This is a genomic window from Vibrio profundi (assembly GCF_043642225.1).
Lineage (GTDB): Bacteria > Pseudomonadota > Gammaproteobacteria > Enterobacterales > Vibrionaceae > Vibrio > Vibrio profundi_A.
In genome coordinates, this window is sequence record NZ_JBHZSF010000001.1 from 460,122 (window position 1) to 575,464 (window position 115,343).

General features: G+C 44.1%; 104 protein-coding genes (2 of these 104 cut by a window edge). 50 read left to right on the forward strand and 54 right to left on the reverse strand.

The genetic code is table 11. From position 1 onward, the window contains the following. From ACHUFI_RS02210 to ACHUFI_RS02260, 11 genes are all read left to right on the forward strand, one after another. Window positions 1-618, forward strand: partial view of a chemotaxis protein CheA gene (locus tag ACHUFI_RS02210; RefSeq protein WP_394246597.1) — the end only. Its footprint begins 1,509 nt before the window's first position; only the last 618 of its 2,127 coding nucleotides appear in the window; its start codon lies off the left edge, out of view; the stop codon is at window positions 616-618. Window positions 619-651: 33 nt separating this feature from the next. Continuing rightward, complete coding sequence (locus tag ACHUFI_RS02215; RefSeq protein WP_394246599.1) at window positions 652-1,164, forward strand: chemotaxis protein CheW; 513 nt, start codon at window positions 652-654, stop codon at window positions 1,162-1,164. A gap of 2 nt (window positions 1,165-1,166) precedes the next feature. Next, window positions 1,167-1,631, forward strand: coding sequence for a chemotaxis protein CheW (locus ACHUFI_RS02220; protein WP_394246600.1), 465 nt, complete (start codon window positions 1,167-1,169; stop codon window positions 1,629-1,631). An 8-nt stretch (window positions 1,632-1,639) separates the two neighbouring features. Then, the gene (gene aer2 / locus ACHUFI_RS02225) at window positions 1,640-4,048 is read left to right on the forward strand and encodes an aerotaxis transducer Aer2 (protein WP_394246602.1); all 2,409 of its coding nucleotides are present in this window, start codon (window positions 1,640-1,642) and stop codon (window positions 4,046-4,048) included. Then, the gene (locus ACHUFI_RS02230) at window positions 4,033-4,896 is read left to right on the forward strand and encodes a CheR family methyltransferase (protein WP_394246603.1); all 864 of its coding nucleotides are present in this window, start codon (window positions 4,033-4,035) and stop codon (window positions 4,894-4,896) included. The genes aer2 and ACHUFI_RS02230 overlap by 16 nt, the downstream gene beginning before the upstream one ends. Before the next feature lie 20 nt (window positions 4,897-4,916). Beyond that, the gene (locus tag ACHUFI_RS02235) at window positions 4,917-5,540 is read left to right on the forward strand and encodes a chemotaxis protein CheD (protein WP_394246604.1); all 624 of its coding nucleotides are present in this window, start codon (window positions 4,917-4,919) and stop codon (window positions 5,538-5,540) included. A 2-nt stretch (window positions 5,541-5,542) separates the two neighbouring features. Continuing rightward, a complete protein-coding gene (locus ACHUFI_RS02240) occupies window positions 5,543-6,577 on the forward strand; it encodes a protein-glutamate methylesterase/protein-glutamine glutaminase (protein ID WP_394246605.1) in 1,035 nt (344 codons plus the stop codon). Between the two features lie 34 nt (window positions 6,578-6,611). Continuing rightward, window positions 6,612-7,781, forward strand: a complete 1,170-nt coding sequence (locus ACHUFI_RS02245; RefSeq protein ID WP_394246606.1) for a methyl-accepting chemotaxis protein — start codon at window positions 6,612-6,614, stop codon at window positions 7,779-7,781. A gap of 9 nt (window positions 7,782-7,790) precedes the next feature. Then, the gene (locus ACHUFI_RS02250; protein WP_394246608.1) at window positions 7,791-8,090 is read left to right on the forward strand and encodes an STAS domain-containing protein; all 300 of its coding nucleotides are present in this window, start codon (window positions 7,791-7,793) and stop codon (window positions 8,088-8,090) included. Window positions 8,091-8,116: 26 nt separating this feature from the next. Beyond that, on the forward strand, window positions 8,117-9,799 hold the full coding sequence (locus ACHUFI_RS02255; RefSeq protein WP_394246609.1) for an ATP-binding SpoIIE family protein phosphatase: 1,683 nt from the start codon (window positions 8,117-8,119) through the stop codon (window positions 9,797-9,799). 161 nt (window positions 9,800-9,960) lie between these two features. Continuing rightward, window positions 9,961-11,631 (forward strand): DUF342 domain-containing protein, encoded by a 1,671-nt coding sequence (locus tag ACHUFI_RS02260; RefSeq protein WP_394246611.1) that lies wholly within the window; start codon window positions 9,961-9,963, stop codon window positions 11,629-11,631. Window positions 11,632-11,700: 69 nt separating this feature from the next. Here the strand turns inward: ACHUFI_RS02260 and ACHUFI_RS02265 are convergent, their stop codons facing one another. The 6 genes from ACHUFI_RS02265 to ACHUFI_RS02290 all read right to left on the reverse strand — a co-directional run bounded on the left by ACHUFI_RS02265 (window position 11,701) and on the right by ACHUFI_RS02290 (window position 21,042). After that, on the reverse strand, window positions 11,701-13,815 hold the full coding sequence (locus ACHUFI_RS02265; RefSeq protein WP_394246612.1) for a type I secretion system permease/ATPase: 2,115 nt from the start codon (window positions 13,813-13,815) through the stop codon (window positions 11,701-11,703). Window positions 13,816-13,830: 15 nt separating this feature from the next. Next, entirely contained in the window at window positions 13,831-15,738 is a 1,908-nt protein-coding gene (locus ACHUFI_RS02270) for a bifunctional diguanylate cyclase/phosphodiesterase (protein WP_394246614.1), read from the reverse strand. 5 nt (window positions 15,739-15,743) lie between these two features. Next, a complete protein-coding gene (locus tag ACHUFI_RS02275) occupies window positions 15,744-16,412 on the reverse strand; it encodes a transglutaminase-like cysteine peptidase (RefSeq protein WP_394246615.1) in 669 nt (222 codons plus the stop codon). Between the two features lie 52 nt (window positions 16,413-16,464). Then, window positions 16,465-17,859, reverse strand: coding sequence for an HlyD family type I secretion periplasmic adaptor subunit (locus ACHUFI_RS02280; RefSeq protein ID WP_394246617.1), 1,395 nt, complete (start codon window positions 17,857-17,859; stop codon window positions 16,465-16,467). A gap of 114 nt (window positions 17,860-17,973) precedes the next feature. Beyond that, complete coding sequence (locus ACHUFI_RS02285; protein WP_394246618.1) at window positions 17,974-19,203, reverse strand: sigma-54-dependent transcriptional regulator; 1,230 nt, start codon at window positions 19,201-19,203, stop codon at window positions 17,974-17,976. Window positions 19,204-19,233: 30 nt separating this feature from the next. Beyond that, the gene (locus ACHUFI_RS02290) at window positions 19,234-21,042 is read right to left on the reverse strand and encodes an ATP-binding protein (RefSeq protein WP_394246620.1); all 1,809 of its coding nucleotides are present in this window, start codon (window positions 21,040-21,042) and stop codon (window positions 19,234-19,236) included. Window positions 21,043-21,210: 168 nt separating this feature from the next. On the opposite strand from ACHUFI_RS02290, the gene pdxH reads away from it, so the two are divergent. Then, on the forward strand, window positions 21,211-21,846 hold the full coding sequence (pdxH, locus tag ACHUFI_RS02295) for a pyridoxamine 5'-phosphate oxidase (protein WP_394246622.1): 636 nt from the start codon (window positions 21,211-21,213) through the stop codon (window positions 21,844-21,846). Between the two features lie 61 nt (window positions 21,847-21,907). Here the strand turns inward: pdxH and ACHUFI_RS02300 are convergent, their stop codons facing one another. From ACHUFI_RS02300 to ACHUFI_RS02310, 3 genes are all read right to left on the reverse strand, one after another. Continuing rightward, complete coding sequence (locus ACHUFI_RS02300; RefSeq protein WP_394246624.1) at window positions 21,908-22,630, reverse strand: PAS domain-containing protein; 723 nt, start codon at window positions 22,628-22,630, stop codon at window positions 21,908-21,910. A 385-nt stretch (window positions 22,631-23,015) separates the two neighbouring features. Beyond that, entirely contained in the window at window positions 23,016-24,833 is a 1,818-nt protein-coding gene (locus ACHUFI_RS02305) for an SUMF1/EgtB/PvdO family nonheme iron enzyme (RefSeq protein WP_394246626.1), read from the reverse strand. 134 nt (window positions 24,834-24,967) lie between these two features. Then, entirely contained in the window at window positions 24,968-26,071 is a 1,104-nt protein-coding gene (locus tag ACHUFI_RS02310; RefSeq protein ID WP_394246628.1) for a PEGA domain-containing protein, read from the reverse strand. 400 nt (window positions 26,072-26,471) lie between these two features. Here ACHUFI_RS02310 and ACHUFI_RS02315 point away from each other — a divergent pair, with 400 nt between their 5' ends. The 6 genes from ACHUFI_RS02315 (at window position 26,472) to ACHUFI_RS02340 (ending at window position 34,172) form a co-directional block, all read left to right on the forward strand. Next, window positions 26,472-27,299 carry an AraC family transcriptional regulator gene (locus tag ACHUFI_RS02315; protein ID WP_394246630.1) on the forward strand — a complete coding sequence of 276 codons (828 nt, stop codon included), beginning with the start codon at window positions 26,472-26,474 and terminating at the stop codon, window positions 27,297-27,299. Between the two features lie 180 nt (window positions 27,300-27,479). Then, window positions 27,480-30,626: a bifunctional proline dehydrogenase/L-glutamate gamma-semialdehyde dehydrogenase PutA gene (putA, locus tag ACHUFI_RS02320; RefSeq protein WP_394246631.1), complete on the forward strand. Its 3,147-nt coding sequence runs from the start codon at window positions 27,480-27,482 to the stop codon at window positions 30,624-30,626. A gap of 11 nt (window positions 30,627-30,637) precedes the next feature. Continuing rightward, on the forward strand, window positions 30,638-31,342 hold the full coding sequence (locus ACHUFI_RS02325) for a 1-pyrroline-5-carboxylate dehydrogenase (protein ID WP_394246633.1): 705 nt from the start codon (window positions 30,638-30,640) through the stop codon (window positions 31,340-31,342). A 106-nt stretch (window positions 31,343-31,448) separates the two neighbouring features. Next, the gene (putP, locus tag ACHUFI_RS02330; RefSeq protein WP_394246957.1) at window positions 31,449-32,939 is read left to right on the forward strand and encodes a sodium/proline symporter PutP; all 1,491 of its coding nucleotides are present in this window, start codon (window positions 31,449-31,451) and stop codon (window positions 32,937-32,939) included. Between the two features lie 166 nt (window positions 32,940-33,105). Continuing rightward, complete coding sequence (locus ACHUFI_RS02335) at window positions 33,106-33,585, forward strand: GNAT family N-acetyltransferase (protein ID WP_394246635.1); 480 nt, start codon at window positions 33,106-33,108, stop codon at window positions 33,583-33,585. 197 nt (window positions 33,586-33,782) lie between these two features. Continuing rightward, window positions 33,783-34,172 carry a hypothetical protein gene (locus tag ACHUFI_RS02340; RefSeq protein ID WP_394246636.1) on the forward strand — a complete coding sequence of 130 codons (390 nt, stop codon included), beginning with the start codon at window positions 33,783-33,785 and terminating at the stop codon, window positions 34,170-34,172. A gap of 75 nt (window positions 34,173-34,247) precedes the next feature. Here ACHUFI_RS02340 and ACHUFI_RS02345 read toward each other — a convergent pair whose 3' ends face one another. The 5 genes from ACHUFI_RS02345 to ACHUFI_RS02365 form a co-directional block, all read right to left on the reverse strand. Next, the gene (locus ACHUFI_RS02345) at window positions 34,248-35,834 is read right to left on the reverse strand and encodes an EAL domain-containing protein (RefSeq protein ID WP_394246637.1); all 1,587 of its coding nucleotides are present in this window, start codon (window positions 35,832-35,834) and stop codon (window positions 34,248-34,250) included. Window positions 35,835-36,049: 215 nt separating this feature from the next. Beyond that, window positions 36,050-36,508 carry an exonuclease/endonuclease/phosphatase family protein gene (locus ACHUFI_RS02350; RefSeq protein ID WP_394246639.1) on the reverse strand — a complete coding sequence of 153 codons (459 nt, stop codon included), beginning with the start codon at window positions 36,506-36,508 and terminating at the stop codon, window positions 36,050-36,052. Between the two features lie 236 nt (window positions 36,509-36,744). Continuing rightward, entirely contained in the window at window positions 36,745-37,329 is a 585-nt protein-coding gene (locus ACHUFI_RS02355; protein ID WP_394246641.1) for a LysE family translocator, read from the reverse strand. A gap of 1 nt (window position 37,330) precedes the next feature. Continuing rightward, window positions 37,331-38,104: a class I SAM-dependent methyltransferase gene (locus ACHUFI_RS02360; RefSeq protein WP_394246643.1), complete on the reverse strand. Its 774-nt coding sequence runs from the start codon at window positions 38,102-38,104 to the stop codon at window positions 37,331-37,333. A 67-nt stretch (window positions 38,105-38,171) separates the two neighbouring features. Beyond that, window positions 38,172-38,999, reverse strand: a complete 828-nt coding sequence (locus ACHUFI_RS02365) for an AraC family transcriptional regulator (protein WP_394246644.1) — start codon at window positions 38,997-38,999, stop codon at window positions 38,172-38,174. A 339-nt stretch (window positions 39,000-39,338) separates the two neighbouring features. On the opposite strand from ACHUFI_RS02365, the gene ACHUFI_RS02370 reads away from it, so the two are divergent. Both ACHUFI_RS02370 and ACHUFI_RS02375 read left to right on the forward strand, forming a co-directional pair. Beyond that, window positions 39,339-39,788 (forward strand): GNAT family N-acetyltransferase, encoded by a 450-nt coding sequence (locus tag ACHUFI_RS02370; protein WP_394246646.1) that lies wholly within the window; start codon window positions 39,339-39,341, stop codon window positions 39,786-39,788. Between the two features lie 354 nt (window positions 39,789-40,142). Further along, window positions 40,143-42,023 carry an ATP-dependent zinc protease family protein gene (locus tag ACHUFI_RS02375; protein WP_394246648.1) on the forward strand — a complete coding sequence of 627 codons (1,881 nt, stop codon included), beginning with the start codon at window positions 40,143-40,145 and terminating at the stop codon, window positions 42,021-42,023. A 57-nt stretch (window positions 42,024-42,080) separates the two neighbouring features. Here ACHUFI_RS02375 and ACHUFI_RS02380 read toward each other — a convergent pair whose 3' ends face one another. Next, window positions 42,081-42,614, reverse strand: coding sequence for a dihydrofolate reductase family protein (locus ACHUFI_RS02380; RefSeq protein WP_394246649.1), 534 nt, complete (start codon window positions 42,612-42,614; stop codon window positions 42,081-42,083). 88 nt (window positions 42,615-42,702) lie between these two features. On the opposite strand from ACHUFI_RS02380, the gene ACHUFI_RS02385 reads away from it, so the two are divergent. The 4 genes from ACHUFI_RS02385 (at window position 42,703) to ACHUFI_RS02400 (ending at window position 45,773) form a co-directional block, all read left to right on the forward strand. Continuing rightward, the gene (locus ACHUFI_RS02385) at window positions 42,703-43,263 is read left to right on the forward strand and encodes a TetR/AcrR family transcriptional regulator (RefSeq protein ID WP_394246651.1); all 561 of its coding nucleotides are present in this window, start codon (window positions 42,703-42,705) and stop codon (window positions 43,261-43,263) included. 126 nt (window positions 43,264-43,389) lie between these two features. Beyond that, window positions 43,390-44,226 (forward strand): hypothetical protein, encoded by an 837-nt coding sequence (locus tag ACHUFI_RS02390; RefSeq protein ID WP_394246652.1) that lies wholly within the window; start codon window positions 43,390-43,392, stop codon window positions 44,224-44,226. 321 nt (window positions 44,227-44,547) lie between these two features. Further along, the gene (locus tag ACHUFI_RS02395) at window positions 44,548-45,198 is read left to right on the forward strand and encodes a TetR/AcrR family transcriptional regulator (RefSeq protein ID WP_394246654.1); all 651 of its coding nucleotides are present in this window, start codon (window positions 44,548-44,550) and stop codon (window positions 45,196-45,198) included. 68 nt (window positions 45,199-45,266) lie between these two features. Continuing rightward, a complete protein-coding gene (locus ACHUFI_RS02400; RefSeq protein ID WP_394246655.1) occupies window positions 45,267-45,773 on the forward strand; it encodes an SRPBCC family protein in 507 nt (168 codons plus the stop codon). Between the two features lie 72 nt (window positions 45,774-45,845). On the opposite strand, the gene ACHUFI_RS02405 is transcribed toward ACHUFI_RS02400, so the two are convergent. Continuing rightward, the gene (locus tag ACHUFI_RS02405; protein WP_394246656.1) at window positions 45,846-46,046 is read right to left on the reverse strand and encodes a hypothetical protein; all 201 of its coding nucleotides are present in this window, start codon (window positions 46,044-46,046) and stop codon (window positions 45,846-45,848) included. Between the two features lie 528 nt (window positions 46,047-46,574). Between ACHUFI_RS02405 and ACHUFI_RS02410 the strand changes: the two genes are divergently transcribed. Then, window positions 46,575-46,826 carry a DUF2999 family protein gene (locus ACHUFI_RS02410; RefSeq protein WP_394246657.1) on the forward strand — a complete coding sequence of 84 codons (252 nt, stop codon included), beginning with the start codon at window positions 46,575-46,577 and terminating at the stop codon, window positions 46,824-46,826. 103 nt (window positions 46,827-46,929) lie between these two features. Here the strand turns inward: ACHUFI_RS02410 and ACHUFI_RS02415 are convergent, their stop codons facing one another. After that, on the reverse strand, window positions 46,930-48,591 hold the full coding sequence (locus ACHUFI_RS02415) for a methyl-accepting chemotaxis protein (protein WP_394246658.1): 1,662 nt from the start codon (window positions 48,589-48,591) through the stop codon (window positions 46,930-46,932). Between the two features lie 287 nt (window positions 48,592-48,878). Beyond that, window positions 48,879-49,670: a DUF4344 domain-containing metallopeptidase gene (locus tag ACHUFI_RS02420; protein ID WP_394246659.1), complete on the reverse strand. Its 792-nt coding sequence runs from the start codon at window positions 49,668-49,670 to the stop codon at window positions 48,879-48,881. A 223-nt stretch (window positions 49,671-49,893) separates the two neighbouring features. Between ACHUFI_RS02420 and ACHUFI_RS02425 the strand changes: the two genes are divergently transcribed. The 4 genes from ACHUFI_RS02425 to ACHUFI_RS02440 all read left to right on the forward strand — a co-directional run bounded on the left by ACHUFI_RS02425 (window position 49,894) and on the right by ACHUFI_RS02440 (window position 53,138). Next, entirely contained in the window at window positions 49,894-50,532 is a 639-nt protein-coding gene (locus ACHUFI_RS02425; RefSeq protein ID WP_394246660.1) for a CatB-related O-acetyltransferase, read from the forward strand. A gap of 100 nt (window positions 50,533-50,632) precedes the next feature. Continuing rightward, entirely contained in the window at window positions 50,633-50,989 is a 357-nt protein-coding gene (locus tag ACHUFI_RS02430; RefSeq protein ID WP_394246662.1) for a YibL family ribosome-associated protein, read from the forward strand. A gap of 309 nt (window positions 50,990-51,298) precedes the next feature. Next, window positions 51,299-52,525, forward strand: coding sequence for a sodium/glutamate symporter (gltS, locus tag ACHUFI_RS02435; protein ID WP_394246663.1), 1,227 nt, complete (start codon window positions 51,299-51,301; stop codon window positions 52,523-52,525). A 193-nt stretch (window positions 52,526-52,718) separates the two neighbouring features. Continuing rightward, window positions 52,719-53,138 (forward strand): hypothetical protein, encoded by a 420-nt coding sequence (locus ACHUFI_RS02440; RefSeq protein WP_394246665.1) that lies wholly within the window; start codon window positions 52,719-52,721, stop codon window positions 53,136-53,138. Window positions 53,139-53,237: 99 nt separating this feature from the next. On the opposite strand, the gene ACHUFI_RS02445 is transcribed toward ACHUFI_RS02440, so the two are convergent. The 9 genes from ACHUFI_RS02445 to nagB form a co-directional block, all read right to left on the reverse strand. Further along, entirely contained in the window at window positions 53,238-54,104 is an 867-nt protein-coding gene (locus tag ACHUFI_RS02445) for a glycerol kinase (RefSeq protein ID WP_394246667.1), read from the reverse strand. A 24-nt stretch (window positions 54,105-54,128) separates the two neighbouring features. Next, window positions 54,129-55,061, reverse strand: coding sequence for a Gfo/Idh/MocA family protein (locus tag ACHUFI_RS02450; RefSeq protein WP_394246668.1), 933 nt, complete (start codon window positions 55,059-55,061; stop codon window positions 54,129-54,131). Window positions 55,062-55,211: 150 nt separating this feature from the next. Next, the gene (locus ACHUFI_RS02455) at window positions 55,212-55,742 is read right to left on the reverse strand and encodes an MltR family transcriptional regulator (RefSeq protein ID WP_394246669.1); all 531 of its coding nucleotides are present in this window, start codon (window positions 55,740-55,742) and stop codon (window positions 55,212-55,214) included. Window positions 55,743-55,798: 56 nt separating this feature from the next. Then, window positions 55,799-56,947: a mannitol-1-phosphate 5-dehydrogenase gene (locus ACHUFI_RS02460; protein WP_394246671.1), complete on the reverse strand. Its 1,149-nt coding sequence runs from the start codon at window positions 56,945-56,947 to the stop codon at window positions 55,799-55,801. Window positions 56,948-57,084: 137 nt separating this feature from the next. Further along, window positions 57,085-59,037 carry a PTS mannitol transporter subunit IICBA gene (locus tag ACHUFI_RS02465; RefSeq protein ID WP_394246672.1) on the reverse strand — a complete coding sequence of 651 codons (1,953 nt, stop codon included), beginning with the start codon at window positions 59,035-59,037 and terminating at the stop codon, window positions 57,085-57,087. Between the two features lie 544 nt (window positions 59,038-59,581). Further along, entirely contained in the window at window positions 59,582-60,715 is a 1,134-nt protein-coding gene (locus ACHUFI_RS02470) for a glycerate kinase (protein ID WP_394246673.1), read from the reverse strand. A 19-nt stretch (window positions 60,716-60,734) separates the two neighbouring features. Continuing rightward, window positions 60,735-62,087 carry a GntP family permease gene (locus ACHUFI_RS02475; RefSeq protein ID WP_394246675.1) on the reverse strand — a complete coding sequence of 451 codons (1,353 nt, stop codon included), beginning with the start codon at window positions 62,085-62,087 and terminating at the stop codon, window positions 60,735-60,737. A gap of 162 nt (window positions 62,088-62,249) precedes the next feature. After that, entirely contained in the window at window positions 62,250-63,389 is a 1,140-nt protein-coding gene (locus tag ACHUFI_RS02480; RefSeq protein WP_394246676.1) for a sugar diacid recognition domain-containing protein, read from the reverse strand. A 217-nt stretch (window positions 63,390-63,606) separates the two neighbouring features. After that, window positions 63,607-64,407, reverse strand: a complete 801-nt coding sequence (gene nagB, locus ACHUFI_RS02485) for a glucosamine-6-phosphate deaminase (RefSeq protein WP_394246678.1) — start codon at window positions 64,405-64,407, stop codon at window positions 63,607-63,609. Window positions 64,408-64,680: 273 nt separating this feature from the next. Here nagB and ACHUFI_RS02490 point away from each other — a divergent pair, with 273 nt between their 5' ends. Further along, entirely contained in the window at window positions 64,681-64,932 is a 252-nt protein-coding gene (locus ACHUFI_RS02490) for a DUF3081 family protein (RefSeq protein WP_394246679.1), read from the forward strand. Between the two features lie 153 nt (window positions 64,933-65,085). Here the strand turns inward: ACHUFI_RS02490 and ACHUFI_RS02495 are convergent, their stop codons facing one another. Then, on the reverse strand, window positions 65,086-65,439 hold the full coding sequence (locus ACHUFI_RS02495; RefSeq protein WP_394246681.1) for a MaoP family protein: 354 nt from the start codon (window positions 65,437-65,439) through the stop codon (window positions 65,086-65,088). 156 nt (window positions 65,440-65,595) lie between these two features. On the opposite strand from ACHUFI_RS02495, the gene ACHUFI_RS02500 reads away from it, so the two are divergent. Beyond that, the gene (locus ACHUFI_RS02500; RefSeq protein ID WP_394246682.1) at window positions 65,596-66,477 is read left to right on the forward strand and encodes a LysR family transcriptional regulator; all 882 of its coding nucleotides are present in this window, start codon (window positions 65,596-65,598) and stop codon (window positions 66,475-66,477) included. 96 nt (window positions 66,478-66,573) lie between these two features. On the opposite strand, the gene fecE is transcribed toward ACHUFI_RS02500, so the two are convergent. The 5 genes from fecE to ACHUFI_RS02525 all read right to left on the reverse strand — a co-directional run bounded on the left by fecE (window position 66,574) and on the right by ACHUFI_RS02525 (window position 70,661). Further along, complete coding sequence (fecE, locus tag ACHUFI_RS02505) at window positions 66,574-67,338, reverse strand: Fe(3+) dicitrate ABC transporter ATP-binding protein FecE (protein ID WP_394246683.1); 765 nt, start codon at window positions 67,336-67,338, stop codon at window positions 66,574-66,576. Continuing rightward, the gene (locus ACHUFI_RS02510; RefSeq protein WP_394246685.1) at window positions 67,338-68,306 is read right to left on the reverse strand and encodes an iron chelate uptake ABC transporter family permease subunit; all 969 of its coding nucleotides are present in this window, start codon (window positions 68,304-68,306) and stop codon (window positions 67,338-67,340) included. Before ACHUFI_RS02510 ends, fecE begins: the two co-directional genes overlap by 1 nt. Next, the gene (locus ACHUFI_RS02515; protein ID WP_394246686.1) at window positions 68,306-69,304 is read right to left on the reverse strand and encodes a FecCD family ABC transporter permease; all 999 of its coding nucleotides are present in this window, start codon (window positions 69,302-69,304) and stop codon (window positions 68,306-68,308) included. The genes ACHUFI_RS02510 and ACHUFI_RS02515 overlap by 1 nt, the downstream gene beginning before the upstream one ends. 60 nt (window positions 69,305-69,364) lie before the next feature. Next, window positions 69,365-70,258: a Fe(3+) dicitrate ABC transporter substrate-binding protein gene (locus tag ACHUFI_RS02520; RefSeq protein WP_394246688.1), complete on the reverse strand. Its 894-nt coding sequence runs from the start codon at window positions 70,256-70,258 to the stop codon at window positions 69,365-69,367. A 199-nt stretch (window positions 70,259-70,457) separates the two neighbouring features. Continuing rightward, window positions 70,458-70,661 carry a hypothetical protein gene (locus ACHUFI_RS02525; protein WP_394246690.1) on the reverse strand — a complete coding sequence of 68 codons (204 nt, stop codon included), beginning with the start codon at window positions 70,659-70,661 and terminating at the stop codon, window positions 70,458-70,460. A gap of 229 nt (window positions 70,662-70,890) precedes the next feature. On the opposite strand from ACHUFI_RS02525, the gene ACHUFI_RS02530 reads away from it, so the two are divergent. The 3 genes from ACHUFI_RS02530 to ACHUFI_RS02540 all read left to right on the forward strand — a co-directional run bounded on the left by ACHUFI_RS02530 (window position 70,891) and on the right by ACHUFI_RS02540 (window position 73,189). Beyond that, complete coding sequence (locus ACHUFI_RS02530) at window positions 70,891-72,261, forward strand: DNA-3-methyladenine glycosylase 2 family protein (RefSeq protein WP_394246691.1); 1,371 nt, start codon at window positions 70,891-70,893, stop codon at window positions 72,259-72,261. Beyond that, window positions 72,258-72,731: a methylated-DNA--[protein]-cysteine S-methyltransferase gene (locus ACHUFI_RS02535; RefSeq protein WP_394246692.1), complete on the forward strand. Its 474-nt coding sequence runs from the start codon at window positions 72,258-72,260 to the stop codon at window positions 72,729-72,731. The genes ACHUFI_RS02530 and ACHUFI_RS02535 overlap by 4 nt, the downstream gene beginning before the upstream one ends. A gap of 113 nt (window positions 72,732-72,844) precedes the next feature. Further along, complete coding sequence (locus ACHUFI_RS02540) at window positions 72,845-73,189, forward strand: hypothetical protein (RefSeq protein WP_394246693.1); 345 nt, start codon at window positions 72,845-72,847, stop codon at window positions 73,187-73,189. A 49-nt stretch (window positions 73,190-73,238) separates the two neighbouring features. Here the strand turns inward: ACHUFI_RS02540 and nhaD are convergent, their stop codons facing one another. Next, the gene (nhaD, locus tag ACHUFI_RS02545; RefSeq protein WP_394246694.1) at window positions 73,239-74,681 is read right to left on the reverse strand and encodes a sodium:proton antiporter NhaD; all 1,443 of its coding nucleotides are present in this window, start codon (window positions 74,679-74,681) and stop codon (window positions 73,239-73,241) included. Window positions 74,682-74,850: 169 nt separating this feature from the next. Further along, a complete protein-coding gene (locus tag ACHUFI_RS02550) occupies window positions 74,851-75,018 on the reverse strand; it encodes a hypothetical protein (RefSeq protein WP_394246695.1) in 168 nt (55 codons plus the stop codon). Between the two features lie 530 nt (window positions 75,019-75,548). On the opposite strand from ACHUFI_RS02550, the gene ACHUFI_RS02555 reads away from it, so the two are divergent. The 5 genes from ACHUFI_RS02555 (at window position 75,549) to ACHUFI_RS02575 (ending at window position 79,577) form a co-directional block, all read left to right on the forward strand. After that, a complete protein-coding gene (locus ACHUFI_RS02555; protein WP_394246696.1) occupies window positions 75,549-76,286 on the forward strand; it encodes a nucleoside recognition domain-containing protein in 738 nt (245 codons plus the stop codon). Next, window positions 76,286-76,753: a YjiG family protein gene (locus ACHUFI_RS02560; protein ID WP_394246697.1), complete on the forward strand. Its 468-nt coding sequence runs from the start codon at window positions 76,286-76,288 to the stop codon at window positions 76,751-76,753. The genes ACHUFI_RS02555 and ACHUFI_RS02560 overlap by 1 nt, the downstream gene beginning before the upstream one ends. Window positions 76,754-77,360: 607 nt before the next feature. Beyond that, window positions 77,361-78,539: a lytic polysaccharide monooxygenase gene (locus ACHUFI_RS02565; RefSeq protein ID WP_394246698.1), complete on the forward strand. Its 1,179-nt coding sequence runs from the start codon at window positions 77,361-77,363 to the stop codon at window positions 78,537-78,539. Window positions 78,540-78,657: 118 nt separating this feature from the next. Then, window positions 78,658-79,044, forward strand: coding sequence for an MAPEG family protein (locus ACHUFI_RS02570; RefSeq protein ID WP_394246700.1), 387 nt, complete (start codon window positions 78,658-78,660; stop codon window positions 79,042-79,044). Between the two features lie 8 nt (window positions 79,045-79,052). Continuing rightward, window positions 79,053-79,577 (forward strand): DNA mismatch repair protein, encoded by a 525-nt coding sequence (locus ACHUFI_RS02575; protein ID WP_394246701.1) that lies wholly within the window; start codon window positions 79,053-79,055, stop codon window positions 79,575-79,577. Window positions 79,578-79,583: 6 nt separating this feature from the next. Here the strand turns inward: ACHUFI_RS02575 and ACHUFI_RS02580 are convergent, their stop codons facing one another. From ACHUFI_RS02580 to ACHUFI_RS02590, 3 genes are all read right to left on the reverse strand, one after another. Beyond that, window positions 79,584-80,243 carry an START domain-containing protein gene (locus tag ACHUFI_RS02580; protein WP_394246702.1) on the reverse strand — a complete coding sequence of 220 codons (660 nt, stop codon included), beginning with the start codon at window positions 80,241-80,243 and terminating at the stop codon, window positions 79,584-79,586. Window positions 80,244-80,371: 128 nt separating this feature from the next. Then, window positions 80,372-81,403, reverse strand: a complete 1,032-nt coding sequence (locus ACHUFI_RS02585; protein ID WP_394246703.1) for an acyltransferase — start codon at window positions 81,401-81,403, stop codon at window positions 80,372-80,374. 125 nt (window positions 81,404-81,528) lie between these two features. Continuing rightward, complete coding sequence (locus ACHUFI_RS02590; protein ID WP_394246704.1) at window positions 81,529-82,485, reverse strand: AEC family transporter; 957 nt, start codon at window positions 82,483-82,485, stop codon at window positions 81,529-81,531. Window positions 82,486-82,645: 160 nt separating this feature from the next. Here ACHUFI_RS02590 and ACHUFI_RS02595 point away from each other — a divergent pair, with 160 nt between their 5' ends. Both ACHUFI_RS02595 and ACHUFI_RS02600 read left to right on the forward strand, forming a co-directional pair. After that, the gene (locus ACHUFI_RS02595) at window positions 82,646-83,233 is read left to right on the forward strand and encodes a TetR/AcrR family transcriptional regulator (RefSeq protein ID WP_394246958.1); all 588 of its coding nucleotides are present in this window, start codon (window positions 82,646-82,648) and stop codon (window positions 83,231-83,233) included. A gap of 95 nt (window positions 83,234-83,328) precedes the next feature. Next, window positions 83,329-84,174, forward strand: coding sequence for an alpha/beta hydrolase (locus ACHUFI_RS02600; protein WP_394246705.1), 846 nt, complete (start codon window positions 83,329-83,331; stop codon window positions 84,172-84,174). A 128-nt stretch (window positions 84,175-84,302) separates the two neighbouring features. On the opposite strand, the gene ACHUFI_RS02605 is transcribed toward ACHUFI_RS02600, so the two are convergent. The 3 genes from ACHUFI_RS02605 to ACHUFI_RS02615 form a co-directional block, all read right to left on the reverse strand. After that, window positions 84,303-86,843: a glycosyl hydrolase family 18 protein gene (locus tag ACHUFI_RS02605; RefSeq protein ID WP_394246706.1), complete on the reverse strand. Its 2,541-nt coding sequence runs from the start codon at window positions 86,841-86,843 to the stop codon at window positions 84,303-84,305. Between the two features lie 293 nt (window positions 86,844-87,136). Beyond that, window positions 87,137-87,490 carry a DUF2850 domain-containing protein gene (locus tag ACHUFI_RS02610; protein WP_394246959.1) on the reverse strand — a complete coding sequence of 118 codons (354 nt, stop codon included), beginning with the start codon at window positions 87,488-87,490 and terminating at the stop codon, window positions 87,137-87,139. 192 nt (window positions 87,491-87,682) lie between these two features. Then, the gene (locus ACHUFI_RS02615) at window positions 87,683-88,198 is read right to left on the reverse strand and encodes a DUF2850 domain-containing protein (protein WP_394246708.1); all 516 of its coding nucleotides are present in this window, start codon (window positions 88,196-88,198) and stop codon (window positions 87,683-87,685) included. Between the two features lie 332 nt (window positions 88,199-88,530). Here ACHUFI_RS02615 and ppnP point away from each other — a divergent pair, with 332 nt between their 5' ends. Further along, window positions 88,531-88,812, forward strand: a complete 282-nt coding sequence (ppnP, locus tag ACHUFI_RS02620) for a pyrimidine/purine nucleoside phosphorylase (RefSeq protein WP_394246709.1) — start codon at window positions 88,531-88,533, stop codon at window positions 88,810-88,812. A 131-nt stretch (window positions 88,813-88,943) separates the two neighbouring features. Here ppnP and ACHUFI_RS02625 read toward each other — a convergent pair whose 3' ends face one another. Next, entirely contained in the window at window positions 88,944-89,792 is an 849-nt protein-coding gene (locus ACHUFI_RS02625) for a pirin family protein (protein ID WP_394246710.1), read from the reverse strand. A gap of 156 nt (window positions 89,793-89,948) precedes the next feature. On the opposite strand from ACHUFI_RS02625, the gene ACHUFI_RS02630 reads away from it, so the two are divergent. Further along, window positions 89,949-90,230, forward strand: a complete 282-nt coding sequence (locus ACHUFI_RS02630) for a hypothetical protein (RefSeq protein ID WP_394246711.1) — start codon at window positions 89,949-89,951, stop codon at window positions 90,228-90,230. Here the strand turns inward: ACHUFI_RS02630 and ACHUFI_RS02635 are convergent. Beyond that, window positions 90,227-91,405: a GGDEF domain-containing protein gene (locus ACHUFI_RS02635; RefSeq protein WP_394246713.1), complete on the reverse strand. Its 1,179-nt coding sequence runs from the start codon at window positions 91,403-91,405 to the stop codon at window positions 90,227-90,229. The two genes, ACHUFI_RS02630 and ACHUFI_RS02635, sit on opposite strands and share 4 nt — an antisense overlap. A gap of 271 nt (window positions 91,406-91,676) precedes the next feature. Between ACHUFI_RS02635 and ACHUFI_RS02640 the strand changes: the two genes are divergently transcribed. Continuing rightward, the gene (locus ACHUFI_RS02640) at window positions 91,677-94,601 is read left to right on the forward strand and encodes an alkaline phosphatase family protein (protein WP_394246715.1); all 2,925 of its coding nucleotides are present in this window, start codon (window positions 91,677-91,679) and stop codon (window positions 94,599-94,601) included. A gap of 230 nt (window positions 94,602-94,831) precedes the next feature. Here ACHUFI_RS02640 and ACHUFI_RS02645 read toward each other — a convergent pair whose 3' ends face one another. The 3 genes from ACHUFI_RS02645 to trhO form a co-directional block, all read right to left on the reverse strand. Further along, complete coding sequence (locus ACHUFI_RS02645) at window positions 94,832-95,638, reverse strand: hypothetical protein (protein ID WP_394246717.1); 807 nt, start codon at window positions 95,636-95,638, stop codon at window positions 94,832-94,834. Between the two features lie 45 nt (window positions 95,639-95,683). After that, window positions 95,684-95,941 (reverse strand): YdcH family protein, encoded by a 258-nt coding sequence (locus ACHUFI_RS02650; protein WP_394246718.1) that lies wholly within the window; start codon window positions 95,939-95,941, stop codon window positions 95,684-95,686. Between the two features lie 129 nt (window positions 95,942-96,070). Next, complete coding sequence (trhO, locus tag ACHUFI_RS02655) at window positions 96,071-97,060, reverse strand: oxygen-dependent tRNA uridine(34) hydroxylase TrhO (protein WP_394246719.1); 990 nt, start codon at window positions 97,058-97,060, stop codon at window positions 96,071-96,073. Window positions 97,061-97,372: 312 nt separating this feature from the next. On the opposite strand from trhO, the gene ACHUFI_RS02660 reads away from it, so the two are divergent. After that, the gene (locus ACHUFI_RS02660; protein WP_394246721.1) at window positions 97,373-97,618 is read left to right on the forward strand and encodes a hypothetical protein; all 246 of its coding nucleotides are present in this window, start codon (window positions 97,373-97,375) and stop codon (window positions 97,616-97,618) included. Between the two features lie 104 nt (window positions 97,619-97,722). Here the strand turns inward: ACHUFI_RS02660 and ACHUFI_RS02665 are convergent, their stop codons facing one another. The 3 genes from ACHUFI_RS02665 to ACHUFI_RS02675 all read right to left on the reverse strand — a co-directional run bounded on the left by ACHUFI_RS02665 (window position 97,723) and on the right by ACHUFI_RS02675 (window position 103,802). Further along, window positions 97,723-100,596, reverse strand: a complete 2,874-nt coding sequence (locus ACHUFI_RS02665) for an FAD-binding and (Fe-S)-binding domain-containing protein (RefSeq protein WP_394246961.1) — start codon at window positions 100,594-100,596, stop codon at window positions 97,723-97,725. Between the two features lie 146 nt (window positions 100,597-100,742). Next, on the reverse strand, window positions 100,743-101,885 hold the full coding sequence (gene lldD / locus ACHUFI_RS02670) for an FMN-dependent L-lactate dehydrogenase LldD (protein WP_394246722.1): 1,143 nt from the start codon (window positions 101,883-101,885) through the stop codon (window positions 100,743-100,745). A gap of 222 nt (window positions 101,886-102,107) precedes the next feature. Continuing rightward, complete coding sequence (locus ACHUFI_RS02675; protein ID WP_394246723.1) at window positions 102,108-103,802, reverse strand: L-lactate permease; 1,695 nt, start codon at window positions 103,800-103,802, stop codon at window positions 102,108-102,110. A gap of 193 nt (window positions 103,803-103,995) precedes the next feature. Between ACHUFI_RS02675 and ACHUFI_RS02680 the strand changes: the two genes are divergently transcribed. Next, a complete protein-coding gene (locus ACHUFI_RS02680; RefSeq protein ID WP_394246724.1) occupies window positions 103,996-104,910 on the forward strand; it encodes a LysR family transcriptional regulator in 915 nt (304 codons plus the stop codon). Between the two features lie 160 nt (window positions 104,911-105,070). Continuing rightward, window positions 105,071-107,122 carry a prolyl oligopeptidase family serine peptidase gene (locus tag ACHUFI_RS02685; RefSeq protein ID WP_394246725.1) on the forward strand — a complete coding sequence of 684 codons (2,052 nt, stop codon included), beginning with the start codon at window positions 105,071-105,073 and terminating at the stop codon, window positions 107,120-107,122. A 67-nt stretch (window positions 107,123-107,189) separates the two neighbouring features. On the opposite strand, the gene ACHUFI_RS02690 is transcribed toward ACHUFI_RS02685, so the two are convergent. From ACHUFI_RS02690 to ACHUFI_RS02700, 3 genes are all read right to left on the reverse strand, one after another. Beyond that, window positions 107,190-107,885, reverse strand: a complete 696-nt coding sequence (locus ACHUFI_RS02690; RefSeq protein WP_394246726.1) for a VC0807 family protein — start codon at window positions 107,883-107,885, stop codon at window positions 107,190-107,192. A gap of 408 nt (window positions 107,886-108,293) precedes the next feature. After that, window positions 108,294-109,922, reverse strand: coding sequence for an ABC transporter ATP-binding protein (locus ACHUFI_RS02695; RefSeq protein WP_394246727.1), 1,629 nt, complete (start codon window positions 109,920-109,922; stop codon window positions 108,294-108,296). A gap of 12 nt (window positions 109,923-109,934) precedes the next feature. Beyond that, entirely contained in the window at window positions 109,935-110,429 is a 495-nt protein-coding gene (locus tag ACHUFI_RS02700; RefSeq protein WP_394246729.1) for a hypothetical protein, read from the reverse strand. Between the two features lie 225 nt (window positions 110,430-110,654). Between ACHUFI_RS02700 and ACHUFI_RS02705 the strand changes: the two genes are divergently transcribed. After that, window positions 110,655-113,015 carry a Lon protease family protein gene (locus tag ACHUFI_RS02705; RefSeq protein WP_394246730.1) on the forward strand — a complete coding sequence of 787 codons (2,361 nt, stop codon included), beginning with the start codon at window positions 110,655-110,657 and terminating at the stop codon, window positions 113,013-113,015. Between the two features lie 116 nt (window positions 113,016-113,131). Here the strand turns inward: ACHUFI_RS02705 and ACHUFI_RS02710 are convergent, their stop codons facing one another. Beyond that, window positions 113,132-113,896 (reverse strand): PilZ domain-containing protein, encoded by a 765-nt coding sequence (locus tag ACHUFI_RS02710; protein ID WP_394246731.1) that lies wholly within the window; start codon window positions 113,894-113,896, stop codon window positions 113,132-113,134. A gap of 177 nt (window positions 113,897-114,073) precedes the next feature. Beyond that, entirely contained in the window at window positions 114,074-114,805 is a 732-nt protein-coding gene (locus tag ACHUFI_RS02715; protein ID WP_394246732.1) for a flagellar brake protein, read from the reverse strand. Window positions 114,806-114,971: 166 nt separating this feature from the next. Here ACHUFI_RS02715 and ACHUFI_RS02720 point away from each other — a divergent pair, with 166 nt between their 5' ends. Together ACHUFI_RS02720 and ACHUFI_RS02725 are read left to right on the forward strand one after the other, a co-directional pair. Then, window positions 114,972-115,256: a GNAT family N-acetyltransferase gene (locus tag ACHUFI_RS02720; RefSeq protein WP_394246734.1), complete on the forward strand. Its 285-nt coding sequence runs from the start codon at window positions 114,972-114,974 to the stop codon at window positions 115,254-115,256. Between the two features lies 1 nt (window position 115,257). After that, window positions 115,258-115,343 carry the 5' portion of an aminoglycoside phosphotransferase family protein gene (locus tag ACHUFI_RS02725; RefSeq protein WP_394246735.1) on the forward strand. The gene runs 883 nt beyond the window's last position, so the window shows 86 of its 969 coding nt (coding positions 1-86); its start codon is at window positions 115,258-115,260; the stop codon falls past the right edge of the window.

Genomic DNA, 115,343 nt, shown 5'->3' on the forward strand with positions numbered 1-115,343 from the left:
ATTTTTGCTCCTGGCTTTTCTACTGCGGAGGAAGTCTCTGATATCTCTGGTCGCGGTGTTGGCATGGATGTAGTGAAACGCAACATTGAAGAGCTCGGTGGCCATATCGAAGTTGAATCAAAGTTAGGTAAAGGCAGTAAATTTACAATCAGTCTGCCACTTACCTTAGCGATTTTAGATGGCCAGCTTGTGAAAGTCAGCGGTGAAGTTTACATCATCCCATTACTGACCATCATCGAATCGATCCAAATTGATACCAGCTGCGTTAAGCATGCAGCCGGTGGTGTCGAGCTATATCGGTTACGTGACGAAAACATTCCGATCCTTCGCCTGCAGGACGAATTTGAAATGGGGTCAAGCGGTGATCTACAAGACCGAATCTTATGTTTCGTCGAAGCGGCAGGTAATCGAGTTGGCTTGTTGATTGATGAACTACTGGACCAACAACAAGTGGTCATCAAAAGCCTAGAGTCTAACTACAGTAAGGTTGCTGGTATTTCTGGAGCCACGATTTTGGGAGACGGTTCAGTGTCTTTGATTCTGGATATCCAAGGATTAATTACGTCTTTCTTAGACAAAACGTCGGACAACAATGTGAAAAAAGGCATAGCTGCTTAGTGGTACACACAGCTTTAAATTTAGGAGAGAGCAATGGAAGCGGTCTCACCAGTAGAAATTGAACAAGCTCAGGGTAATGTCATGAGCGCGGAAATCAGTGAAAACGCTGACTTTCTCAGCTTCTGTTTAGACAAAGAGTTGTATGGCGTCGTGATCAAAGATGTTGAAGAGATACGAGTATGGGAGAGACCAACCCCGATACCAAGAGCACCAAGTTATGTGAAAGGCGTCATTAACTTGAGAGGCATGATTGTCCCTATCGTAGATTTGAGAGCTCGCTTTGATATCGGACAGTGTGACTACTTACCTACGACTGTGGTGTTGGTGTTACGAAATTCGAGTGGCGAGTCAGAGCAACTCATGGGCTTGGTTGTGGATGCGGTGTCTGATGTTGTGAGCCAAGGTGACAACGAGATTTATCCCGCAGTTGGCGATTCTAGCATTGGCTTATTTATTCAAGGCTTACTGAATGTCGATGAGCAGGTGATGTCGCTGCTAGATACAGAAGAGTTATTGAATATCGACCACATTTTGAAGGCAGGATGAAAATGGCAGCGGAAGAATATCTCAGTTTTATTTTAGAGAATGAAGAGTATGCAGTACCCATTTTGGATGTCCGTGAGGTGCGGGGCTGGAACCAAGTGCGCAGCGTTCCAAACTCACCGGAGTATCTACTTGGTGTGTTAGAAATTCGAGGTGAATACGTCCCTATCGTGGATTTACGTATGCGCTTTAATTTAACCCCTGCCGTTATCAATGCCACAACGGTCGTTATTGTGTTGAACGATGCGAACAAACATCCACTCGGCATCATTGTTGATGCGGTGGCAGAAGTCTACGCACTGGAGCCAACGGCGATTAAGCCTGCTCCACATATGTCGCTAACCTTAGATGAAAGTTATATCAAAGGGATTGCGTCGGAAGCGAATGGACACCTAATTATTATTAATCTAGAGGCTCTGTTTGATGTTCAGGAGCTAACTAATTCGTCAGTAGAAGAAGCGCTAATGTGAGGTAATTTATGTCATTCTGGAACAGAAGAAAGGAATCTGTGTCACCTTTGGTGCCACCCGTGCAAGACACGTTAATGGAAGAACCAGTTGAAGAAGAAGGCTTGTCGAAAGAGCAGTTATTAAGTGCATTAGGCGCTGCTCAAACCGCCTTAATGATGGTGGATCGAGACTTCAAGATTACCTATGTAAACGACCGATCTGTTCAGTTGTTGAAAATACATGAAGTACTATTTCAAAGCGTGTGGCCTTCTTTCCGCGCTGAAAAGTCTTACCTTGAAGGTTTTTGTATTGATGGCTTTCATGCCAATCCTCAGCACCAAAGACAATTGTTGTCGAATCCATCAAACCTTCCGTACACCACGACCATCAATGTAAAAGACGTACTGATTGAGTTGAATGTTGGCGCCATCATTGACAGTTCCGGACAGTACATCGGGAACACTCTGGAGTGGAGTGATGTCACGGAAGAAAGGGCACAGCAGAATAATATTGCACGCTTACAATCTGCAGTCGATCAAGCGCAAACCGCGATGGTGATGATTGATCGCGACTTTGATATTACCTACGTTAACCACGAAACCATTAACTTATTCAAAAAGCATGAAGCCACGTTACGCACTGTATGGTCTGGCTTTACGGCGACCGAAGATTGGTTGATGGGTCGATGCATTGACGAATTTCACCGCAACCCTGCACACCAAAGACAGCTTTTAAGTACGCCAAATAACCTACCATATTCTACCGATATAACGATTGGTGACCTGAAAATAGAGCTCAATGTTGCCGCTATTATTAACACTCAGGGTGAGTATGTAGGTAACACGTTAGAGTGGAGAGATGTAACCGAAGAAAGAGCTAATGAAACCCAAGTGGGCCGTTTAGCTTCTGCGGTAGAAGGGATGACCACAAACCTAATGATGGCCGATGAAAATGGCATTATTCAGTATTTGAACCCTTCACTATCAAACCTACTAAAGTCGCGTGAACGAGATATTCAAAGTGCTTTGCCGAGTTTCGATGCGAGTAACCTTGTCGGAAAGAATATCGATATTTTCCATAAGAACCCTGCCCACCAACGCGGCATTATTGCGAACCCAGACCGATTACCGTTCAGCGCTGACATTAAAGTGGGCTCTCTTGAATTTAACTTAACCTGTATCGCGATGCGTGATTCGTCTGGTAACTACATGGGGCCAGCATTGCAATGGGTGGACATTACTGAGCAACAAGACGGTCAGCGACAAGTAGAAAGCTTGATCCAAAAAGCGACTGCTGGTCAGTTAGGTGAGCGTATTGATACCTCCGTCTACAGCGGCTTTATGAAAGAACTAGGCGATGGCATCAATGGTCTCCTTGATACTTTGGTGAACCCGCTTGGTCAATGTATCGATGTGATGAGTAAAGTGGCAGATGGCGATCTGAAAAGCACCATGTCAGATGATCACCAAGGGGAGTTTGGTCGCTTGGCTGAATCTGTTAATACCTCGATCCTCAATATTCGAAACATGGTTGAGAAAATTACGACCTCTTCTGCTCGTGTTGCTACTGCATCGACAGAAATTGCGGATGGTAACAATGACTTGAGCCAGCGTGTCGAAGCACAAGCATCAAACCTCGAAGAAACCGCGGCGAGTATGGAGCAGATGACTGCCACCGTTAAACAAAATGCCGACAACGCTAAAGGTGCGAATGAGCTTTCCGATGACGCTGCTAAGAAAGCGGGCAAAGGTGGTCAAGTGGTTGGACAGGCTGTCGACGCTATGGCTGAAATCAACAGCGCGAGTAAGAAGATCGCAGATATTATCGGCGTGATTGATGAGATTGCCTTCCAAACGAATCTACTTGCACTAAATGCAGCAGTCGAAGCGGCAAGAGCGGGCGAGCAGGGCCGAGGGTTTGCTGTAGTAGCTGGCGAAGTACGAAACCTAGCTCAGCGAAGTGCGGCAGCTGCCAAAGAAATCAAAGGCCTTATCAAAGACAGCGTAGAGAAAGTAGATGAAGGTTCTCGATTGGTGGATGAGTCTGGTGAAACCTTGAATGATATCGTCGATGCCGTTGCTCGTGTGTCTGATCTTATCCGTCAAATTGCCGAGTCGAGTGTCGAACAATCTACAGGTATTGATGAGATTAATCGAGCAATCACCACCATGGATGAGATGACCCAACAAAATGCATCTTTGGTTGAAGAGACTTCTGCGGCTAGCCAATCGCTACGCTCTGAAGGGAAAGAGCTGTTGAACTTAATGAATTTCTTCAGTACGGACAGCAATGTGGCGCAGTACAGTGCGCCGCCTAGCCACAGCTCAACGGTGTCGCCAATGAAACCGAGAGCCAATATCAGCGAGCTCAAGCAAAACAAAGTGGTGAACTCTGGACTTAAGTTTGGTGAGGACGGTGATGAATGGGAAGAGTTTTAAGCCAAACTCAGGAATCAGCCACGATGGATGCCAATCAAGAATTTGAGATAACCCGAAAGGACTTTAAGTTCATTCAATGGTTTATCCATAAGAATGTTGGCATCCACCTGACTGATCAAAAGTATGCCATGGTTTATGGCCGCCTAAGCCGTAAATTGCGTGAGAAAGGTCTTGGTCGTTTTGTTGAATATCGTGAACTGATTGAGCAATCAGAGCAGGATAAAGTTGAGTTCATTAATGCGCTTACCACTAACAAAACGTCATTCTTTCGAGAGCAGCATCACTTTGATTACCTCGAGTCGACTCTTATCCCTCAATGGAAAGCGCAACGTCGAACCGATATTCGTATCTGGTCGGCCGGGTGCTCGACGGGAGAGGAGCCATATAGCTACCTAGCGTCACTCAGCAAACAAGGCGCTTTTGATGATTTCGAGCGAGTGTCAGTCTTAGCGACCGACTTAGATACCAACGTATTGGCGCATGCTAAAGCGGGGATCTACGACGAAGAGTCCCTCCCGAGTATTCCTAAGCCTTACCTCAGAAATAACTTCGTTAAAGGCAAAGGCTCTTTTGCGGGAAAGTTCAAATGTTCTAGAGCATTACAAGAACATGTGACTTTCAATCAATTGAACTTACTTGGAGAGTGGCCGATGCGAAAGCCATTTGACCTTATCTCCTGCCGAAATGTGATGATCTATTTTGATAAAGAAACTCAACAGAACTTGTTGAGCCGCTTTCACCATCAGCTTGTTGAGGGGGGCACTTTATTCATTGGGCACTCTGAAAGTGTTGGGAGTGACTGTCAGATCTTTCGCCACCTTGGCAACACCATTTACCTCAAACAGTAATTTTTATACCAGGAGCTCCCGTGTTAGCTATCGATCACAGCGTCAATTACAGTCGCTTTTACCATGAACATAGAAAGCAGCATGTGGTTAAGGTGCTTCCTGGTGGAATGTATTGCACCGACCAAGCTGAAATCATCAGCACTGGCTTAGGATCATGCGTTGCGGCATGTATTTGGGATCCTCACGCTCATGTTGGTGGAATGAATCATTTTTTGTTACCCGTGGCGCACAATGCAGAGCATCACCATTGGTCTCACAACGATGTCATTTCTACTGCTGCGCGTTATGGCAGTTACGCTATGGAAATGCTGATTAATCAGCTTATATCGAAAGGTGCTGAACGAAATTTAATGCACATGAAGTTGTTTGGGGGAGCGCAGATGCTTGGGAAAAAATCGGCAATCGGTGAAAAGAATGTGGATTTCATTTTACGCTACGCCAAACAAGAAAACTTTCAGGTAGACGCGTATGACTTGGGAGGCATGGAACCACGAAAAATCATGTTTGATCCGCTTAGCGGCAAAGCGTGGTTAAAGCGAATTCCCTTCGCTGAGATCAGCCATCTTAAACATCAAGAGGATCATTACGCAATGGAAGTTGAAAGGGACAGTCATAAACCTTCGGATGATGTGGAGTTGTTTTAGTTATGCGAAAAATAAAAGTGTTAGTTGTTGATGATTCACCAGTGTTCCGCTCTTTGTTAACCGAGTTGATCACATCGGATCCAGATCTTGAGGTTGTCGGTTCTGCTGAAGATCCGTATGAAGCTAGGGAATTGATCAAAAAACTTAGCCCAGACGTCCTGACACTTGATATCGAAATGCCAAAAATGAACGGCGTACAGTTTTTAAAGAATTTGATGCGTTTGCGCCCTATGCCTGTGGTCATGATTTCAACACTGACTCAGCATGGTGCAGAAACGACGTTACACGCACTAGAACTTGGTGCGGTTGATTATTTTCCTAAACCTGCAATGGACAGTACTGGCGACATGCTTGCCTATAAAGAGCTGATTAATTCGAAGTTGAAAATGGCCGCAATGGCTAATGTTAATTCAGATCCTTCACCTAGCCCTGTTAACGTGCCCACGATTATCGCGAAAAAGTCGAAATGTGAAATCATAGCGATTGGTGCGTCTACCGGGGGAACGGAGGCGGTTCGTAATGTTATTTCAGCATTGCCTGCAGGATTACCCCCAATTTTAATTACCCAACACATCAGTGCTTTGTTTACTGGTCCATTTGCTGAACGGTTAAACAGTGTTAGCCAAGTGAATGTGCAGGAACTGGGCGTTGGGGTGGTGCCTCTCATTAATGGTTGCGCATATGTCGCGCCTGGTGATAAGCATATGGTCGTGCTGCGCAAAGGCTCAAAGTTGTATGGGCAAGTTGACGATAGGCCACCTGTTAATCGTCATAAGCCGTCAGTGGATGTGATGTTTGATTCTATTTCAGAAACTGTGGGTGCTAAGGCTTTGGGGATCATTCTAACGGGAATGGGGAACGACGGTGCCAAAGGAATGCTAAAAATGAAAGAAAGTGGAGCTGTGACTATTGCTCAAGATGAAAAAACCTCAGTGGTTTGGGGAATGCCTAGGGTAGCCGTTGAGATAGGTGCGGCCTTACATGTTAAGCCACTAACAAAAATTCCAGAGATTATTGCTGATTACATCAATCAATAATGCTCACATAAAATTAAAACGTCAGGAGCTCATTATGGATAATGGAGAGGGATCGAAATCGCGAGTGAAATACTTGTTCGTTGTCACATGCCAAGTGGTGTTGCTTACCGTCGCAGTGTTCTACGCGACGACGGCGATACAGATTGGATTAATGATTGCGGCGGCGGCTTTGCCTTGGTGCACATTTCCATTTCAAAGTACGCAGGGAGCAGAATCACAGGCTCAAGAAGAAGATGCGCATTCATGCATCCAGGCAGAAACACTTGAGCACGTCCGTTCTATCTACTCAGAAAACTTACCTAATATTCACGATTCCCTTGGTAAGCAGCACTCTATTATTGGCGAATCAGTAGAGACCTTGAATGACAGCTTTTTTGGCTTACAAGAAATCAGTGAACAGCAAAGCCAAGTGTCTGAAGGGCTCGTCAATGAAATGCTGTCTAACCAAGACAGCGAATACAGCCTATCTAAAGTACTACCTAAGACAGAAGAAATCATTAATCAGTTTGTAAGTACCTTAGTGGACATTTCTGAAAAAAGTATCTCTGCGGTTCATAGTATTCACGATATGTCGGACAAGTTAGATACCGTTTTTAGCTTGCTGGAACGCGTTAGAGGGCTATCAGAACAAACTAATTTATTGGCGCTGAACGCAGCTATCGAAGCGGCCCGGGCCGGAGAAGCAGGAAGAGGCTTTGCCGTTGTCGCACAAGAAGTACGAGAGCTTTCTGTCAAAGCTGAGGATCTGAACAATCAGATCGAAAGTGAAATCAACATCGCCCAAAACACAGTGAAACAAGCTAATGCCACAGTTGGGGAAATGGCGTCGATTGATATGACGATTGCTATTGAGTCGAAAGAGCAAGTAGACGATATGTTGAAAGGCGTGCAAAAGGTCAATATAGCCGTTGAGCAAGAAGTGAATAAGATCCGAGAACTTGGATCGCAGCTCGCGAACCAAGTTGGGAACGGGATTCGAGCGTTACAGTTTGCAGATATTGTCAGCCAACAAGGTGAATACGCCAACGGTACATTATATTTATTTGATGAAGTGGTGAAACTCATGACCCGTTTTACTAATAAAGAATTGAGCGAAGAAGAGTTTTCTATGGAGATGCAGCAATTATTAGATGACTCAAGAAATAGAGGCGGGCCAGCCGCAAGTCAAGCCAGCATTGAAGAAGGCGAAGTTGAATTGTTTTAGGGGAAGTTTATGACAGTAACCAGCACAGTAAATCATAGTAAAAATAAAATCGAAATATCAGTAGAAGGAGCATTTGGCTTTAACTTGGTGCAAGAGTTTCGTACCTGTTATTACGAGAAGCGAGACTTTAACTATGTGATAGATTTTAGACGGGTTGATTATATTGATAGTGCGGGTTTGGGGATGTTACTTAACATGCAAAAGTATCTGGCCCCGATTGATAAGAAGATCAAAATTACCAACACCATGCCCCAAGTGAAAAAAATTCTGCTCATTTCGCGCTTTGATAAAAAATTCATTATCGAATAAACCGGATCCTCAGTAAGGAGAGTACGATGAGAGTGATGGTAGTCGATGATCATGCAACCAATCGTGAATTATGCCGAGTGATGCTTAAAGGGATATACAGCCATTTTGATGCCTATGAAAATGGCGAAGTGGTGGTGGCGTCAATGCAAGAGATGCCTGAACTGCCAGATATCATCATCCTTGATGTGATGATGCCTATCAAAGATGGCTTTTCCACGGCGAAAGATATCCGAGAAGCGTTTCCTGAACACCATATCCCAATTCTTTTCTTAAGTGTTCTCGATGATAGAGAGTCCTACCAAAAGTGTTTAACTTTCGGTGATGATTTTATTCCTAAACCTATCGACAAATCAGTGTTACAAGCCAAAGTTCAGGCGCATTACCGAATTGCGAGAATGCATGGGGAAATGAAACAACAGCGTGATGAGCTCAGTTATTTCCATGAACAGGTGAAATACGATTACACCATCGCGGAATCGATTTTCACTAACCTCATGGAAGAAATGAGTGCTCAGTTGACCAACATTCAAGGGGTTAAATACATTTCGACTCCATCAACAGTATTTAATGGTGACTTGATTGTGGTCGCGAAACGGCCGCACGGTGGCGCTTACATCATGATCGCGGATGCGACAGGCCATGGGCTTCCTGCTGCGATCTCTGCAATTCCAGCGAGTCGGGCCTTTTTCTCTATGGCTGCTAAAGGGTTATCGCTTGGAGAAATTGTCAGTGAAGTGAATGACTCGTTAGTGCGTTTTTTACCTATGGGGATGATGCTAGCGGCCAGTGTTTTTGAAGTGAAAAGTAATGGCCTAGAAATGAGCTGGTGGGGGGGCGGCTTACCGGATAGTTATCTTCTTAATACGGATGGCTCAATTGAACGCAGGTTGGTATCGACTCATATGCCTTTAGGGGTGTTAGAGCGAGATGAGTTTGAAGTCAATTTGGTGAATATCAAGTTGGAGGCAGGGCAGAGCATTGTCAGTTATACCGATGGCGTGACAGAAGCGGAAAATCGTTCTGGAGAGCAATTTGGCCATGAACGATTAGAGCGGGCGATATTGCAACCAGGTTCAGTCATCGACAATCTATATGAAGACGTAAAAGCATTCTCAACAGAAAGAGACAGTGACGATGTTTCTATTTTACAGATGAACTTTCCTATCACTGATAGCAGCGAAGTGTGTTCTATGGCTGGTAGCACCTATGTCAGCCTCCTGCCTTCTCAATCTTCCTTGTTTTTCCCTAAACCCATTCTAACGAGCGTATCGGTAATGGCTCAGGTCAGACAGCATTTAACCGGCATCCTTGTCGGAGGGGCAGACTTAGATCTCGTGTGTTCAGTTCTTTCTGAATTGTTTGCTAACGCCATTGAGCACGGTTTGTTGTTACTTGATTCAAAACTGAAAGATGATCCTGACGGCTTTTATACCTTTTATCAACTGCGAGAAGAACGGTTACAGCAATTGGATGAAGACGCTTGGGTTAGGCTAGACTTAGAGTTTAAGCCTGATGAAAAAGAGTTAGTGTTACAGCTAGAGCATAATGGGGCTGGATTCGATGTGAACAAACAACGCTCCGCTGATGATATGAAAACGCATGGTCGAGGAATCGTATTGGTTTCGGAGTTGTGTCAATCACTTACCTATTTTAATGAAGGGCGAGGTGTGACTGCGGTCTATCGTTTAGGTTCGCTAAAACATAATTAATAGATTCGTGGATTACTTACCCTAAGTTCTCAGTATTGAGACTTTATTGCAGTGAAAAAGTTAAGTGATGTGAGCCTGATTATTGTAATGGAAGCATTCTCTCACTTTTATATATTTTATAGACTGGAATAAGATTTGGTGGTTCAGGAAGATTTTGTGGTATGTGGGAAAACATAATAGCGTTATCGGAAGATAATAAGCAGGTTGTCGCTAAGCTACAGTCTAGTGTCGTTGTGGATTCTAACTTTGACCAAACCGGACTTCCTGAAGCATTGGCGGCTATCGAAGCTGATGGTTTCTTTTTTGATAACGATGAAGTTCTTAGATTTATCACGCTTGCTAAAGAGGGCAAGGGGGAATCTTATGAAGGCATTGTGATCGCTGAAGTAAGAAACGCCACCGCGAAGGTTGAAGTGTCTACGGACGAAATGCTGGCTAGCATCGTTGTCACGGGAGCTTACAACGGACGCGGGTTAAGAGGTAATGAGATTGTTCACAGCTTAGCACAAGCTCATATCAGTAAAGGCATAAATAAACTGGCGCTGAAGAAAGTCATGGTCATGAGTAATCAGCTCAAACCCGGTGAACAATTCACTCAGCCTGTCGCTAAAGGTCTTCCTGCCGCCAAAGGCAAAGACGCCCAATTCATTCCTCTTGTTAAAGATGTCACCAAACAAGTGTTAAGACCTCAAGGCGATGATTCTGAAAAAATCGACATGAGAAATCTCGGTGAAACCATCACGGTTGATGAAAATGCAGAAGTGATGCGCCGAGTTCCCGCGACGAAAGGCAAACCAGGTTTCACGGTTCAAGGTCGCGTCATTCCTCCTCTTCCAGGCAAAGACAGCGTACTTAAGCCTGGTAAAGGCACTCATATCTCTCCAACCGATCCCAATTTATTATTAGCCACTAGCTCGGGTATGCCTTTAATTAAAGAAAAGACGATCGAAGTGGACAATGTTCTATGTTTGAACAGTGTCGGAGTCGGCACGGGCCATATTAAGTTCAAAGGAAATGTTGTGGTGTCAGGTGATATCGAACCTGGCATGGTGGTAAAAGCCTCTGGTACCGTAACCGTTGGTGGGTTCATTGAATCGGCAGAGGTGCAAGCTCAGGGAGACATTCACGTTGGTAAAGGCATCATAGGCCACACCGTAAGCGAAGGTGAACCGAAAAGCTGCCGTGTGTTTACCAAAGGTGAGATCACCGCAAGTTATGCTCAGTTTTCTGAGTTGCAAGCGGGGCAAGACATTAAGCTTAACGTTCATAGCATGAATAACAACTTGCGTTGTGGACATGATCTTATCGTGATGGATGCGGCGAAAAAGCACGGCACGTTAAGTGGTGGTGAAAGCAAGGTGGGCGGTAAGGTTCAGTGTGTATTTTTGGGGGTAGAGGGTGATACCGCTACTAAAGTACATGGCTTTGCAAAGTATGACAGTTATAAAGAAAAAATCGCGTCACTTAAAGAGGGCTACACTCAAGCTCAAGAAGCGACAATGGATGTCATCCGTAAAGAGTTAGAGTTTAAAAAGAAACCTAAGTCGGAACGAAGCGAAGAAGAACAACACCTGATTGAAAATATGAAGGCTCAAAACAATCACACTTTAGAGACAACAAAGTCTCAATTAGAAGTTCTGGAGCTGGAATTTGAAGATGGATTGTCTACCAATACGATAGAAGCAACGGAGCGCGTTTTCACTCGTGTGACCGTTCAGTTTGGTGATGAAGTGGTGACAACTAAACGCACTCATGGCGCGAGTGTCTTTTCTTACAACCAATACAAGATTGAATGCCAGTCTAAGATGGAAAGTGAAGACGTTGCGTTATAAATAGTGAGTCGATAGAAATAAAAAAAGGGGAGCTCATCGAGCTCCCCTTTTTAATCGGTGTGTGAGTGTTTAGCTCACGGCTTTGACTTTTCCTTTTTTCAGGTCGGTTAATACCTGCATTTTCGGGCCATCAGCAATGATGCAGCCTTTCTCCATGACAATCACACGGTCAACGATATCTAGCATTGATGTTTTGTGGGTGATCAAAATAAGCGTTTCACTCGGCACAAGTTGGCCAAGTTGGTGTTTGATGTGCATTTCAGAGCGATTATCCATTGCGCTCGTAGGTTCGTCTAATAACAAGACTGGTGGGCGGCCTAAGAACGCTCTTGCGATTGCCACCGCCTGACGCTGGCCTCCAGATAACTGTCCGCCACCTTCTCCCACTTGTCGTTCTAAGCCTGCAGGGTCTTGCTGGGTAAATACGGTGACACCAGCACGGTTTGCAGCGTCCATTACGTCCCTGTCATCTACTAGAGGGCGACCAAGAGTAATGTTGTCTCGAATCGAACCGTAGAATAAGTTGCTGTCTTGAGGCACACAGCCGATGTTTCGTCGGATATCAACGTGATGCAGCTGCTCGATATCCGTTTCATCAATCCGTACGTGACCTTCAGTCGGTTTGTAAAGCCCCATGATCAAGCGTTCTAAGGTGGTTTTACCGGAACCGATACGACCAATAATCGCCACTTTCTCACCTGGGTTGATCGTCAAAGAGACGTTACGAATAGAGGCGATAGGAGAATCTGGGTAGTGGAAGGTCACTTTATCTAATTCGACGCGGCCTTGAACGATAGGGCGGTGAATATAGCGCTTTCCTTCTTCTTGCTCATCCGGCATTGCCATCACTTGTTCCATGATGGTCATGGAAGACTTCGCTTGGTTGTAGCGAGTCGAAAGTAAAGAAAGTTGAACCAGTGGGCCAATAGCACGGCCACTCAACATGGTCGCGGCAATTAGGCCACCCATAGTGAGTTCACCTTCCGCGATTAAGTAGACCCCGAAAATAATCATACCCACGTTACAACTTTGCTGAACAAAGCCTGCAGCGTTTTGGATACTGTCGGTAATACGGCGGCTCTTGATATTCCAGTTAGCCATATGAGCGACAGCTTCCTCCCAGCGGTACTGGAACTGGCTTTGAGCGCTGAATAGCTTAACGGTTTCTAGGCCAGCAATACTTTCAATAAGGTTCGCATATTTCTGCGAGGCAAGGCGAGAGCCTTCTTCAATTGTTTTACGAAGTGGGCCTTGTATCAGCATGGCGTGGATGATCAAAAATACGACGCCGGCAATCGGAACCAATACTAAGTTGCCCGCCATTAGCCAAATCAAACCAAGGAAAAGAAGTGCGAACGGTAAGTCAATTAAAGAGCCAATCGTTGCGGAGGTGAAAAACTCACGAATGGATTCAAATTCTTGCAAGTGCCTAGCAAAAGCACCAACAGACGGTGGTTTTGACTCCATGCGAATACCCAACACTTTGCTGAATATTTTGGAGGAAATCAAAATGTCCGACTTTTTGCCCGCGACATCAATGAAATAGCTACGCATTAGCTTGAGTAAGAAGTCGAACAGGAAAACGACGAAAATACCACTGGCTAATACCCACAGAGTTTCAAATGCGAGGTTAGGGACAACTTTGTCATACACCAAACGAGTAAACATTGGCGCGGCGACGGCAAACATATTGATCAGAATCGAGGCGATCAACACATCGCGATAAATGTTTTTAGATTCCCAGATCGTACTCCAGAACCAGTGGCCGTCACGGGTTTTTAGGACTTCAGGGGATCGCTCGTCATAGCGGAACTGCTTCTTCACTAAGAAGTAACGACCGATGTATTGGTCTTGTAACTCACTCAACGGAATGTGGATTGGCACCATTCCGCTTTCAGCGGTCGTGACTTCGACTTCTTGTTTCTCGATATTGACGCTATTTAGTACACACGAGCCGCCATTTTTGAGTAACAGGATTGCGGGTAAAATGAGGTGAGGAATCTTATCGAGAGTTGAACGATTTTCTTTCGCTACTAACCCTGCACGTTCTGCCGCACGAGGGAAGAGGAATGGCGTGAGTTTACCGTCAGAAAGGGGCAATCCGTTAACCAAGGCCTCAGGCGAATTCGCCAGCCCGTAATAGCGGCTGACGTAAATTAGCGAATTGAGCAGTGCATCTTGCATTAAATGACCTTACAACTATTTGTCAACGATGAAGCCTTGGAAGACCTCAACAAAGTGTTCAGATAAGAAATCTAACTGCGTTTGTGTTTCGATACGAGACGCAATGGTCGTAATACCTAGGTTGTGAGCAGTACGTGAAATCGAGGTTAGAGTGAATTTTTGTTTTTCATCATCCAAGTTGTGCGTGAATAGATAATCCAGCTTCACGTAGTCTGGTCTGAACTCATTAATGTACTCAAGTGATTGGAAGTTACGTCCGTAATTGTCCACACCAAATACCGCATTTGAGTTACGAATCGTGTTACACAATAGGGCGGTGTAATGCGGTTCATGAACAAAACAGTTTTCCGGAATCTCGAAGTGGAGCTTATCGGTAATCGAGGCGTTTTTCTCAAGCAGTTTTCCAACCCAACGAATGAAACTTGGCTGAGCAATACTGCTTGGAGAAAGGTTGATCGCAACAGGGTGAGTGAGTTCTCCTGAATTTAACATTTGAACCATCTTCTCGATCACGTACTCATCCAATATATGGCTTGATTCAAGTTGCTCGAGAGCGAACAAGTATTGGTTTGCACTGTAACGCGTGCCATCTTTTTCAATTGCAGAGAAGACTTCTTGGTGGAACGTTTTGCCAAAACTGTTGTTTGCGGCTTGGAAGCGGAATGTCAGCAAGTCATCATGGATCGCTTCTTCAACCAAGGTTCTCCATTGTTGCTTACCTAGAATGTTTTGCTGCTCATCACCCGAGATATAACCGTATTTTAGCTCTGGGTTAGCTTTGGCCAGTGATAGAGCGTTATCGACCAACGACATAATCTCTGTGCTGTTTTTCGATTGGCTACTGAAAGTCACACCTAGGGAAATATCGGCGTCAGCGGTACCTGTTGGGTCTGGGTTTATCCCTTGGACACAACTTACGATGCTATCGGCAACAAGCTTGAGCTCACTTTCTTGGATGTTAGGCAAAATGAAGCCGAATTCATCTTTAGAAATTCGAGCGATGGTGACGCCTTGAGTCGTAATCGATGTTTTGAGCAAATCTGCTAGGCGGCTGACGAGTTCATCCCCTTCTTGATAGCCTTTTTCATATTCATCGGTGACGAACTGAGCTTGTAAAACTGCTAGACCACCAAGGCTCGATTCAGCCAACCATTGATTAAGCTGAGCCATATAAAATGGGCGGTTTCCTAGCTGAGAAACCGGATCAATGTAGGCTCTTTCACGCAGCTTTTGAGCTTCTTTCGCTTGGTTTTTGAAAGATAACTCAACTTGAGCTGACATACGGTTGATACCATCCACCACTAAACGTAGATCCTTTGTTTGTGGTTTTTCTAGTGGCTCACCAAATTGATTTTTGGCAATTTGGTCCATTTTATTGATGATGAGAGTAAGAGGGTTCAATGCGCGCTTTAGAATCAACGAAATCGCTGCCATACCAATGACAAATATGGCTCCGAACGCCGTTAATAAGTTAAGAAAGGATTGCCACAATTGCTCATAGGCGGAGCCTGGGTGGCTCACGATCTCAACTTCAGCAAGTTGCATCCAACCACTGGTGACTACACGACGATCATGAATTTTTTGAAACAAGTTCAAGTCTGTAAACCACTTTGGTACTCCATTGGGTTTGACAGGGTAAGAACGCAGGATTTCGTCATTAGAATCTAAGAATATCAGTCGTACGACAGAGTATGAGCTACCGTCAAACAGAGCATTAATTACCGACTCAACCGCAACCGGGTCTTTGCTTTCAAGGTAAGGGGCTAATGCTAAGCCGACAGTATTAATGGTGTTATTCACTTCAGAGCGTTGCTGTTGCTCTAAGTGATTACGAGTGGTGTTGAACTCAATCATGAAGACGGATGCCATCAACAAGATAAAGACCGCTACCATTCCGACCACGAGTTGTTTATATAAAGTCATTGTGCCTACTCATCGTAATTGATAATGGGTTTGTTTAATTTGAGGTTACGTTCTCGAGAGCGCAGGTCATTCCATAAGCTCAATCGAGAGGATTTACCCGCTAACTTGCCGCTTCCAGCAGAAGATTTCATTAGCCACAGATTTTTACCGTTAAAACTGTATATCGGTAGTAAGTCTTTGCGTTTGGAGGCTTTTTTGATTTGCGGGTTGATGTTGTCTAAGATTAATGGCTCTGCACTTGGCGATGAATAATACGCAAGAACCATATGAAACTGATTTAACTCTAAAGCCTTTACATAAACAAGACGTAGCTTCTTATCTGGCACGCCAAGTTCAAGTAATGAGAAATATTTCGCAATAGTGAAGTCTTCACAGTCGCCTGCGTTACTTCCTAGGAATTCTAAAGGTGTTGCCCAATAGTCATTTTTTCCCCACAGAACGTTGTCATTAACGAAGTAAAGTTGGTTAAAAAAGCTATTTACCGAAGTGAGTTTTTCCTTTTCAGATAATTTCTTATATTGCCCGAGGTTTTTACGCCAAGTGGTGACCCGTTTACCTGCTCTCTCTCCATAAGTGGAACTGACCGCGCTCACCCATCTCTGCTCTTTTGTATTCAGAGCTGATGACGTGAACGATGCCATTAAGAGAATGAGCAGGGAAAGTTTGTATTTCATGCTGCTAGTTTCTCAAGGAGATAAAATGTGCAAGTGCCATTGGATTTCCTACTTATTCTTTGAGCGCATTATTTTGAGCACTGAGTATTGGTTTTAAGATGTACTCAAGCACCGTGCGTTTTCCCGTGATGATATCGACAGAAGCCGTCATCCCAGGAATGATAGGCAGTTCTTCATTTTGTCCAAAGTTATGTTTGTCGGTACGAACACGAACGATATAGAAGCTATTGCCTTCTTCGTCTTGAGTGGTGTCGGCGCTGATGTGTTCCAGCACGCCTTCCAATCCACCGTACTTGGTAAAGTCGTACGCACTGAACTTAACAATGGCTTCCAAGTTTGGTCGTAAAAATGCGATATCTTGTGGCGCGATTTTCGCTTCCACTAGCAGAGAATCTTCTGTTGGTACAATTTCAACAATATCCATGCCTGGCTGTATCACACCACCTACCGTATTGATCCCTAGAGTTTTCACCGTTCCGGTCACCGGAGAGACGACAACAGTTCGGTTTACTCTGTCCTCAAGGCCAACAGCCGATTCGGTGATTGCAGAGAGTTTGTCTTGTGCTTGGTTAAGCTTCTCTTGTTGTTCGGAACGGAAGTTCAGTGCAGCGTCAATACGGCTTAATTTCGCCTCTTCTATAGCAGACCGCAGAACCGGTATTTTTAGTTCACTAGAAGTCATTTCACGGCGAGTATCGTTCACTTGGCGCTGCAGTTTTAGCAACTCAATACGCGGGACGACTCCTTCCTCTGCGAGAGGACGCGTGATATCTAGTTCTTTTCTTGCAAAACGGTAGCTTTGGCGAAGGTTATCTACACGAGCTAGGATTTCAACCAGCTCTTGTTCTTTTTGTTTTACCTGTTGGTCAAATACTGACAGTTGGTTTCTCAAATTATTGAGATCTTGGCGATACTCAGCTTTTTGGCGCTGAACCAGTCGAGGTTGTACTTCGTGAAATTTAGGAGGGAAGGCGAGTCTGTTGTAGTCCAAGATGACACTGTCTTGCCAATTTTCTTTGTGATCGACATCGTCGCTGATGATGACACTGGTCAGAGACGCAGATAGTTGCAATACGCTCGCGGTTAAGTTGGCAACTTGCTGCTCTCTTTCTCTAAAGTCAGAACGGAAACGGGTGTCATCGATCAGTAGCAACTGTTGGCCTTTTTTAACTTGTTGGCCTTCTCTAACCAAGATTTCTTTGACTAAACCACCCTCAAGGTTTTGAACCACCTGGATTTGGGATGACGGAATGACCTTGCCTTGCCCGACCGTCACTTTGTCTATTTTGGCCCATGCTGCCCAGAAAATAGTCGCGATGAAAAAGGCCACAATCACCCACAGCATGATGCGTGCACTAGTTGGAGTATTTAGAAGTAACGCAGCGGTCTTATCATCTACGTACTCTAATTCTGTGGTGCTGAGTTTATTGAGCGCTTTCTTGCTCATTGATCATCCTTGTTAGCGTTTCGGTAATAAAGCAACCTGAGTGTATTCTGTGTGCCACCAAAAGTTAAGATTTTGTTTTATATGAATGTTACAAGTTATAGTTTATAGGAATGGTTAGTTTTTATAGTTAGCTTTATCCAATTGATGTTTCTTCATCTTGTCGTAAAGCGTTTTTCTCGATATCTGTAATTCTAGCTGCACATTCTTTAATCGACCATTATGTCGATGTAGGGCTTCGACTAAGAGTTGTTCTTCAAAGACATCGATTCTTTGATTCAATGAACTTTGTTCTTCCGCCATTGCTGATGTGCTGTGTTGGCAAGCATCGTTAACTGGACGCAGTGCTCTGAGCTCAGCATGTTGTCTTAACTGCTTAATATTCTCAGTCCAATCAAACTTTTGCAGTTCAGCGACCTCTTGTGCAGTAATGGCTGGTGGTTGAAGTTGGTAGCGACTGGCTGCTCCGCGCGCAAAGTGCTTGAAAAGATCGCTAATATCTTCGGTACGCTCACTGAGGCTGGGCAGTTTAAAAGTGAGGAAAGTTGAAGGAATAGGGTGTGCATTTTCCGACGCCGATACGATGATAAGAGTATTGGGTGTTTTCTCTTTAGCCAGCCACTCCCAACATTCCTCGGGGAGGAGCTCAGCTTGGTATAAATAAAGTGTGCCATGTTCAGCTTGCGCTAACAGCTGCTGAATTTGGTGAGAAAAAAGATGTTCTTCGCTGGTATCGAGCTCGAATACTGGGACGGGAAGCAGCTCACTATCATTACCGCAATGCAAATCATGAGTATATTGCGCGGTTATGCGTTTTCCGGTACCGACGGCACCTGTTAGGGCTATTAATGTATCTTGTTTGGCATTTAGGCCAATCAGGCTCCTGCGCAGTTCAACCATTACACTCGATTGACCAATTAGTTTTGGCCCTACCTGTGTCTGCATATTGAGTTCTTTACGTAATAAATAGTTCTCTTGTACTAGCCCTAATTTTTCTTGTGCTTTGTGAATAGCGGTGAGAAGTTTATCGATCGCAAAAGGTTTTTCGAGAAAATCATAAGCGCCGGCCTTCATTGCAGAAACAGCAGTTTGCACATCTCCGTAACCCGTTAAGACGATCACTTGGAAATGAGCGTTTTGTTTGAGTAGCTGATTGGCGAATTCGATGCCGTCCATCACCGGCATATGAATATCGGTAATGACGATACCGGCATGAGCGGTGTCTATTGTCGCCAGCGCTTCGACTGCGTTAGGGAAGCAGACGACGTCAAAACCTTCGATAAGCAACGCTTGCTGCACTGAGTCGCGAATTGTGGGTTCATCGTCGATGAAATAAATATTTAGCATTACTATTGAGCATCCTTACACATAGCGAAACTACTCAATTTCAGTAGATACATGAAGCGGAAGTATGATTGAAAATACCATACCATTAGGCGGTTGATGCTCTGCGGTTATGGAGCCGTGATACGCTTCAATGATTCTCTTGGAAATTGATAGCCCAAGCCCCAAACCTTCTGGCTTGGTGGTAAAAAATGGGTCAAACAACTGAGGCAGCTTTTCATCTGGGATGCCCTCTCCGTTATCCCACACTAGGATCTCGCAGTGAGAGGGGGTCAGTTTCCACTCAATACCAAGTTGGGGAGACTGAACATTCGAAAGCGCTTGAATCGCGTTGTGTATCAGATTCACCAGAACTTGCTCAAATTCTGTTGGGTGAATTCCAATATTGATTTGAGAGGGCACCATTGGAATACGAAGCGTGACGCCCTGACGAATGATCTGAGGGCTCAGTAAACTCGTTGCATTATGGATGGTGTCGTGCAAATTAGCTTGGTGGTGATCTTGTTTCTCTACTTTGCGCGTAAATACTTTGAGCCTTGCTATGATCTCGGCAATAGACTGATTGAGTGCAATCATTTTTTCCAGATTAGCGGCAACCATCTGGTGCTTATCGAGTGCTAATAGCTTCAAGCTGTTTTCACTATAGGTTCTTAGCGCAGCAAGAGGTTGGTTTATTTCGTGGTTGATGCTTGCAGATAGTTCACCCAAAACGGCGAGTTTAGCCGCTTGCGTGAGCTCTTCTTCGGTCTGTTTGAGCCTTTCTTGTGACTGCTGATATTGATAAATTGTTTGTTGAAGCTGAGTATTGGTTTGCTGTAGGTGCTGAGTTCTTTTTTCAACTTTCGCTTCTAAAAGCTGGTTTAAGCTCGTCAATGCTTGTTTAGCTTTATAGGTCTGACGCCAAGACCAGGCGATGAGAATCATCAGGCAATAGATCACGATAAAGATGAAATCGGCTTGAACAATATTCTTAAGTAATTGCTGAGAGTCTTTAATGGCGATGACTTGATAACCATTTTTATCGTTAAAGGCCATTGGAAATAAGCTATAGCGATGGTTTGTTACTAGGGTGTTTGGCTCAACGTTCTGATATTCAGAGAGTGGTTCACTGATGAAAGGTACGGGGGAAATCGTTTCTTCCCCATACTGGCGTGAAGTAATCACGGCTTGTTTCAAGTCGACAGGTAACGGTTGAATCGATTGGTAAAGCCAATCTGGATTACTCGATAAGAAAATGATTTGGTTGCTATCGAGCACCAAAATGTTTGATGTGTCAGAGGTGATCAGCTGTTCAATGTTTTCTAAACTGACTTTCACGGTAATCACGCCAAGTATGCGATTATTTTGTATCAATGGGGCAGAAAGAAAGTAGCCACGTAAATTAGATCGCGCACCTAATGCTACGTATTGTGCATTGTTTCCAGCGGCAGCTTCTTGAAAATACGGCCGATAGGCGAAGTTTTGGCCAACAAAACTGTCTTGTTTTTGAAAGTTACTCGAACCGACGACTTCCCCCGTGAGATCATGCACATATATGGTGTCTGCCAAGCTTTGTTTCGACCATTCAAGAAGAAGTTGATTCAGCCTGTCTTTTGAATTCTGTAATGTGAAGTAGTTGATTAGACGTGGGTCGTGGCTAAGCAGATTGGGTATTTGCTGAAACTTTGCTAGCTCTGAATCTATTTGCTGACTTGCTTTATGCGCAGCTTCTTCCAAGTTCTCACTAAGTTTTTGAGTGTGGTATTGCTTCGACAGCTGGTGGGTTGAATTCAGTCCGATGATACCGATCAGCAGCGAGAGCAGAATGAAGGGGTTAGTGAATAAGCGTTTGGTCGAACTCAAAGGAGCCTCATGAGTATTGGCGTGTTGCGCAAATGATATCAGTGTCGAACCATTATTAACGCGATCTCGCTTGCATTGAGTTAGCGAGCACACAAAATCAGCTTGAGTAGGCTTGTGTTTCAAACTATTAGGGCGCAAAATCACAGAAAAATTCCAAGGAGATTTGAGATGGAGCTGAATGACATTCGCAGAGAATACGCGAAAGGTGGATTAAGAAGAAAAGACCTTAAGTCAGATCCAATTGACCAGTTTAACTTATGGCTAGAACAGGCTATTGAAGCAAAATTGACTGATCCAACTGCCATGACGGTAGCGACAGTAGACAAAAATGGTCAACCGTTTCAAAGAATCGTATTGCTGAAAGGCTGTGATAAAGAGGGTTTTATCTTTTACACCAACCTTGGAAGCCGTAAAGCTCAGCACCTTGAAGACAGCAGTAAGATCAGCCTACATTTTCCGTGGCATCCGCTAGAGCGCCAAGTCCATATTACAGGCACTGCAGAAAAGCTGACGGCAATGGAGAACATGAAATATTTCACTTCTCGTCCGAAAGAAAGCCAACTTGCGGCATACGCGAGTAAGCAAAGTAGCCGTATTTCTGCACGTGGCATTTTGGAAGGTAAATATTTAGAGCTGAAGCAGAAATTCGCAAATGGCGATGTTCCCGTTCCTAGTTTTTGGGGAGGTTTCAGAGTTAAGCCGGAAAGCATTGAATTTTGGCAAGGTGGTGAGCGTCGCTTGCACGATCGCTTCTTATTTTCTCGTCACGACAATAGCTGGGATGTAGACCGCCTAGCACCTTAACAAGATACTGAATGAAAAACGCCCATGGCAGAGATGCCATGGGCATTTTGGGTTGGTGAAATCAGCTGAATTCATTATGCAAAACAACCGATATTTGCTTCTTGAGTAAGGTTTCGGGAATCACAGAACCATAGCCGGAATCGAGTGCATATTCGATTAATTGATGCTTACTCGTCGCTTGAAACTTGTTCCTCAAACGAGCCACATGTCCCTCAACAGTCTTGATTGAAATACTCATCGAATTGGCAATGAATTGAGGCTTTTTTCCATAGAGAAGTAGGAACAAAACTTCAGACTCTCGATTGGTTAAAGGTGTATCCAACCGCGATTGGACGCGAGGTGATGACATTGAGTCGTTTTTGTTGTTTATTCCGGTGACTCGGCAAACCCAATGGCCAACTTCTAAAATGGCTGTGTCGGTTAACTCCTGTCCATAAAAGATAGTACCTTGAACATTGTTGTCCTCGTCAAACCATGGCGTTTTGGTAAATATATGAGCATGCCAACGCCCATCAGGGTATGGGTGAATATCGAGCACTTTTAACGCTTTGCGTGTAGACATTACGTATTGGTCTTGTTCTTGGAAATCTTGGGCACATTGAGTCGTTTGGCTCGGCATATCAAAATCTGTTCGCCCAATACATTCTTGAGGGGAGTCCACTCCGATTAACTGCGCATAGGCAGCATTAACGTAAACAAAGGTAGAGTCTTGGTCTTTACAGCCCCAGCAGCCAGGAAGTTGCTGAAACAGCGAAAGGTGTGGAGAGGAGAGGTCTGATTTCAATTTAGGTGTCTCGTATTTGGTTTTATTTTTATGAGATTAGTTACCTATGAGATTTTACCTGTGCAATCAACACAAATGTGTGACCAAGTTCGTATTACAGTATAGCGACTTATAAGTGATAAAACAGTTAGTAGTAAGCAGAGGTAATGGTCGTTGGGGTTTCTTTAGGCATAAAAAAAGCCAGCCTGAAGATGGGCTGGCAAAGACAAGATAGTTACTTGCCGACGTGTAGAAGACGTTTGAAATTATTAGCGAGGGTTGTGCCAATAATTTGAGGTATCACCTGAGAACCAGTGATGAACTCCGTCATGTGAATACTTTACAAAATGCGACAGGTACAAAAAAGGGGGGAAATCCCCCCTTTTAGTTGTTGATAAAAAACGTTTTATAACTGACGTAGAACTCGGAATCCAAGGTAGTTAGCTGTGGTTGATGTCGAAACATTCAGCTCGCTATACGCTTTGGCCTCATTCGGAGAAAAGCTCCAAGCTCCGCCTTTTGCTACTCCATTTACAGACTCTGTCCATTCCCAAACGTTACCGACCATGTCGTAGAATCCGCCTGAGTTTGCTGGGAAAGACTTAACCGGAGACGTGCTTCGGTTAGACCATGGTGTGCCTGCCCAGCCAGTATTGGCATTGCCTGCGCCAAAGCTGTCACCCCACCAGTAATCGGTTTGGTTTCCTGAACGAGCGGCCACTTCCCATTCTACGTTTGTTGGTAGTCGGTAGGTAAACCCTGTCAGCTTTGAGAGCCATTTTGTGTAAGCAAGCGCATCGTTTTTACTTACGCAGACGACAGGAGAGCTTTCTCCTTGTTTGAAGCCTGGGTTGCGCCAGTAGCTGTCAGGAATAGGTGTAATTTCGGTGTTCTGAATCGCGTTACAGGTGTTCTTTAATTCAGCATCGGTTTGGTAACCCGTTTGTTCAATAAAGGCTTTGAAGTCACCGACACTTGTTGGAGTTGCTGCTAACGCAAAAGGCTTAGCGATACGCACTTGCTGAGCTGAGTGTTCACCGACCAAGTATTCACCCGAACCGACAATCACCATCTCTGGAGCGCGCAGGTGGCCGTTAATGCTGTCGGCAAAAGAATCGCCAACACTTAATTTGTTTTGTTTCTCTCTAAGAACAGCGCGTAAGTTGTGATCACGGCTGACAGTGAGTTCTTGATGGAAGGATTTGTAACCTTCTTTCTCGATTGTCACCATATGTGGGCCGACAGGAAGCATGATTTCGACCGGAGTGCTTCCGTAATTCACGCCATCAATCGTGACTTTGTCATGATATTGGTTAGAACGAACCGTTAAGCTGACCCAAGCCACCTCTTTTTGCGTGGCCACTTGCTCGGTTTCACTTGGAGAGAAGCAGTAATTAGAATCGATATCGAGCAGCTTACACGGAGCGTTTTTAGCCGGGCGAGTTTCTAATGAAGCACTAATAACAGCTTTATGTTTGTTGTTCTCATAAAAGTTGGCAGAGGAAACTTTATGGTTCAAGACATGAATGTTAAGAGACACCTGACCAATGTTTTGCTTGATGGTCGAAGACTCAGTCGCTTCTTCCATGATGTTGCTTTGAAATAGGTTCACAGCTTTTTGAAGCGCAAGATCAGTCGTTTGATTTGAACACTGCGCCAATGTCATGTCGGTTTGACATGTATTCGTAAAGCTGACCTTTTTCTCTATGGATTGAGTCAATTCACTTCTTAGGCGTTCTGCTCTTGCTCTAAGTTTGTCTTGCTCTAATGCATTCACTGAAGATTCTGCGACCAATACATCAGCGTTTATCATCGAAAGCTCAACTTCCAAATCTTGATATTGTTGTTCTGCTACCAGGTGATCCGCTTGCGCTTTTTTTAATTCCGCCCACGCTTCTTGGTAAGACGATTGAGCTTGAGAAATGTCTAACTCTGGTTCATCAATCATACGAGCGTATTCTTTTTCAAGATTTGCTTTCGCTTTCTGAAGTTTAGATTCAGCTTGCTTAATGAAAGTTGCTAATCGAGAGACTTGCTCTTGTTGATTGTTCGCTTGGCTCTGTTTTTCAGAAAACTTTTTCTGAACATCAGCGAGTTCGGAGTTTTTGGTAAAAAGCTGACTTTCGATTGATGTAACGGTTTGCTGAGGCTCTTCAGCGAATACAGTTGGTGCTACTAAGCTAGGAGCAAGTGCTAATAATAAAGTTGGAAAACCTGGTCGCATAACGGGTTACTTCAATCAAAATTGGGAATAAACCCTTATTCTAAACGAAAACGCCATTTTGTCTGAAGTTATCTGCGTAACTTACTAACAAAATGGCGATTTAAAGTTCAGCTTTGTGAAATATCGCTAAATATTTAGCTATTTTTATTTGGTAGTAGCTTGACCCAAATAGTATCGCTGCCGTTTACAGTCACAGTTCGGCTGTAAGTTTCATAACCTTGCTTAGATACAGTCACTTGGTGGCGACCAGCGGGAAGAGAAATCTCAACAGGAGTACTGCCGTATTTCACGCCATTGACGGTGACGGAATCATTGTACTGATCCGAACGAACAGTGATGTTTGCCCACTGCTTATCGTTTTTCTTTGGAGAATCCGCTTTTGTACCATTTAGACAGTAGCGAGTAGACACATTCAGTAAGTTACAAGCCGCGACCGCTTCTGGTTTTGCACGCAGTTGCGCTTGCATTTGTGTGAAGTAAGCGTTGTTACCAGAGAAGCCACTTTTGATGATTTGGCTGTCTTGAACATGGATATTTAGCTGCACACCTTGCAGGTTTTGCTTCGCTATTGAGCTTTCTGTGAGCTGTTCAAGCAAATTCTGTTTAAAAGTGTTAACCGCTTTTTGATTGGTTAATTGCTTACCTTGGTTGATACATTCACCGAGTGTCATCGTTGACGAACAAGTTGTGGTGTAGCTTGTTTCTAATACCGCACTTTCACGTAGCTCTGTCGCGATACGCTTAACACGTGCCTCAACTTTTGATTCTTCTAGGTTCGCGTATTCGTTGTTTAGGCGAGCGCGCTTCTGCTTGATTTGAGAAAGACGAATTTCGGTTTCACTCAGTGCTTGCTCGTTCTCTAGCTTCTCTGTTTGATTCGTTTTAACCGCTGCCCAAGAATCTTGGTAGCTTTTTTGGAAAGAGATGAGATCAATTTCTGGGTCTTCAAGTAAACGGCTGTATTGTTTGTCTAGCGCTGCTTTAGCACGATTGCGCTTAGCCTTTAATTCTTGGCCTTCGCGTTCTAGTTTCGCACTTTGGTTTTGCAGCTGTTTTAGCTCTTCATTGACTTCATTTTGAACGTTTGAAAGCTGTTCAATGTCGTTACTTTTCGTATCCAGTTTTTCATCGATAGCAGTGACAGGATCAACTTGGTTAAGTTCTTCCGCTGATACCGATGCAGATACCCAAAAAGGGGATAGCGCAAGCAAAAGCGCTGAAAATCGAAAGTTGGTCATAGGTCCCTGCAGCATATAAAAAGAGTAAAGTTATAAACTAGCCCTATCTAGCTAGTCTTGAAAAAGTTTGTAAATTGCTAATTCCATTCCATTTATAGCTTGTTATTGGTTATGAATCTACAAAAAAGCCTCTATAAAGCGGCTTAGAGCTAACTTTGTGAGCTTTTCAAGAAGGTTGATATGCAATTGATTTTGCCGATACATTAATTGGTTTAACAATAGCCGTAGTTTGTTGCTTCTTGATCATTGTTCCGGAAGCATGATCGCAATGATCTTAAAAGAAGATCGAGCGAAACAAGTGCTTATACTGAGGAGTTACCACAATAGGGAAATTAACGAATTCATCTTCAGACCGTTTCGGAGTATTATTTTAGAATCTGTGATCCGAAATTTGACCCGAATGCCTAAATTAATTGCGCCGTTAATATTACCTTCTTCTGTAGCTTGCAGTGCTGAAATGCCCCGTCCTGCTGAGATCGTGACTCTGCCTTCGCATATGGATTGCCATGAACATCAATATACTCAAGTTGTCATTGGCTTAAAGGGACAAGCGGAGTTTGAAGTGAGCGGCCAAGGTAATTTAGTCGGCCCTGGGCAAGGTTGTGTCGTGACTGCAAGCTCTGATCATGCTTTCGGAGGCGTGGTTGGACAATCTGATATCCTCGTCCTAAATATGCCCGTACCGACAGACGATGACCCATTGATGCTGGATAAAATCAATGAACTGTCGAGCACCAATACCTACTTTCAATTGGATGGACAAATTCAAAAGCTCATCCAAATGTTGGTACAAGAGATGCAGTGTAATCCTGATGATCTCTTGCTTAGTCGAGCGTGTAACGACACGGTTATCGCCCTTCTTCAGCGACATATCTCGGTTTTTGACTCACCACATAAAGATACACGTTTCGATCTTGAAGTGATTGATCGCTATATTGAACAACATTTGTCCAATAAGATATCAGTTGCACAATTGGCTGGGAGCGTTTTCCTTGGGGAAAGCCAATTTCACATGCTATTTAAAGATCAAATGGGTATTACGCCACATCAATATGTACTAGGTAAGCGTATCGATCTTGCTAGAAAACTGATCGAGCAAGGCCACTTAAGTTTAGGGCAAGTCGCTGAATTAAGTGGATTTTCTGGGCAGAGCGCGTTTACTCATACCTTCTCTCGCCTTCAAGGCATGTCACCATCCCAATACAAAAAGAAAATATTTGTTAAATAGTTAAACCAGACAACATATTATTTTGTTATTTTATGTGTGACCTTGTTTTTGTTTTGTTATAAAACCGAGTTTTTAGCAAAAAACTCGGAGTTTTTGACAAGTATTCCTTATACACTCAAAATACACTGCTTGCCATTGTAGATAGCCCGACTTCTTCGGGTGTGAGATTGAGGAAAACGCATGTTTACTGCAACTGATGTGTTAAAACCGGAATTTGTTACGCAACCGCTAGACAAATTATGGTCACTAATCTCGCCATTATATATGGTGGATGAAACACAATGGCTAGAGCAGCTGCTACCACTAGCAACGCCTTCTGATTCAGAAAAACAGCAAATCACAGCTAAAACAACAGAGTTAATCGAAGCGATACGAGCTGACAAGAACTCTATCCAGATGATCGATGCTTTGCTTCTTGAGTACAGCCTAGATACTCAAGAAGGTATTCTACTTATGTGTCTAGCTGAGGCATTGATGCGAATTCCAGACGCGGCTACAGCTGACGCTCTGATTCGCGACAAGCTAAGCGTCGCAGACTGGAAATCTCACCTTAAGAGCTCAGACTCTGTATTTGTTAACGCGTCCACTTGGGGCTTAATGCTCACTGGTAAAGTGGTTGGCTTGGCTGAAAGCCAGTCACCAAGCCCGGCTCAAGCGATGAATCGTTTAGTTAACAAGCTTTCTGAACCGGTAATTCGCAAAGCGATGCACCAAGCAATGAAGATTATGGGTCACCAATTTGTATTGGGCCGTAGCATTGCTGAAGCGCAGAAGAACGGTCGTTCAATGCGTGATAAAGGCTTCACTTATTCCTATGACATGCTTGGCGAAGCGGCTTTGACTACCGCGGATGCGAACAAGTACTTCAAAGATTACCTAATGGCTATCGAAGCGGTCGGCCGCGATAATTACGCGAACGAGAAAAGCCCTGCGCCATCGGTATCTATCAAACTTTCTGCTTTACACCCTCGTTATGAAGTGGCGAACGAAGATCGCGTACTTACAGAGTTGTGTGACACGCTTGATCAACTTTTACGTCGCGCAATTGAGCTGGATGTTGCGATCACCATTGATGCAGAAGAAGCGGATCGTCTTGAGCTTTCACTGAAACTGTTTGAAAAACTGTACCGCAGCGATCTTGTTAAAGGTTGGGGTAAGTTTGGCCTTGTGATCCAAGCGTATTCGAAACGTGCATTACCAGTATTGGTTTGGCTGAATGCGTTGGCGAAAGAGCAAGGCGATATGATCCCGCTACGTCTAGTGAAAGGTGCATACTGGGACAGTGAAATTAAGTGGTCTCAGCAAGCTGGTTACGATAACTACCCAGTTTATACACGTAAAGAAGCGACAGATGTAGCTTACCTAGCGTGTGCTCGTTTCCTATTAAGCGAAAATGTTCGTGGAAACATTTTCCCTCAATTCGCTAGCCACAATGCGCACACAGTGACCGCGATTGCGGTTATGGCGGAGCATAAAGATTTCGAATTCCAACGTTTACATGGCATGGGTGATTCACTTTATAACCATGCGATGGAAGCTTACCAACAATCAGTGCGTATCTACGCGCCGGTAGGTAGCCACAAAGATTTGCTGCCTTACTTGGTTCGCCGTTTGTTAGAGAACGGTGCAAACAGCTCATTTGTTCATCGCTTGGTTGATGCCCGATGCCCGGTCAGTGAGTTGACTGAGCACCCAGTCGATATGCTGTTGGCGTTTGATACGCTGAACAATACACAAATCCCGCTACCGTCAGAAGTGTTCCCTGAGCGTAAAAACTCATATGGGGTAAACATTGATATTGAAAGTGAAGCTCATCAGTTTGAAGCTGAAGTGCAACGCTTCCTTGATAAAAAATGGTCAGCAGGACCGATGATCAACGGCGAGTCACTTTTCGAAAGCATGATCAAGGCTGATCACGCTATTGAAACGATTACCGCACCTTACGATCGACGTATCAATGTTGGACAAGTTACTTTCGCAAACCTTGATCATGTTTCCGCAGCGATTGAAGGTGCTGATGCTGTATTCCCTGCGTGGAAGGCGACATCAATCAAAGAGAAAAGCGTGCTTCTAGACAAGCTGGCTGATGCACTAGAGGCCAACTTGGCAGAGTTAGTTGCGCTATGTCATCAAGAAGCAGGTAAGACAATTCACGATAGCATCGATGAAGTTCGTGAAGCCGTTGATTTCTGTCGTTACTACGCAAAGCAAGCAGATAATTTAGCGCCGTTCGAACTTAAAGGGTTTGATGGTGTGACACGTTTATCTTCGCGTGAAGGTCGCGGTGTGTTTGTTTGTATCAGCCCTTGGAACTTCCCATTGGCGATTTTCTTGGGGCAAGTGACAGCTGCACTCATTGCGGGTAATACCGTAGTCGCTAAACCTGCAGAGCAAACGAGTTTAATCGCTGCTCGTGCTGTTGAATTAATGAATGAAGTGGGTTTCCCTGCGGGCACGATTCAACTTCTTCCTGGTCGCGGTGCTGAAATTGGTAGTGAGTTAACATCTCATACTGCCATAGCTGGTGTTGCCTTTACGGGATCGACTCCTACGGCTCAGCGTATCAATGTCTCACTGGCAAGTCGTGACGCTAAACCCGTTCCGTTTATCGCGGAAACCGGTGGTCAAAACGCTATGATCGTTGATAGCACGGCGCTGCCAGAGCAGGTTGTGCGTGATGTGATTCGTTCAGCTTTCGCTTCTGCTGGTCAACGTTGTTCTGCGTTGCGTGTGCTATTCGTTCAAGAGGACATCGCTGATCGTATTGTCGGTTTAATTCAAGGCGCAATGGATGAGTTGCACGTTGGTGTGCCTCACTTGCACAAAACCGATGTGGGCCCAGTTATAGATGCTAACGCCAAGCAAAAACTGTTAGCACACATAGAAAGCATGACGACTACTCAGAAGAAAGTGGCTCAGCTGACGCTTTCTGAAGAGTGTGCTCAAGGGGACTTTGTTCCGCCAAGTGCGTTTGAAATTGATGATATTAGCTGCTTGAAAGAAGAGCAGTTTGGCCCTGTGCTGCATATTGTTCGATTCAAAGCGAGTGAGTTGAGTCAGGTTGTTGATCAAATAAACCAAACTGGTTTTGGTTTAACTATGGGTATCCACAGCCGTAATGAAACGACTTATCGTTGGATCGAGAAGCATGCGCGTGTTGGTAACTGTTACATCAACCGAGACCAAGTCGGTGCGGTAGTCGGCGTACAACCATTTGGTGGTCAAGGGCTATCTGGTACAGGCCCAAAAGCGGGTGGACCTCACTATTTATACCGTTTCACTAATGTTCACTTAAGTGAGCAATTCACCGCACAAGACAAGGCATAAGGAGCAGTATCATGGTTCATCAAGTGACAGGTTTTTCTGATGCATTGCTTGCGTGGGAACAATGGAATCTGACAGAGTTTGCTCACAAAAGTGATCACATTTTGTCTTTTAAATCTGAATTGGAAGCACAGAGCCCAGCATACGGCCCAGTGAGCACATTCCATATTCAACAAGCGTCAAACCTTTTAGAAGAAAGCCATCAATTGGTTGGCCCAACAGGGGAAACTAATGAGCTTTATGCTGCGGGTCGTGGCGTCGCACTTATCATTGTCGATGAGAGTGTGAACAAACTTGCTACTCAGCAGACTGCCATTGCGATGGTGACTGCTGCGTTGCTTGCCGGTAACAGTGTGCTGCTTTGCAGTGACGATGTGGAAATGAATATCCATATTGAAAAAGCAGCTGCACAGGCGAATCTACCTTCTAACCTCATTCAAGTTGTGTCGTTTGACGCGTCACAACAGCTGCTAGAGTGTGATGTTAGAAATGTAGGCTATATCGGCTTCACTCAAGTTGAACAAAGTATCAACTTGCAACTTGCCAAACGCGATGGTGCCATCGTGAGTTTGGTGTCTGAAACGGATCTTGAATCAATGCTCGTTGCTCATGATCCACACCTATCGCTGCGCTTTATTACCGAGCGTACGCGAACAATAAATATAACAGCCGTGGGCGGTAATGCGACCTTGCTAGAGCTTGGTAACGACGCTCACTAACCTTTCAATATTTATCCAGCTTAAATATTCACTATTTAAGCTGGTGCTACTCTATTGACTTAATAGAGCAGGGAAGGCGTTTTATAAAAATGAGGACTATCAAATGATAGAAAATAGTTTTGCAATAACTACTACGTTTATTGCGTATCTAATTATGATGCTTGCAATCGGGGTTATTGCTTACAAACGTACATCTAATTCAACGGATTACTTTTTAGGTGGACGTAGCCTAGGCCCTTGGCCTGCTGCACTTTCTGCTGGTGCATCAGACATGAGTGGCTGGCTGCTACTTGGCCTACCTGGTTATGCTTACGCTGCTGGTTTTGAAGCGTTTTGGCTAGCGGGTGGTCTACTGATTGGTACATGGGCTAACTGGTTAATCAGTGCGAAACGCCTACGTACGTACAGCATTACGACTAATGCATTAACGTTGCCTGAGTTCTTATCTCGCCGCTTTAATGATACGTCGAAAATGATTCAAACAATTTCAGCCTTTTTCATTCTGTTATTCTTCCTTTTCTACACAAGCTCAGGCTTGGTAGCTGGCGGTAAATTGTTTGAAACTGTATTCGGCCTAGATTACACCACTGCAGTCATTATCGGCACTATCTGTGTTGTTTCTTACACGCTTTTCGGTGGTTTCCTAGCGGTATCTTGGACTGATTTAGTGCAAGGTTTGCTGATGTCTGCGGCCCTGTTGATTGTTCCTATTGCAGCGATGAATGGCGGTTTAGGTCAGCTATCTAGCGATCTAAGTGCGATTAACCCAGAGCTTCTAACCTTGTGGAATGATGCGAAAGGTGAGCCACTGTCTGCGATTGCGATCATTTCTTTAGCGGCTTGGGGCCTTGGTTACTTTGGTCAACCTCATATCCTTGCTCGTTTCAAAGCGACTCGTACCAATGCTGATTTAACGACTGCACGTCGTATCGCAGTGGTTTGGTCTGCCCTTTCAATGGCAGGCGCAATGCTAGTAGGTCTTGTTGGCCTAATCTACGTAACGAACTCTGGTTCAGGTGCGCTAGATGATGGTGAGAAGATCTTCATGCTGCTAGTTAACGCTATGTTCCACCCTGTGATTGCGGGTATTTTACTTGCTGCGATTCTTGCGGCAATTATGAGTACTGCGGACTCACAACTTCTTGTTTCTTCGTCAGCATTGGCTGAAGATTTCTACAAGCAAGTCTTCAAGAAAGACGCTTCTTCTGAAGAAATCGTTCGTGTTGGCCGTATTGCGGTAGTAGGTATCTCGTTAGTGGCACTATTCCTAGCGATGACACCAGACAGCTCTGTTCTTGGCCTAGTGTCTTATGCTTGGGCTGGCTTCGGTGCTGCGTTTGGTCCTGCAATCGTACTAAGTCTTTACTGGAAGCGTATGAACCGTAATGGTGCGCTTGCAGGTATTGTAATAGGTGGCGTGACCATTGTACTTTGGAAACAGTTCACTGGCGGTTGGTTTGATGTGTACGAAATTGTACCGGGAATCATCCTATCTACGATTGCAATTGTAGTAGTTAGCTTAATCACTGGTGAGCCAGAAGAGTCTGTTCAAGCTCAGCATAAAGAGTTTGAGAAGCAACTTGTCGAACTAGACTAAGTTTTCATTTACAGTGTAAAGCTGTTGGTGAGAAAACAATGAAAAGAGCCGCTTATTAGCGGCTCTTTTTTTTATTCTGTTATTGCCGCTATAGTAGGTTTCCATGTTATGTAGGGCGATAAGCGAAGCGAGTAAGTTGGCATAAAAAAAGGATGACGGAGCGAATATGGAAATAGTGGAGTTTACACAGGAATATGCCCGTGAGTTAGTGGCATGGTTTTCGACACAAAACGAATCGTTAATGTGGGGTGGCCGCGTTTTTGGTTGGCCGTTAACTGAAAGTGCGGTGATTGCTCGATCATTAAAACCCGAGGTGTCGTTTTACATGTTCACCGAAAATGAACACATGGTAGGGTTCATTGAGTTTCAAAGGGTGTCGGAAAAAGAAATGCGATTTTGTCGTGTTGCAATCAGTCCGGCAATGCGTGGGCATGGTTTAGGGCAAGCGATGGTTCAATTGTCTATCCAGCAAGTGAAACGCATATCGGGTGTGAGCTTTATTTCTTTGGCGGTGTTTCAACACAACACAGTGGCGAAAGCTTGCTATGAAAAAACCGGGTTTCAAGTGGTGAACCGTGAGCCTTCATATAAGTTGTTTCATGGTGAAAAGTGGCCTCTGTATCAAATGGAGTTAGTTGTTACTTGAATGGTAAAGAAGGGCAGGAACATTATGCGAGCCTGTAAACCATTCTTTGTACTTGCTTTTCTTTTTGCACCGACTCCCATAAAGACATTACATTCTTTAAACTCAAATTGTTAGGCTTGTCTTGGTCTATAGCTTGCTGATAGTTAATCACTTTGTATTGCGCAATCAAAGAGGTATGTATTGTGTTGAAAGCGATAATGAAGCAAAGGAAAGAAACCAAGCGGTTGCCAATAAAATATCAGCGAATCACAGGCTACGTGGCGATGGTGGGAATTGTTTTAGGTAGCTCGTTCTATGGCTATTACCTTGAGGAGTTTATGTTGCTATTTGGGATCTATGGTCATATCCCGCTGGACTATCAGGTCGAAACTGGCATCATGAAGTTAGCCGTTGCGGCCTTAACCTTGTTTAGTGCTATTTTGTGTGCCTACTGTGGCATCGTGTTAGTGGCATTACTTTTCTCACTACTGATGTTCATTATGGGCAAGTTTTCTTTAAGTGAAGTTATCGCTTATTCTTTCTTGTCGAAATACCCAGTACATTGGCGAATACAGAGCGAGTTAAAGTCATCAGTATTTAGAAAGTAATATTTCCCGTACGCATATTCAATGCATAGAGGGCGTTGAGTACTGCCCTCTACATAAAATCATCTTACCTTTAAGCTAGGTGTTCGTTTTCATGCGTACTGATAGTGGCTTCCCTTTGCCTTGAAGCGCATCTTGCTCTTGTAACAGCCTTAATGTGGTATGCATAGAAGCCGGTTTGTAGAAATAGAACCCTTGAATGTAGATCACTCCGAGTTTGGATAGCGCTTCTAATTGTGACTCGTTTTCGACACCTTCAACGATGACCTGCATATTCAGTGTATGAGAAAGCTGCAACATGGACTCAAGCAACGGAATGCCAAAGTCAGATTCTCGGCCAATGTTTTTTACAAACACTCTATCTATCTTCAGTGTGCTGAATGGAAATTGTCGTACAAAATCTAAGCCAGCATAGCCTGTCCCAAAATCATCAATTGCCACTTTTACACCTAGCGCAGTTAATTGCTTAAGATTGGCTTTGATTATTTCCATTTCTTTATCTGAGCACTCCCCATCTTCGGTGATTTCAAACATCACTTTCTTTAATAGCTCAGGGTGCTTTTTGAAAAGGATAAAGACGTTATCAGCGAACCCAGCTTTCGACACGACGTTGCGGCTGATATTGACGCTGATATAGCGATGCTTAAATTGTGGTTGGTTTTCGCTGATTAGCATCATGACTTCTGACAGTACAAAATAAGTGAGGTCTTCGATAAGATCTAGGCTTTCAGCTAGTGGAATAAATATCGCAGGGGAGACACTGCCTTCGACTGGATCTTTCCATCTCAGTAATGATTCACAGCCAACGATCGTTTGGGTTCTTTGGTCTACGATGGGTTGAAAGTGAACATGGAGGTGCTTTCTTCTTAATGCGTTTGAAAGGGAATACTCCAAGCTTCTTTGGCTTTGCTTTTTATGCTTAATCGAGACCGCACAAATAGTGGTCACTCCGGCAAGAAGAAAGCCAAACCACGAATAAGACAAGAAGAAGCTGAGATAGTAGTCGATGCCGATATACGAAGTTACAGTCAGCGGGTATCGGTCGGAGGCAACTTGTATCGTGCGCGAATATTCACCGTGGTTTGCTGGAGAAATATCTCGGTCGATGATCTCGACTTTAGACTCGAGGCCATGTTCTGCAAGCTCAGAGTGAACGATGTCGTAAATGTACTTTGGAGGGATCATCAAGCTTACCCCTTCATCATATTGATTGGAGAAGATAAGCATGATCGCTTTCGCTTTCGTGATCGCTGAACTCGAATAAGATAACGTAGTGAGAGTTGGCGAGTTATTGAGGCGCTCTCTGATACTTTTAAAGAGACGGAATGACACATCCCCCTCGGTAGTCGAACAGTAAAACTGATCATTTTGGTTGAATACAGCGGCTTCCTTGACCAAGTGAGCATTGAATACGCTTTGACGAAGTTCGCGTACAAATGAATCGCAGTGTTTGTCGAAATGGCTAGTGATCAGGACATTCTCAAACTCATTTTTTATACTATCGAGTTTTCTTTCGAGCAGCTTGGTCGAGTCTAGCGTAAGTTGTTTGTAGTGCCCCGGCGTGATCGGTAGCAAAAGGGCCATAGAGAGACAAAAAGAAACTACAAAAAAAAGACTGGTTTTGGCTGTATTGTGAAATTTGAAATACCGACGAGGCAATAACATTTATCGTCCTAATTGAATAACGCTGATGCTTTTATAAATGTAACACTATGTAAATGAAACTTTTTATCAACACTGTGAATGAATAATTATGATCTCAGGCAAGAAAAGGTAGGCGTTCACTAATAGGAACGCCTATATGAGAAGTTTTTGAAAACAATCCCTTTCTCTGACTGAGGTTTAGTTATGTTTGACGGGACGTCGAATGTAGAGCGGTGCTACAAATCCAGGTAATAATTGGAATTTAAGTGAACGCCGTGAAACAGGTATTGTGAATTTTGATGCACAAGCGACAAAGTGATTATGCCGGGCCCATTTTCAAATATGGCTTCAACGGTAAATATGGCGACCTCTTGTCTGCCTGTTTTGGTTGATAACTTAGAAGAAGACTTTATAAATACTGGCGTTTCAAAACTTTTCATTTCACCGATTTTCGCAAGATATTTAATGATTTTTTGCCCTTGCTCACTTTTAAGAGACTCAAGCCCTACATCTGTGAATAAGTGATCAAATTGATTTATGTCCCATGTGGTAATTAAGGGTAAATTTTTTTCTATAAAAGGGGTGGCAGCACTGGTGACTTCTTGAGTTTTGAATGTAGCCCATGTAAAGAACCCGCCTGCGATAACGGCGATTGATACAACGAGTACTCCTAATACTTTAAACACTTTTTTCACTCTTTAGCCTCTGGTTGTTAGGATTATCTTTTTATTGTTTTTGTGAATTGATTGTAGTGGTTTTATAGATCGACGTTATTTTAATGTAAATTTTATTAAATAACAGTGTGTTGTGTACGAGTTATCACTCTAATGAGCAATGTAAGTCGTTAGGAGTCTTTGGAAGTTTTGGAAAACGGAGAGAGAAACACCGAGTACACGGTGTTTCTATTCAGGGTTGGTAAGTGATTACCAAATCAGACTATGAACCCACTGCCACCGATGGCGATGAACAATAACCCGGTAATTCGATTGATCAAGACAATGTGCTTTTTGAGTATTTCTGACACCTTATCGATGGTTGCTGACAGTATCACATGAATAACAAATGTAATGATGATGAGCTCAATGGTGAGTATTGCTGCTTGCAGCATAAATGCTTCTTCTGGCTTTATAAACAGAGGAAATAGCGCCCCAAAGAAAATTAGGGTTTTTGGGTTTAACAGCGAAATCAAAATCCCATTTTGATAGGTGTATGTGCTCGTTTCGATGTTCGCCTCATTCTTCGAGTAGTAAAGCGCTTTGCACCCGAGATAAACGATATAACCACTACACAACCACGTCATGGCCTTGTAAGCACTTTCATTTGTGTTGATCACGGTGAGTAACCATGAATTCGATAAAAATGAAGCAATGAGTAGCCCTGTTGAGATCCCCAAAATAACCGGAAGCGTGCCACGCAAATGCTGATTGATGCTATTGCTTAATACTGCAAGCATTCCGGGCCCTGGAGATGCTGCAGAAGCGATACATATCGTGATGAATGCGATTTGAGTTTCCATATTATAACTTGCTCGCTACCATCACCGTCATAGGCCAGTTAAGAGCCCAGCCGGTTGGTGTTCGCTTGATTCCTAGGAGCCGTTCCGCATCAAGTAGGCTATCTTGATGCGAGTATTCTGGTTTATTGGAGTGTAATAATGACAGGAAAACGCCAATATCTTTCTTTTCTTCGAAGTGCCATTGCAACGCGATTTCGTGAAATTCAGGTTCACTCCAACCAGTGATTTTACACAGACTTTTTGCATACGCTTGGCTTAAAAAGCTGACTTCATGCCCCGTAGTACATGAAACTGCGACGTGTTCATCGAAATAATCCGATAACTTAGTGCCACTAAAAATGTCACAGATAACTAGCCGAGTGCCTTGTTTGGACAGAAGCCCGAGGTTTTTCAACACCGCTTCTTTACTTTTTACGTGGTGAAAGGCCCCTCGCGACCAAATCGCATCTAACTGTGTGTCCCATGGTAAGTTAATTTCTTCTGCCGCCTTTTGGACGACACAGATATTAGGAGTGGCTTTATCATAAATGGGTTGAAGTTGATCCGGTGAAGGGTCTACAACATGCAGCATGCCTTCTGGACCGATTGCCTTTGCGATATCAAATGAGAAAAAACCACTGCCAGCTCCTATTTCCAAAATAGACTCACCTGGTTTGGGTGCGAGAAAATCATACATCATGATTTTGTCTTCTAACCAACAATTAGGATATTGGTTTAAAGCGAGCTTGTAAGAGCGTGAGCGCTCAGTGGAAAATTCTACTTCCTGTAATCCCATCTTCTATTACTCCAGTTACTAATGGATTCTTTATTGCAGGAATCCATTAAAAAGGAGTTAGCTTTAACTATCTTGTAAAAAATTGTTGTTGGTAGATGGCTGGAGTGACGCCCATAGAACTGACGAATGCTTTATGGAAGTGGCTTTGATCATGAAACCCGCAGTGCATCGCAATCTCCACGGGCTTTGCCCCAGATTTCAGTAATGTTTTTGAGTGGCTAAGCCGTTGTTGTATCTGATATTGATGAGGGGTCAAACCAAAATGACGTTTGAACTCATTGATGAGGTGGTACTTGCTGACGCCTGCCAATTTTGCAAGGTTATCCAGTGGCACCCGTTCACGGTAGTTGTCGGCTAGAAAGTCTCTTGCTAACAAAACGTTAGAGAGCGCTTGGCCATTGTGAGCCGGTGTACGTTTGACTGAACCATATTGAAGCATCATCTTGACCAAAAGAAGCTCCAAATGGACTTCGGACTCCAATAATTCATCCGTGTTTTGAATTTTGGAGAGCAAAAGCTGCATTTGTTGTTCTAGGCGAGGGTTTTGAATCACGCTGTTTTTAAAGGTGGGCAAACCGTTCTGACCGTAAACTTCGTAGTAAATGTCCTTAATTTGCTGCTCGGTAGGATAAATCGCACGGTACTTCCAACCATCGGCGTGGCCTTTATTTCCCGTGTGTATTTCATCTGGGCTGACGATTGAAATATCGCCGGCACCGGCATTATGAGTTTTACCTTTGTGGTAAAACTGCTTAATTCCTCGGTCTACAATTGAAATGACATATTCACTGTGCGCGTGTTTTCCAAACACGGTGTCAGTAAATTGAGCATCAATGACGTCAAGTCCTTCAAATGCGCGAGTGCTGTGAATGTGGCAAAACTCGTCCTGAAACATCGGCTATGTGTGTACCTTTACGATCCTTGTAAAAAATTGAGGGGATATTTTCTTACCCTCTTCCAAAACGCGACATCACTCGGATATTGCGTGCTTGGTGACTAGATAAAATAGTGGCTAGTCATATGCACTCTATCTCATTTTTTGTATATGTACTAACTTTGCCTTTTATATGGTTTTGTAGGCAATACTTTGAGTTATGGTAGAGAGACATCAGTACAGGCAAGCTAGTAGGCTATTCGGCAATACTGGATTGCAAATCAGAACTTGCATGAATCATCTGGGCAAGGTGGGTGGTGTGGAGTATCCAACGTAGGTCTCTCATAAGGGAAAGGTGCTATGGAAATTACAAAAGTAGAATCGAAAGATGTTCGTGCGATAGAAGAGTTAGTCAAACAGGTATCTGAAATTGATGTCATTCCGGCTTTTAATGAACAAGGGCAAACGGAATATCGTGAAAGGGTATTGACCGACATTCATACCACGTTTGATGAAGACCGATTTACTACGCTGAAATTGGTGGTGTCCAACAACATCGTCGGTTTTGGAGCATTAAGGGAAGGTAACTACCTGACTCATCTATTTGTGTCTAAAGAACTGCAAGGAAAAGGAGCGGGTAAAAGGCTGCTCAACGCATTACTCGATTCGACAGTTTCAGATCATATTGATTTGCGATCGTCGATTAATGCGGTTGATTTTTATCGGGGACATGGCTTTGAAGTCACAGGAGATGAATCCGAGTTTAACGGTATTCGGTTTGTGCCAATGCGATTAAGCCGATTCATGTAAAGACATCATCGCACTCTTAAATAAGCACCGAACCAACACCAACAGAAGAGGCTTTTTCGTATACGGAGAAGCCTTTTTTCTTTGAAAGCGGCACTTTTTACACTGTAAAACCTGGTAGGTGGCTAGAGTGAATTTTAAAACGGATTGCGCAGTATGAATCAGAAATGCAAAAACAGGCTCTAGGATTGGTGAAGTGTCACAGGCTATAGAAAAATTGTGGCAATGCCTCTCAAACTCCTTTCTTTGTCATTGAAAATCAAACTCAGTCAAAGTTATGTAAAAACAAGGAGTAATGTTGGAACTCTTAAGCTGAACTACAGTATTACTAATGAATCGATCTTAACGGAGCACAGAATGAAAAAAATATCCTTGGCTTTAGCCATTTTAAGCACTTCGCTCTTTTCGCAATACTCATTAGCGGCTGATACTCCTTTCACTACACAGAGCCCTGCTTATCAACTGGATGGCAAAGCGGTGTTTGGTCGAACAGAAAATGTTTACTTGGACAGTGTTGAGGCGCTTAAAGGGGTGCCTTTCATCGGGAAAATCGATACTGGCGCAGAAACCACGTCCATGCATGCTGAAGACATTCATGTTTCGAGTACGCATCCGAAATACAACAACTTGAAAGATGACAAGCTGATGTTGGCGCTAGTGGGCGAGGTGCAAAAAAACAAGGATGTTGCTTACGAAGATTGGGACCACAGTACCTTCGCTGACTTTGAGGCCATCGTTTCATTCAAAGTGCAGAATCCACATACCGGAGAGATGGTGGTGATTAAAGAGCCACTGGAAAGGGTGAGTATGATTCGAAGCCGGACTAGCAGTACTCCGATCTTGCGCCCTACGGTGAAAATCCCCCTCAGCATTGCAGGGCAGGCATTAAAGACAGACGTCAATCTAACCGATAGAAGCCATTTCTCTGCCCCAGTTTTGATTGGAAAAACATTTCTCGCGGAGAACGCATGGGTGTTTGCTGGATACGATTACCTACAAGAGCAGCCAAGTGCGAAAGTGGTCGGGCGAAAGGAGTCCGTGACGATTTCTGGGCTGCCAATGAATGTCAGCTTTTCGCTTCAAAATCGATACAGCATCTTGCATGCAAAAAATATTGATGTAGACAAAAAGCGCGATGAAGTGACGTTTGATATGGTCAGCAAAGACGGCAAGCAGAAGGAAATGACCCTACCTTTAGTTCGATTGCTGAGTGTCGGGGGTAAAAAACGACCTTTGGTGTATGTCCCTGTTCAATTGGATAAAGACACCACGCGCTACTTCTTGGTTTACCTAAGAGACCGTTCAAAAAGCAGCTCTCAACTTCGTTTGGGAACGAACACCACGAGTGAGTTTTTCATGATTGATACAAGCTCTGTAGACTTGTTAAGTAAGGGAGCCAAAGATTTCATTGAGGTGGAAAAGTCGACTAAGCCTTTAGTCATTTCTCCGGTAGAGGCAATCACTTTGGATGGCTTCCCACTGGAAGCTCAGCCTTCATTTGTAGTGAAAACGCCACTATTAAAAGTCGAAAGCTTTGAACTGACGGGGAAAGGGAAGAACCAGTCTGTGGAATTTTTCCTTGTCGATAACAATGGTGAACAGCAAAAAATAAAGAAAAAAGTGGTGAAAAAACTTCGTGTTGGAGAAAGCGTTCGCCCGGTTGTAAGTGGTGAGTTCTCTGTCTCTGGTGAAATTAGAGAGCAAGAGTTTGCGATCGATGTGCTTGATAGCGATGAGAAATACCCGTACTTCATCTTAGGCAAAAAAATGGCGAAAGGTGGCGTGTTTGTGAATACACGTGCGGATCATTTACTGCAAGCAGAGCCTCTGTTTAAAGTTGGACACATTGAAATGGTTCAAGTCGATAACATGTCATTCCCGGCGAAATTGGATACCGGAGCCGATGTGAGTTCTATGAATGCACTTAACATCAAAAGGTTTAAGAAAGACGGCCAAGATATGGTGAGCTTTACTTATCAAAATAATCAGGGCGATAAGCAAGAGTTTACCAAGCCAGTGATTGATGTGATGCGAATCAAAGCAAAGAAAGGCGAGAAGGTGAATATTCGCCCAGTCGTTGAGATGCATGTAAAATTGGGTGAGTTGGAAAAGAAAGTGAAAGTGAACCTTCAGGATCGTTCTCGTTTTGAGTACAGCATGATTTTAGGGAAAAACTTCTTAAAACATGGAGCCGTAGTGAGTAGCGATAAGGATTATTTGCTAGGGAAAACCAAATAAACAGAAACCCCGCAGTTGCGGGGTTTTTTATTGGTTATCGTTTCAGTGTTAGTGTGCTTATCTCAGGCGAATAAAGTGATTCTGTACTAAGAAATTTAAATGCCTTTCGCATTTGATATGTTTGAACTTGAGGGGTTGCGTGAGATCACCAAATAAAGGAATGCCTCCCCCGAGTAGGGTGGGGATTGTTGTGATGATCATGTCATCAATGAGGTCCTCGCTTAGAAAGCTCTGTATGGTTTTTCCACCATCAATGTATAGGCGTTGGTAACCCTGTTGATTCAACTCTTGAACAATCTTTTTTAGCTCACCATTAACCAAAAACACTTTGTCTTCATAGCCTTCTGGGACGGAGGTCATTGTATTACTCAATACGAACACTGGCTTGCTGTATGGCCAGTCGCAATCGAAGTTTAATACGATATCGAGCGTATTTCGCCCCATCACAAGCGCGTCAATGTTATCCATAAACTGGTGAAACCCCATATCAGAACCATCAGGGTTTGGGATGTCATGCAGCCAATCCAACTGGTGGTTTTTATCGGCAATGTAGCCATCAAGGCTGGTTGCAATATAGACGATATTTGGCATGTTTGATCTCCGGTTGGCTTGGCAAAAACGCAATAAAACAGTATTATTCTACACTGTAGAATAACTCAAAGTTTAGCGAGAGAGCCAGATGAGTGTCAAGGACAAAAAACGTGGTCGCCCAGCAGAAGCGAAGCGTTCACTGAGCAGCGAAAGTATCATCAAACAAGCCAAGCAACTGATGGAGCAAGATGGGAAAGTACCAAGCATTAGGCACCTCGCGTTGACGCTAGGGGTTGATGCGATGGCAATTTATCATTACTTCAAAAACAAGAATGCGCTGCTTGATGCTATGACAGTTTCTTTGATGAATGACATCTATGAGCCAACATTGAATGAAGACTGGGAAGGTGAGCTGAAGCGTTTGTGTGTGAGCTACTTGGAGTTACTGGATAAGTATTCTGGGTTGTTGGAAACATTACTCTCATTGAAAAGCCAAGGACCAACCGAGACGTTCACGATTCGCTTTAATACTGTGGTTCACCATTTAAAGTTAGAAGAAAATACAGCCAATGATGCATTAGGACTATTGGTTGACTACCTACACGGCTTCGCACTCGCGATGAAATGTAATCCTGATAGAAATAGCCTGAATAGCGATATGATTTCAGGTGCCATAAAACTCTACTGCCTCGCGATACGACAACAATAATGTATTGGCAGAACAATACATTACCTCTCAATCTGGAGACTATTATTCAGTAAAGTATTTGTTCTATTTATACCAAGCCATTATTGTATTTCTTGATTTGGTGTTGGGAGCTTGATTGAGTGATGAATGTTCCCACACGTTGGTTTCGAAATTGTAGTAGGTCACCGTTTGAAAAGTATTAAGTTTGCCTTAGTAAGCCTAGTGGTCGTTGGACTTTGCTACGTTTACCGCCCCGATTATCGACAGGTTGAGTTAAGTGAATTGGTACTTCCCGCCTGCCCGAGTATCTCTGAAAGTCATGAATCTCAGGTTATGTTTTATATCGCCGACAACCTGCGTGAATCGGTCGGCAGCAAAGAGATTGACGACTATATCCAGTATTCTAATTTGGTGCTGAGTAATTCTTGCATTCCTTTGCAAAGAACCACTGGCCTAATGAAATATGTGAAACTAGATCTGTCATATGAAGAAAGTTTTGAAACGCTTTATGAGTTGCTCGAGGGCAGTCTAGACGGGGTTGCGGCTAAAAATGATACCAGTACTTATGTACTCATTTTGCCCAGTCGTCACCGTGTGTTTGAAGATAACATTGTTGGTTTAACCAATGTGGAAACCATCGATAATTTCATAGTTTTGGCGGATGATGCGCGGGAGCATGTACTTGAACATGAATTTGGTCATTTGGCATGGGCGCAGCACATAGAAACGTTTCCATTCGCTTTGTTGCAAGGTCAGCTAGAACACAGTACCGAGATTAAGAACAGGCACAAGCTGAAAACCTATGCTCGGGCATACAAATGTGCGAATGCCGGTACCATCATGAGTTACGAGACGCGAGTATTACCCATCTATTCGAATCCTGCAGTGGCCTATAGAGGCGAAGCGTGTGGGAACGCGTTGAATGCCAACAATGCCAAAGTGATCAGAGAGTTTGTAACTGAGTACGGGAGCGCAGAGAAGTAAGGAACACCGAGATAAATTTGGTGTTATTGATGGTGGGAGCTAACAGCGCAAGCTCCCTGGTGCGCTCATTCATGCGCTGCAAAAGTAGATTTTCCCTCCTATGCTATGCGATTGCTCATTTCGAATCCTCACCTTCTTTTTCAATAACGATTTCACCTAAGTTAAAACGACTTATATTTCAAAGCATTAATCATATCTACGCACTAATCTCAAATAAACCTGAGTTGTATTTATAAAATTCAGGCGCTTGTATATTGACAAGAGACCATTAGTCTCTTATTGTTTTAATTAAGAGACCGGTGGACACTTATGGTGATTGCAATGAATTGGAAACGCGCCCGAACAGACGATAGAAAAAATGAGCGAAAAGAAGAAATCTATAACGCTGCTTTCGAGTTATTTAAAAAGAATGGCTACGAGAAAGTGAGTTTTAACGGGATTGCTTCTGAAGCTGGGTTTACGAAATCCAATATGTACCGTTACTTCAGTTCGAAAGAGGACATTTTCTTGAACGTCTTCGCTGAATTATTTGAGCAGTGGTTTGAAGACTGTATCGCCTCTCTTCAAGAGCTAGAGTCGGGTGCAGACGTCAAGCGATTTGCTGACGCTTATGTTCAATCTTTCTTGTTACACCCGAAATTTCTCGACTTAACGCCGATCCTTTTCGTTTCACTAGAAAAAAATAGTTCTTATGAACAGCTACTGATTTTTAAGCGACAGGCTAAGGGTTTACTGTTTCAAATTGCGATGGAAGTGTGTCGAATTTATCCAGAACTCGAGATCGAAAAGGCGTTTAGATTCCTAACTCTCAGCTATGCGGCGACCTCAAATTTTTGGGCAGCGAATCAACAAAATGACGCGCTGAGAAAGATCTATGAGCAAGAAGAATTTCAGGATTTGAAGCCTGATTTTGAGCAAGACTTAACAGCTTCGGTGGAAGTTATTATTCATGGGCTAAAAGCCTGCCAATAAACAGGATAAGGCAATATTTACGATCGCAAAATCGTTAACGGCCCCTGAAATCAATAAAGGAAATCATCATGGCACATCACACTGAAAATACGATTAAAGCCAATATCCCAGCCGCTCAAGTTTGGGAGGTATTAAAAGACTTTAGTAGCTTGGAAAAGTTTGCAACTACCATTACCTCGTCGCCAATTGTGAGCGAAGTTCAATCAGGGGTGGGAGCAAAGCGACGCTGCACTTTCGTCGATGGTTCAAGTCTAGTGGAAGAAATTGTCGAATTTAATGAAGGTCAAGGCTTCAAAATGGTCATCTCAGAGCATGCACTGCCATTGAAAAGCATGGAAGCGGAGATGCGTGTTACAGCGGTTGATGAAAAGAGTTGTGAGATCTACATGTCTTCAGATTTTGTTGTGAAAGGTGGGCCATTAGGTTGGGTGATGGGGCAATTTGTGATGAGAAGTATTATGAAAGGCGTGTTCAAGAAGGTAATGAGCGGCTTAGCCTACCACAGCGCAACAGGAAAGTTAGTGGGCGAAACCTTACCACCTGAAACGGAATTGTCTCAAGTCATCGCTAGCTAGTTAAATTGCGGTGTGTGTTAAAGGTTAGCTGACAGAGTTTCGGCTCTGTCAGCTCAATCTGTTTGCTGCTGATTAATTAAGCCTGATGACAGACTTAGCTTGCGAATGTATATCAAACGCGACTTTGATACTTGTCCCATTGTTCTCAAAAACGACATCGTCAAAATCTGTTTTTGAAATTCTGAAACCCTCTCGAACAAAAATATCTGTCACTAAGGTTCTGTGGCCGATTTTAAGCGCAGAGTCCGATAGCTTACTGACTAAGTTTTCCATGTTTCTTTTCTCCCTTTGTTATGCTCTTGGTTGCACTAATCTACGCGACTTAACTTTAGGGTCAATCTATTTAAATATTCATTGGCTTAATGGAAATTGGCAACAGAGCTATTTATTCCAACGATTCAATGAGTGGCTAGGTATGAATATATATCGCTGATAGATACCTGCTATTTTTGGAAGCAAACTTAGATCTTGGTGTGCTTGTTTTTCGTTTCTATGAGTAGATGAAGATGCATTTGGTTACAAATCTTTTAGCCATTCACTGTGGAACAAAAATCAATCACTCTAATAAGGGCTGATAATCCCATGTCATCAATTGCCTGCCACATACTTTCTCCATCGAAACACATATCAGAATAGTTAGAGCAAGCTATAGAAATGAATCACGTCGTATCATGGTTTTGAAAGGCTTATTAGAGTGCTTGAAATTCTGCTGAGGCGGAGAATGCTACGGTTGCAGTTGCCAGTTTAATACTAAATGCTAGACTGAGGCTCTATTCCATTTAGAGACCAAAAGGTAGTGTCATGAATCCGATCCTAGCGATGTTGAAAGAGAACAATATTAGCGATGCACAGATCAACGAAATCTTTCAAGCGTTGACTCAAAACCCTCTTGCAGCAATGACAACGATCAGCCAGTTAGGTTTACCTCAGGATAAGCTTCAAGCTCTGATTGCTCAAATCATGCAAAACCCTGCTTTGATCAAAGAAGCAGTCGATGAGCTAGGCTTAGATTTTGCGAAAGTGGAAGCCGCGAAAGAGCAGCTGAAAAAATAGTACGTGCAGAAAAATTGAAAAGGGCATAACTCTTCGGAGTTATGCCCTTTTTTCGATGTATGCGGTATGGCGTTAGTATCAGTCGGAGATTATCCGCTTCGATTTACACCGTAAATCGGTCGACTAGCTCATAAAGTTGATGAGCTTTGCCATTTAGGTCTTGGCTGCCAGAACGGTTTTCATTAGCCAAGCTTGCTGACTGATTACTTTGGTCTGATATGACCGTAATACGTTGAGAAATCTCTTGCCCAACATGGCTCTGCTCTTGGGTTGCCGTTGCGATGAGCGAGTTCATATCCATGATGATGTCGATAGAGCCTTTAATTTTCTCAAGCGCTTCTTTGGCTGAGTTGGCTTCTGTGACTGCATTGCTGCTTCGAGATTGGCTGGAGTCCATCGCTTTCACTGCGTTGTCAGAGGCCGCTTTAAGTTGGTCGATCATCTGGTTGATTTCGCCCGTACTCTCTTGAGTTCGGCTAGCCAGTTTACGAACCTCATCTGCTACTACCGCAAAGCCTCGGCCTTGTTCCCCTGCACGAGCCGCTTCGATAGCAGCGTTGAGAGCAAGTAGGTTGGTTTGTTCTGCGATATCTTGGATCACATTCAGTGAAGACGAAATGTTTTGAACATCCCCTTCTAGTTTAGAAATTACTTCACTGGCTTGCGCGACTTCTGCCGCTAGATCTTGAACGGAGTTTACTGCTGACGTCACAATCGAGTTCGCCTCGTTTACATTGTCTTCAGCATCTTTAGCTGAATCTGCCGCTTGATTAGCATTGTTCGAAATCTCATGCGCGGTAGAAGTCATCTCTGTCATGGCTGTGGCCACTTGGTCAGTTTCCATTTGTTGGCCTGATGCGAGTTCATCGACTTGAGCCGCTCGATTCGACATGTTGTTGGTTTCATCGACGACTTGCTGGCCGACTAAGCTGACTTTGCTGATGATGTCTTGCAGGCTAGCCACAAACGTATTGAAGTTTTTAGTCAGTTCGTTGAATTCAGGAACCTTAGAGATCTCCATACGAGCGGTTAGGTCAGCGTCACCACTTGCAAAACTGCGAATAGAATCATCGAATTGCTCTAAAGGTTTCATGATGCTGCGATTCACATAAACGGCGAAGAAGCTCACGACGACAGCAATGGCTAAACAGAACAACCCAATGGTGGTAAGGCTGCTGCTCGCAACCGATTTAGACTGCTCATCCATTAGCTTAATGGTTGCTTCTACGTCATCAGTATAGAAACCGGTGCCAATCATCATGTCCCACTGAGGAAAGAACGCAGAGTAACTTAACTTAGGTAGAGGTTCTGTTTGGTTGGGTTTAGGGAAGTAGTAAGTGGTAAATTTGTCGAGTTTGGAGTTTTTGATCAGGTCTTGAATTAAGTAATTGCCTTTTTTGTCTTGAAGGTTAAAGAAGTTTTCTCCCAACCCTTTATCAGACTGACCTTGAAGGACACGAATACCCTTTGAGGTGTAACCAAAAATGTAGCCATTTTTACCAAACTTAATTTCTTTTAGGGTTTTAATGGCCTCTTCTCTTGTGCCATTAGCAGCAATGACTGGGCTTAAAGCCGTTTTAGCAATATCGATGTACGACTTTAGTTCAGCTTTCTTCATATCCATCATGCTTTCGCGTGTGGTCTGAATTTGCTGTTCATTAAGCTTGTTGAGCTCTATGGAAATCAAAGACATCATACTGATGGCAATGAGCAACAGCGGAACAATTGAAAGAATATATAGGCGCTTGCGAATAGTTAGACTCATATTATGTATCCCAATTAATATGAAATTGCCGAGCACAGCAAAATCATATTTTTTATACTGATAGTTATAGTTTTAGCTTACTCTTAAACTTTTGGGTGAAATGTGAACGGAACAATATTTATAAAACTTATTTGAAATTATTTTTAGTGTTTAAGTATTTGTTTTTAAAGTCTATTAAACTAAAGTCTAATCTTTTTAAGAAATACGATAAAAACAGCGCTCTGACTTAAAGTCAAAATATGAGCGCGATATAATTTGGGGAGGGGGAGGTTTGTGTCAGTTATTGGCTATTCCGAATTGTCTGTCTGGCCAGAGAAATAACGATGCCAGTTGTCATCCAGTGTTTGAAAATTGTATATACAGAAATCTTTTCGATCTTTTAAATAATCATTTTCCACTTCATCAAGCAGCTTAGCGTGCTTTTCTGGATCGCTGCCATAGACTAAACAAAGCGTCGAAAAGTATCGTTGAAGATCAAAACTATGCTCATCGATATATTCTCCGAAGTCGTAATAGTCAGGTCTATCATCGGATTCAAAAGCGAACATGTCGGCTGCGCTAATCGCGGCATCATCCCCATTCTCTACATAATTGAGCATTAAGAGCGTTGCGAAGTTATCAACCGCATCTTCTTCTTTTCCCAATACCGCTATTTTTTGATCTGCAATATACGCATGCCCCGCTTCGTGCAACAGAGTATGAAGTAGTGTATCAATCGCGCCCAGTTGAGCCGATTTACCATACTTTTCATCATACTTATTCTTAGCAAAGTAATGAGTGGATTCGGCATAGAATGAATAAGGGATATGCACGGTATGGGTTTCTGGGTCGTACATTGGGCCTTCTTCACCACCATATTGCATGGTTAAGGTGCTATTGAAAGGAAACAATTGGTCAGATAACTCAGCAACCGTTTGGTTAATGCCGCTCTGTTTAATGTCTTCTTTAAGTTGACTCTCTTCCTGAGTTTGGGGCAGTAAAAACTCGAAGGTGATGTTCTCTCCGGCTACAGCCTCAGAGGCGAAACTTGATGGTAGGGTAAATAGGCTGCTGAGCCCAATAACTAGCAATGGCTTCATTGAAATCCCTTTATTATACTAATTAGTTAGTCTTATCACTTTACTGGATGTTGACATGCAAGCAATACGTATTAGTTATAGTTGAGAAAACTGAGGACTTTCAATGTTATTTATCGCTTACTTACTTCAACCATGGATTCATTAGGCGCTGTTATTTCATTTTAGAACAGCGCTGCAGGCTTCTCTGTAGTGAACGACTTATTGCTATTAAAGAGATGAAAAAATGACTCAAAAACACTGGTCAAAATATCAGCTTCTTCATGAAGTGGTACAAAACAGAAATATCCATATCAAAGGTACTCACAGTTATTACAGCGATTGTTGGGATAAGGGCTTTGAAGAGTCCGTTGTTCGATACTTACATGGCGATGCAGTGAGTAAAGAATGGGAACCTCGCTGGGAGGTGGATCAGCTTTATATCGGAAACTATGTCTGTATTGGAGCGGAAGCGGTGATTCTCATGGGGGGAAATCATACTCATAGAGTTGATTGGTTTACCTTATATCCTTTCATGGACTTTATTGATGAAGCTTATCAAGGCAAAGGCGACACAAAGATAGGTGATGGTGCTTGGATTGGCATGAGAGCCATGATCATGCCGGGTGTGACAATCGGCGAGGGTGCGGTTATCGCAGCAAATAGTGTAGTGACCCGAAATGTGCCTCCATACGCGATTGTCGGAGGTTCGCCCGCTTCATTGATTAAGTATCGTTTTGATGAAGACACAACTGAAACTTTAGTGAGTCTAAGCATATACGACTGGCCAGAAGAGAAGTTCAACGCAGTAAAAAGGCAATTGTGTAGTTCGGATTTAAACGCGTTACATCAGGCTTTAAGTGAGTACGACCCTGAGCAGAGATGATAGGTAAGTTCACTAGGTAAGATAAATTTCGGTCACGGCATTCACTGTGCTATACTCCGCGCCCCAATCCGCATTGGCTTGCTTAATTTAGGAAATTATTATGAGTGGTAAAAACGAAATTCAACAAATTAACAATCGTCTAGATAAGTGTCGCCATAAACTTGCGGCAGCGAAAACTCGTAAAGACGGTCCTGTTATTCGTCAGTTTGAAGACGAAATCAAAAAGTTGAATAAGAAGATTGCTCAGCTTAAGCATAAGCAAAGCTACGATATCAACCAAGAGCGCAAGTCTCTTCTTGATATGCCATTTAGTCGAGAAATCACTAAAGCAGAGCAAGCGGATATGGGTAAATTGAAGAAGTCAGTAAAAGGCTTAGTTGTCGTACATCCAATGACTAAAATTGGTAAAGAGCTTCGTATCGAAGTGATGACTGGGTATGCCCCGAAAAAATTCTAATTACCTGATAGGTAATAAAAAAGGAGCTAGTGATAGCTCCTTTTTGCATTCTTAAGGGCATAAAAAGTGGTGATATTAAGCCTCTGTGATAACCAAGTTATTAGCAGTGAGTTTGATAGTAATCACAAAAATCTAGGCTATATATAAAAGTTAACCTGTTACTAACATTAGCCTTATTCAGTTAGGTAACGTAAGGCTCTTTTTTAGCCATGTACCACGAAAATTACCCATAAGTAGGACGACATAAGCAGTTATTGACCAGTAATCAATCTCATTAGGGAAGATGAGACATAAATAATTAGAGGTTATATGAATCATTTAATTTCAGTAGGGCCACTAGAATCTTTCCTAATCGCGATTAGTGTGTTGTTTCTAGGCCATTTTGTGAACACCAAGCTTCCTGTTCTAAAAAAGTACAACATCCCTGAACCTATCGTAGGTGGATTGATCGTCGCCTGTATCATCACTTTACTTCACTTCAATGGTGTCGATTTAGAGTTTTCTCTACCACTGCAAAATACCTTCATGTTGATGTTCTTTGCGACGGTTGGACTCGCCGCCAATTACACCCAATTAATGAAAGGCGGCGCGAAAGTCTTCTTGTTCTTGGGGGTGGCTTCGGTTTACATCATCATCCAGAACGGTGTTGGCGTAACATTAGCGACCGCTCTCGGGTTAGATCCATTAATGGGGCTAATTGCAGGTTCGATAACGCTTTCTGGTGGACACGGTACCGGTGCGGCATGGTCGCAAACCTTCTCAGAAAACTATGGCATTGCGAATACGCTTGAAATTGCGATGGCGTCTGCGACGTTCGGTTTAATTATTGGCGGCATTATTGGTAGCCCAGTTGCCCAGAAGCTGATTGATAAAAACAAGATTGAATCTGACTACGGCACCGGAACGACGACTCATGAACGTTTCCCTGAGTTAGTGACGTATAACGAATACGAAGAAGATAAAGTAACCGCTAAGAAAGTCATTGAAGTGCTGTTCATTTTGTTGATCTGTGTGACGGGTGCTCGTTATCTAGAAGAGTGGGTAAGCACCTATGAAATCAAATGGTTGATGATCCCTGATTTCGTTTACGCCTTGTTTATTGGTGTGTTCATTACCAACGTAATGGAAGTGACAAAAGCTCATAAGATTGACACAGAGACGGTCGATATTTTGGGTACTGTTTCTTTATCGCTGTTTTTAGCTATGGCATTGATGAGCTTGAAGCTGTGGAACATCTTCGACCTTGCGATTCCTTTCTTAGTGATCCTCGGCGTGCAAGCGGTAGTGCTAGGCATATTTGCGTACTTTGTTACGTTCAAAGTGATGGGTTCCAACTACGATGCGGCTGTTATGGCTGGTGGTCACTGTGGCTTCGGACTAGGCGCGACTCCGACAGCGGTTATGAATATGGGCTCTTTGGTTAATCGTTTTGGCCCTTCTCCACAAGCATTCATGGTGGTCCCAATTGTCGGGGCGTTCTTCATCGACATCGTGAACCTAATCATCTTACAAGGTTATATTTCCTTTATAGGGTAAATACGCAGACTTGTTCATTTAAAGCTCCGCTATCAGCGGAGCTTTTTTTAGGGGCCGGTTTCGCATCTATCTACTTCTGAGCAATATATTTTGGGGGACATACCTTACACGCCCTTACTTACAGGAGCTTACAACAGCTCGAATTAAGCCGTGATACCTTGTATTTACTCCTTTTAATTTCATCGGTGATACCTTGCTGAGACCTGCTTTATTGTGCGCTGTGCTGGCTGCGGGCGGCACTCAGGCGCAAACCCAACTTTACTTGGGTGGCGACTACCTATCGAATGATTCGAATTATGCGATTCAGTATGGATTCTACTTTCCTGTGAGTCCGGAACTGGACTTTGGCTATGAACTGGAATACGCCAAGTACAGTGGAAAGGTCAACTCTTTTGGTCTGAATATCAAGCCCGCTTTTAGGCAGCAAAACTTCTATTTTGCTCCGATTGGTGGCGTGCATTATTTCAGTAACGATATTGACGTTGGCTTCATGTATGGCGCTGAAGTCGGGTATATCACAGGGCCTGTAACGTTAAGAGTAGGATACAAAGAGTCTTCAGAGGAATTTAAGTACAACGACAATGTGTACCTGGGTGCGGCATTTGTTTTTTAGCTTGGTGTAAGCCCAAGTTAACTTTCGGCAGTGCCCACCAGGCTCTCTCAAACTCTGTGGGCACTGCCATTTTTTACCTCAAATATTCAAGCGCTGGCACTAGTAAGCTTTGATGCCATATGGACGAAGCAGGCTAGGTAACACGGTATCAAGGTTGGGAATATCTTCTGGCGAGATCTCGATAAGATTGAATTCATGCTTTTGATATATCGCTAATCTTTTTAGCTTTTCTTTCTCATTAATGGCACCGTTGTCCGTCCCCCAATACTGCAAATACACCTTTCCTGAGGGTAAGTAGAAATCACTGATGACATCTTCTTCGATGGGCAATTGCCTTTCGTAGGCATGGACGACACCGGCCATATATAACCAATTATCAATGATTAGCTCATCTTTGGAACGAACGTAGTGACCGTCTAAGGTTCTATGTTTCGCTTCGAATTTTTGTCTAAAGCTCGAGATGGACACATCTGTGGAATGAGCCTCAGCGTCTTGCCCTAAGAATTCGACGACCGATTGTTTGAGGCGTTTATTCTTGGTTAGAGTGTCATGCCATACCACGAACTGATTTTGGGAAGTTTTATCTTCTTTTTGCTCGCCACCGACTCGTAGCCCTGAATCTGTGATTAACCAATGTTGTTCTTCTCTTTTTATCCAACCTAACTCACTTAACAGTAGGTTGATTTTTTTCGCGCTGAGCTTAAAGCTTTCGCCAAGTTGCGTGGCGGTGAGAGTTTTGCCTGCCGTCGCGGCTAAGTCGATGAGTAGATTTTCAGGCCACACGATAAATGTGCCAAATTTAGAGTGCTCGACGTATTCCCCCCCAAACTTTTCACCGATCTCTGTCAGAACCCATCTGTCCTGAGCACGGACGATATAGCCAGCTTTTTTTAACTCACTGAATAGATCTTTGGGATCTCGTTCTCGGAGCTTAGCGAGGGCTGACGTAGAGATTTTTTCTTTCATATCGCGGTCCTGAAAATCGCTGAATCAATGCTTAGTTAGGCGTTGTATGTGTTCACATAGTGCTTCTGCAAGGTGATGTGAAGCTAAATTTCGATTGATGATGTTCATCTCTAAGCGTCCAGCTTCTACAACCGAAATCCAGTCATCCAACATCGCTGCAAAGCCTTTGATTGCGAGCATTGGCGTCCAGTCTTTTAAGGTTAGTTGAGAGTGTTGGTTGGCTGCCCATTTGTTTCCATCGACAAAGGAGTTGAACTCGTACGCTTCATTCTCAAAGGTGGCGCTGACCCGTTCTGTTGTGATGCCAAACTGTCGATTCATAGATGCATGAAGCATGGTATTTTCATGTTGCCATTGAATATCAACGCGAGCGAGTTGAGAGCCCGACATCTGATGGGTGATATAGGCATCTTGAAGGTCGGCTTTCGCATAAAGGTTCACACTGTCTAAAGGGTGAATAAAGTCATCAAACACAAAGGTACGCAGGTCACCAGGTAAGTTGTGACGGTTTTTTTCCCAACGTAATGAGCGTAAGTCTGCGCGAGTACCGGATTGAACCCCTTGCATGTGCTCGTTATACAAAGGAATGTGTCGTCGGTTAAAGCCTACATACAGCGGAGCATTATGCTTCGCCGAGAGCTCATAAAGTTTTTCACATTCACTTGCAGAGTCCGCGAGAGGTTTGTCGACAAAAGTGGGAATGCCGCGAGTCAGAAAGTAGGAAGCCACTTGAAAATGCACCGATGTTGCTGCGTGAATCATTACCGCATCCACTTTTTTAGCGATAAGTTCACGATAATCCTGACAGTAATCTCTTACTCTATGTTTATCAGACAAGTGCTTGAGCTGGTCGTAATTTCGAGTACAAAAAACCGGCTCAATACCCGGAAGTTGAGTGATGATTGGTAGATAAGCTTTGCAAGCAATATCGCCAAGGCCAATGATGCCAATTCGCATAGTAGATGCCTCTAACAAGTTGTTTCAACAAGATTATCATAGTCTCGAAGTGCGTATTGTTAAGTGTAAACAATTACAAGCGGTACGGCGTTAATATAGACAAAACGACGCAATTAGCGTCGTTTTTTAGGAAAAAGGTCAGGCAGTGAGTTAGAACGGACTATCTTTGGCAAGTTCGTTACAAATTTCGACAATTGCCAATGATAGTCCTGAACGTATGATTTGCCGTTGGCGCATCAACTGAAGTTCGTAGAATTCGATATCGATGTCGTCGTCTGGTTCGTTGACTTCGAGTTGCACCATCCCCATGCTCTTCACTAAATTGAGGTCCTTAATCGGTAAAAGGATTTGTGGGGCGGTGAATTCATACTCTTCACCGTCGCTATTCAATTTATTACGTAACTTTATGATGGCTTCAATATCGTGGTAGATATGGTTAGGTAAAACGCCTAAGCCGAAAAGCAGTTTTAGCCTAACAGAGAGGTCGCCGAGTGGCCCTGTGTCTTGTAGCAAAGGTCCGACAACGGACTGCACCGCAAAATCATCTTTAAGAAAAATACGCTGAATTAGTGCGTCGATAGAACTCTCAAAAACTTCGACGGAAGCAATAAAGAACCCCCTCACTGAAGAGGCCGAGTTTAGTTTTTCAATGATCTCGGTTTCGTTAATCGTGTTTGCCATATACTGATCTAATAATTATTGAGGGAGAAAAGCTCTCCCTCTTTATGTGTGCTTAGTTATAGCTGGTTAAATAGCTCTTCAATTTTTGCAACTTCAGTGCTCGTTGAATCTAAGCTCGTGTATTTTGCCAATGTATCTTTTATCCCGTTTTCAACGATAGATTGTTGCAGTTCAATCGCTTGAGGATCGGATTCATTGGTGTACTTCAACGCAGCTGCAATGCCTTTTAATAGCACATCATTTTTTACGCCATACTCCATTGTACCGAGTAATGGCTTGATTAATCTATCATTTGCGCCAAGTTTACGAATCGGCTGACGTCCGACGCGATCCACTTCGTCGACCAAATACGGATTGGCGAAGCGGCTTAGAATTTTTTCGATGTAAGCGGTGTGGAGTTCGCGATCAAACCCATAACGTTGAATTAAGACTTCGCCACTTTCATGCATCGCTTCTTTCACTTGAGCACGAATATCTTGATCTTCGATGGCTTGGCGAATCGTTCGATGGCCTTTTAGGCAACCTAGGTAAGCGGTAATACAGTGACCGGTGTTAAGGGTGAAGAGTTTGCGTTCCACAAACGCCATCAGGTTATCGGTTTTTTCCATCCCTTCAATGGCTGGGATGTCACCTTTGAATTGCTGTTCATCAACAATCCATTCGCTGAAGCTTTCTACCGTCACTTCTAATGGATCGTCATTGGCTGCTTCTGCAGGTGGCACAATGCGGTCAACGGCTGAGTCGACAAAGCCAACAAGCTCGTCTGTTTTACTGTGAAGTGCAGAATCTAAGTGTTTGTATACTTCACCTTTAAGGTGCGTGGTACCGCGAACCATGTTTTCACACGCGATAATGTTAAGGGGCTGCTCATTACCGGCAGCAAAGCGTTTTGTTATGCCGGTGGCAATGGTTTTAGCAATAATATCTAAAACAGTGGGGCCAACTGCTGTGGTCACTAAATCGGTATTAATGATGCGTTCAATGACATCTTCACTGGCAGAGTTGACGGCTGTCACGTGCGTGACGGTATCAATTTGGCATTGAGAGCCGACTACTTTTACTTTGTATTGCTGGTCATGACTTAGTTGATCAACCAATGGTGCATCAACGTCTGCGAAAGTAACCGCAACGTCTGCATCAGCAAGAAGTTTTCCGATGAAACCACGACCGATGTTGCCTGCGCCAAAATGTACTGCTTTTTTCATAACTATTACCTACTAAAAATAAAACCAAAAAATGTGAATCGAGAATGTGACGGTTTTTCAAAGGGGAGGCCTGCCGCATAGGGGGTGACAGCAAGGCCTCATATTGCTCAGGCGCAATAAACCTTTTTTGTTTAGCGTTACGCCGCTTGGCTACCAGATAGAATGGTTAGAATTTCATTCACATCTTGAGTAGACGTTAAGCGCTCGATTGCGTTTGGCTCATCTAGAGCGTTAGTTATAGAAGTGATGACTTGGATATGTTCATCATTTTTGGCGGCAATTCCGATAACCAGTTTTGCTTGGTCATCTGCATCTTCACCGAACTGAATACCTGATGGATACTGACAAATTACAATACCCGTCTTTAGTACTCGGTCTTTTGCTTCAACGGTGCCGTGTGGAACTGCGATTGACTCGCCTAAGTAGGTCGACACTAATTTTTCACGTTCGAACATCGCATCAACATATTCAGGTTCAGCGTAGCCAAGCTCTACCAGTTGGTTGCCAGCAAAGCGGATAGCTTCTTCTTTATTGGCAGCTTGTAGTCCGATATGGATGTTTTTACGTTCAATTTGGAACACTGACTGCTGTTCTGGTTCGTATAAATCATCATTAGCGGCAACGGCGGGTACTTTAACCACTTGGCTATCATTTGCAGCGGGTGCGTCTTTAGCGGCCAGTAGTTTTAGAACCAGTTGGCTATAAAGTGCTCCATCTAAGAAGTTCGTTAATGAAATATGTTCAGCGTGTGCAGCGTGTTTGCGAGCACGATCCGTTAAATCTTTGTGTGTAATTACGATATCAACACTGTCTGGTAGGCTGTTGATCGCGCAGTTCTCTACACTAATTTTCAAACCAGACTCTTGCACCTTCTTACGAAGCAGGCTTGCACCCATCGCACTAGAGCCCATTCCTGCATCACACGCGACGATAATGCTTTGAACATTGGCTAGGTCAACGTCACCTTTTGTTTGAGCTGTTGTTTCAACTTGGCCTTTTGATGAAGCTTTCATGCCTTTCATTTCAGACGTTGCTTTTTCTAGAGAAGAGCCATCGCCATCTTCTTCAGTTGTCGTTTGTGTTTTTAGTAGTAAAGACGCAACAGCAAAAGATACTGCAGCAGCCGATATAATCGAAGCCAGAACGCCGACGATAGACGCTTTTTGTGTCATTAACAGAATTGCGAAGATAGAACCAGGAGACGCCGGAGAAACGATACCTGCGTTAAACATAGTTAGAACGAATACACCCGTCATACCGCCAGCGATTGCCGCAAGAATCAGACGAGGATTCATAAGAATGTAAGGGAAGTAGATTTCGTGGATACCACCGAAGAAGTGAATAATCGATGCTCCGCCAGCTGTTTGTTTAGCCGTACCTTTACCAAATACCATGTAAGCTAGCAAAATACCTAAGCCTGGACCTGGGTTTGCTTCAATTAGGAAGAAGATAGATTGGCCAGCTTCAGAAGCTTGCTGAATACCTAGTGGTGAGAAAATACCATGGTTGATTGCATTGTTAAGGAATAAGATCTTCGCAGGTTCAACAAAAATGGAAGTAAGAGGTAGCAAGCCTGCTTCAACAAGGAAGTTTACGCCAGCAGCCAAACCGCCAGAAAGCACTTTTACAAATGGCCCAATCAGAAAGAACGCGATGATGGCGCAGATCATGCCGATGATGCCTGCTGAGAAGTTGTTTACCAACATCTCAAAGCCGCTTTTTATTTTGCCTTGAACTTTTGCATCGAACGTTTTGATCGCCCAGCCACCCATAGGGCCGACCATCATTGCTCCCATGAACATTGGAATATCGGTACCGACAATCACACCCATCGTTGTAATTGCACCGACAACCGCACCACGTTCACCACCAACGATTTTACCACCGGTATAGCCGATTAAGAGTGGTAGTAAGTAAGTGATCATCGGGCCGACCATTGAAGCTAATGTTTCGTTTGGCAGCCAGCCTGTTGGAATGAAAAGTGCGGTAATAAAGCCCCACGCGATAAACGCGCCAATGTTAGGCATAACCATGTTAGATAAAAATCGACCAAAATTTTGTACCTTGATCTTTGCATCTGGTGATATCATGAGGATTCCCCGTTTGATGTTCTTCTGAATATTGTGGATAACGGTTCGCCAAAACCGTCGATTGCTTAGTACCCAATCAATTTACCACATGATTTCAGTTTAGAACTGACGACGGGTTTTTTGTGACTAAAGCCCCACTATTCAATCTGCTTTGCTTATCTCACTGTGATCTCATCCACATGTTGACGCTGTAATTTCCCTACAAAACCCCACTTTCAACCCTGTCAATAATTAAATTAAGATCAAGATCTCATTTTTATGCTGTCCATATATTAAACATTTGGTGATCTTAATCACATTTAATGAATCTAATGACATTGTCATGATATTGAGAGTGATCTAGATCTCTAAATTTTGGTTAATTCGTCATAATAATTAAGAAGCTTATCGTATAACCTCAAAATATGTAATTGAGCAACATGTTAATAGTGTGTGATCTTTGCCCAATAGGAAGTGGAATAAAGCGCGATAGCAAAATGATAGGGCTGAAATGAGAAAGCCCTCATATTGCATATGAGGGCTTGTTTTGCGAAGAAACTAGATGTTATCGATGGAGGTTGATGAGCCGAGCGGCATTCTCAGCCAGATCCGCTAAATTAAAGTCTGTTTCCCGCATTGCATCTGCGAGAGACATCGCTCGGGGAACCGCAGAAAATACGGCGTCGATACCGTGGTCGTAAACGGCTTGATAACCGTCTCCGGTACATCCTGATAATGCGACTACTGGCAGGTGATATTGCTTCGCAACTTTGGCCACGCCAACCGGCGTTTTACCAAAAATCGTTTGGCTATCGATTCTGCCTTCTCCTGTGATGACGATGTCAGCGTTTTGAACGGTTTCTTTAAGGTTGACCGTATCCAAGACGATGTCGATTCCGGGTTTAAGCTGAGCACCAGTATAAGCGAGTAATGCAGCGCCCATACCACCCGCGGCTCCAGCCCCTGCAGTATCGAGAACCGACACGCCTGTTATGCTTTCTGTTAAGTGTCCAAAGTGTCGTAAGGCATCATCGAGTAAACGAATATCGGATGCTGTCGCCCCTTTCTGCGGGCCAAACACCGATGTAGCACCTTGTAGGCCACATAATGGATTATCTACGTCACAGGCCACCAAAATTTCACAGTGCTTGAGGCGATCATCAAACTTATCTAAGTTGATGGAATCGAGTTGAGCTAAGCTCCCTCCGATAGGCGCAAGCGCTTGCTGGTTGGCGTCGTTAAATTCAGCACCTAAAGCGGCAAGCATTCCTATCCCACCATCATTCGTTGCGCTACCGCCTAAGCCAATGATGAGGCGTTTCATGCCACTATCAAGCGCATGTTTGATGAGTTGCCCTGTACCAAAGCTGGTGGTCGTCTTAGGATCCCTTTGCTCGACGGGGACATGATGTAAGCCACTTGCTGCTGCCATTTCGATGACTGCGGTATTGTTATCGCCCAATACGCCATAAAAAGCTTCGACGGGTTTGTTTTGAGGCCCCTGTACTTGGATGTGTGTCAGGTGACCTTTGGTTGCATCAACAAGAGACTGAACCGTGCCTTCTCCACCATCAGCGACAGGGACGGAAACAAATTCTGCTTCTGGCCATACTCTTTGTAAACCGGAACGAATGGCATCGCATACTTGTTTTGCGCTCAGGCTTTCTTTAAACGAATCTGGGGCGATAACAACTTTCATATCACAATCCTATTTACTGTTATAAAAGCACAAGGCTAAGAAGATAAACTAAGGTCATTGCCGTGACACCTTGCACTAAGGTTGCCATAGTTTGAGCTCGGTACGCTAACCCAACCGACATACGGCTGAACTGTGACACGACCCAGAAGAAACTGTCGTTGGCATGGGAAACCGTCATTGCACCCGCACCAATCGCCATTACTGTTAGTACGCGGCCCATCTCAGAATCCAGACCTAGTTGGCTTAGCATAGGTGCAACTAATGCAGAGGTCGTGACTAATGCTACGGTTGATGAACCTTGAGCTGACTTAAGCGCGGCTGCTACGATGAATGGCATAAATATACCTACCCCAAGAGCCGATAGCGTCATTCCTAAATATTCGCCCAGCGGCGTAGCTTTGAGTACGGCACCAAATGCGCCACCTGCACCTGTGATAAGTAGGATTGGCGCTGCAGAAGTTATGCCTTGGCTAATGCGCTCGCCAAACTCTTCCACTTTATTGTCTGATTTTAATAAGCGGGTAGACAAGAATAAGCCGATAATAAGTGCGGTAAGTGGTTGGCCTAAGAAAGACAACACATCAAATAGCGCACCATCGCCTAATGGTAAACTTGGGAACTTAGCAATCGAGCCAAAACAGATCAGTAGAATTGGAACAAAAATAGGTGCGAACGCTTGGCTAGCGGTTGGCAGTTCACCGTAAGAGGCTTTCAGAGCTTTCCAATCTTGCTGAATTTCTTCTGGTTGAGTTTCGCCATCTGGTTCTACATTCTTAAAGCGGTTAGCCCATAACATACCAGCGATAGCAGCGGTTGCCGCAACGAAAACACCAATACCAATAACTAAGCCTAGATTAGACTCTAATCCTAAGTTACCTGCCGCTGCGATTGGCCCCGGTGTTGGGGGGACGAAAGTGTGAGTGGCATATAAGCCTGTAGCCAGTGCCACACTCATAGCAACGCTTGAAGTACGTAGGCGCTTTGAAAGCGACTCTTTCAGTGAGTTTAGGATGACAAAGCCCGAGTCACAGAATACTGGCACAGAAACGATGTAGCCAATGATGCTCATTGTTAAGGTTGGAAAGCGTTCACCAAGGACTTTGATGACGGTGTCAGCCATCGTGATCGCGGCGCCGCTTTTCTCTAGAATGACGCCGATGATGGTACCAAGTACAATCACCAGACCAATGTAGCCTAGAATGCCTCCGAAACCAGATGCGATGGTTTTAGCGATGCTGTCAGCGGGCAATCCGTAAGCAAATGCCGCTAAAAATGCCGCCATAATGAGGGCTAAGAAAGGGTGTAGTTTAAATTTGGTGGTTGTGAGGACGATAAAGGCTATCACCCCCAACAGAATAAAGATAAGACTCATGATAACTCCGTTTATTATAGTGTTCTCTTTCGTAAGCTGGGTTTGGCTTACGAGAGGTCTGTAGGGACGCAGTTATTATCTAATCAATCAATTGCCGTGCCTTTAGGCAGACAAACAAATAATTGGCTCATAAAACATCCATTTTTGTGCGTATGCACTAAATTAACGAAGTTTTGAGATCTGATACGCAATATAGAGTTCTGTTAATCCCATAAAATCCGTTGTGGTTAATCCAGTTATTTGAGTGATCTTATCCAAACGGTATCTGAGAGTATTTCTATGAATATACAGTGAGTTAGCGCATTCATTTGCATTGCCGTTTGCTTGAAACAAAGCTTCTAAGGTTTTAATGAGTTGCCCTGATTTATCTTGTGAGCGTAGAGTCTCCATAGGCTCACAAAGTTGTTCACCTTGCCAAAAGTTATTTAAGGGTGAGAGTAATACCGGCAATCTGAGCTCTTCATATAAGAACTTGTTCTGGTCAGGAAGGTGTTGTTTGCCAATGTGAAGCACCTGCTTAGCACTTTGATAGGATAAGTGAACTTGTGATGCCTCTTGGAAGGGCTGACCGAGTGCGATGTTAAAACCAGTGATGTGGTGTTCATCGAGCCGCTCCAGTAATGCGTTGATCCGGCCACTCTCCTGGTCACTGTCCCACTTATTCAACGATGTGCATGGCTTTAATACGACAATCTCGTTCATCGAAACCACGGCAACTAAGTTATCTCGCTCAGGATATTCTAGTAAATCGACGACTTTGCGAATGCTTTGTAGGCTTTTCGGAGTATTTTGCTGTTTAAACTCTATGATCACCGCTACTCGTGGCTTGGAGAGATCGATAGATAGCCTGGCGGCCCAATCGGCGAGTTCTTCTTTTGATAAGGTGTCTGAGATCCATGCTGAAATAAATTCTTCACGGTGGCGTCGATCCCATTGAAGTTGTTCCACTAAGGCGGCTTGATCAATGATCATCTCAGCGGTCATTTTGACTAAATTTGCGAAATCTCGGATTTCATCAGGGTTTCCGGTAATCCCGACAATTCCCACCACTTGCAGGTTACTGCGCAGAATCATATTGATGCCAGGCTTTACTCCTTTCAATGATGCACAGCTTTGCTGGTTGAGCTCAATAGAGTCACCGTGCTTTAAAGCGAGTATCGCGCCATCATGGATTTGACCAAGCCTGTCTTTTTCGCCGCTGCCGATGATAATGCCAGCATGGTTCATGACATTAATGTTGAAGCCAATAATTGCCATGGTTCTATCGACAATTTGTTGGGCAAGTTGGTGGTCTAAAATCACGGGCAAACTCCTTTCATACTTTGGCGTTTATAGGCGTATGCACAAATTAAGTCGAACTAGAGTGGATTGATTTAAGAATCGAATCACAGAAATAGCGAGGGTGGTTGTTTCGCCGCACAATATTGAGCGGTTGTCTATTCGGGGTAAATCAAAGCCGGAGGATACAAAAAAGCCACCTAATAAGGTGGCTTTAAATATTTTGGAACAGAAAGGCAGATTAGAAGCCTTTGATGTTCTCAGCTTCTAACTCAGAGAAGTACTTAACAGTTTTCACTTTAAGTTCTTGAGTTGCAGGCTCGTCACAAACAATCACTGATTTAGGGTGAAGTTGTAGAGCAGATACAGTCCATAGGTGGTTTACGCTACCTTCAACCGCAGCTTCTAGAGCAAGCGCTTTGTTGTGGCCTGTTACTAGGATCATGATTTCTTCAGAATCAAGTAGAGTACCCACACCGATAGTTAGTGCGTACTTAGGAACTTGGCTGATGTCACCGTCGAAGAAACGAGAGTTCGCGATGCGAGTGTCTTCTGTCAGAGTCTTGATACGAGTACGTGAAGACAGAGAAGACGCAGGCTCGTTGAATGCGATGTGACCGTCGTTGCCTACGCCACCCATGAATAGGTTGATTTTGCCGTAAGACTTGATCTTGTCTTCGTAGCGTTTGCACTCAACTTCGTTGTTTTCCGCGTTGCCATCTAGAAGGTTGATGTTTTCTTCTTGGATGTCGATGTGGTTGAAGAAGTTAGTGTACATGAATGTACGGTATGATTCTGGGTGATCAGCAGGGATGCCAATGTACTCATCCATGTTAAATGTAACTACGTGCTTGAAGCTAACTTCACCAGCTTTGTGTAGCTCGATAAGTGCTTTGTAAGTAGCTAGCGGAGTACCACCAGTTGGTAGACCAAGTACAAAAGGACGTTCTGCAGTTGGGTTGAAATCGTTAATGCGTTTAACGATGTGTGCTGCTGCCCATTTGCCTACTTGCGCTGCTTGATTTAACGGGATAAGTCTCATTAATTTGCCCCTAGATATTAGAATTTATTGTGTGCTGAAACATTAATTCGCATTATAAAATAAGTTTTTGGGATCTGCTATTGTTTTAGGTCAATTTTTCGCTTTTTCTTTAACCAACTTGATTTATGGCGCGAATAAGCCGTTGAATCAGGGAGGATTAACGCACTTTAACTGCAAAGAAAAAATTGTAACCAATGGCTAGAAGAGGAATAGTTGTCATCAATTGATTAAAAACTATACTTATGAGTAACCATGGAAGGTAGAGAGAAAGCGATGAGTTATAAGATTGATCCAAACGACATCCAGCATACTTATGACTTGGTCATGTCTCGTGGAATTCCGACAGAGCACGGTAGAGTGCTAGATGGTGTTGAAGCGAGGGTGGATTGCGGAGACTACGAGGTGTATTTACGAGGTTATGGGGCACAGGTAAAAATGCGTGGTCATAACTCTTATCATGTCGATTATGCTGAGCAAGCATTAAGAGATGACTTTCTTCGTAGAGTGGCTGCAATGGCAAAATGAAAGCAACGTTGAGTTTGGCTCTGTTGAACTTAGCTATCTATATAGCTTTCTAATCTCTTGCTGTCGCTGCAAAGGTTTCGATGAACGAGAAGCCCAATACTTGATGAGTTATTGGGCTTCTTTGCTGTTTTTGGAGCAAAGCAATAGGTTTGGTTAGTCTTCGAGCACTAAATCTGATTCGTATTCTTCTTTGGCTATTTCGCCTCGTTTTCCGCCATTTAGAGTGTGGAAGCGTTTACGACCTCTTGAAAGCTGAATGTATTTCAGCCATACACGCTCTAATTTTGTTTTGGCTTTATGAGGATGAGAAAGGACTTTCAGAAAGTGCTTTTCTTCGGCATTTTCTGGCAAAATTTCACCCGTTTCGAGACCCAGCATAGTGTCTCCAAACAAGGTTAGGATTTCTTCATCGACAAGAGTAAAATCACCAGACTTAGCAAATCCTCTTGGGAATTTTTTAGCGTCATAAAAACGTTTTTTTCCATGGCGGAATTCAGTCTCAGACATGTTAACCTCGGTATGTGGTTAGATTAATTACGGCGTTATTTGCTTACGCGAAACATATGGTTAAAAGACGAAAATGAAAAACAAAACGTTTTTGTCTTTACGATAAACCAATCCTAAATCGGCTTTTTGGCGGATTTATTACAGAGATGTTTTTTGATGGACGTAAAAGTATTCAGAACTTTCCTAGAAGTGGCTCGGGTCAGACATTTTGGCCGCGCTGCTGAAAATTTGTATCTCACTCAGGCGGCAGTCAGTGCGCGGATCAAGCAGCTTGAAAGCTACTTTGACACTCAACTGTTTATTCGTGATCGCAATAATATTAAGTTAACGTCATCGGGTGAACGGCTGATCGGTTATGCAGAAGTGATGGTCACGACACTGCAACAGGCCAAGTTTGAGCTTTCGCTGGAAAGTGGCAAAGCCTTACAGCTAACGTTAGGCGGTACTCCAAACATTTGGGATGCATACCTGCAAAACTGTTTAAGCGTTGTCACCGACTCATTCGGTGGTTATGGGTTCATGGCTGAAGTGATGGGGCGAGAACAGCTCAATCGTAATTTGCTTGAACGTACATTAGACATGGCATTTGCGTTTGACCAGATCAAAGCGGAAGAGCTGCATTGTAAGAAAGTTGCCGATCTAGTGTTGGTATTGGTATCGACGGAACCTGACGACTTAGAAAGTGTGTTTGAGCAAAAATATGTCTACGTCGACTGGGGAACGCGCTTTGGATCGGAACACGCTGAGCGCCACCCAAAAGTACCTGCGCCTTATTTACGTACTTCAACCGCTCGAATCGCGCTCGACTTTATTCTTGAAAAAGGGGGAAGTGCTTATTTGCCTGCCTCTTTGGTGGAACCGTTTATTGCGGCGGGACAGCTTCATAAGGTTAAAGGCGTTGAAGATTGGTATCGCCCGATTTATCTAAGTTATCGTAAGAGCAGTACATCCGTTGAAGCAATAATGCAGGTTGAAGAGTTAGTAAAAGATATTGATCCTTCCACCGCTTATACCTTGCAACAAGCCGCCGATATTTAAGCTCAATAACGTTAAAAGCCTTCTTCATTCTCGAAGAAGGCTTTTTATTGTGAGCTACGTGATAGAAGTAAGCACTTGCTTGCTAATAGAGCGAATTTAGAGGGCGACGCACATAGGTGTATGGGCGATAGGGTCGTTGATGACCTTAGCCTGCAAACTAAATACATCACTCAACAATGACTCAGTGAATACGGCCTGAGGTTCACCTTGAGTAATTAATTCCCCTTTCTTTAATACGACCAAATGATCGCAATAGCGACATGCCTGATTTAGGTCGTGAAGCACCACAATGACCGTTTTTCCTTTGTCGTTCATTGAGCGCATTAGCTTCATTAATTCAATTTGATGTGACAAATCGAGGTAGGTGGTCGGCTCATCCAGCATGACGATATCGGCATCTTGCGCGATGATCATAGCTATCCACGCTCGTTGTCGTTGTCCACCTGAAAGTGACTCAACAGGTTGATCGGCAAACTCTAAGATCCCCGTTTCAACCATAGCTTGATGAACATGCTGGTGGTCTACTTCGCTGAGTTTTCCCCAGTTAGAAATATAAGGAGAGCGACCATATTCCACTAGCTTTTTGACTGTGATGCCTTCTGGGCTTACTAACACCTGTGGAAGTAATGAAATACGCTGTGCGAGAGGCTTATCTTTCCATTGCTTGAGTGGCTTGTTATCCAACAAGACTTGTCCTGATTTGATGGCATTAATACGCGAAAGCGTTTTGAGTAATGTGGATTTACCACATCCATTTGGGCCAATTAGCGCAGTAATCTTACCTTTAGGCAGCGTTAAAGATAAATCGTGAATAATGGTGGTGTCGCCATAAGCGACCGCAAGGTTTTGGGTGACTAACATTACCAGCCCTTATAGCGTTGAAGTAAGAAAATGAAGTAAGGCGCGCCAATTAATGAAGTAAGGACGCCTGCTGGCAGTTCGACCGGCGGTTGTAAACCACGAGCAAGAATGTCGGAAATCAGTACCAGTAACGCCCCGATGATCGCTGTGGCAGGCAGTAACCATTTGTGATTGTGGCCAAAGAGTAATCGCGAAAGGTGCGGAGCAAGTAAACCGACAAAGCTGATCGTGCCGCAAATGGACACACTAATACTGGCGAGCACCACGGCGCTCACTAGGGCGAGAACTTGAACTTTCTGTGGGTTTACACCCAGCGACGTTGCCGATTCTTCACCGAGCCCCATCACATCCAGACGCCAAGCTAACCAAAAAGAAAACGGGACAAGTAGGGTTAATGTCACCCAGATGAAAGGTACTTGATCCCAGTTTCTTCCCCATAAGCTGCCTGTTAACCATACCATCGCGGTGTTGATTTCGATGGGATTCACGATCATCAAAAAATCAATCCCGCTGGAAAGAAAAGCACTGATTGCGATACCAATTAAAGCTAAGCGAGCCGGGGTAGGCTGCGTTAGATAGGCCATGATAAAAATGACACTTGCCGCAGAGATGCCACCTATCACGGCAGCCACAGGTAACATATAAAGCGGAGCTTGCGGATAAAAGATCAAAAGCGAAGTTGCTGCTAAGCCTGCGCCCGCACTAATTCCCATCAAGTCAGGGGAAGCGAGAGGATTGCGAATAACGCCTTGTACTAAAGCGCCAGATAACCCTAGCCCAGCACCGACTCCAATCGCGAGAACCAAGCGAGGCAAGCGGTATTGATTGATAATGAAATCAAACTCACCGCCAGAGCGTAGAGTATTCAAAACTTGCTGAATACTAAGATCAGCAGCTCCCACGAATAGGCTTAATGCGGCGATGAACATGAGTAGGCCGCTAAGCAACGAGATTTTGAAGGAATTCATTACAGTTTGCTCCTTAGTGCGATGAAGATAAAGCAAGGAGTGCCCAGCAACGCTGTGATAACCCCAACTGGAGTTTCTGCAGGGAAGGCGATGGCCCTTGATAAACCATCAGACCAAGTGATTAGGCTCGCCCCTAATATCGCGGATATAGGAAGCACGAGGAAAAAGTTATTGCCGACGATTTTCTTAGCGATATGCGGGATCAACAACCCAACGAAGCCAATAGGACCCGCTATCGCGACACTGGATGCCGTGAGCAACACGATGGCAATACACGATAAGACGCGGGTGTAAGTGACATTAAGCCCGAGCCCTGTCGCGACATCATCCCCTAGCGCGAGCAAATTCATATCTCTCGCGATAAGCATCGCTAGAGAAAGCCCCGCAACACTGAACGGCCATAAGGTCGCCCATTGTTCCCAGTCGATGGTTGAGATCGACCCCGCAAGCCAGCTGATCACGCTATAGGCCATGTCGTCAGCTAAGATAACGGATGCTCGGGTCAGACCTATTAACAGTGCATTGACAGCAATCCCCGCAAGCACCAGCTTGAGTGGATGAGGGCGATTTGAAAAGAATCCGCCAAGAAGCATGACAAGCGCACCACTAACCGTACCGCCTAGGGCCGCAACTGCCACACTTGGCAGGGCGCTTAACCCCCATAGGCCGATGCTACTTAGAGCCATAAAACAGGCGGCCCCAGCATTAATACCTAAGATTGAAGGAGAGGCTAATGGGTTACGAGTTAGGCCTTGCATTAAGGCTCCGGCTACCGCTAGGTTAGCGCCGATGAGTAGCCCACTGTAAACACGTGGCGCACGTAAAGTAGCGATGATTTGCTGCTCCATACTCGAGTCATCGAAGTGGAGGAGATAGCCGACGAGGTCGGACAACGATAAGTCAAAACTGGACCAAGCGATCATAGAAAACGAAAAACCGGCCAATAGTAGGCCGGTAAGTGCAATCCATGTAAAACAAACTTTTAGATTGATGGACATGAGTATCCGAGAATATCAGTAGTATCTTTAAAATAAACGTAAGTAACACAAGGTGTTAATTTAGTTCAGTAGCAGAGTCTCAAGATCTTTGGCGATGCCTTCTGCTGCCATCATGCCTCGGTTTAAAGACCAAAGAGCTGGAGATACTTTCACCGCTTGCTCTTCTTTCGCTACCGTTAGCATCTTAAATAAAGGGCTTTTTTTCCAATCATCAACCACAGTGTGCTCTTTGTATGGGCCCAGTAATAACCAATCTGGATTGATTTTCAATAGCTGCTCAAAGCTTGTCTCAATGTAGGCTTTTTCTGTGATGTTAGGGATTGGGCTATTCAAACCAAGAGTTTCGATAACGCCACCAGCATAAGAAGCTGGGCCGTGCATCCACATTCCCTTGTCTGTAACGACAGCAAATTGAATCGTGTCGCTGTTAGAGAACTTTTGCTTGTAAGTCGACATGATGGATTTGTGATCATTGATACGCGCTTGCATCAATTTCTCTTTATTTAACGCGATACCAATTTTTTGTGCAGCTTTTAAGTTCTCTTGGTATGTTTCCCCGCGGCTTTTTAATAGTAGAGTTGGCGCAATACGAGTTAGGTCTTCATACACGGCGCTATGACGTTCAGCATCCGCGATAATTAGATCAGGTTTTAGCTCAGCAATGGCTTCTAAACTCGGTTGTGAGCGCATACCAACAGAGGTCCATGGATTAATGATTTCTCTGACTGCTGGGATCACTCGTTCGATATTTTTGTCATCGGCGATTCCAACTGGAGAAACTTGCACAGACGCTAGCGCATCAACAAACGAAAACTCCAGTACGACTATACGTTCAGGGGTGCCATTTATGGAAAAAGTACCGTGCTCATCTTCGATACTGCGTTCTGCTAGAGCTTGGTTTGATAGGAGCAGCGACAGGCCAATTGCGACTGCTGAAAAGAATTTGTTAAGCATATCCATATCCATTTTTAATCAGGTGGCGGTATGGTAACTATTGACTTAATGATAATCAATATTATTTGCATTTATGATTGTAATCAAACCTATTAATTATAGGTTTATTCAAAATGGAAAGGCGGTTGGCGGTATTCGCTCGGTTACAGAAACAAAAAAAGCAGCCAATAGAGCTGCTTTTTCACTTCATACTAACGGGCTATAGATTCATAAGATTTTCTATAGACTCTTCTAAACTACTGCATTGGTATGAGTGAATATTACGACCGTCCGTCGCGTCAATCTGAATCATTGAAATGCCACCCTCAGCTTGGGACTCTAAGTAACCGAGAGACTGTTCGACAGATTGACAGGTGAGGACTTGATGGTTTTTTAAAATAATACGACAGGTGTGCAGATCCATAGCCATTTTCCTTATCCATGGTGGCTCAAATTCTTATCGTTGATTTGATACCGACCAGTTTGACGTTGTTAATAATAATTCGTATCTAGTAACTTTAGGTGATTTTTCTAATTGTGCTAAAGAAATTTTTCCCCTATTTTTAACATTCACTTCCGAAAATGGCTAATGAATCTTTTATTAAGGGATACACTCTTAGTGGTTAGGTGAACGCTATGGAGCAACGTTAGGTATGGATTCATTAGAGAATACGTTGAATGTAGAGCAATATCAGAAAGCTCGACTGGCGCGTGATGCTCGCTTTGATGGGCAGTTTTATATCGCTGTCAAAACAACGGGAATTTTCTGCAGACCGATCTGTCCCGCTTCTCCACCGAAAGAAATTAATGTGGAATATTTCTCTAATCAAGCCTTAGCATTGAAAGCCGGATATCGCCCTTGCTTGCGTTGTCGACCAGACAGTGCACCCAGTTCCTGGGCATGGAAGGGTGTCGAAACCACTTTTTTACGTGCCATTAGCTTGATTGAACAAGGAGAGCTACAGCAAAGTACCTTACCCGAATTGAGTGCACGGCTAGGCGTTTCTGATCGTTACGTAAGGATGCTATTTGAAAAGTATGTTGGGGTCTCACCAAAGCAATATGCGCAATATCATCAGGTTATGTTTGCTAAACAGCTCTTATATAGTACTTCAATGAGTATTCAGGAGGTGGGCTTCGCTTGTGGGTTCAATAGTACACGTCGCTTTAACGACTCATTTAAGAAGGCATTGAAATTGACTCCGACTCAAGTTCGTCAATCTAAGCGATCGGTGTCAGCGAGTAACCGTATTTCACTGTCATTTAAGGGCGCTTTTGATTGGCCGTATTTGCTCGAATTTTATCGGGTTAGGGCGATTGAGGGCGTTGAGCTTATCGATGAAACCAGTTACGAGAGAAAGGTTAACATTGATGGGGTAAAGGGGTGGTTTAAGGCGACGTACTCAGGTAAGCAGGCTCTGGATATTGAATTCGAGTTAGAAGACTACGCAGTGCTTAGAGCGTTTGTCACCCAAGTGCGGCGAATGTTTGATCTTGATGTCGACTTGCCCCAAGTTGAAGCTCACCTTGAGTCTTTATCGCCTACATTGGTTTGTCGTTCAGGCATTCGTATTCCGGGAGTTTGGAACCAGTGGGAGGCGGGAGTTCGCGCGGTACTGGGTCAACAAGTCTCGGTGAAAGCTGCTATAGGGCAACTGAACTTGTTGGTAAAAAACGTCGCGCAAGCGAATGGTGGTCAAACTCACTTTCCTAGCACAGAAGACGTTGCAAACCTCGATTTAAGCTTTTTAAGAATGCCACAAAGCAGGAAAGATACTCTTAAACGTTTTGCAGAATATATGAGAGCCAATGATAAGGCGCACCCTTCAGAGTGGTTAGCGCTGAAAGGCATTGGCCCTTGGACTATTCAGTACGCGCTGTTACGAGGTTTGAGTGAGCCGAATTGTTTTTTAACTGGAGATTTGATTGTGAAAAAAGCCATGGTTCAGTTTCCAGAGTTAACCGAAGAAAGTGTCGCGCCTTGGGGCAGCTATGCGACATTCCATTGTTGGAGTTCTGTATGAACCGTTACTGTTATTATTCAAGCCCTTTGGGGATCATTACTTTGCAAGCGAATGACGATGGGCTGTTGGGCGCTTGGTTTGAAGTGCATACCACTCAGCCTGATGAGCTAGGCGTGGAAGATGACCGCTTTCCTATTCTTGTAAAAACTAAGCAACAGTTAGAGCTCTATTTTCGCGGAGGGGCAGTGCAGTTTGATTTGCCTCTTGCGGCTAAGGGCACCGCTTTTCAAATGCAGGTGTGGGAAGCGTTAACAACCATTCCATTTGGAGAGACATGGAGCTATCAGCAACTCGCTGATGCGATTGGCAACCCTAAAGCGGTTCGAGCAGTTGGGTTAGCGAATGGTAAAAATCCCATTTCTGTGATTGTTCCTTGCCATCGTGTGATTGGAAAAAGTGGCAAGTTAACAGGGTATGCTGGTGGGGTGGAACGTAAGCAAAAATTATTAGAATTGGAAGGTGTGTTGTAGTTCACTATTTTACATTGGAGCCCATTCAAAAAAGCCTTTTGTGTTGAGTTCTATGTATGCTGCGGTATGCCGTTCTGTAATCATGGCTCATGTTGACTAGGCAATTAGGAATAGTGGGCTTTTCATTAGCATTATCCGGGTGCTTTGCGGAAACAGAAACCGCTTTTGAAATGCCGACAATTGTGATGTTTTCGGGTGTGTACGAAAGTTCATCTAATGACAGCTCACTCGTATTCAATAATGGGCGTGTCGAATATCGCACCATTGAAGGGAATGTTTCACGAATGTACCGTGTGGAGGGGGACCTCATTAATATTCAACCTGCGGCGAGCAGCAAAGAGACTCGGGATGATTTAGTTATGCGTATTCAAGACGGTGGTAAATTTCTGACTTGTAATATGTGCGCGGGGTATTTGATGAGCAACGTTTGGAAACTCTCTGCTGTTCAGCCTGAGTAACGTCGTATTCAGGCTGAACCAGAAAATGTAGTAAGACAACTCAGGTTTATTAATTAAATAAAGACTGATTTAGCATCAAATGAACGACGATACTTGCAGCGTATCCAAGTGAAATCACCGGCATCCATTTAAGGTGTCCGAAGAAGGTGTACTTTCCGTGCGCCGCTCCCATAAGCGCCACACCAGCGGCACTACCTATCGATAATAAACTGCCCCCCACTCCCGCGGTTAGCGTAATCAATAACCAGTTGCCCATTGACATCGTTGGTTCCATCGATAACACGGCAAACATAACTGGAATGTTATCGACGATCGCAGAAAGTACCCCAACCATAATATTCGCCCATACTGGATCCCATTGGCTATACATAATCTCAGAAGCCATTCCTAAATAGCCGAGTAAGCTCAACCCTCCCACACACATCACCACGCCATAGAAGAAAAGCAATGTGTCCCACTCGGCGTGAGATACACGTCTAAATACGTCAAATGGCACCACAGACCCTAATCGTTTCAGCTTGTTTTCATCATTATTGGCAATCGCAATAGCGGTTTTACGCGCTAATGAACTAGGTAAGGTTTTACGTAGGAAATAGCCGAAAAATTGGAGGTATGCGAGACCCATCATCATGCCCATTACTGGTGGGAAGTGCAGCGCAGCATGGAACGCGACGGCAGTCGCGATGGTTAGGATGAACAACCCCACGATTCGACGGGCTCCTCTTTTTAGTTCAACCTCTTGGTGGACTGTATCTGGCATGTCTTTAGGTAAGAAGCACGACATGATCACTGCGGGTACTAGGTAATTGATGACAGAAGGTAAAAACAGCGGTAAGAATTCTGAAAAGCTGACATGCCCAGCTTGCCAAACCATTAAGGTTGTAATATCTCCAAACGGGCTAAATGCTCCCCCAGCATTGGCGGCAATTACAATATTCACGCACGCCAAATTTACGAATCGGATGTTGCTCCCTGCAACTTTCAAAACGACGGCACACATGAGCAAGGCGGTAGTCAGGTTGTCGGCAATTGGTGAGATAAAAAAGGCGAGGAAGCCTGTTAACCAAAATAACGTTCTAAAGTTAAAGCCTTTGCTTACCATCCAAGCTTGCAGTGCATCAAATAGTCGGCGTTCTTCCATCGCGCTGATATAGGTCATGGCGACTAATAAAAACAGCAGAAGCTCAGCATACTCTAGTAAATTGTGTTCCAGTGCCTGCTTAGCTACATCGATCATATTGTGTTGCTGGTAGACAATACCAATGATGATCCAAATTAAACCAGCCGCAAGAAGAACGGGCTTGGATTTCCTAAGCTTTAAATACTCTTCCATCATCACAATGATGTAAGCAATGCTGAAAAGGCCAAGAGCAAGGAAGCCGGGAAATGAGTTAGTGAGATCTAATGGGGATTGGGTGTTAGAGGCCGACGCGAGAGCTGCAGGCGCAAATGCACACGTAATAATAAAAAATACCAGTCCAATCCCTTTCATTTGTCACGTCCTTATATTCAATTACCTGAGTAGCGTAAAAATAGTAGACGTAAATCAATGAGCTAAGTGTGAGTTGTATCGAATTACCACAAGAGCTTGCAGTAAATGTAGGGGATTAGTTTCGAATAAAGAGCTCCCTTTTTTGGAAAGAGAGCTCTTTATTAAATCGTTACACTGCGTTTGCGATGGATGCATCTTCACTTAGTGGTGAGACTTCAACAGGCCAACCATATGACTCGTATTCCGCTGCAAGCTGAGCGGCAACAAGGTTAGATACCGTTGCGCAGATCCAGATGCCGTTGCCCATGACTTGATACTTGAGTGTTTTCAGTTCCATATTCTTAACCATTATTCAGTGATTTTTCTGAAAGGAATGGTATTCAATAAAATCATTCTGATATTTTGTATGAGGCTCAGATCCTTCACTTTGTGGCTCACCATTCTGATGGTTGGTTAGTGCATATTTACCGTATGAATTAAAGTTAACTGTGATGATGTGCTATGAAAACTAAGGCTATGTTTTTAATTGATAATTATACTAATTGTATGGATGTTGACTCATGAATTGTAAGATATCTCTTACAAGAATTAGAGAAAATGACGCGCTTTACGCTGCTGAATTTTGATGGATTTTCGAATGGTTCATATGGTTGTTATTTTTTAGTTTATTAGTGGTTAACTTGGTGTGATTAATGATTTACTAGTTTAATATATTGAATTTTATCACGTATCACACATTTCGCTCTTGTTTGAGGTTTGGTGTTTTATTTGGAAACTTGCTTGATTTTTATCATGAACCACTCAGACAATCTCTAGCACAATCTATACGTGTTCTGTTCCACACAAACAATATGTATAGAGGCAACTATGACAAATCCAGCAAACACCGATCGTAAAGTGACGATTGGCTGCTATATCGCATTAGCGTTCGCTATTGTGTTCTTCTCTGGGGTGATGCAATCAAATGAGTGGTATGGCGTATTTGATTTCACAACCCTTAACGGTTCATTTGGGCAAGTTGCTGCAGGCGTTACTGAAACGGCTGATGGCATTCAGGCGACAACGACAACATTACGTGGCCAGGGCGGTAGCGGTGCTCGTGATGGCTTTATTTTTGCCGTAACACTTATCCCAACGGTCATGTTCGCTTTGGGGATGATCAATGTTCTTGAACATTACGGGGCGTTAGATGCGGCTCGTAAGCTGCTTACTCCTTTACTTCGCCCGTTAATGGGGATTCCAGGTAACTCTGGTCTAGCGTTGATCGCTTCATTACAAAGTACCGATGCTGGCGCAGCAATGACACGTCAGCTTAAAGACGAAGGGCATTTAACTAAACGTGAAACGGATGTCTTCACTATGTTCCAATTCACGGCTGGTGCGGCGATTGTGAACTTCTTCTCATCGGGTGCGGTTCTGTTTACGTTAACGATGGCAGATGGCTCTTTAGCGGTGAGCTCATCGATCGGCTTAGCTGTCGCGGTGATGTTTATCTTCAAATTTGTAGGCGCGAACCTATTTAGAATTTACCTCAATATCACTGAAGGAAAGGAAGATAAAGACAACACGAAGAAAGAAGCACCATTAAAAGAGGAGACGGCATAATGTCTGAAGTAAAAGCGAAAAAACCTATGGTGACAGATATCTTCGTAGAGGGCGCGAAAAAGGGGTGGGTGATCGCCACGACTTCGACTCTTCCTAATGTACTAATGGCATTTGTTATTATCAAAGCATTACAAATTACTGGCGCGTTGGACATGATGGGCAGTGTTTTTGCTCCTGTAATGGCAGTGTTTGGGCTTCCTGGTGAAGCGGCGGCGGTTCTGATTGGTGCGTGGATGTCGATGGGTGGTGCGGTAGGGGTTGTGATCACCTTGTTTGATCAAGGTATTTTGAATGGTACCCATATCGCGATTTTAGCGCCTGCTATTTACTTGATGGGTTCACAAGTACAGTACATGGGACGCATTATGGGACCGATTGGTACTGAAGGGCGATACATTCCAGTGATGATTGCTATCTCTGTCCTCAACGCCTTAGGTGCCATGTTTGTTATGAATATGATTTTGTAGAACCAGCGAACTACGCAATGTGAAAAAGCCCGCTAGTCTAGCGGGCTTTTTTAAACTCGTTTATTTTTACTTTAAAACGGCGGCGGTTGCTAAACAGCAAAACCCAATGGTGAGATAAAAGAAATTTCTCATCCAAGTACCCAACTCAACAAACGGGATGAGTTCTTCTACTGCCCACATAACTCCTCCTTGAGTAACGTTACTATGATTGTTTACTCTATCTTTGTTCTCGGCATTATTTTGTGAGTCATAACCAAGTTATTAGGTCGGGTATTCCTGAGTGATTTGAGTTGTGAGTCAATTCTCACTTTCATGGTTTAGTCTTTTATCTGCTTTTAATTCAATCAATTAGTGTTGATTCTGAAAATACTCCAACCAATGAGAATTCTTTTTTATGAAGTGACTCGAATCTGTTGGAGCGCTTTTCATTGGTTGCGTTTTTACATGGAATACAGGTTGCATAACCGACAGTTGCTACGAATTATTCCCTTAATATACCGGGCTATTTTATAAATCCTTGCTAGGTTGATAGCTTAAATTATGTGCTACAGCCAAGGCCGTATCGTTGGATTGGCGTCAGCATTCAATCACCTAGAAGGAAAGAAAAATGAAGATGAGAGCCATTCCATCCTCGATGATACTAGGCTTGTTATCGTTGGGAAGTATTAGCGAAGCAAGTGCACACGGTTGGGTCGAGTTCCCAAGTGCGAGACAGAACACCTGTTATTTGGACGGCGGTTTTTGGGATAACAATATTCCCAATCAAGCGTGCCAAGCGGCTTATGATACCTCTGGAGCATACCCGTTTGTTCAGCGAAATGAAGTAGCGGCGAACGTCCCTAACCATCAAGATATGGCGCACGTTAAAGCGATAGTACCAGACGGCACCTTATGTGCTGCAGGCTCAAAAGCGAAAGAGGGGTTGGATGTTGGTTCGAGCCATTGGCAACGTACCGCGGTTAGCCTAGATGAAAATGGTCAAATTGATTTGGTGTTCAACGCGACAGCGCCACATAACCCGTCTTACTGGCAATTCTATCTAACCAAGCCTACGGCCGACCTTGCCGTCCCTTTAACGTGGGATGATTTAGTCCTGGTGGATACTAGTGGCAATGTGCCAGTCGGTGAAGACAAAAAATATCGTATCAAAGTAACACTGCCGACGGACAGAGCCGGAGATGCGGTGCTCTACACTCGTTGGCAACGCGAGGACCCAGTCGGTGAAGGATTTTATAACTGTAGTGATATCACCTTTTCAGGCTCGGGCACGGCACCACCGGATCCTGTAGACCCAACACCACCTGCGAATAACCTGACTGATTTAGGTTACTTCGTATCGACAGAGTTTGGAGCGGTGGAAACAGGAGATACGGTACGATTTAGAACGTTTGATGCTAGTGGTACAGAAACCACAGATATTCAATTGGCTATTACTGCGAACAATACCTCAACTTGGTCCGCAGAGCTGGCGGGTCAATTCAATGACTCGAAGAAAGGAGAGTGGTTTATCGGTATCTGGCATGAAGCAATGAACCATTACATGTTCGATACTTCAAATGTATACGCTAACCGCGTATTTGCCCCGGATGCAGCACCAAGCTACCAACTTTCTTTGATTAAAGCGGTTGATCCAATTCCTCCAATTCCACCGAGCAGCACATGGAGTGCTGATGCAGTGTACGAAAGTGGCGATATCGTATTCCACAATAATCGAGAATGGACCGCGCAGTGGTGGACGAAAGGTCAAGAGCCGGGCACGACAGGTGAATGGGGTGTTTGGCGTTAATTTCTGATGAATAAGTGACCAAACCGACACTGTTAAAATTAAGGGGTGTGATTAATTTGCTGAATGAATTGTGAGTGGATTAGATTGGCTTTTTTATAAAAGTGAATGAGATTGACTTATGATGACTGCACTTTATGCATCCCTTCTAACCATATTGATGATTTGGCTTGCGCTTCAAGTGATCAAGCAACGACATGCCAACAAAGTCGCGTATGCCGATGGTGGCGTTGAACCTCTTCAAATTGCGCGTTCTGCGCAAAGTAACGCGATGGATTATATCCCTATCACCATTATCTTGATGGGATTTGCAGAGTTTAATGGTATGCATGTATGGCTCGTTCATATCATTGGCATCGCATTCATTGCTGGTCGCATCATTCACGCCAAAGGTATTTTAGGGGAAAATCTAAAAGGTCGAGTATTAGGTATGAAACTTACCTTAGCCTGCATGGTAAGCCTTATCGTTCTAAACTTGGTATATCTACCCTTTGAACAATTTTTATAAGGCTTAATATGCCAATACGTTTGCCTCCTCCTTGGGTGATAGTCTTTTCAGGCCTTATTCTCAATGTGCTCGCGATAGTGGTATCGAGTGTTGTGATTGACAAACTATCGGCAGAGCAAAGCCAATATGCTGAATTGAAAAGCAGTAACGTGTATTCGATTCAACTGGCTTGGAATCAGGTGGAAACACTCGAAAGGAAGCGAGAGTCTGTGCTGCTTCATTTGAATTTAGCTTCTAACAAAACAGTGTTACCTGCGCTTGATGAGGTATTAAGAGGGCAGTTATCAGTGTGGGTGGGGGAGCCTGTCCCAAGCATTAAGCTCGAAAACTTGCCTAACCTTATGATGCAAATAAATACCGCACAGCAATCCCAGCGTGACCGAATTGATGACTTTTATCTAGAAAACTTATCGCTGTCTGAAACGATGCAAGCTCTTGAAGATAAAATGACTATCTACAAAAACGTTGCGCTATTTTTGCAAATTTTTGGCTTGGCATTGATTCTCGCACGAGATTTAGCCCGCAAGCCGTAATGGTATTTATGGGGTATCAGAACTGGGCAGGTTCGGGTGCTGTAGATGTTGGTAATTGGGCAGGTGGGCTCGTAGCCCTTGGAAGGTGGAGAGTGCGGCTGAAATAGAGAGCTTGTTGGCAAGCCAGTCTGGCAAGATACCACCAGGATCAGCAAAAGCGGTGTAAGTGATATGGGTGGTACCCGAGGTTAATGGCTGCAAAACCCACAGCGCGTTCACTTTGGTGATTCTCAAGTAGTCTTCATTTTTGGCAAGATACGTCGATGCATCTTCAATTTTAAGTTCAAATTGACCATTCCCGACTTCATATTTTGAATAGGTCACCATGTCTCTGTCGCGCGCAGGCCAAGGTGCCCGAAACTGCGTGTAAACAATATTTTCATTACTTGATAATTGCACCAGTACTTCACTTTTCGAAGCATTTTCTATCCAGTTTGGGATATTTGGGGTGTCTTCCAATAACAGCAAGAAGCCGGAGTAACTGGTGTTTACCTGCATTTGGGCTTTGATTTCTATGAGCCCGTCGGAATGTGGCCGCTTGTGTAGGATGATGCCATCTTCACTTTTTACAAACAGCCAAGGTTGTGTTGCAGAAGCGTAGACGTTTGCAGTGAATACGCAGCTACTCATCGCAAAAAGTAGCAAACCAGCGAGTGTGCTTTTCATTTTTCATCCTGTAAAAAGAAAAGGTTATAACTAATTTAAGTGTGAGCTAAAAGTTATAACCTTTCTAGCAGGATTGCGAATGTAATGTGGGCTTCTTTTACCTCATCCCCAAATCCATAGTTGGTTTATCATCTCAACAACCATTTTTTTAGGGGCGTTTTTTCAAAGCCAGCGACAAGAGCAAAGCTCAGGAAAATGACCGATACATAAACAATGGCGTCTTTTGCTAACCCGACAATCTCAAGCATTCCCATCACGTTAAACATCAAAATGATAACCAGCAAATGACTGACGTATATGCCTAACATCCGCTTAGAGAGCAGAGATACCCATTTCATGTTGCCCACTTTAGGGTTGGCGAGCAACAACATGAACACCCCAAATGCCCAGAAAACGGTGCCAAATAGGAAGTCGTGCTCGTTAAACGCCATGTCATAATCCATCAGCCAAAACGCTTCATAGAAATGCACCGCCATTCCAAGAACCAAACTTACTAATGCCCACTTGGATGAAATTCGCCATTGGTTTTGTCGAACCATGAACCCTATGGAAACCATTAGCGTGCTGAAAAATGGGCCATTTCGAGTAAAGAAAGAAGGCTCAAATTCGGTAAGATTAATGTAACTTCCCGCTAATACCCCGTACAGGTAGAGCACTGTGGCAACAGGGAGAATGAACCGATGTAAGCTCATATCAATCAGCGCAGCAAGGATTAAAACGGCAATCACCAATGCGGGAATGAACCATAAATGAACTAACCCTCCCTCTAACAGAGAGTTTAATGGCGCGGTCATTAAGAAGCTCCAATAGCCTTCCCTTTCTGCTAGGTAGCCATGCTCAAAAACGGTGGCTAAGTTGAAAGGCATTAGTAAAGAAATGATGCTCCATGCCAACCATACTTTGAGTAAAGGTTTGGAATAACGGCTGAGTGTGCCCCACGGGTCTTGCTCGAGTTTAGGTTGGATTAAGTATCCAGAAATTAGGAAAAATAACGGGACGGCGAAACGTGCACTTTGGTTTAGGAGATAACCTACCCATGGAACTTGATCTACTTGCCAATAAGTCAGCGCCATTTGACAGTGCAGCCCTATGATAGCGAGGATGGCAATCACTCGCCCAAGTTCGAAACTAGCAATTCTTGGTGTTTGAGAGGAAGACATAATAGAAACCTCAGATTAGTCGTGGTTAAAATCTATCAGCCTTATTGCACATGTGGTTAGTGCTAAATCAAACAATCACATGCATAAGATTCTATTTGAGGGTAAAACTTTGAAGTCACTCGAGACTATATTAACTCAGTTGCTTTTAGGGCGAAGATGCCGAGGGTGCAAGTAATAAGCGAGGCGACGGTTGTTAACGCTATGATGTTAGCGGCTAAGGTAGCGTTGCCTCCCATAGCTCGCGCCATAACATAACTTGCCGCGGCGGTAGGGGCAGCACTCATTAAGAATATAAGCCCCAGATCCATGCCTCTAAAGCCAAATGCGAGCGCAGCACAGGTGATCAGCAATGGTGATAATATGAGTTTGTAACTTGTCGCAAACCAAGTGGGAGCTTTATCGTGTTTCAAAGAACCAATGTCGAGTGACCCACCAGTACACAGTAGCGCGAGTGGCAGAGTCATGTTGGCGAAATACTGCCCAGCGTCGGTGAGCATCTTAGGAATTGGGATCGAGAGTGCATAAAACACCACCCCTAGCATGATTGAAATGATTAACGGGTTTTTGGTTAAGGTTTTAGCGATTACCGATACCGCTTTAGTACCAGACTCCTCTCCCTTGGGAGTGAGTGCCACGACGGCTTGAATGTTGTAGAGCACCGTCATTGATGCCACATAAATAGCCGCTAAGGCGACGCCTTCATTGCCGTAAATATTAGAGACGTATGCCAAAGCGATAATCGCGGTGTTGGCACGGAATCCACCTTGAATGATCACACCTTGGTCTTTCGGTTTGTTGAACATCCACTTCGTTGAATACACGGTAAAGATAAAAAAACAAAAGTTTGCGAGTAAGCCAAAGGCCACTAATGCGCTACTGGCACCAAAGCGATGGGTTGATTGTACAATACTGAGAAAAAGCATCGCAGGGAGTGTGACTTGAAAGACCACTTTTGAGGCGACATCGATAAAATTTTCGTTGATTAACCCGATTCGTCTGAGTGCAACTCCAAGAAAAAGCATGAGACAAATCGGGCCAGTAATAGCGGCTGAAAAAGCAAATTGCTCCCAAAGAGTGCTCATTTTATCTCCTTAATCAACGAGTTCGATCCTTTGAACAGTATTTCATTCTTCCATATTTTCCCACTGGGTGACATTAATTACTCAAGATAAAGAATAAATAAATTGCAAAAAAGAACGAACGTGCTAAAAATAGAGTATTGAGTTATTTGATTGGTTGATGATGAGTAAAGGTAAAATAACAAAAGAGCATATTTTAAGCTGTGCTTTTTCATTGGCCAGTGAAAATGGATTAGAGAGTCTCACCATTGGTGCTTTAGCCAAAGAGTGTGGGATGTCGAAAAGTGGTTTGTTCGCGCATTTTAATTCCAAAGAGAACCTGCAAGTGTCGGTATTGGAATATGCGAATGCCATTTTTACTGAACGAGTAATTGTTCCTGCAAGGCAGTTGGGCGATGCTGATATCGAAGGGAAGTTAAAGCACCTTCTAACACATTGGCTCGGTTGGAATCACTCCTTTCAGGGAAGCTGCATGTTCATAGATGCTTGGAAAGATGCGGCAGAAACGGCTTGCCCGATTCAGAAAGCACTAAAAGCGTCCATTGCAGTTTGGATTAATTATCTCACTATTCAGATTCAAAAAGCGGTAGATTCTGAGCAGTTTCGAAGTGATCTAGACGCGAAACAAGCAACATTCGAGCTGTATGGTTTATACCTGAGTGCAAACTTGTTTTATTCCATACATGGTCAGCAAGCCAGTCACGATCACTTTTGGAGTGGCGTAGAAAGACTGATAGCCAGCTGGAAATAGCAATGACAGCGATAATCAAAAGAGGGAAACCTCTTTTTTTAACTACATAAAAAGCACGGTCGTTCGATTTTGGCGATTGGCACAAGGACAGAATCATGAGTGAGAAAATCTACTTCAACACTTCGACTAAGTTCAGCTTTAAGCGAAGCCTTATTGGAGCAACGACGAATCTGCATTACATCTTGGCCCCTTCTCATGCGAAGAAAACGGCTCGTAAGTTACTGCTGACCCCAGTGAGGACTGAACCGAAGAATGCTGAGCCAGAAGGATTGGTAAAAGGTGAAGTCGTCGGGCGTGATGGCGTTTTAAAGACTTATTCATTAGGTACTGGACCTGTGTGGGTATTGACTCACGGGTGGTCTGGCACAGCGAGTCAGTTTTATCCATTAATGGAACATATTGCTAAGCAAGGTTACACAGCCTTGGCGTATGATCACCCCGCACACGGAGGCAGCGAAGGTGTACATGGGCACATCCCAGCGTTTGTAAACGGCTTAGAAGCCATTTTAGATTCTGTTGATGAAGTTGTGGGGTTAGTAGGACACAGCATGGGTACCGCTTCTGCTTTAGAATGCAAGCATGCCAAGCTGGAACATAAGCCACTCCTGCTGATCGCTCCAGTCCTGGATTATTTAGACAACTTGTTTGGAAGTGTGGCGCGCTCGGGCTATTCAATGAAATTGTTTGAAGCGGTAGTAGGAGAAGTGGAAGAGCAATTTAACTACCCGATTCAGTCCGTTGACCCGTATGGAAAACTCGCTTTGAGAGAGTCCCAAACTATTATCGTTCACGATGAAAACGACAAATTTACTAAGTTTGACGTGTCGCAACGGGCGGCCAATGAAATGGCTAGAGTTGATTTGGTGGCGACGCAGGGACAAGGGCATGGCAGAGTGATGAAGTGCTCACAAGTGTTTGAAAGTTTTGACCGCTTAATTTAACAAGAGCTGCGTAGCGACTACAGTTTGAACAACAAAAAGGCCAAGTCAGAGTATTTCGACTTGGCCTTTTCTACTAGAGGTAAGCGTGATTAGTTACCTCTAATCAAGATACCTTTAATGAGAAGATATTAGCTTGCACAGTTTGCAGGACCGATTTCTTTCCACACGCCCCAAGGACCTGTAGTTGTTGGATCTTCACCTGTTGTCCACCATTTCGCTTCCCACACTTTTCCGCCTTGAGTTACTTGATCGCCACCTGTGTACACAGCGCCAGCATCCCAAAGGTTCGTACATGTGTTCCCACCAGTAGACTTCTTAAGTACGGTTACTGAAGTAGAGGCAACTGAAGTATCAGTACCATCGCTAACCGTCACAGAGAAGTTTAGAGCAGTGTCTTGCGTGTATTCTGCGGCAATAAAGCTCACTGACGAACCTGTTACTGTTGCGTCAATACCTGCTGGAACATCCCACGTAAACGTAAGTGTATCTTGGTCTGCATCGCTAGACGCTGAAGCATCAACCACAACTACATCACCCGCACTTGCTTCTGCAGGAGCAGTAACCGCTGCAACTGGAGCTGTATTTACAGGGCCTGTTGATTTAGGTGTTACTGTAATAACAACTGTATCGGTTGATGTTGCAGCATCGTTGTCTGTTACCGTTAGGCTAAAGGTAAGTGTTTCTTGTTGAGCCACTTCAGCTACATCGAAGCTTGCTACCGCTGAATTAGCGTTGGTTAGCGCGACAGTTGTCCCACTTACTTGAGACCAAGCGTAGCTCGCAATCGTGCCGTCGCTATCTTTTGAAGCACTACCGTCTAGAGAAACCGAAGCAGGGCCTTCAACAGATTGATCGGCGCCAGCTGCTGCTGTTGGTTTACGGTTTACTGGCTCAGTTGTACCACCAGCCAGACCTTCATGCATTGCATTTAGGATGTCGCCGTTGTCGGCATCAATTTCCCATGAGAATAGACCTGCAAGACCTAAGCTACGTACGTACGCACCTTTTGCTTTTACAGAGCGATCATCATCAAATGTGATTAGCTGACCTGAAGTGCGGTTCCAAACGTAAGGCGCTTCTGCCATATCGTCGTAGCCATATTCAAAGCCATTGATACCTTGGTTATCAGCACCAAGCATGTTGGCTTTAATGCCTTTGTAGTCAATAACGCCGTCTTCCCATACACCTTGTGCAGAGCTGCCTTTCAGTTTGCCGTTACCTACACCTGTCATTGGATCGGTTGGATCTGTCAGAGATGAAGGCATTACACCTTCCCAGCCACGACCGTACATTGCTGTACCGACAACAAGTTTGTTCGCAGGAACACCTTGAGCAAGCAGTAATTGAATGCCGTTGTCTGTTGTGTAAGCTGGGCCTTTGTACGGTTCGCCATTTTCATCTAAGCCGCTGCCGTCACATTGACCAGGGCGCATGAAGTTACCACAGTTTAGAGCAGTTTGGTGACCAACAACGTTGTTCCAACCACCGTAGAAGTCGTAAGTCATCGCGAAGATGTAATCCATGTGCTGGATCGCTTCACCGTAGTTCACGTCTTCAATTTTGTCGTGACCTACGCCAATTGCTGAAGTGAGTTCATAAGTACGGCCTGTTTCAGCTTGTAGTTCGTCTAGCATGGCACGCAGCTCTTGCATTAATGCAATGTACGCCGGGCCATCATTGATAGGGTCGCCTAGGTTAGCGTTTTCACCGCCACCACCAGGGAATTCCCAGTCAATATCTACGCCATCGTAGAATTTCCATGTGTTTAGGAATTTCTTAACCGATGCGACGAATGTGTCACGATTTGCTTTAGTTGTGAAATCGAAGAATGGGTCTGAAAGTGTCCAACCGCCGATGGATGGGATGATTTTTAGATCTGGATTACGCTGTTTCAGCGCCATCATCATTGCGTAGTTACCCTTGATAGGAGAGCTGTATTCGTGACCAGCTTGAGGGAAACTCTTTTGGAATGCTGCCCATGGGTCATGGATAACGACTTCATAGTCATTGACGCCTTGACATGCTGTCATAAGAGCATTGTAGCTGTTACCACCAACAGATTTAACAGACTCATTAGGACCACAAATTGGGATGAAACCGTAAAGAATGTGAGTCAAGTTGTCAGCAGGGATGTTATCAACCGTGTAATCACGACCGTAGATGCCCCATTCTACAAAGTAAGTACCTACAACCGTGTTTGGATCTGTGTTGTACGTTTTGTTATTTGGGTCGATATTCATTGCTAATGGAGGGAGGTGTGAACCGTCAGTATCGGCAATCGTAATCTGTGCTGGAGCGCTTTTGCTACATCCAGTAGCGTCACACGCTTCGATTTCCATTTGATACAAACCACCTTGGCCGTATTCAAAAGAAGCTGTCGTTTGGCTACCAGAGATAGGGCCTGTTGCTACTTTTACACCATCAAAATAGATGTTGTAAGTGTCACCAGTTGTGCCACTCCATTGATTGAACTTAACTGCAACCTTAGCTAAATCGTTGTACTTAACCATCTGGTTGTAGCCAGATGTTGTTTCCATCGCAAGTTCGATTTTAGAAAACTGAAGGTTGTTTGAACCATACATGTCGATACTAGGCGCGCTTGGTGCAGCCAGTGCCGCTCCCGAAAGAGCCAGTGCGATACTTGCCGCACACATGTTAAAACGAATCATAGTTTTTCTCTCATTCCTTGAATGTCATCCACCCAAAAGTAGGTGCATAAGCTGCTCTTTTTCAAAACGAATTGGAGCATCGCCTTCAGTATTCGAGAGGGTTTTTATTTTATAAATGGAAATAAATCGCTTTCCGATGGGTGATTGAAAAATATCCAAATGATAACAAGTTGTTACATCTTCTATGTGCTACTGAGTCCAGATTTTATAAATTCAAAGCGCGAGCGATAAATATCAGCTATCGATTTGATTTTAAAATTATCTATCGGTGAATGTCTCTAATTAGAGACATTTTACTTATAGATGTCCGACAGCGACTTTTTATTCTTTATCGGTTGATGTGCTGAATTGTTAATGCTTTGCTCTTTTTCTCGCTTAATGAAGTGCTGTGTTGGGTTTTTAGGGAACACTTTCTTTAGTTTGGAAGGGAAAGAGCCGATTTGTTTCTTGTATAAAAACTTTCCTTTTCCGGTCGAAAAACGAATGTTGATACCATCAAACTCATATCGAGTGCTGACAATGCGTTGGTTTATGCTTACCCCATGTTCCGAAAAGGTGATGATGTCGGTTTTGTATTGTGGAGAGCCGACTTCTACCCAGTCACCATGAATTTTTTTGGGTCGATATAAGATAAGTACAAGAAATATGAACCGAGGTTAGCACCAATGATGACTGCGATCATGCTAGCTAATGTTAGGTAAAACTTAAACTTACTCGGTGCTAGTGGAGTGTTGGCTGGTTTTGTTTTTATACGGTGAGTGATAGCTGTCATGGAAACCCTTTTATTATACAGCTTTGTGTTCTGTATTTTTGCGGATTTCTGTCAAAAGGTAAAGTAATTATGGTTTGAAGTGTTCAGCGAGTGATGCTCTTCTTTTCTGACCAAGTCCGCCACTGGTCGTGGTGACCGTGTGTTCGTAGCCTTTTTTCACAAAACTTTGTGCAGGTAAATCTGGCCAAATTCTGCGGATTTGAGGGGAGCGTACATTACCGGCGAGCTTGTAGACCGTGGTGCCCGTACCAGTCGTAAAAGTGATCTCTTTACCATCAAACTCATATTGGGTGCTGATTAAGCGACGGTTTCGGCTAACGCCTTGCTCTGAAAAAGTCAGGATATCGGTTTTATAAGGAGGAGCCCCAATTTCAATCCAGTCTCCATAGACTTTACTGGGGTCGACGTAATCTTGGTGGCTTTGGTAAGAAAAATAACCCACTACTGCCATGGCGGCGATGGCAAATAGGGCGAAGATCAGCCTAATGATTTTAGTGTAGATATCGACGCCTTTGGGCTTTTGTTTCGTGGCAGAAATCTCGGCTTGCTTCCCCGTCTGCTTCGGAGTTTTTCCTACTGCCATCAATTGCCCTTAAAGTGTCGCCCAAAAGTGAAAACTTAGTATGCTATTGATATTTATCTTTATTTGTAAAGATATTCCCGACGATGGACGGTGAAAAGCCTACTTGCATTCCAAGTTCCTCTATTGATTGTAGTGGAAGCGAGCTAATAGCTATAGTGAGAGGGGAGAAATACCACTGAGAAGTGAGTGTAGCGGACAAGCAAAGCGTTTGCCTGGTTGACTCTATCGACAGCGAACTTTTCTTAACAAGAATTAAATGCTTGTACGATGGCGTGAAATTCGTTAAAAACATTCATCGGATTTAATAATTAGATAGTTAACAAGGAAGTCATATGATCAAGGAAAATACCTACTTTGAAGGTGGAGTAAAGTCACTAGGGTTCACTCAATCGGATGCGGAGCTTAGCGTGGGCGTAATGGCCGCGGGTGAATACACATTTGGGACTGCTGCTCCTGAAAAGATGACAGTGGTAAAAGGTGCATTGATCGTAAAGCGTGTGGGTGATGCGGATTGGACGACTTACGAGTCGGGTCAGTCATTCGATGTACAAGGTGATTCATCGTTCGACCTGAAAGTAGAACAAGCGACGGCATACCTATGTGAGTACCTGTAACCCCTAGGTAAAATAAAAAGACCACGCTCCTAGAGCGTGGTTGAATCGGCAACTAACCTTGCAGTGGATAAGTCTTACCGTGCGGTGATTCTAACGAACAGAATCAAGCCTCTAAAAACCTTTCTAGCGTGCTAATAGCGCTCAAATACTCCGCTGTTGTAATCGGCAATAGTTTGCTCAATCTCTTGCATTGAATTCATCACAAATGGCCCGTAATGAACGATGGGTTCATCGATAGGCTCTCCTGAAAAGATCAATACTCCAGACTCATTTGCACTACTTAGCTCAATCACATCATCTTGTGTTAGTAGGGCAAGCTGCCCTTGACCCACTGTATCTTCAGCTATTTTCACTTTGCCCTTGTATACATACACCATCGCGTTATGGGTTGGTGTGGTTTGCAATTCGATGGTTTCGCCGTCATGCCCGCGCCAATCTGCAACGGTCAGAGGTACTCCTGTCGTTTGTAGCGGGCCAGATACTAGTGTATCAGTGACACTTAGCTTGCCAGATATCACGCGAAGTAATCCGGAACCAACATTCTTAAGTTCACTGATCGTGTCGCTTTGAAAATCGTGATATCGAGCGGGCGTCATTTTGTTTTTCGCGGGCTGATTAATCCATATCTGAAATCCATGAAGTGAGCCTTCCTCCATCATCGGCATTTCACTGTGTATGACTCCTCGCCCCGCCGCCATCCATTGAGCGCCACCACTTTTTAGCTCTCCTACGTTGCCCATGTGGTCTTTGTGCTGAAAGTGGCCTTGGAGCATGTAAGTGAGCGTTTCAATGCCTCGGTGTGGATGGGGTGGAAAACCACCGACATAATCTTTCGTTTCATCTGACTTGAGTTCATCAATCATTAAAAATGGAGAGAACCCTGCGTTATTGAAACCGGCTACTCGGCTGATCTTTACGCCATCTCCATCGGATGTCGCATGAGATGAAATGATCTGCTGAACTGTTCTGGTTGTTTTCATAATCGTGTCCCTCTCGTTGAATGATTGCAGTGTAGCGAAAGGCTTATGCAAAGAAGACAGCAATACTTCGAGTAAGATATTCAATAAATTCGAATGATCATGACAATCAGAAAATTGACTATAATTGAATTATGTTCTATTCGTGAGGAGGCCGTTTTGGCAGTACAACCTAAACACCAAGATAGACATGGGCAGATTGGTTTTGAAACAGATTTCACTACTGATCAGAGACATCGTTTCACTGAAGTGGCGAATGAGGCCGTCCAGCGTCGCAAAGAGCGAGAAGAGCTCGGGTACAGTTTTGTGCGCTCTGCAAAAGAGAAAGCATTAAAACCAGTCGTTAAATCAAAAAGCTCAAAACCGAACAAAGCCAGACAAATTATCTGGCTGGTGGTGACTGGCATTTTTGCCTTATGGGTTATGTATATGACCAACTAGTGACGCTTAGTAATAGGCGTAACATTGCTGGTCTCTACCAGTGAGTTGTTTGTACTGGAAAACTCTTCTATTGAGACTGGAATCGGATTGTCGTGGTAATAGGCATAACGATTTTTTCCTGAATGCTTAGCCTGATACATTGCTTTGTCAGCACACCTTGTCAGTTCAGGCAGTTCAGTGGCGTCTTGAGGGTACAAAGCGACCCCAACGCTCAACGTCAATTCATTGATTCTTTCTTGGTTCTGATAGCCATTTTCAAAAAGGCGACAAATTCGCTCTAAGATATTGTTCAAGTCACTTTTTGAACGCACATCATAAAGCATCAGTACGAACTCATCCCCAGCAAATCGGGCAATCGAGTAGTCGTGTTTTTCTGTTCTTCTGTCCTTGGTTCTGATGTTGTTTTTGAGTCGTTTGGCAAAGTGTTGCAGCACTCGGTCTCCGACATCGTGTCCATAGTTATCGTTAATCGATTTGAAGTTATCGATATCTAGAAACACTAACGCAGTAACCGATTTATTGGTGTTCACTGTGTGCAGTTTTTCGGTAGCCCAGTTTTCGAAGCTCCACCTATTCGCCAAACCGGTAAGCTGATCCATATAGGCGAGATCTTCAATTCCCTCTAGGTACAAGCACTGTATGTAGCTGACGACTTTGTTGTAGTAATAAGAAGAGGTATGGCAGACCACAGCCATTGAAAACATGCTAAGAATGAAACGGTTACTCGACTCAATAGGCAGTGCGTAATCTATGGTAGTGAAAAGGATCAACCCACTAATAAAGCAGCAAAATGACGCACTGAAAATTAACCCGATTCTAAATTCATTAATAAAAATCACGGTGGCGAGTAATGGGTATAGCCAAAGAATACGATCAGGGATGGACTCACTGTATAGAAAGAGAATAACGCCTTGGACCAGTAAAACAGCGCTGAGCAATAGATCGGCGTACACGGGCTGCCTGCCACGCTTTAAATAAACGCAGATTCCAAGTGCAATCGCGGCAAATGAGAAATCAATGATTGCGAGCGTTGTTTCATTGGCTAGAAAATAAGAAAACGCATAAAAGATAAACAGAGCGCTTGTCGCGAGTGAGCATAAGTACACGACTTTTTGTTTTCGCGTAGAGCGAATATCTGCCATCTCTTCTAAGTGTCTTCCAACCAAGTTTGTCATTGCCTTCCGTGACCTATTCGAGCTATTAGTGCAAGTTAAGTCTAGGATATAAGTAGGAAGTTGAATGGGTATCACATTGATTTTCTTGTGATTGCGCTCACGGTTTCATATGTATTTGTCTCGTCATATTTATAATTGTTGCATATGAGTATGTTTATTTTGACGCATCGGATTTTCGTTATTGATTCTTAGCTTATGCTTGAGGTGGCAATTTATTGACTAATCACTATAACCTGAAACAATAACTAAAATTTATAAACAGAGTTTGGCTATGACTAAATATTCTAAGGGTTTTTCAGGTAAAACTGGTCGTTTTTGGGCGACTAGTCTACTTACTACATCGTTCATCAGTGCTCCCGTTTTGGCTGAAGTTTCGACCACCCCTGTGATTGGAGGAGTATTTAGCTCAGGGCAAATTCTTAAGAACCAAGTGTTATCGACACTTAAATACTCTACCGAGCTGACTCGTGATGCCGCGTTGTTCACGATTGCTGGGGTGACGCTTGATGCGTATGTTTTGTCTTTGCCGTTAGACGTGAAAACCAAAGCAAGAGTCATCGCTCAACTTTCTAATCCTACCTATTCTATCCCCCTTGGTTATTTCCTATATAGCTATTACGACCGTTATACCGGGCTAGGGAGTGAGGATGTATTTAAAGAGTACTTAGCCTCGGTTTACGATGAAGAGGTACTCAAAGGTTTCGAACACAGTTTGTATCATTATGGTGATAATCCAGTTGAACCTGTAACCGAAGAAGTCAAAGAGGCGACTGGTCATCATGAAGGTATTCAGGTAGACGATAAGTTCATTGCGAATATGGTGGTGATTTACGACGCGTTGTTTGAAATTGGTGTTTGGCAAGACATGGACACTTTGCCTGAGTCATACACGTATTTAACTGACAGCCTTGAAGACATGGCAATCATTAATCAAATCCAACCGATTATCGTTGGCTTGATCAATAAAGCTGCGTCAGGGATGGAAGACAGTGAAATGAAATCTGCATTAATGGCCATTGCCAAAGATGGATTGCCAGAAAATGCCGATAAAGAAAACAATAAAGCTCAGGCATTAACGATAACTTTGATTGACTTTGTTCGCTTGAACTTACTTAAAGCGTATCGTCAGTTTGTGTTTAAAGATGAACGCCGAGAGGCTTTGAACGATTGGATGCAGCAAGCTTTCGATGATGAACCGGCAAGGCTACTCGAATTTTTGGTGTCCCAACAGAACAAGCGTTTTGCGGTGCAAGTGACGGTTGATGGCCTGCAGCAAGGGCTAATCGAAGGCTTAGTCGATGATGCTTCACCGTTTATTTCTGTCGCCAATCAACGACACATAAATAGAGCAGCGAACAAGCCTAGAACCGAGCAAGTTGTCGAGCCTGAGCATAAACAGCAAGTGAAGTTCATGGGGTTATTGTTAGAGCAAACCTACAATGACCCTTATTATTTACCTTATTTTAAAAGGATGTATCGCGACCATAAGCCTTCCATCAGCCGTGTGGGAGTGTCATCGACCCCTACCATCAGTGTGAGAAACCTGCCGATTATCAAAACAGGCGCACGAGTGTCCGGTGAAGGAGGGACAGGGGTACCTAACTTTCATTTTGTGGATCGCGAAATAGACAGGGCGTATTACTTCTTTGGTAATGATGCGCTGCAGTTAGACGTACTGATGGCCGACAATAATGTTCAAACTATGTTTGATCGCTTGGATTATCTAAAAACACTTAACTGCAATGCACAATATGATTGGAACGCGCATACGACTTACGATGGTCTCGTGAATCTAGGTTTAGGAGAATCTCTGCGTGATTATGGAGAGAAGCGCTGTCTTAAAGAGCTTCAGCAACGAGCAAAGGTCGAAGTCGAGCTAAAACAGAAACGCGCTGAGTTGATCAAGGACATTAACGCTTACCATTCGATATCAGGCTTTGACTTGTTCACTAAGGCGGCCAAAAAGCTGCAAGTTGAGCAAGCTATAAAAATGTATGCTGATCTCGATGGTCAAGGCATGCCTGATTACACCTTAGTTTACAATCCATGGCCGGATCACTTCGCACATTTCACCGGTCCATTCAGTGATGAAATTCTGATGCCGACAGGCGAACTCAACCGATTAGATTATTGGTTAACGCAAATTGAAACCACTTACCGTGAAGCAGGGGTGTACGACAAAACCCTATGGGGAATGGCTGGCGATCATGGGTTGACCCCAGTATTTTATGCTCTGAACCCAGAAAAGCAGGTGCTCGGAAAGCTACAAGAAGAGTTGGATTACTCGATTGTGGTGAAAAAAATCTCGTCGGATGAAGGGGAAGGGCCAAAAATTACCAACGCATTGAGCTACCCAAGTTTGAAAGCTGTGGATGTGGTCGTGGCTTCCACTGCGGGCGGTAATTTCATGATGGACTTTTTCAATTCTGAAAGCGGGTGGAGCGTTCAACCTGTTTATCAAGAACTGACGAAATGGAGCCCAATTGCGGCGCCAGCAGGTGAAAGCATTGATATCATTCAGCAGATCACGACAAGGTTGCCGGAAACATTAGATTACTTAGTCGTGCGTGAAAATACCTGTGATTCTGAAAGCTGCACGGTGCGTGTTGTCGGTAACCGTGAGACCAAAAGAGTCGATGAACTTGTTACGCGTCAAGGCGACAAATTGTTTTACGAGTCGCTAACTCCAGGCGTTCATCCTGTGCTTCTCGATGTTCAAAAGCTCAACCCTTACTTAGCTGCGCCAAGTGATCGAGCATTTACCGAGTACTCCAAGCTGGTGGATAAGTGTATCAATCGAGCGACTAAGTCGAATGTAGATTCTTGGTGCTCTTCAAGTGAATGGCAGCAGTTGACTCAATTGACGCCAAGGCCAGACTCAGTCAATCAGTTAGCGAATATCTATCTTGAAGATCGTGCAGGAACGGTCAATTTGTTCCCGAAAGCGGGTATTGGCTACAACACCAAAGTACCAGGGCGACATGCTGGGGAAGACTACCTTGAGAAAGATGCCTTTATTGGTTTTTGGGGAGCGCCAATCGGGCAGCAGCCAGAAGCGTTAACCATTGAAGCAAATGGGTCGCTAGCGCCAACCCTGTTTGAGTACTTAACCGGTGAGCAGGTTAAAGTCGGCGTTAATGGCTGGGGGTATCCGTCGTTATTGGATAAGTTAGATATCTCAAAACAGGGGCTTTAAGCGGCAGGAAAAAGAAAAGGCACGGGAGGTGCCTTGCCCAATCGAGAGCCAAACTTGCATACGAGGGAGTCGTATTAATTATTGAATAGGTGGATTCATTCAATAGTTACTCGTTGTTCTGAGTGGCTTAATAATAGCGATCTGTATTAGTGAAGCCAGTGGTTGGTGTGAGCGTCTCAATAACTGAGACGAGTCATACCAACTACTGGCTTTTTTTGTTTTTGGGCTATCTAGCTCACTTTATTGAAGCGAATAGATTGAATTTTTTGCTCGCTGCCATCTACAAAAGCATAGCTTTCTAGAATCCATACCTTGTCATTGATCATACCGAGTTCAATACGTACGTCGGCGCTGTTGATTCCAGTGTAAATGACGTCTTGGATATCAGTTGGATAGAAGTTGTAGCGGTTTGCTTGAGGCTGATGTTCACCTGCGAAGTTTACATTCGCATCAGTAGCCTTGTTGGTGATATCGAGTTGGTAGCCTTGCTCAGCCGTATAGGAGAACGCAGCATTAAGAGCGATCCCTTGCTCGTTCGTGACTTGAACCTCGGCTTGGCTAATGCTGCTAAGTTGCCCTTTTGCTTCTAGGCTCTCTACGTCGCTCGCGATTTCAACATGGTTGCGGATCGTCACATTCCACTCTCCGACAAAATGGTTAAGCTCTTGCCAGTTTTGTGGAGTAGTGTCGGCTGCGTTGTTTGAGCCGCTGCCTGACTTCGCGATAGCTTCATTGCGGCTATCGTGGCGAATGTTCTCTCGATTGTTTTGAATATCATGACTTGCGCCGGCTACGCCGCCAGCCACACCACCTGCAATAGCCCCTTTCATGGCTAGATCTGCATCGCCAGTCAGCGCGCCAAGCGTTAGACCTAATAAAGCGCCGCCGACAGCACCTTGTTTGGTGGTCGCATTCGCGTCGTCTTCTCCAGGAGTGACACAACCCGCTAAAAGTGGAAGGCTAATGGCCGCAGTTAAAGCTCGAATAAGAGGGCTTTTAGGTGAGGCTATGGGGGGCGGCACAATAAGAGCTGCCAATAAGCAGCTCTAAATTGGAAAATGTCATTAAAGGTTAGCAGCAGACTAATTTGTATTTAACGAATGGTGCTTGGTCAGTTGTTGGTAGAGCGAATCTTTTAGCTCCATACGTTCAACTTTCAGGTTGTGCATACTGTCGTCGTCTATCGGGCTGCCGGAAATTTCGAGTTGACGGATATCGTAATCAAGCTGATGGTACTTTTGCATATCTTGCTTGAATTTGGGGTCGTCGTGGTTGAGCTGAACAATATCGAGTTTTAAGTCTGGGAAATCTAACACAAAAGCATGGTTTTCATTGAGCATTGGCACTTCCTCTTCAGTCAATTTACTTCAGTATAAAGGCTATTGATGGCAAGAAATGTGGGGTCAAACCCAAACTAGAAAGAAGAAAAAAGGCACTGAAAAGTGCCTTTATTGGAGATGACTTTAAGCTTATTTCGCTTTAGTTTTTGAACGCTGCTGTTCTTTCAACGCTAGCTTTTCTTTTTTGCGCTGTTCGATGAGGTGAGCCGCTTCACCACCAACGTGAGTTTCACCACGAGCGTTAGAAAGTTGCACCTGCTTTTCACGTTCACGGAAACGTGCTTTTTGCTCGTCACTGTGTTTATCGATACATTTCGGGCAGCTGACGCCTTTTTCAAAGCTTTCAGATTGCTTGTCTTCTTCAGTGATTGGCAAGCGACAAGCGTTACATACATCGTAGCCGCTCTTTTCTAGCTGGTGGTTAACGGCAACACGTCCATCAAATACGTAGCAGTCGCCTTCCCACATGCTTTCTTCTTCAGGCACATCTTCCAAGTATTTCAGAATGCCGCCTTCAAGGTGATACACCTCTTCGAAGCCTTGCTCTTTCATGTAGGCGGTCGATTTCTCACAGCGGATACCGCCCGTACAGAACATCGCGACCTTTTTATGCTTCTTAGGATCAAGGTTGTCTTCGACGTATTGCGGGAACTCACGGAACGTTTCTGTGTTTGGGTTGACCGCGTTCTTGAACGTGCCGATATCCACTTCGTAGTCATTACGAGTATCAACCAATAGCACTTCTGGATCAGAGATCAGAGCGTTCCACTCGTTAGGTTTTACATAAGTACCAACCACATGACGTGGGTCGATGCCTTCAACACCCATAGTGACGATTTCTTTTTTCAGTTTCACTTTCGTGCGGTTGAAAGGCTGCTCTTCATTGAACGATTCTTTGTAAACCACATCAGCGAGGCGAGGGTCTTGCTTGAACCATTGCAGCAACGCATCTATAGAGTCGCGTTTTCCTGCAACTGTGCCATTGATGCCTTCACTAGCCAGTAGCAAGGTGCCACGGATATTGTTGGCTTCTAATAGCTCGGTAAGTGGTTGACGAATTTCTTGGTAGTCGTCTAGCGCTACGAATTTATAAAGTGCGCATACAACGTATTGAGACATGATTTTTCCTTCTGCGAGCTGGAACGTAAATCCAGAGCGGTGTTTAATAATTAAAATCAGGCGCAGTATAGCCAAGCGAGTCTAGGACAAAAACCAACCAAAAATAGGGCTATATAACACTGAGAAAAATAAGGTTTATTGATTACTCGCTCACTGGTTACGATTTTGACGCATCGTATGGAGGCTAGATTGGGGCTAAGTGCTTCATTAACCGTGGAAACCAATATGGATTCTGCTTTAAGATAGATTCCAGTTAAGCGAACACCCGGGCGGTATGACACGTAAGGCGTCCGATTGAATGAAGGAACCAAGATGTATCTTGTTTTGTATTGTCACAATATCGGGATGACCGATTTTTCATTTCTAGAAACTGAAGATTTTGATATCGAAGAAGGGTATGTCGTGAGAGGCAAGTGGCCTAACGAACAAGCTTTTAGGGACTATCTAAAAGCGGAGTTTGGAGATATGCAGGAGTTTCAGGTTTTGGACTTAATCGCTAAAGGTGCAGAAGCAGAAAATTACACCCAATCCGAATTGGCGTCCCTCGCTCAACAGTAAGTAGATTGCTCTATTAGAGTCTTGTCTAGGCGGGTATCAATCACATAAAAACAGCTGCCAAATTGGCAGCTGTTTTCGTTTTAGCAGTAATTGGTTATTTTGAGTTACTGAGAAACTTCGTCCACCAAATACAGGATGGATTGATAAGGGATACCGCTATGGTGCGATAAGCCTATCTCACATGTTCGGCTGTTACTAAAGCCTCGGCGACAGTTACTCGGCACTTGCTCTTTGAGTGGATGAACCGCTGCTTCATTGAGCTCAGGAGTGGTAAAGCCCTTGTCTCCAGCCCAACCACAACATTGAATGTGCTCAGGAATGATCACCTCCGACGCACAGGCTTTGGCCAGGTTCAACATGTCATTTTCCAGCCCCATTCGGCGTGAGCTACAAGTGACATGCAGCATGACGGTTTCTTGTTTTGGTGTTAGATCTAGGTGTTCCAATAGGTATTGATTCACGAAACCTGTTGGCTCCAGCACTTTCAAAGGCTTGGTAAATTGTTCAATGCTGCGCTTGGCACAAGGGCTCGTATCCATTAATACCGGGTACTCCCCTTGGCGACTTGCTTGCCAGAGCACCTGCTCGAGCTGCTGAGCTTTTGATTGGGCTAGGTCAGTCATCCCTTTACTGTCATAAGGCATACCGCAGCATTGGTCATCTAACTTCTTAGGTAAGATGACTTCGTACCCCGCTTTTTGTAGCAAGGATAAAGTGACTTCAGTCAGCGGCCTTTGGTCTTGAGCATCCGCCTGTTGACCCATGGTTCGGCTTGCACATGAAGGTAGGTACACCACCTTCTTATCAGAGCTTGAAGAATGGGCTTTAGCACTCTCTTGCGGTTGGTGCGAATTCGACTGAGGCATTTCCGGTATCCAAATGGGCGTTTTGCCTTTGGTCATGCTGCGCAGGCCGTTCGTCAGTTTCCCTACCGTGTTTGCGCCCAATGCTTTGGTTGCGAGCTGATTGCTCTTAAGCCCTGCTTTAGTGAGCTTGGTGGTGGTCGCAAAGTGTTCCGCTGTCCATTTCGCGATTGGTGTAAATTTTTCATATTTAGCGATTCGAAGCTTTTTGACTAAATCGCCAGTGTTGATCCCAACTGGGCAACGCTCGGCACAAAGCCCGGTTGCAGCACAGGTATCAATACCCTGATATTCAAACGTTTTCTCGAGTTCGGAGGCGTCTATGTCTTCCCCTGCTTTACGTCGTCTTTGTAGCTCGCGATAAAGCACGATTCTTTGGCGCGGAGAAAGTGTCAGAGTACGAGATGGGCAGACTGGCTCACAGAAGCCACATTCAATACAGCGATCGACAAGGTCATCGGCGGCAGGCATAGGCTTTAAGTCAGTGATATGAGAATTTGGGTTGTCATTGATGATGACGCCTGGATTGAGCAAACCCTCAGGGTCGAACAGTGCTTTGATTTGTTGCATCAAAGCATAACCTTCTTTCCCCCATTCAAGCTCCACATAGGGCGCCATGTTGCGACCGGTACCATGCTCGGCCTTTAAAGAACCTTGATACTTAACCGCGACCAATTCGGCAACGTCATCCATAAAGCCGCCATACCGGTCGATTTCTTCTTGGCTATCAAAACCTTGAGTAAAAACGAAGTGCAGGTTTCCTTCTAAGGCATGACCAAAGATGATGGCTTCACTGTAGTGATATTTGTCGAAAAGCTCTTGGAGTTCACGAATGCCGTTGGCAAGGTTCTCAACCGGGAACGCGACATCTTCGATGATCACTGTGGTGCCGACTTCACGAACAGCGCCGACGGCAGGGAACATGCCTTTTCGGATGCCCCATAACGTGGCGACGGTTTTGGCATCAGAAGTAAACGGTACAGATTCCAAAATGGTGTAGTTTGAGAGTGAGTCCATAATAGATTTACATTGTAAATCTAAGTCCGACTGGGAGCTGGCATGAGACTCAACTAAGATGGCGGCAGCTTCTAAATTCAAGTTTGGCATGAATGCTGGCATGCCCGGTTTGTCGGCTACTGAACGCAGTGCTCGGCCATCCATTAGCTCAACTGCAGCCACGGGTGTTTTTGATAAGGTCGTGACGGCTTGGCTCGCTTGCTCAATATCGGAAAATACCAATAAAGTGGAGGCTTTATTTGGGTGCTCGACTACTGTGTTGTAGGTGATTTCTGCGATAAAGCCCAGTGTCCCTTCGGATCCAATCATCAAGTGTTTGATGATATCAATAGGATCGTGATAATCGACTAACGCGTTTAATGCGTAACCGGTCGTGTTCTTTAGGCGGTACTTATGACGAATGCGCTCGGTCAGCTCGGTATTGTCGGCTGTTTGCTGGTGAAGTTCGGTTATGCCATTGAAAAGCGCAGAGTGTGACTGTTTAACGGCTTCAATGCTGGACTGGTCACCCGTGTCCAATAGCGTGCCGTCACTCAACACAATTTTCATGCTTTCTACTGTGCGGTACGAGTTTTGCGCCGTGCCACAACACATACCTGATGCATTGTTGGCGGCTATTCCGCCTATCTTACAAGTATTAATCGACGCCGGATCCGGGCCGATTTTTCTTTGAAATGGGGCTAAGTATTTGTTTGCATCAGCGCCAATAACACCCGGTTGAAGAATGATTTGATTGCCGTTATCAACAATCTCATGTCCGCGCCAATCATCGGTCAGTGTGATTAAAACGGAGTCAGAAACGGCTTGACCTGACAAGCTAGTGCCCGCGGCACGAAACGTAAAATGAATACCTAAATCACGACAACTTCTAATGGCAAAAATAACTTCATCTAAACTATTTAGCTTTAGGACAATTTTGGGAATCAGACGATAAAAGCTTGCGTCGGTGCCATAGGCAAGCCGCTTCGCTTCTTGAGTGATAATGCGTGTGACATCAATACGAGTAGAAAGAGTAGCTTCCAGCGTTTGATATTTTGCTGTCGTTTCTAAATGCTCAACATCGTTTTGGTGCGAGTGATTGGGTGTGGTGTTCGCCATCATTGCTTCCTTGTGCTTGTCGCACTGGTTCCTGCTTTTGCAGTTGTTATGTTCTCCAGTACGTAAACGTTGTCACAATTCATAAAACGGGTCACACCCAGCGTAAGAATGTGTGACTCCGTTTAAAAATTAAGTATCGCTATCCGCTATTTATGAAATTCAGCTAAAGAATCAGAGGTGAGATCATTGATGGTTTTAGCGCCCGTCAACGTCATCGCAACACGCATTTCTTTGTCGTACAAGTCGAGCAAGTTCTCTACGCCAGCTTGGCCTTGAGCGGCAAGGGCGTAGACAAATGAACGACCAAGCAATGTGCAATCGGCGCCAAGTGCCATCATTCGAACCACATCAAGCCCAGTGCGAATACCGGAGTCGACCAATATTTTGAGATCGCCTTTTACGGCATCCGCGATGGATGGAAGCGCTCTTGCGCTGGATAACACACCGTCTAATTGACGACCGCCATGATTCGATACGACGATGCCATCAGCGCCAAATCGAACGGCATCTTTCGCATCTTCTGTATCAAGAATGCCTTTAATGACCATAGGGCCATCCCAGAAATCTCGAATCCATTCTAGATCTTTCCATGAAATCGAAGGGTCAAAGTTATCGCCCAACCAACCAATGTAATCTTCGAGCTTGGTCGGTGAACCTCGGTAAGTAGAGATATTACCTAAATCATGTGGTTTACCTAGTAGACCAACGTCGACAGCCCAACTCGGGTGACGCATGGATTGAAATACGCGGCGAGCGGCGGCGTTAGGCCCGCTCATTCCAGAATGCATGTCGCGGTAACGTGCGCCAGGCACTGGCATGTCCACAGTGAACACCAATGTGGTGACACCTGCGGCTTTGGCTCTTTCTAGAACATTTTTCATAAAGCCACGATCTTTCAATACGTAAAGTTGGAACCACATCGGGCGTTCAATGGCTGGCGCGACTTCTTCAATGGGACAAACCGAAACCGTTGACATGGTAAAGGGAATCCCTTTATTGGCTGCAGCTTTAGCGGCTTGAACTTCACCGCGGCGCGCGTACATGCCCGTCAGCCCGACAGGAGCAAGAGCGATGGGCATCGCGAGTTTCTCGCCGAATAAATCAGTTTCTAGGCTGAGTTCAGACATGTCATTCAAAACACGTTGCTTGAGAGCAATCTCCGCGAGGTCTTCTGTGTTGCGACGCAGGGTATGCTCTCCATAAGAACCGCCATCAATGTAATGGAATAGAAAAGGAGGAAGTTTGGATTTTGCTGCTGCACGGTAATCTGTCGAAGCGGAAATAATCATAATGCCAATCCTAAATAATGGTTACTTACCTTGTCGAAAATCTGAATATAGAGAGTGTAATGTCATTCAGACTCGATAAATGAGGTGGCGTTAATACCTTTTGTTTAAGCGTTTGAACCTATCAAGAAAGACGTGAAGAATCGTCGGTAGATTGGTTCGTTTGTCTAAACAAGGCGTCGGGGAACTTGGTATTAACGCCAGTTTTTTCTATTGGCTGTTGAGCTATCGCATCAAAGCATCTGTCATGTTGAAACCGTAGATAACCACCAGACCGATGATGCCGGTCATGACTAGGTAGTAGAACGTAGGGATTACGGTTTTACGCAGTGTCGCACCTTCACGGCCGAGCAAACCAACGGTTGCAGATGCCGCGACAACATTGTGAATGGCAATCATGTTACCTGCTGCAGCACCGACCGCTTGTAGAGCAACCACGACCGCGCTTGAGATGGTGAGGGTTTGAGCGACTTCGAATTGGAATTGGCTAAACATCATGTTTGATACTGTGTTCGAGCCTGCAATGAACGCACCTAACGCTCCAACCGTCGCACTTAGTGCAGGGAACGCGGAACCGACAAGTTCGGCAGCAAAGTTTGCGGTAGTCACCGGCATACTGGCTAGGTCAGCAGCGTTAACGCCTGAGTTAATAAAAATGCGAACCATAGGAATCGTGAACACCAGTACGAAGCCAGCACCGATAAGAGTTTTACTCGATTCTCCAAATGCTTTGGCGAGCGGAGTGACGCTGCGTGATTGCATCATCACGGCAACCAGTGCAACAAAGACTAAGATACCGCCTGGTAAATACAGAGGCTGAATCGCAGTACTTACTCCAGTTTCACCCAGAATATTACTGAACGACAGGCTGACACTTTTTAGGAAACCTTTGAACTCAGGGCTAACGCGGCTTGCGACAAGTGTGACAGCAAGTAGCACGTACGGTGTCCAAGCCATTGCCATGCTCATCGGCTTTTGAGACTTGGATTCGTTCAAGTCGATTTTTAGTGAACCTAACCATTCTGCTGGCCACTTATCTTCGCTTTCGAAATCCCACTTAGATTTAGGAACCAAGAAGCCGTTTTTCGCTGCTGTCACGACGATAGCAAGGCCAACGAGGCCGCCGATCAATGATGGGAACTCGGCACCCAGAAATACACCTGTCAGCGCATAAGGGACAGTAAATGCAGCGCCCGCGAATAAAGCGAAAGGTAGAATATCTAAGCCTTCTGTCCAGCTTTTATTTTTGCCGAAGAATCGAGTCAGCATCATCGCCATTAGCACAGGCATCATGATGCCAACTGAAGCATGGATTAGTGCCACACTTGAGGTGATTTGTTGTAAATAGGCATCCCAAGTAGAACCGTTCGCAAGCAGCGCTTCACCAATGTTATGGGTATCTAACCCTTTATTAACGCCAACAATAATCGGTGTACCTACAGCGCCAAAAGAAACAGGCGTGGATTGAATCATCATACCCATGAGTACAGCGGCAAGCGCCGGAAAGCCGATTGCAACAAGTAGTGGAGCGGCAATTGCAGCGGGAGTACCAAAGCCTGAAGCGCCTTCAATAAAAGAGCCAAAGCACCAAGCTATGATGATGGCTTGCACACGGCGGTCTTCCGATATATCGGTAAAGCCGTTACGGATTGTGGTGATGGCTCCAGTGTGTTTTAAAGTGTTTAATAAAAAGATGGCGCCAAACACGATCCAGAGAACAGAGACTGTAATGCCTAAGCCTTGAAAGACCGAAGCGATTACGCGAGTTGCTGACATGTCCCACGCAACTAAGGCAATGGCAACAGTTAAGGCAAACGCCACAGGCATCGCTTTCTTAGCGGGCCAATTGAGTCCAACCAATAGAATGGCTGCGACAACTATTGGCGAAAAGGCCAATAAAGCTAGTAATGTTTCACTCATGGGTACTTCCTCGTACATAGGTTCAAACATTCTTGTTTGAAATGTTCTACACGTTATTGTTTTTGTAGTAATCGCTGTGCTTTAAAAGCATCAGTTGTAATGGGTTTGTTAATTTGTCGTGAATTTACCCCTTTATTTTTTATTGATATAGGGAAATAATGAAAATAATTAATTCCAAAATTGACATAATAAGATGCGAGCAGACGATTTAATCTTGTTTTCTCAGGTTGTTGAACTGGGGACGTTTAGCAAGGTTGCAGAGCAAAATAACCTTACAAATTCGGTAGTTAGTAAAAGAATTGCGCGATTGGAAGAAGAGATCGGTGTGCAGTTATTATATCGAACTACGCGAAAATTGACCTTGACCGAAGCGGGCAAGGCAATGTTGCATGGCGCGAAAAATGTGAAGCAGGCGACCCAAGAGGCTATGGATGCAGTTTCAGGCTTTGGTGAGAATGTTAGCGGTCATATCAAAATGTCCGTACCTACGATTTCAGGTGATTTGATCTTGGCGGATGCGGTGGCTGAGTTCTGCAATATGCATCCAGGGTTAACCGTCGACATGTCTCTCGATAATCGATTTGTCGACTTAGTGGAAGATGGCTTGGATCTGGTGATACGGACGGGCTATTTAGAAGATTCTAGCCTAATTGCCCGCCATATCTTGGATTCCCAATGGGTGGTGTGTGCTTCGCCTTCTTATATTGCCAAAAACTCCAAACCTCTTCAGCCAAGTGATCTGGTCAATCATAACTGCCTGCAATATGCCTATCAGACGACGGGAGCCAGTGAATGGGAGTTCATTCGAGAAAAAGGGCAATCAGAGCGCGGTAGCTACATTGTGCGGGTGTCGGGATCGTTTTCGACGGATAACGCGACTGCATTGAGAAAAGCAGCGCTTGGTGGGCATGGTGTCGCGTATGTACCGCGGTGCTTGGTGTATCACGACATTCGAAACGGCCAGTTGGTGGATATTTTCCCTGACTTAGTGGGCAAAAAACTAGGTATTTACGCGGTGTATCCATTCACTCGCCAGCCCCCAAATAAGATAAAACTATTGATTGAGCATATTAGAGCGCGATATTTGGCGATTTCTCATTATTTCTAGAGGGACTCAATAGTGACGGCGTTAGTCGGTAGCATTTTACATGGTGATTATAATTGATAGATCGCATAGTTACGAATTGTAGTATTTCTTTGCTTGATTGCTGGTGGGTTCTTCGTATGCTGATGATGAGAATTACAATCATTTAAATTAAGGATGATGGATGCATTATTCAAAGGTGGCTGAATACCCAGCGACGAAAAAACAAACGATCAGCGATGATTATTTTGGTCAGAAAATTGAAGACCCATATCGCTGGTTAGAAGATGACACCAGTGATGAGACGGCAGAATGGGTTGAAAGCCAAAATGGACTGACGTTTAGTTATTTAAGTGACATCGCTTTCCGTTCAGAATTACGTGAACGAGTCGCTAAGGCGCAAGATTACAAAAAAGTTTCTCAGCCGTTTGTTCGTGGGGAATATACCTATTTCTATAAGAACGATGGGTTGCAGAATCAGAGCATTTTGTATCGTCAGAAAGCCGGTTCGGACGTGGAAATCTTCCTTGACCCAAATACGTTTTCGGAAGATGGCACCACGTCATTGGGCTCCGTTTCTTTTTCTAAAGACTACAGCTTAGTGGCGTACAGTATTTCTGAAGGTGGGAGTGACTGGCGCAAAATATTTGTTATTGACGCTGAAACCAAAGAGCAGCTCGAACCAGAAATTGTCGACGCAAAGTTTACCGATATTTCATGGCTTGGGACTCGTGGTTTTTACTATTCGAGCTATGACAAACCAGATGGTAGCCAACTTTCTGCACGAACAGAACAACACAAGCTTTATTATCACGAGCTTGGCACTTCCCAAGATCAAGACCAAGTCATTTTTGGAGCTGAGGATGGTGAGCAGCACCGTTACGTGACTGGCTACACTACTGAAGATGACGCCTACTTGATCATCCTTGGTCAAGAGTCGACGTCTGGTAATCGCTTCTTTTACATTGACTTGCACTCTGATGATCAAAAGCTGGTGACGGTGTTAGACCACGTTGAAAGCGATACTTATCTGGTTGATAACGTCAATGAGCACTTCATTCTTTACACCAACTTAGATGCGCCAAATGGCAAGGTGGTGAGCTTCAATACTGCTACTAATGAGTGGAGCGACCTTATTGCTGAAAAGCCGCAGCCACTTAGCATTAGTACTGGTGGCGGCTATTTATTTGCTCATTACATGGTGGATGTCGTTTCTAAGATTCAACAGTTTGACTACCAGGGGCAACTGGTTAGAGATATAGAACTGCCCGGGCAAGGTACTGCAAGCGGGTTAGGGGGTAAAAAAGAACAGCAACAGCTTTACTACACGTTTACTAACTACGTCACCCCTCCGACCATTTTCGCATTAGACGTAAAGCAAGGCGTGTCTTCCGAATTTGAAAGTTCAGAGGCGCCATTTGCGGCTGATGAATATGAGTCTAAGCAGGTTTTCTATACCTCTAAAGACGGCACCAAAGTTCCGATGACGATTTCCTATAAGAAAGGGATCCAATTAGACGGAACGAATCCAACCATTTTATACGGCTACGGTGGATTTAACGTTAGTGTTACTCCGATGTTTTCGGGTGCAGTGGCAAGCTGGCTAGAGTTGGGCGGTGTGTTTGCGGTTCCTAGCTTACGCGGAGGAGGTGAGTATGGAAAAGCTTGGCATAAAGCCGGTACTCAGCTTAAAAAGCAAAACGTTTTCGATGATTTCATTACTGCCGCAGAATACTTAATTAGCGAAAACTATACGAGCAGTGAAAAGTTAGCCATCCGCGGCGGGTCTAACGGTGGGTTACTGGTTGGCGCATGTATGACGCAGCGACCAGAGCTATTTAAAGTAGCACTGCCTGCGGTGGGTGTTTTAGATATGCTTCGTTACCACACGTTCACGTCAGGTGAAGGTTGGGCGTACGATTATGGTACATCTGCACAAAGCCAAGAAATGTTTGAGTACCTATTGGGTTATTCGCCTGTTCATAATGTTAAGCAAGGGGTGACTTATCCTGCGACATTGGTGACGACGGCAGATCATGATGACCGTGTGGTACCTGCGCACTCATATAAGTTTATTTCTGAGCTTCAGGATAAACATCAGGGTGATTCACCAGTGTTGATTCGCATTGATGTGAATGCTGGGCACGGTGCTGGTATGCCTTTGAATAAGGCGATCGACCTTACCGCAGATGTTTATGCCTTTACCTTGTTTAATATGGGCATCACGGCGTTATAGTGAATTGTGTGGAACAATAGATATGAAAAAGCCCAGCGATTCGCTGGGCTTTTTTTGTGTTAAGAGATTACTTGAGGCGGAAAATTTGCTCAGTTTCTAGCGATGTTAGCGCACGAACTTGACGCCACACGTAATAGAAAATACCCATCATCATTAACATACTTGGGATAGCAATGGCTGGGTAGCTGTACAGAGTCATTTTACCCAGCTCTTCGTTGAATGCTGCTGTGCCTGCTGGGCTAGTGACAATCCACGTCGCTAGGAAGTAGTTCATCGCTGAGGAGAACGCAAACGTGCTTGCAAATAGGTAGTTCGAAGTCATCAAACAACGTTCAAAGCGTTCTGGGTTTCCTGATTGCTGCAAACGCTCTTCGATTAACGGCATGTTCATTAATGTCGGTGTGAAGATTACCTTTTGCATAAATGGGTAGCGAGTAAATGTTGAACCCAGTACACCTAGGCCAATCAGACCCGGAATCAGTGCCTCTTTTAATGCTAGCCAGCGAGTATCTAGTTCAAGTAAGCCGATGCCTCCAGTCAGCAGAACGCTGACAAAGCCTAGTGCTGCAATAAAGTTAAACTTTTTATTACGTATGAGCTCCATCCCGCCGTAGATAATTGGGAAAGATAACGCGACTACTAGCGCTAGCCCTGTTCCAAGATGTTCGTCGCCGCTAAACTTCATCAAAATGAAAGAAGGAAGAAAGACGTTAACGACTATCTCTAAGAAAGGGTTCGATTTTTTATTTTGCATGGTACTCATAGTGTCTCAATTGTTGCTCTAGGGCATATCTGTTCATGGGGATTGTTCCTTGCTTAGCCAAATATGTAAAGCCCTAACCATTCATCTTGTGTAACGACGTGTGAGATATCTCAGCGAGTTATTAACTCAGTAGCACTTCTGACTTGGCAATTCTGATTCTTTAATAATAGAGGTAATGACGCCGCCATGCCCCTTTACGGAGCATATCACTCGATAACAAGGTGGTTGTATGGGCGAAGGAGAATTTGGTTGTATCTATATCTGTCTGATTATGTCAGCTTTTATCTGATGGAATAAAAAATGCCGCACTTAGCGTGCGGCATTTTCAAGTCGGCGGCCAAACCGTTTTGCTATATCAACTTCTAGGTCGATACTAACTCTGATGCTATTTTTTCTAATTAGTTCAATTTAAGCTGCATTTTCTTTTGGGTCTTCGTCCAAATCGAATGAAGCGTTGATCAGTTTCTTGGTGTAATCATTTTGCGGGTTGCGGAAAATTTCCTCTGCAGTGCCTTCTTCCATAACCACCCCTTCTTGCATCACAAGTACACGATCAGACAATGCTTTAACCACGGATAAATCGTGACTAATGAACAAGAATCCAATGTTGTGCTTAGTTTGAATGTCTTTTAATAGGTCGATAACGGTTAATTGAACCGAACGGTCGAGAGCGGAAGTCGGTTCATCTAATAGGATGAATGATGGCTCAAGAATTAATGCACGAGCAATCGCAATACGTTGTCTTTGACCTCCGGAGAACTCATGTGGGTAGCGATTGATTGAACTCGGTTCTAATCGAACCTCTTCAAGCGCAACTCGCGCACGTTGCAGGCGTTCTTTCTTAGTTAGGTGAGGCTGGTGTACCGTTAAGCCTTCGGTGATAATTTCGCCAACTGTCATTCGCGGTGAAAGTGAGCCATATGGGTCTTGAAACACCATTTGCACATCTTTTTTCAGTTCAAAACGTTCAGTATCTGTGAGTAAGCTGATGTCTCTGCCTCGGTAAGCAATGCGGCCCGTCGAAGGAAGAAGACCGATAAGTGCACGGCCGAGTGTCGATTTTCCTGAGCCGGATTCACCCACAATTCCTAATGTTTCCCCTTGCTTTAACGTGAGGGAAATGCCTTTTACCGCTTCAAAGTATTCACAACGGCTTGGGATGAAGTGAGTTTTTGTCAGGAACTTCACGCGGATATCTTCCGCTTGTAGCAACTCAGGAGCCGATTCGTGGATTGGGGCTTTGCTGCCTTTAGGGTTGGAGTTAATCAGCATGCGTGTGTAGTCGTGCTGTGGAGCACTGAAAAGCGCTTGAGTTTGCCCTTCTTCAACCAGTTCCCCTTTACACATTACGATCACGCGATCCGCAAAGTGCTTAACGACGCCTAAATCGTGGGTAATAAACAAAATGGCCATACCCATCTTGTTTTGAATCTCTTTGATCAGGTCTAACACTTCCGCCTGAACAGTTACGTCTAGCGCGGTTGTTGGTTCATCGGCAATCAAAATATCTGGTTCGTTGATCAGCGCCATAGCGATCATGATGCGCTGTAACTGACCGCCGGAAAACTCATGTGGGTACTTGTCATATGCTTGCTGAATATTTGGCAAGTGAACTAAATCAAACAGTTCCAACACACGTTGCTTCGCTTGAGCTTTAGTGACTTTACGATGGCACATGATGGCTTCCGCAACTTGAGTACCGACGCGTAAATACGGGTTCAATGATGTCATCGGTTCTTGGAAAATCATGCCGATTCGGTCACCACGAATATTCTGCATTTCGCGCTCGGTTTTCTCCAGAATTGATTCACCTTCGAACTCGATGCTTGATTGGGAATAGATGATGGCGTTGTCTGGAAGTAAGCGCATCAGCGCGTTAGAAGAAACAGATTTCCCCGAACCAGATTCACCTACAATGGCCAATGTTTCTCCGGCATTGAGATCAAAATTAATATCTTTCACAGCATCGACAATCCCGTCATTAGTAGTAAAGCTAACGGATAAGTGACGAACGCGAAGAATGGCTTGGTCTGACATGATACTTCCTTATCAATTTAAGACATGAGGTGAATGTGGGGTTTCCGGGGTTGTCTTCAGCTGAGCGAAATGATGATGCGCTTTTTGAAGCTGCTCTAATTCGAGCATCCATTGGGCATTACGTTGAGCACTACAAAACGCGATCAAATGATTGAGTAGGTCTTCGCTTTGCTTCTCTAGCAGAGAGTGGGTGCGATTGATTAAATCGGTGTTCTCTAAAGAGATAAATTGCAGCAGCGCATAGGATTGGTTCAACGTATTAAACGCCAATCGTTGTTGGCCTAAGCGATTAAGAATTTCAGACTGGGCAACCGTCGCATCGCGCAATCCTGCAAGCAGGCAGGCGAATTGACAGGGTTTAATGTCATCATTGAACGAAGCTTCTTGCACGTGATGTGGCAAGTGCGTCAGTACATCTTGATATAGACGTTGAGCTTCAGGCCAATGACCTTGTTCCATTAACTGTTCAGCTTTTAAGTAATACATCCAGCAACGTTCAAGTTCCATTTTCCCATCCCCTGTTTATAAGATTTGGGGATGTTAATGATATTTATTATCAAATGCAAGTTAATGTCATTTGTATTGTGATAGCAAAAGACGATGAAAATGTTACAAATCGTATGATATTTGTGCATTTGAACCATGATCTGGTGTAAGTCACTAAAATATAAATAAATTGCATCTACACTTACTTTATCTATACCCAAAATAATAAAGGATGAGGAGGCAGCGATGGCGATTCAAAGACTCAACACAAATCAGCTGTATCAAGTAGCAGACCTCGAGAAGCTACCTTATAAGTCGACCAAGGAATTGGCTCCTATTGATGAGATAGTCGGACAAGAACGTGCGCAAAAAGCCGTTGAATTTGCGATGTCTATTAAAGAGAAAGGGTATAACATTTATGCGATTGGGCGTAATGGGCTAGGTAAACGCACCATGATCTTGCGCTATCTAAACCGTCACCCACATGAAGTCGACGAGTTGTTCGACTGGTGTTATGTCGCAAATTTCGAAGACATTCGTACACCTAAAGTGCTGAAGCTTCCTTGCGGTGTGGGTGCGCAGCTCAAACAAGATATCGATAAGCTTGTTACCAAATTGCTGAAAGCCATGCCGCTCGCATTTGATAACGAAATGTATTTCAGCCGAGCTGATAAGCTCAAAAACCAGCTCGCCAGTAAACAGCAAGTCGCGTTAGAAGGCATTAGCCAAGAGGCCAAAGAGAACGGAGTGAATCTGACGCTCACGACTCAAGGGGATTACCAATTCGTTGCGATGAATGGCGAAGAGCTGCATACCGAAGAAAGCTTCGACGAGCTATCACCTGAAGAGCAAGATAAGTTTGATAAAACTATTGATGCTCTAGAGATCAGTCTACGAACCATGTCGCGTGAATTGACCGAGCTAGAAGAAACTTACACTGAGAAAATTCAAAAGCTGAACGATGAAGTGACACTGGACGTGATCACTCACTTTATTAAGCAGTTGAAAAAGGACTATAGCCAATACTCTGAAATCAAAAAATATCTGACGGATCTGCAAAAAGATATTGTAGAGAATGCCGATATTTTCCTTGAAGAGAGTAATGAACAGGCCGAAATTGCCACCGCTTCTTTGGATAAAAAGCTGCCAAGACGCTACAAAGTGAACGTATTAGTCAGCCAAAAAACGCAAGAGTTTCCGATTGTGGTGGAAGAAAATCCAAACTATCACTCTTTATTTGGCTACACAGAAACCGCCACGTTTAAAGGTACAGTGTTTACGGATTTTTCTTTAATCCGCGCAGGTAGCTTGCACCGAGCCAATGGTGGTGTATTGCTGATGGACGCTGTGAAAGTGTTGGAGCAGCCTTATGTTTGGGATGGTTTAAAACGGGCGCTACGTTCTCGTCAATTGAGCCTGACGTCATTAGAGAAAGAAGTCACATTAACTGGCGCGGTGTCGTTAGATCCCGAACCGATCCCATTGGATGTGAAAATTATCTTGTTTGGTGATTACCGCACCTACCAGTTATTGCAGCATTATGATGCGGAATTTGCTGAGCTGTTTCGAGTCACGGCTGATTTCGAAGATGAAATGAAGCGTTCCCCTGATTCGGAAATGCATTACGCTCGTTTCATTTCGAGCATAGTGCATGAAAGTGGTTTACTGCATTGTGACCGAAAAGCCATTGGTCGAATCATTGAGCACAGTTCGAGACAAGCGGGCGATCAGGGCAAGTTATCCTTACACTCTGCGCACATCGCGAACTTACTGCGAGAATCGAATTACGTGGCGAAAAGCGCGAAATCGAATTTGATTCGTTCTAGCCATGTTGAGCAAGCTCTCGCGAATCAGCAGATGCGTGTGGGTAGGCTGCAAGATAGCGTAATGGAAACCTTCATTAATGGGACAACGCTGATTCATACCGAAGGGGAAGCCGTCGGGCAAGTGAATGCGTTATCGGTACTGAGTACCAGTGATCATATGTTTGGTGCGCCAAATCGAATTACTGCCACAACCGCTTACGGTGACGGTGAGGTCATAGATATTGAACGTAATGTGGACCTAGGCGGAAGCATTCACTCTAAAGGGGTGATGATCCTCTCTGCTTATTTGTCATCCGTATTCGGACGGACGGCAAAAGTACCACTCACGACAAACATCACTTTCGAGCAGTCGTATGGAGGCGTCGACGGAGACAGTGCCAGCATGGCCGAGTTTTGCGCGGTAGTGTCTGCTTTTTCTAAACAACCCAACCGACAAGATATTGCCATTACCGGTTCGATGAACCAGTTTGGTGAATCTCAGCCAATTGGTGGAGTGAACGAGAAAATTGAAGGCTTCTTTGATGTTTGTGAAATCAAAGGTCGCACTAATGAACAAGGCGTGATCATTCCGCGCTCTAATGTTCATAACCTGATGCTTAGACCGGATATTGTAAAAGCGGTGGAAAAAGGTGAGTTCCATATCTGGGCGATTGACCACGTGACCGAAGCCATAGAACTGTTTACAGGCAAAGCGGCAGGTGAGGCGAGTGATGAGGGGAGTTATCCTATCGATACCATCTTTGGTATCGCGCAAGCCAAGCTCAACGCACTTCGTAAGTAGAGTCTAATCGGCAGTCCCGAATAAACGAATCAAAGCCACTATGAACACGTCATAGTGGCTTTTTAGTTTTCAACTTTTTAGTTTCAGTAATATCGCGTAAATTGTCGCTTTGTCGCTCACAAAACAAATCGGTGCTCGGATAAATCAAAGCTGAGTTGTTCGGTTAGGCTTCTGGCTAGGTCTATGCTTTTTTCATCGAATTGCACGCCGTATTTCCAGTATTGGCTAGAGAGCTTCTTGTTTTTGATGACGCCAGAAAGGGTGGGGCTTTCCTCAGAGTCATCACTGGATAAGATTTTTAAATCGATAAAATTGCCGACATTGTATTCATTCACTGCTCGGTCAGTGACGACCTGGCAGCCTGATTCTGAAATGTCCCGGATCTCACAGAGATACTTTTGTTTATCCGGTGCAATTAAGCCGGATAAAGTGATTTCAAGCCGAGCTTCAGAGCGAAGCCCCTGTTTAACCTGAGCGGCTTTTGGCAAAGAGATGAAAATAATACAGTGCGGGCCCGCTTGAACGACATATTCAATTTTACTTTTGAAGTAAATTCTCGCCCCTTCACCTTTCTGGGAAATCGCGCACGCCTTTATTGGGTAACCTCTTTGGAAGAACACCGCAAACTCTTGTGGAGTCACGTCTGGTTTTTCTAAGACCAACAGATTATTAGAGTGGATCCCGGTAAATTTTGAGCGACAAAGTAGTGTGTTACCTGTAGGCGTGGATACATTGAATGCGAACTCACTCAGCGACGAAACGTGCAAGAAAGCATCTTCACCATAGACGATACTGCCAGCATCATTGGCCGCCGCTTCTTGCTCTTGATTGGCATCTAAAGGAATCGAAGCGTTAGGTTTAAGGTTGGAAACATTGCTCATCAAAATCATCCCCCAAGAATACAAATAAGAGTTTTGTTGCATATTTTAATTTAGGTCATGATGAGCAGAGCGCAAGGCGTGAATTGCTGTGGAGGGAACGAATGTAACGTTTTGCTTTTAAAGTGAGTGACTTAGTAATTGTTGACTATTGAAAATAGGGGGGCGCTACCGAAACGGTTAGTGGCGGAATCTAAGTTTAGTCCCATCGAATTTTAACTTGCCTAAAAGACTTTTGGCACTGGCTTTGCCTAGGTCATCAAACTTAACGCCATAACGGGCATAGTGAGTTGATTTTTGTAAGTTGCAGACCATGCCATGTAACGGCGCGATCAGCGGTCCGCGTTGAGTGACTGGAATGATCTCTATGCTAATTTGGTCGCCAACTTGTATTGGGCGAGTCGTTGGCGAGGTGACAAAGCGACAACCACTCTTGGATAAGTCACGTAACTCACAATCGGTTCTTTGGTTACCTAACAGTACTTTACCATCTAAATTGACTTCATAGCGCACTTCTTGGCGTAGCTGAGTGACTTGCATCGTGCTTGGTATAGTGATGATCAGCAAAGGGAAAGGGTCTGAAAGCTTATGTTTGATCTGGCTTCGGAAATGGACGAGAGCTCCTTCGCCACGGTGCGATAGTGCGCGCACCGTCATAATGAAACCTTCTTGGAAAAAGAACGCGAGATCATCAGCCGACACTTTTGGCATTTCAACAATGATGCAGTTGTCGCTGTGGCTGCCAACAAAGTGAGTCGTGGTTAAAAATTTAGTGCCAACAGGAGTGGTGACATTCAGTGTTAACTCGCTACCATGTTCTACCATTGCTAACGCGTCAGTACTGTTGAGTGTAGAGACAGTCTGTTGAATAGCCGTATTATTTGAAGAGAGCTTCTTCATAGGTAGGTTCATTGCAAGTTCTCTCCTTGATATGCCAGTGACGTGTATTGATGTAATCGTTCTATTTATAATTTTAAAAGATGCACCAGAGGTATGCATACGGCATAGATTTTATGGTTACAGATATGTAACTTCAAATCTTTGTTACTAACAAAATAACAAATTAGTGGAGTTCATCATGGAAAAAGTATTTTGGGATCGACAAAACGGCCAATTTAGCGTCCATTTAGAAGCAAATTATAGCGCGATAGTGAAATATACGCAGACCGAAAATATACTGCATATTACCTCTACCCGTGTGCCCGATGAGTTACAAGGGCGAGGTTTTGGTAAAGTCATGATGCAAGCAGTGTTGCCACTTATCGAGCAAGAAGGCTACCAAATCGAGCCTATTTGTAGCTATGTTATTCACTATTTAAATCGTGCGCCGCAGTGGGCTCACCTAGTTGTGGAAAAGGGATAAGTTGAAACCGATTTATGTAGATATTGCAAAAAAACTGGGGATTCCCAAGCCTCCGGTTAAAGCCTCTGTGATCCAGACGTTATGGGG

Bases quoted from the DNA above. Each gene is read 5' to 3' on its own strand.
- ACHUFI_RS02595 (WP_394246958.1), top strand. From the start codon at position 82,646: ATGAGTAAAGGTAAAATAACAAAAGAGCATATTTTAAGCTGTGCTTTT.
- ACHUFI_RS02275 (WP_394246615.1), bottom strand. From the start codon at position 16,412: ATGAAATACAAACTTTCCCTGCTCATTCTCTTAATGGCATCGTTCACG.
- ACHUFI_RS02280 (WP_394246617.1), bottom strand. From the start codon at position 17,859: ATGAGCAAGAAAGCGCTCAATAAACTCAGCACCACAGAATTAGAGTAC.
- ACHUFI_RS02600 (WP_394246705.1), top strand. From the start codon at position 83,329: ATGAGTGAGAAAATCTACTTCAACACTTCGACTAAGTTCAGCTTTAAG.
- ACHUFI_RS02400 (WP_394246655.1), top strand. From the start codon at position 45,267: ATGGCACATCACACTGAAAATACGATTAAAGCCAATATCCCAGCCGCT.
- trhO (WP_394246719.1), bottom strand. From the start codon at position 97,060: ATGTCTCAATACGTTGTATGCGCACTTTATAAATTCGTAGCGCTAGAC.
- ACHUFI_RS02445 (WP_394246667.1), bottom strand. From the start codon at position 54,104: ATGAAAGAAAAAATCTCTACGTCAGCCCTCGCTAAGCTCCGAGAACGA.
- ACHUFI_RS02230 (WP_394246603.1), top strand. From the start codon at position 4,033: ATGGGAAGAGTTTTAAGCCAAACTCAGGAATCAGCCACGATGGATGCC.
- nhaD (WP_394246694.1), bottom strand. From the start codon at position 74,681: ATGAAAGGGATTGGACTGGTATTTTTTATTATTACGTGTGCATTTGCG.
- ACHUFI_RS02265 (WP_394246612.1), bottom strand. From the start codon at position 13,815: ATGCAAGATGCACTGCTCAATTCGCTAATTTACGTCAGCCGCTATTAC.
- ACHUFI_RS02245 (WP_394246606.1), top strand. From the start codon at position 6,612: ATGGATAATGGAGAGGGATCGAAATCGCGAGTGAAATACTTGTTCGTT.
- ACHUFI_RS02585 (WP_394246703.1), bottom strand. From the start codon at position 81,403: ATGTCTTCCTCTCAAACACCAAGAATTGCTAGTTTCGAACTTGGGCGA.
- ACHUFI_RS02495 (WP_394246681.1), bottom strand. From the start codon at position 65,439: ATGTCTGAGACTGAATTCCGCCATGGAAAAAAACGTTTTTATGACGCT.
- ACHUFI_RS02260 (WP_394246611.1), top strand. From the start codon at position 9,961: ATGTGGGAAAACATAATAGCGTTATCGGAAGATAATAAGCAGGTTGTC.
- ACHUFI_RS02370 (WP_394246646.1), top strand. From the start codon at position 39,339: ATGGAAATTACAAAAGTAGAATCGAAAGATGTTCGTGCGATAGAAGAG.
- ACHUFI_RS02640 (WP_394246715.1), top strand. From the start codon at position 91,677: ATGACTAAATATTCTAAGGGTTTTTCAGGTAAAACTGGTCGTTTTTGG.
- ACHUFI_RS02340 (WP_394246636.1), top strand. From the start codon at position 33,783: ATGAAGCAAAGGAAAGAAACCAAGCGGTTGCCAATAAAATATCAGCGA.
- ACHUFI_RS02710 (WP_394246731.1), bottom strand. From the start codon at position 113,896: ATGAGCAATGTTTCCAACCTTAAACCTAACGCTTCGATTCCTTTAGAT.
- ACHUFI_RS02460 (WP_394246671.1), bottom strand. From the start codon at position 56,947: ATGAAAAAAGCAGTACATTTTGGCGCAGGCAACATCGGTCGTGGTTTC.
- ppnP (WP_394246709.1), top strand. From the start codon at position 88,531: ATGATCAAGGAAAATACCTACTTTGAAGGTGGAGTAAAGTCACTAGGG.
- ACHUFI_RS02310 (WP_394246628.1), bottom strand. From the start codon at position 26,071: ATGACCAACTTTCGATTTTCAGCGCTTTTGCTTGCGCTATCCCCTTTT.
- ACHUFI_RS02530 (WP_394246691.1), top strand. From the start codon at position 70,891: ATGGATTCATTAGAGAATACGTTGAATGTAGAGCAATATCAGAAAGCT.
- ACHUFI_RS02625 (WP_394246710.1), bottom strand. From the start codon at position 89,792: ATGAAAACAACCAGAACAGTTCAGCAGATCATTTCATCTCATGCGACA.
- ACHUFI_RS02325 (WP_394246633.1), top strand. From the start codon at position 30,638: ATGGTTCATCAAGTGACAGGTTTTTCTGATGCATTGCTTGCGTGGGAA.
- ACHUFI_RS02575 (WP_394246701.1), top strand. From the start codon at position 79,053: ATGCCAATACGTTTGCCTCCTCCTTGGGTGATAGTCTTTTCAGGCCTT.
- ACHUFI_RS02240 (WP_394246605.1), top strand. From the start codon at position 5,543: ATGCGAAAAATAAAAGTGTTAGTTGTTGATGATTCACCAGTGTTCCGC.
- ACHUFI_RS02490 (WP_394246679.1), top strand. From the start codon at position 64,681: ATGAGTTATAAGATTGATCCAAACGACATCCAGCATACTTATGACTTG.
- ACHUFI_RS02560 (WP_394246697.1), top strand. From the start codon at position 76,286: ATGTCTGAAGTAAAAGCGAAAAAACCTATGGTGACAGATATCTTCGTA.
- fecE (WP_394246683.1), bottom strand. From the start codon at position 67,338: ATGTTAGTCACCCAAAACCTTGCGGTCGCTTATGGCGACACCACCATT.
- ACHUFI_RS02395 (WP_394246654.1), top strand. From the start codon at position 44,548: ATGAATTGGAAACGCGCCCGAACAGACGATAGAAAAAATGAGCGAAAA.
- ACHUFI_RS02665 (WP_394246961.1), bottom strand. From the start codon at position 100,596: ATGGCGAACACCACACCCAATCACTCGCACCAAAACGATGTTGAGCAT.
- ACHUFI_RS02590 (WP_394246704.1), bottom strand. From the start codon at position 82,485: ATGAGCACTCTTTGGGAGCAATTTGCTTTTTCAGCCGCTATTACTGGC.
- ACHUFI_RS02690 (WP_394246726.1), bottom strand. From the start codon at position 107,885: ATGAGTACCATGCAAAATAAAAAATCGAACCCTTTCTTAGAGATAGTC.
- ACHUFI_RS02360 (WP_394246643.1), bottom strand. From the start codon at position 38,104: ATGGGATTACAGGAAGTAGAATTTTCCACTGAGCGCTCACGCTCTTAC.
- ACHUFI_RS02525 (WP_394246690.1), bottom strand. From the start codon at position 70,661: ATGGATCTGCACACCTGTCGTATTATTTTAAAAAACCATCAAGTCCTC.
- ACHUFI_RS02365 (WP_394246644.1), bottom strand. From the start codon at position 38,999: ATGTTTCAGGACGAGTTTTGCCACATTCACAGCACTCGCGCATTTGAA.
- ACHUFI_RS02680 (WP_394246724.1), top strand. From the start codon at position 103,996: ATGCGAGCAGACGATTTAATCTTGTTTTCTCAGGTTGTTGAACTGGGG.
- ACHUFI_RS02535 (WP_394246692.1), top strand. From the start codon at position 72,258: ATGAACCGTTACTGTTATTATTCAAGCCCTTTGGGGATCATTACTTTG.
- ACHUFI_RS02650 (WP_394246718.1), bottom strand. From the start codon at position 95,941: ATGCTCAATGAAAACCATGCTTTTGTGTTAGATTTCCCAGACTTAAAA.
- ACHUFI_RS02605 (WP_394246706.1), bottom strand. From the start codon at position 86,843: ATGATTCGTTTTAACATGTGTGCGGCAAGTATCGCACTGGCTCTTTCG.
- ACHUFI_RS02355 (WP_394246641.1), bottom strand. From the start codon at position 37,329: ATGGAAACTCAAATCGCATTCATCACGATATGTATCGCTTCTGCAGCA.
- ACHUFI_RS02720 (WP_394246734.1), top strand. From the start codon at position 114,972: ATGGAAAAAGTATTTTGGGATCGACAAAACGGCCAATTTAGCGTCCAT.
- ACHUFI_RS02455 (WP_394246669.1), bottom strand. From the start codon at position 55,742: ATGGCAAACACGATTAACGAAACCGAGATCATTGAAAAACTAAACTCG.
- ACHUFI_RS02565 (WP_394246698.1), top strand. From the start codon at position 77,361: ATGAAGATGAGAGCCATTCCATCCTCGATGATACTAGGCTTGTTATCG.
- ACHUFI_RS02420 (WP_394246659.1), bottom strand. From the start codon at position 49,670: ATGAAGCCATTGCTAGTTATTGGGCTCAGCAGCCTATTTACCCTACCA.
- ACHUFI_RS02380 (WP_394246649.1), bottom strand. From the start codon at position 42,614: ATGCCAAATATCGTCTATATTGCAACCAGCCTTGATGGCTACATTGCC.
- ACHUFI_RS02450 (WP_394246668.1), bottom strand. From the start codon at position 55,061: ATGCGAATTGGCATCATTGGCCTTGGCGATATTGCTTGCAAAGCTTAT.
- ACHUFI_RS02660 (WP_394246721.1), top strand. From the start codon at position 97,373: ATGTATCTTGTTTTGTATTGTCACAATATCGGGATGACCGATTTTTCA.
- ACHUFI_RS02705 (WP_394246730.1), top strand. From the start codon at position 110,655: ATGGCGATTCAAAGACTCAACACAAATCAGCTGTATCAAGTAGCAGAC.
- ACHUFI_RS02520 (WP_394246688.1), bottom strand. From the start codon at position 70,258: ATGCTTAACAAATTCTTTTCAGCAGTCGCAATTGGCCTGTCGCTGCTC.
- ACHUFI_RS02695 (WP_394246727.1), bottom strand. From the start codon at position 109,922: ATGTCAGACCAAGCCATTCTTCGCGTTCGTCACTTATCCGTTAGCTTT.
- ACHUFI_RS02410 (WP_394246657.1), top strand. From the start codon at position 46,575: ATGAATCCGATCCTAGCGATGTTGAAAGAGAACAATATTAGCGATGCA.
- ACHUFI_RS02615 (WP_394246708.1), bottom strand. From the start codon at position 88,198: ATGGCAGTAGGAAAAACTCCGAAGCAGACGGGGAAGCAAGCCGAGATT.
- ACHUFI_RS02250 (WP_394246608.1), top strand. From the start codon at position 7,791: ATGACAGTAACCAGCACAGTAAATCATAGTAAAAATAAAATCGAAATA.
- ACHUFI_RS02415 (WP_394246658.1), bottom strand. From the start codon at position 48,591: ATGAGTCTAACTATTCGCAAGCGCCTATATATTCTTTCAATTGTTCCG.
- ACHUFI_RS02635 (WP_394246713.1), bottom strand. From the start codon at position 91,405: ATGACAAACTTGGTTGGAAGACACTTAGAAGAGATGGCAGATATTCGC.
- gltS (WP_394246663.1), top strand. From the start codon at position 51,299: ATGAATCATTTAATTTCAGTAGGGCCACTAGAATCTTTCCTAATCGCG.
- aer2 (WP_394246602.1), top strand. From the start codon at position 1,640: ATGTCATTCTGGAACAGAAGAAAGGAATCTGTGTCACCTTTGGTGCCA.
- putA (WP_394246631.1), top strand. From the start codon at position 27,480: ATGTTTACTGCAACTGATGTGTTAAAACCGGAATTTGTTACGCAACCG.
- ACHUFI_RS02255 (WP_394246609.1), top strand. From the start codon at position 8,117: ATGAGAGTGATGGTAGTCGATGATCATGCAACCAATCGTGAATTATGC.
- ACHUFI_RS02510 (WP_394246685.1), bottom strand. From the start codon at position 68,306: ATGAATTCCTTCAAAATCTCGTTGCTTAGCGGCCTACTCATGTTCATC.
- ACHUFI_RS02555 (WP_394246696.1), top strand. From the start codon at position 75,549: ATGACAAATCCAGCAAACACCGATCGTAAAGTGACGATTGGCTGCTAT.
- ACHUFI_RS02385 (WP_394246651.1), top strand. From the start codon at position 42,703: ATGAGTGTCAAGGACAAAAAACGTGGTCGCCCAGCAGAAGCGAAGCGT.
- ACHUFI_RS02305 (WP_394246626.1), bottom strand. From the start codon at position 24,833: ATGCGACCAGGTTTTCCAACTTTATTATTAGCACTTGCTCCTAGCTTA.
- lldD (WP_394246722.1), bottom strand. From the start codon at position 101,885: ATGATTATTTCCGCTTCGACAGATTACCGTGCAGCAGCAAAATCCAAA.
- ACHUFI_RS02700 (WP_394246729.1), bottom strand. From the start codon at position 110,429: ATGGAACTTGAACGTTGCTGGATGTATTACTTAAAAGCTGAACAGTTA.
- ACHUFI_RS02675 (WP_394246723.1), bottom strand. From the start codon at position 103,802: ATGAGTGAAACATTACTAGCTTTATTGGCCTTTTCGCCAATAGTTGTC.
- ACHUFI_RS02345 (WP_394246637.1), bottom strand. From the start codon at position 35,834: ATGTTATTGCCTCGTCGGTATTTCAAATTTCACAATACAGCCAAAACC.
- ACHUFI_RS02335 (WP_394246635.1), top strand. From the start codon at position 33,106: ATGGAAATAGTGGAGTTTACACAGGAATATGCCCGTGAGTTAGTGGCA.
- ACHUFI_RS02570 (WP_394246700.1), top strand. From the start codon at position 78,658: ATGATGACTGCACTTTATGCATCCCTTCTAACCATATTGATGATTTGG.
- ACHUFI_RS02270 (WP_394246614.1), bottom strand. From the start codon at position 15,738: ATGACTTTATATAAACAACTCGTGGTCGGAATGGTAGCGGTCTTTATC.
- ACHUFI_RS02315 (WP_394246630.1), top strand. From the start codon at position 26,472: ATGCCTAAATTAATTGCGCCGTTAATATTACCTTCTTCTGTAGCTTGC.
- ACHUFI_RS02405 (WP_394246656.1), bottom strand. From the start codon at position 46,046: ATGGAAAACTTAGTCAGTAAGCTATCGGACTCTGCGCTTAAAATCGGC.
- pdxH (WP_394246622.1), top strand. From the start codon at position 21,211: ATGGAGCTGAATGACATTCGCAGAGAATACGCGAAAGGTGGATTAAGA.
- ACHUFI_RS02215 (WP_394246599.1), top strand. From the start codon at position 652: ATGGAAGCGGTCTCACCAGTAGAAATTGAACAAGCTCAGGGTAATGTC.
- ACHUFI_RS02475 (WP_394246675.1), bottom strand. From the start codon at position 62,087: ATGAGTCTTATCTTTATTCTGTTGGGGGTGATAGCCTTTATCGTCCTC.
- ACHUFI_RS02685 (WP_394246725.1), top strand. From the start codon at position 105,071: ATGCATTATTCAAAGGTGGCTGAATACCCAGCGACGAAAAAACAAACG.
- ACHUFI_RS02580 (WP_394246702.1), bottom strand. From the start codon at position 80,243: ATGAAAAGCACACTCGCTGGTTTGCTACTTTTTGCGATGAGTAGCTGC.
- ACHUFI_RS02470 (WP_394246673.1), bottom strand. From the start codon at position 60,715: ATGAAAGTTGTTATCGCCCCAGATTCGTTTAAAGAAAGCCTGAGCGCA.
- nagB (WP_394246678.1), bottom strand. From the start codon at position 64,407: ATGAGACTTATCCCGTTAAATCAAGCAGCGCAAGTAGGCAAATGGGCA.
- ACHUFI_RS02390 (WP_394246652.1), top strand. From the start codon at position 43,390: ATGTTCCCACACGTTGGTTTCGAAATTGTAGTAGGTCACCGTTTGAAA.
- ACHUFI_RS02465 (WP_394246672.1), bottom strand. From the start codon at position 59,037: ATGATATCACCAGATGCAAAGATCAAGGTACAAAATTTTGGTCGATTT.
- ACHUFI_RS02715 (WP_394246732.1), bottom strand. From the start codon at position 114,805: ATGAACCTACCTATGAAGAAGCTCTCTTCAAATAATACGGCTATTCAA.
- ACHUFI_RS02285 (WP_394246618.1), bottom strand. From the start codon at position 19,203: ATGCTAAATATTTATTTCATCGACGATGAACCCACAATTCGCGACTCA.
- ACHUFI_RS02430 (WP_394246662.1), top strand. From the start codon at position 50,633: ATGAGTGGTAAAAACGAAATTCAACAAATTAACAATCGTCTAGATAAG.
- ACHUFI_RS02515 (WP_394246686.1), bottom strand. From the start codon at position 69,304: ATGTCCATCAATCTAAAAGTTTGTTTTACATGGATTGCACTTACCGGC.
- ACHUFI_RS02550 (WP_394246695.1), bottom strand. From the start codon at position 75,018: ATGGAACTGAAAACACTCAAGTATCAAGTCATGGGCAACGGCATCTGG.
- ACHUFI_RS02220 (WP_394246600.1), top strand. From the start codon at position 1,167: ATGGCAGCGGAAGAATATCTCAGTTTTATTTTAGAGAATGAAGAGTAT.
- ACHUFI_RS02500 (WP_394246682.1), top strand. From the start codon at position 65,596: ATGGACGTAAAAGTATTCAGAACTTTCCTAGAAGTGGCTCGGGTCAGA.
- ACHUFI_RS02425 (WP_394246660.1), top strand. From the start codon at position 49,894: ATGACTCAAAAACACTGGTCAAAATATCAGCTTCTTCATGAAGTGGTA.
- ACHUFI_RS02375 (WP_394246648.1), top strand. From the start codon at position 40,143: ATGAAAAAAATATCCTTGGCTTTAGCCATTTTAAGCACTTCGCTCTTT.